This is a genomic window from Variovorax defluvii (assembly GCF_039541515.1).
In the GTDB taxonomy this organism is placed as follows: domain Bacteria; phylum Pseudomonadota; class Gammaproteobacteria; order Burkholderiales; family Burkholderiaceae_C; genus Variovorax; species Variovorax defluvii.
Window position 1 is genome coordinate 1 of record NZ_BAABGJ010000004.1, and the last position, 113,090, is coordinate 113,090.

Genomic DNA, 113,090 nt, shown 5'->3' on the forward strand with positions numbered 1-113,090 from the left:
CGGCAAACTTTTTCGAAGAAATCTTTTCAAACCCCTTCGCACTCACAGCCTCAAACCCGTTCACGCCATTCAAGCCGCCAGCACCTCTCAGGAAAACCCCTCAGCGCCAGCCCCTCGAACAACACAGCTCGTCTGCAGCGGAGCCTTCAATTATGACACGGTTTTTGACGTCCTGCCACCTTCGAGCACCGCTTTTTTTAACTGCCTAGGCGCTTCTTGCGAAGCGCTGGACGAGCTGAAGTTTCAGCGGAGCCAGCGAGTATAGGCTATTTTTGAATGGGCTCGGCGCGCGCTCGAATCCGGTCCGCTGACCGGCCCTGCGCGCCCCAAACGGCGGCACGCAGGAAAGGGGGCTCGGATAATTCACGCTCCATGGCCCTCATCACTCTTCTTGACGCACAACTGGCCTTCGGCCACGTGCCGCTGCTCCACCACGCGGACTTCTCCCTGCTTGAATCCGAGCGCGTCGGCCTCATCGGCCGAAACGGCACCGGCAAGTCTTCAATGCTCAAGATCCTGAGTGGCTTGGAGAAGCCCGACGATGGCACCTTGCACTTCCAGACGGGATTACGGGTAGCTTACGTCGCCCAGGAGCCTGCCCTCGACATGGATGCGGACGTGTTCACCGCGGCGAGTGCCGGGCTGTCTGACGCGATTGCACTTCGCGATCAATACCTGTCCGGCGCGCCCGGTCGGGATCTCGACGCATTGCAGTCGCAGATCGAAGCACTGGGCGCCTGGAACTGGGAGCAGCGTGTCGAAGAGACACTGCAGCGCTTGCATCTGGACGGCACGGCGCGGGTCGGCACGCTGTCGGGCGGAACCCGCAAGCGCGTCGCCTTGGCGCAAGCGCTCGTGGCCTCGCCCAACGCGCTGCTGCTCGATGAGCCAACGAACCACCTCGACCTGGATTCGATCGAATGGTTGGAACAGTTGCTGATCGACTTCAAGGGCAGCGTCGTCGTGATCACGCACGACCGCAGCTTCCTCAACCGCGTCGCGACCCGAATCGTGGAATTGGACCGCGGCAAGCTGAACTCTTATCCCGGCAACTTCGAACAGTACTTGTTCCAAAAGGAAGACCAACTGGCCCAGGAAGCCATCATCAACGCCAAGGCGGACAAGCTGCTGGCACAGGAGGAAATCTGGATCCGCAAGGGCGTCGAGGCGCGCAGGACCCGCAGCCAGAGCCGCATCAATCGTCTGGAAGCGCTTCGCGGTCGCCGCACGGCACGGCGCGAGGCGCTTGGTAGCGTCAGCATGGACATCGCTTCGGGCCAAGCCAGCGGAAAGATCGTCGCGGAGTTGGCGGGAGCGACGAAGTCTTTTGGCGACAAGATGGTGATCCGCAATTTCAGTGGCACCATCCTGCGCGGCGACAAGGTCGGCCTGCTGGGCCCTAACGGCGCCGGCAAGACCACACTCCTGAAACTGATCCTGGGCGACCTCGAGCCCGACAGCGGCAAGATCCGCCGCGGGACCAACCTGCAGGTCGCCTACTTCGACCAGATGCGCGACGCCTTGCAGCTCGACGCCACGCTGGAAGACTTCATCAGCCCCGGCAGCGAGTGGATCGAGATCGGCAACCAGCGCAAGCACGTCAAGAGCTACCTGGCCGATTTCCTGTTCCCGCCCGCACGCGCCCTGTCGCCCGTGCGCTCGCTCAGCGGCGGAGAGCGCAACCGCCTTCTCCTGGCGCGCCTGTTCGCACGACCTGCCAACGTCCTGGTGCTGGACGAGCCGACCAACGATCTGGACATTGACACGCTTGAACTGCTCGAGGAGCTCCTGCAGAACTACGACGGCACGGTCTTTCTCGTGAGCCACGACCGGACTTTCCTCGACAACGTGGTCAACAGCATCATCGCCTTCGAAGGCGATGGCCTCTGGCGCGAATACGAAGGCAGTGTCGAGGACTGGCAGATCCAGTCCAGGCGCGCCCGCGAGATCGCCGCGCAGCGGGGCGCACCTGCCCCTAGGCCCACAACCCCGGCGCCGCCAGCCGGCGCAGCGGCGCCCCGCACGAACATATCGAGGAAACTCAGCTACAAGGAGCAGCGAGAGTTCGACGCCTTGCCCGCCCTCATCGCCGAACTCGAAGAAGAGCAGAAGCGCATCACGCAGGAACTGGAGCGAGATCGCGGTGAGATCTACGGCAAGAACGCCGCACGGGCCGCCGAACTCGCCCAACGCCACGCACAGATCGACGAGGAACTGCTGGCCGCCATGGAGCGCTGGGAAGCGCTAGACACAGTGCATCGCGGACAGAAGGGATAGGCATCGGCGCCTTCGTCCGACGCGCGTCCCGCGGTCGCTGCGCTATACAGGAGCCCTCCTGACTTCCGGCGCGCTGCATGAACTCCTCCCCGGCCGACCATTCGATCTCGAAAGTCCTGCGGCGCAGCGGCACCGCCCTGTGCACAGCTTTCCTTCTTCTGTCCGCCTGCGCAGAGTTGCCGAAGAACGTGGAGCGCCCCGTCTCCACCGCGCTCGCCTCGCCGGCCGGCACGCAGCTCTCCGCGCTGGTTCAGCAGCGCCGGCAGGCCGCATCTGCCCGATCCGAATCCGGCTTCCTTCTGCTCGACGACGCGCCGGCGGCCTACGGCAGCCGTCTTGCACTGGCCGAGGGGGCGCAGAAGACGCTGGACCTGCAGTACTACGCCATCCATGCCGACGCCAGCACCGAGCGCCTGCTGGCGGCGGTGCGCGACGCCGCCCGCCGCGGCGTGCGAGTGCGGATCCTTCTGGATGACTTCCACAGCACCGGCCGAAACGCGCTCGTCATGCGCATGGCCTTCGTGCCGAACGTGGAGATGCGGATGTTCAACCCCCTGCCCGGGTCGCGCCGCTTCAGCTTCACGCGCCTGCTCAATGTCGTCGAGGATGCCGGGCGCATCCAGCAGCGCATGCACAACAAGCTGTTCATCGCTGACAACGTGCTGGGCGTGACGGGTGGACGCAACCTCGGCGATGCCTATTTCGACAATGCCGCCGCAGCGAACTTCGTCGACATGGACGTGCTGGCTGCAGGCCCGATCGTGCAAGACCTGTCGCGCAGTTTCGACACCTACTGGAACGACAAGCGCGCATACCCGGTCCAGTCGCTGGTGGATCGCGAAGAGCTCGATGCACTGCGGGACAAAGCGCAAGGCGAAGACGCCAAGGGGGACGGCGAAAGCGGCGCGCCGCGCCTGCCCGACGGCGAGCCGCGCCCGCGCGGCTTGGGCGCACCCGCACCCGAGCGGCAGGAAAGGCCCTGGGACCAGAAGCCCATGGACCTGCGCACTGCGAACTTCGTCTGGGCGCCGGCGGCCGTGCTGGTCGACAAGCCGGCGAAGATTCCCGCCGACGCGCCGCGCGGCACGCCGGAGGGGGGCAAGTCCCCAGGCCTCGTCGTGACGCAGCAGGGCAGGCGCCCCTCGCCCGCGGCGCCGAAAAACTCCCTCGAGTCGGCCGCCGACAAGGCCGCCAACGGCGACACCGTGGTGGAAGGACTGCTGAACCTGATCGGCCAAGCGCAGCGCGAGCTGCTGATCATCTCGCCGTATTTCGTCCCCGGCCCCGACATGAAACGGGCCTTCGCCGAGGCGATCGCACGCGGCGTGAAGGTGCGTGTGCTGACCAACTCCCTGGCCTCCAACGACGCCCCGGTCGCCCACGCCGGCTATGCCCGCCATCGCGAGGCATTGCTGGCCATGGGCGTCGGCTTGTACGAACTGCGCAGCGAGCAGGCGGGCCTGGGCAGCGCCTTCGGCTCGACCGGCGGAAGCACAGGCGAATCGCGCTCGATGCTGCACTCCAAGGTACTGGTGATGGACGGCCGCCTCCTCGTGATCGGGTCGATGAACCTCGATCTGCGCTCGCAGTTGCAGAACACGGAACTCGCGCTGTTGATTCGCAGCGATGCGCTGAGCCGGACGGCTGCCAACCAGATCGAGGCCACGATGCGCACCGCCGCCTGGCGCGTTGAGCGCGACGGCAACGACCTGGTCTGGCGCGCACCGGAGAACAGCGGCCTGAAAGACAGCTCGGCAGAGCCGGATGCCAGCGCGGGCCTGCGCCTGCTGCTGAGACTGTTCGGCCCCTTGGCGCCCGATCGCTTGCTGTGAGTCCCCGGCTGGTCGAAGGACATGCGGGACGAGAGCTCACCTTTGGCTCACAGCTGCACCCGGACGCGGGAAAACACCTTCCAGAAAGTCGCATCCTGTGCAGTTGCGAAGTTGATCCGCATGAGTGTGCTGGGCGGCCGCCGCGCATGGAACAGTGAGCCGGGCGCAAGCAGATAGCCCTCGTCCAGCATGCGCTGGGTCAGCACGTCGGTGTCGACCCCGGTGTCGACCCACCCGAACAGGCCCGCCGGCTCGGAGGCCAGCGTGCACCCTGCGGCGAGCGCCAGCTTCACCGTACGGCCGCGCGCGCCCTCCAGGCGCAGGCGCAGGCGCTCGGCATGACGGCGCAGTTGTCCTTGGTCGATCACCCAAGCCAGCGCCCGCTCGAAAAGCGATGGCGTGGTGAGCGTCGCCAGCAGCCGCGTCTCGAGGAGCCGGCTCACCAGGTCCGGCGAGGCGGCGAGAAAGCCGATGCGCCAGTTGGGCGCGAGGACCTTGGCGAAGCCGCTCACGTAGATGGTGCGCTGCAGGCCATCCATCGCGCACAGCCGCGTCGCGTGCTCGGGCGCCAAGTGGCTGTAGGTGTCGTCCTCGACGATGTGGAAGTCGTACCGGTTGGCCAACTGCAGCACGCGATGGGCGCTGCCCGGCGTCAAGCTGTAGCCGGTAGGGTTGTGCAGCACGCTCACGCTGATGAAGAGCTTGGGTTTGTGGCCGTCACCCGCCTGGCAATAGCGCTCCATCACGTCGAGGTCGGGACCGTCGGCCTTGCGCGGCACCGGCAGGATGCGCATGCCCAGCGCCTCCAGGCGCGCGAACTCGAGCGCCCAGCCGGGCTCCTCGACCATCACCGGATCGCCCGGCCGCAGCAGCGTGCGGCTCACGATGTCCAGCGCCTGAGTGGCGCCCACCGTCGTCACGATCTGCTCGGGGCCTGCCGGCACGTTGATGGCGGCGAGCTTGGTCGCCAGGCTGCGGCGCAGGCCGCCGTCCCCGGCCGGCTCGCCGTACTGCAGCGAGAAGTCCTGCAGCGCCCGCGAACTGGTCACGCGGCGAACGGCCGCGGTGACGTGGGGCGCTTCGAGCCATTCCGCCGGGAACACGCCCATGCCCGGCTGCGGCTTGTCGCTGGGCCGGTGAAACATGCCGCGGATCAGCGCGCTCGCATCCGCCGCCACCGGCTGAGCCACGGGCGGCTGCACCTGCGGCCCCACTGGCGCCAGTGCCGGGCCGGCCTGGGCCGCGATGGCGTCCCGCACGAAGAAGCCGCGCTGGCGCCTCGCCTCGACCAAGCCCTGCGCCAGCAGCTGATCGTAGGCCGCGACAACCGTGTGCGGGCTCACACCGTGCTGCCGCGCGCACTCGCGCACCGAGGGCAAACGCGCCCCCGGCGCCAGCAAACGGGTGCGAATGCGCTCGGCGAAGCGGCCGGCCAATTGCTCGGTTAGCGACTGGGTGGAAGTTCGTGTCAGCATCCGCGTGTCTGTTCTGTGTCGATCGCTGAACCGATACAGGCGCAATCCATGTTCGCAAAACTGTATTGGTACTGTAATGGTCATCAGTCTAGAGTCATGTGCCATGAACTGGCAAGAATTCACCGCGCTGCTGGTGCTGGCCACGGCGATGAGTTTCTCGCCCGGCCCCAACACCACCTTGTCGACCGCACTCGCTGCCAACGGCGGATTGCCCCGCGCGATGCGCTTCGTGATCGCGGTGCCGGTGGGCTGGACCCTGCTGCTGGGCCTGAGCGCGGCCGGTGTGGGCGCGCTGGTGGTGGCGGTGCCTTCTCTGCGCTGGGGCATCAAGGCGGCGGGCATCGCCTACCTGCTGTGGTTGGCGTGGAAGCTTAGCCGGAGCGCGTCGCTGGGCCAGCCGAACGGCGAGCAACTGCAGGTCGGCTTCCGGCAAGGCGTGATGCTGCAGTTCCTCAACATCAAGGCCTGGCTGCTGGCCCTGACACTGGTGGCGACCTGGATCGCGGGCCAGCCCGATGCGTTGCAGCGCTTTGCCATCGTGGCGCCCGTGATGCTGGTCTATGCCTTCACCAGCAACTTCGCATATGCGCTCGCCGGCTCGCTGCTGCGCAAGTGGCTGGCTCACGGCCGGCGTCTTCTCTGGTTCAACCGCGCAATGGCTGCCGTGCTCGTGCTGACGGCGTGCTGGATGGCCAGCGTATGAGGATCAAGGACGAGACCCTCGGCATGTGGCTGGGCGTCCTGGGCGTGGCCTTCTTCGGGGTCACGCTGCCGATGACGCGCCTGGCCACCGGCACGCAAGACGCACCGCAGCTCTCGCCGTGGTTCCTGACCCTCGGCCGCGCGGCGCTGGCGGGTGGTCTGTCGGCAATCTTCCTGCTCGCCACGCGTTCGCCGCTGCCCCAGCGCCATCAATGGAAACCGCTCGGCATGGCCATGCTGGGCAACGCGATCGGCTTTCCCCTGCTGCTGGCCTTTGCCCTGCGCATCGTCAGCGCCAGCCACGCGGCGGTGATCACTGCCCTGCTGCCGCTGGTGACCGCGGCCTGCGCCGCGTGGGTCCTGCACCAACGGGCGCGGCTGGGGTTCTGGCTGTGCGCCCTGGCGGGCAGCGCGCTGGTGATCGCGTTCTCGGTGCTGCGCGCCGGCGATCAGCACTTCGGCTTCGCCTGGGGCGATCTGCTGTTGGTGGGCGCGGTGTTCGCTGCCTCACTGGGCTACATCTACGGCGCGCAGGTGACGCCGGCGCTGGGCGCGGAGCGCACGATCTGCTGGGTGTGCGTGATGGCGCTGCCGATCACGCTGCCCGGCGCCTTCCTGATGTGGCCGCAGGAGCCGGTCGCCGGCACGTCCTGGCTGGGCTTCGTCTACGTCGGCGTGTTCTCGATGTGGGTCGGCTTCTTCGCCTGGTACCGCGGCCTGGCCCTCGGCGGTGCGCTGCGGGTGAGCCAGACCCAGCTGCTGCAGCCCTTCTTCTCGATTCTCGCCGCGGTGCCGCTGCTCGGCGAGCCGCTCGATCTCGTCACGCTCGGCTTCGCGGCAGCGGTGGTGGCCACCGTGGTCGCCGGCAAGAAGCTCTCGCAGACGCGCTCCACCGCCAGCCCACAACGACTTGCCCATACAAAGGAAACGACATGAACTGGAAACTCGCCGCACGTGCCGAGAAGATGAACCCCTCGGTGATCCGCGAAATCCTCAAGGTCACCGAGCGCCCCGGCATCATCAGCCTGGCCGGCGGGCTGCCCTCGCCAAAGACCTTCCCGGTCAGCGCCTTCGCCGACGCCTGCGCCGAGGTGCTGCACAAGGACGGGCAGGCGGCCCTGCAGTACGCCGCCAGCGAAGGCTACGGTCCCCTGCGCGAAGCGGTGGCGCAGATGTTGCCCTGGCCCGTTGATCCGGCCCAGGTGCTGATCACCACCGGCTCGCAGCAGGGCCTGGACCTGATCGCCAAGGTGCTGCTGGACCCGGGCAGCCCCGTGCTGGTGGAAACGCCCACCTACCTCGGCGCGCTGCAGGCCTTCTCGCCGATGGAGCCCGAGGTGGTGAGCGTGGCGAGCGACGACGAAGGCGTGGTGGTGGACGACCTGCGCGCCAAGGCGAAGGACGCCCGGTTCATCTACCTTCTGCCCAACTTCCAGAACCCGACCGGCCGCACCATGACCGAGGCGCGCCGCGCGGCGGTCTCGGCCGCCGCGGCCCAGGCGGGCCTTCCGATCATCGAGGACAACCCCTACGGCGACCTCTGGTTCGAAGAGGCCCCCGCGCTGCCGCTGACCGCGCGCAACCCGGAGGGCTGCATCTACCTGGGCTCCTTCTCCAAGGTCCTCGCCCCCGGCTTGCGACTGGGTTTCCTGGTGGCGCCGAAGACGATCTATCCCAAGCTGCTGCAGGCCAAGCAGGCGGCCGACCTGCACAGCCCCAGCTTCAACCAGCGCATGGTGGCGGAGGTGATGAAAGACGGCTTCCTTGCGCGCCACGTGCCGACGATCCGCGCACTGTACAAGCGCCAGCGCGATGCCATGCTCGCCGCACTGGAGCGCGAGATGCAGGGCCTGGGTGTCACCTTCAACAAACCGGCCGGCGGCATGTTCCTCTGGCTGCGGCTGCCCGAGGGCATGGACGCGGTGGCGCTGCTGCCGAGGGCGGTGGAGCGCGGCGTGGCCTTCGTGCCGGGCGCGCCCTTCTATGCCGGGACGGCGGATTCGCGCACGATGCGCCTGTCCTTCGTGACCGCCAGCGTCGAAGAAATCGATACCGCCATCCGAGCACTGGCCGATGCCGTGCGCGAGCAACTGGCGCACAACGCCGTCACCCAGGTGCAGCGCCAGCTCGCCGGCAGTGCGGCCTGAGCTTCAAGGAGCCACGACATGCTCAACATCTGGGGGCGCATCAGCTCCATCAACGTCCGCAAAGTCGTGTGGTGCGCGCAGGAACTCGGTCTGACCTTCCAGCGCACCGAGGCAGGCGGCCGGTTCGGCATCGTGCAGACGCCGGAGTATTTGGCGATGAATCCGAATGCACTGGTGCCGGCCATCGACGACGGCGAAGGCGAGTCCCGCGTCACGCTCTGGGAGTCGAACGTGATCGTGCGCTACCTGTGCGCAAAGCACGCGTCAGGCACGCTCTATCCGGAAACGCTGGCCGCCCGCTTCGATGCCGAGCGCTGGATGGACTGGCAGCAGACCACGCTGAATCCGGCCAGCGGCGGCGCATTCCGGCAGTGGATCCGCACGCCTGCGGAGCAGCGCGACGCGTCGGTGATCGCCCGGTCGGTACACGCGACCGAGCCGCTGTTCGCGCTGCTGGATGCGCACCTCGCGAATCGTCCCTACATGTGCGGCGAGCACTTCACCATGGCCGACATCCCGGTCGGCTGCGAAGCCCACCGTTGGTTCGGCCTGCCGCAAACCGAGTACCGGCGGCCGAGCTGGCCCCACGTCGAGCGCTGGTTCGCGGACCTGCGCAGCCGCGCCGGCGCGCGCGGCGTGCTCGACCTCGCACTGGAGTGAATCCCATGAAAACCCGCCCCTTCAAGCAGGTCGACGTCTTCACCGCCAGGCCCTACGCCGGCAACCCGCTCGCCGTGGTGCTCGACGGCAGCGGGCTGGACGATGCAGCCATGCAAGCCTTCGCCAAGTGGACCAACCTGTCGGAGACGACCTTCCTGCTGCCACCCACCGACCCGTCGGCCGACTACCGCGTGCGCATCTTCACGCCCGGCGGCGAGTTGCCTTTCGCCGGCCATCCCACGCTGGGCAGTTGCCATGCCTGGCTGGAGGCCGGTGGCCGGCCCGGATCGCCAGGGCGAATCGTGCAGCAATGCGCGACGGGACTGGTGCCGATCCGCGTCGACGGCGAGCGCCTGGCCTTCGCCGCGCCGCCCTCCCGGCGCAGCGCGCCCAGTCCTTCGATGCTGGCCAAGGTGGCGGCGGCGCTCGGCCTGAAGGCGCCGCAGATCGTGGCCGCGCAGTTGCTGGACAACGGCCCGGTGTGGCTGGGCCTGCTGCTGAGCGATGCCGACGCCGTACTGACACTCAAGCCTGATCACCGCATGCTCAGGGAACTCGGGCAGAAGGTGGGCGTGGCCGGCCTGGCTGCGCGCGACGAACCGGCCACCGCGCTGATCGCACGTTCGAACCGCGAGGCGCGCGCTTTCGCACGCACGCCGGCCGAAGACATCGCTCTCGAAGTGCGCGCCTTCGCCGCGCCGATCGGCGTCGACGAGGACCCGGTCACGGGCAGCTTCAACGCCAGTCTCGCGCAGTGGCTGATCCCCGAGGGTCACCTGCCCGCACGCTACCTCGCGGCGCAGGGCCAGTGCCTGGGCCGCGAAGGCCGCGTGCACGTGCAGCGCGACGACGAGGGCCAGGTCTGGATCGGCGGCGATTCGGTCACCTGTATCGACGGCAAGGTTTCACTCTAGACACCGCAACACACCGAGGCCGCGATGCGCTTTTCCCGCGACGAAATCGAGGCCGCGCGCCGCACCGTCTACGCGGCGATGCCGCCGACCCCGCAGTACGCCTGGCCGCTGATGCGGCTGCGCCTGGGCTGCACGGTCTGGACCAAGCATGAAAACCACACGCCGGCCGGCGCCTTCAAGGTGCGCGGCGGGCTCACCTATTTCGAGACACTGGCGCGCGAACAGCCCGGTGTGCGCCATGTCATCAGCGCCACCCGCGGCAACCACGGCCAGTCGGTTGGCTTCGCCGCACGCCGCCACGGACTCGCCGCAACCGTCGTCGTACCCCGCGGCAACTCAGTGGAGAAGAATGCAGCGATGCGCGGGCTGGGCGTGAGGCTGATCGAGCATGGCGAGGAATTCCAGACCGCCAGCGAGCATGCGACCCGCCTGGCCGAAGCCGAAGGCCTGCACCGCGTGCCCTCCTTTCACCGTGAGCTGGTGCGCGGCGTCGCCAGTGCCTACGTCGAGTTCTTCGAGGCGCTGGACCGGGCGCCCGGCGGCGCGCCGGAGGTGCTATTCGTGCCCATCGGGCTGGGCTCAGGCTTCGCCGCCGCCGCGGCGGCCCGGGCGCATTGCGGCGTCAGGACCCGGCTCGTGGGCGTCGTCTCGGCACATGCCACCGCCTACCTGGACTCGTTCCGCGCCGGCCATGCGCTCGAATCGCCGGTCAGCACGCGTCTGGCCGATGGCATGGCCTGCCGCACCCCTGTGCCAGAAGCCTTGGAAGTGCTGCGACAGGAGGCCGAGGACGTGGTCGCGGTGAGCGACGACGAGGTCGCCGAAGCCATGCGCATGCTCTTTACCGACACCCACAATGTGGCCGAAGGTGCGGGCGCCGCAGCGCTGGCGGCCCTGCTGCAGCAGCGCGGCCGCTGGGCGGGCAAGACCGTCGGCCTTGCGCTGACCGGTGGCAATGTGGATGCTGCCGTGTTCGCGGAAGTGCTTTCGGCAACCCGGTAGGCAAGGAAAGCGCGATCAGCGACTGCGCGATGGGCGAGCCGCTAGAAAGAGCCCGGCGGTGCCTTGGCCTGCTTGAAACGGCGAAATGGTGCGATGGTGCGCGAGATCGATGCGCGGGCCATGCCGACCGCCCCGCCAACCGGTGCCTTGAGCCAATCCGCCGCGGGCGACTCGCCCGGGAAGGCTGGTGACATGCCGGCCCTGCGCAGGAGCCGGTTGAACTGGTGAACGCGGGCCATTCTTCGCGTCACCGAGGTGTAGAAGGTCACGCCGATGGAGATCGACACGCCGTCGCCGGGCTTCACCCAGCCCGTATCGGAACTCGTCATGTGCGGCGAGGTGCTCGGAAAGTAGATCGCATCCCCTGCCTGGGTCTCGAACTGGTGGCTGCGCGCCCGGTACTCCTCCTTGAAGCGGACTTTCCGCAGCGAGTGGCCGACGATGAAGTCTTCGACCGCATCGGCCTGCACCACGGTCCGATCCCGATGGTCCCAGACGTTCATGGTCTTGCGCCCGTGCAACTGGAGCCAGAAATTGTTCTCGCGATCGATGTGGAAGGGGGTCACCGACGGGGGCGCCGAAAGGAAGGCGAACCCGTTGATGTTGAAGATGCCCGGTTGCTCGCGCTCGACGTAAGGCCGCATCGTGTCGACGATGCTGGCGAGCAATTGCGCGTAGCGAGGGATGACCTCGATGTTGTAGAGCGCCACCCACGAGCCCGACTCCTCGATGCGCTCGAACACCTCGTCGATGCTCCTGCCGTCCGGATGCCGGCTATCGTGTGAAAAGGCGGACGCCTGCGTGATGCCGGGCCGGGTGAACCGGCACTGGTTGAATGGCACCAGCTCCTTGGCCAGCTGGGCAAGCTCCGCCACCTGGAACAGCGGGTGCTCATGGAAGTTGTGGTGCAAGGCCGTGATCCTGTGCGGGGAAAAGCTCGCGGGATCGTCTGCCCACACGCGATAAATCCGGTCCTTTTCGACGGCCGTGCTGCCGTTTGCGCTCTCCATGCTGCCTCCTCACTGCCTGGAAGACAGAATGTAGTAGATAGTATTACCTTTGCTTGTAAGTCGATAGGCAATGAATTGCCAGATTCGTCCCTGCGGTGCAGGCGATCAAGCGGCGACGACGATCGGGAATCGCGCCCGCAATCCGTCGGCTACAGGGTCGAAGGACACCGTCAATGCCCCGCGCGCCGGCTCCGACAAGCTGCGCCAGAGGAAATCGCGCGCATTGCCGGGATCGCCCGCCACGTACAACTGCGTCGTCAGCAGTTCGCGCCCATCCATCTTCACCTTGACGTGGATGTGGGCCGTTCGCCCGCCGTAGGGCACCGGGCGGATGGTGCGGAATTGAAAGCCGCCCTGGGCGTCTACCACGGCCCGGCCGAAGCCCTGGAAGGCCGCGTCGGCCCGGTCGCCGTCGCCCGGATGGTGATAGTGGCCGTCGTGATCGCACTGCCAGATCTCGACCTGGGCGCCGCGCAGCGGCTGGCCGTCGAGATTGCTCACGCTGCCTTCGAGCCACGCTGGTTGGCCGCGACGGTATCTCAGCGTGCCGTTGCGCAGCAAGTCGCCGTCGCTGTCGGCCGGCAACTTGACTGGATAGAAGGGGCCCTCGGTTTGGGCCGGCGTGGCGATGCGCAACGGTTGCGGCTGCGCGCGAACCCCCAGCCAGAGCACGGGTACCGCGATGAAGGCCGCAGCGACCGTGCGACGCGGAAGGCGTGAGGAAGGATGCGCAGCCATGGGCGGTGGGAGCCGCCGGCCGCGCGCGAGTTCCAGCCCGGCGCGCCTGGTGGCGTCGGGGTTTACCAGCGCACCCGCACGCCGACGGCGCCTTGCACCGAGGACTTCACCCGCGTGTCGCCGCCGGTCGCGAAGACCTTGCCCAGCTCACCGTAGACGCTCACGGCCCGGGTCACCGACAGCGTCGCACCGGCCGCGGCCTCCACCGAAGTGAAGCCGCCGGCGCTGGCGATCGGCGTGACGAAGCCGCCGTTGATGAAGCGCACCGTGTCGCCGGCATCGTTGCCGTGAACCACGCCGACGCGGGCGTAGGGTTGCAGGCGGCCGGCGGCGGTGGCGAAATCGCCCTTCACCCGCACGCCCAGGCCCGCGGTCCAGCCCTTGGCGTCGTCCTGCTGCACCAGCGCGCCGGAGATCAGCATGTCGTCGACCTTGGCGCGGCGGTAGCTCAGTTGCGCCTGGGGCTCGATGGTCCAGTTGCTCCCCAGCGAGAAAGCCTGGCCCACCTCGACCGAGGCGGTAAGGCTGTTGCCCTTGCCCGAGGCCGCCAGCGCACCCAGCGGCCGGATGGTGTAGCGCTGCGAACCGTACTGCAATGCGGCATCCACATAGAAGCCGGTGGCGTTGGCATAGGTGGCGTAGGCGCCAAGGTAGCGGCTGCGCAGGTCCGTGCTGCCGACCGGGCGGTAGAGCCCGCTGGCGAAGCCGCTCATGTCGGCATCGCCGTCGAGATGGCCCACGTAGACGCCGGCGCGCCAGTCGCCCAGCGGCGAAACGTAGACGTCGGTGCCGGCCTGCAGGCCGCTGACATGGCCCTGCGTCGACGGATTGACGATGCCCGACTGCCGGATGTCCAGGTCGCTGTAGATCGCACGGGCCCAGGCGTGGCGCTCGTTCGATAGGGCGCCGGCAGCCGGCGTCAGGCTGGCGACGGGCCGGCCGCTGGCGTCGTCGTCCCCCGTGCGCGAGCGCATGTTGCCGAGCATCGCCATGTCGGCGCGCCGCAACTGGGAAGGCAGGGCGGCCAGGATCGGGACCTCGACGCGATAGGCGGTGACGCCGATCGGCGCAGGCGCAGGCGCAGGCGCAGGCGCAGGCGCAGGCGCGGGGGGTGCGGGCGGAGCCGGAGGCGCAGGTGGCGCCGGGGGCGCAGGCGGCGCAGGCGGCGCAGGCGGTGCAGGCGGTGCAGGCGGTGCAGGCGGTGCAGGAGGGGGCGGCGGCGGGGGCGGCGGAGGGGGCGGGATCACCTGCGAACGCAGATACCAGTTCTCCCCGGCACCACCGGCATCCGCGGCATACAGCCGGTACTCGAAAGCGCCCGCATCCACGTGACCGGCGCCCCCGAGCGCAAAGGCGCTCTTCGTGGTCTGGGCCGTGGTCGTCGCGCCGTTCAGCGCCGTGATCACCTCGATGCCATTGCCCGTGGTCTGGCCGCCGAGGCCGCCGAGATTGGTGATCTGCAGCGTGGTGTTGCCGCTGGCGCTGGCCGCCAGGCCGTCGAACACGAGCCGATCCGAGGGCCCACTCGCGTCGAGCACTGTGCCCAAGCGCACGGTGCCGTTGTTGCCGACGTAGGGACCGGTCACGGTAAGGGTGGTGCCAGCCGCGCCGCCCACCAGGGAGACAGTGCCGCTGTTGCTGAGCGAAGACATGCTTTGGCTGAAGCCTGCCAGGTCGAGCGTGGCACCCGCCGCGACGCTGTGCGCCGAGGCGGCGCTCAGCGTGTTGGCAGCACCCGCACGCAATGTGCCGCCGGCGACGGTGGTGCTTCCCGTGTAAGTATTGCTACCCGAGAGCAAGAGCGTGCCGGGGCCACTCTTGATCAGTGAGCCGGCACCGGGAGGCGGGCCGCTCGAGTAGGTCCCGTTCGTCATCGCGCCACCGAAGCTGCCCGCGCCCACGGTCAATTGACTGCCATTGAGTCCGACAGTGCCATTGCCGTTCAACTGGCCGATGGTTTGCGTTCCGCCGACCAGCTCCAGGCCGGACAGCACCTGACCGGCCACGACGTTGCCAACGGAATTGACCGTGACATTCGCCGTCGGCGAGAAGCGGTTGCTGCCGTTCGCGAGCACGCTTCCGCTGCCGCTGACCACGAGGTCGGCAGGCACGTTGCCCGCGGCAGCCAGGACCAGATTGGCATTGCCCTGCACCGTCGTCGTGCCGCCGTAAGTGTTGGCCGCGTTGTAGGTATAGCCGCTCCAACTGCCGCCTGTGCCATCGAGCGTGATGCCGCCCACCCCGCCGATGCTGCCGCCAAACACGATGGACCCCAGGGGAGCGGCATGGGTCAGCGTGGCGGTCGAATTGAGCGTGACGGCTCCGGTCCAGGTGGACTGGCCCACCGGCGCCACCGCGAAGCTGCTGTTCACGACAACGGCATTGTCCAATTGCGCCTGTGTGCCGAACGTCCCGCCGTTGATCGTCACCGGGCCCGAGCCGAGCGCGCCTGCGACCGTCACCGTGAGTCCACCGGCGTTGAGCGTGGTCCCGCCGGTGTAGGTGTTGGCCGTGTTGATGGTCGTCGTGCCGGTGCCTGCCTGCACCAGCCCGCCGCCGCCGCTGATCGCATTGCCCAGCACGTAGTTGTCCGAGCGGTTCACGATCAGCGAAGCACCGCTGGCGACGGCGATGTTGCCCAGCACGCTGCCGGTCGTCCCGCCGTTGCCCAGCTGCAGCGCACCGCCATTGACGGTGGTGCCGTTGGTGTAGGTGTTGTCGCCCGTCAGCGTCAGGGTGCCGGCGCCGACCTTCACGACGGCGCCGTTACCGAGCAGCACGGGGTTGATGTAGAAGCCGCCGATCTTGTCGGCCGCGCCTCCTCCCGTGTTCGAGATCACGCCGCTGATCAGGTCGTTGTTGCCCAGCGCGCCCACCTGCAAGGTGGAGTTGCCGAGCACGACACCGCCCGAACCCGACAGCGACCCGATGGACGCCGCCGGCAGGGCGGTATCGCTGACGTAGACCTCGCCGGCGTTGATGACGGTGGCGGCGCTCAGGTCCGCCGTGTTCCCCATCTGCAGCGTACCGCTGTTGTTGTTGATGGTGGCCGTGCCGCCGGTACTGGACTCCTGGAAGATCAGCCGGCCGCCGTTGTTGTTGAGGGTCGCCTGCTGCGCGCTGGCGCCGCCGCCGCCGAACAGCACGTAGGAGCCGGCGCCGTTGGTCGTGATCGTCGCCGTGCCGGCGTTCGCCCCGTTCTGGAATTGCAGGCCGCTGTTGCTGCCGTTGAGGTTGGTGTTGACCCCGACGGGGACCGTGATCTGCAGGTTGCCCGCGCTTGCGGTGGCGTCCTGGAAGCGGAGCTCGGCGTTCTCGAGGAGGGTCACCGGCCCGCTGCCGAGGGAACCCGCCGTCGTCGTCCAGACGTTCAGGCGCCCGTCCACGCCGTTGCCCTGCAGCACGGTGCCGCCGGTGTAGTTGTTGGCCGCGTTGTCGATGGTCAGGCGCCTGGTCTCGTCGCCCAGCGCATTGGTGCCGGTGTTTCGCAGCGTGAGCGTGCCGCCCGTGATCTGACCTGTCAGCTGATTGCCGGCGGTGCCCGCCACGTCCACCGTGCCGCCGGCCCCGCCGAGGGTGATGGCCCGGCCGCTGGCGAAGTTGCTGGCGCCGATGCGCAAGGTGCCGCCGTCGATGACGATTCCACCCCCGCTGCCCAGGTTGGCATCGGCACCGACCTGCAAAGCACCGGCGTTGATCGTCGTACTTCCCTGGTAAGTATTGGCAGCACCCAGGACGATGATGCCCGCGCCGGTCTTGACGATGCCGTTGATGCCGCTGATCACGCCGCTCTGCGTGGCGGTGCCGGCATCGTTGCTGTTGAGGGTGACGTTCGAGGGCGTCGTGTCGATCGGCGCGATCAGGTTGTCGCCGTTGGTGTAGTTGACCTGCGCGATACCCGCCGGCGCCAGCACGCTCAGGCCTGCCGCCACCACCAGCGAGCCCAGCCCGCCCGAGCGCTTGCCGCGCGCTGCCGTGATCTCCGATACCGCCACCCAGGCGCCGGTTGCGTGGTTCCAGACGGTCCTGTATGTCCTGTTCATGTCGGTGCTGTCCCTCTCGTTGACGTTGTGGCGACATCGCAGCGCCGGGGCCATGCGGCAATGTCGCGAAAGCTTGCATTCTGGCACCGATGAAAACTTTTGGATTCACTCTATTACAAAAGATGTAGTTTTTTCCCTGAATGTTGGCGAGCTGATGCAAACCAGCCACAGGTCGCGGCGGAGACGGTGCCCTCGGTACCGTGCCGGCAGAATTCCGCCCCATGGGAACGCTCTATCTCGTACGGCACGGCCAGGCCAGCTTCGGCGCGGACGATTACGACCAGCTCAGCGAAATGGGGCAGCGGCAGTCGCGCCGGCTCGGGGAATACTGGCGCGAACGCGGGATGCAGTTCGACGCGGTGATCACCGGCACGCTCAAGCGCCACCGCCAGACCTGGGAGGGCATCGCCGAAGGACTGGGCCTGTCCGGGCAGGAGGTGCTGCCCTGGCCAGGGCTCAACGAGTACGACGCCGAAGCGGTGATCGCCGCCATCCATCCCGAGAAACTGCACAAACCCGAATCTCCCGAGGCCTATCGCCGCCATTTCCGGCTGCTGCGTGACGGTCTGGGCGCCTGGATGCAGGGCCGCGCCGCGCCCGCGGGCATGCCGAGCTATGTCGACTTCCTGGCCGGCGTGACCACCGCGCTCGACCACGTGCGCGGCAGGCACCACGGGGCCCGCGTCCTGGTCGTCTCCAGCGGCGGGCCGATCGCCACCGCAGTGGGCCATGTGCTGGGCATCAGCTCCGAAACCACCATCGAGCTCAACTTGCGCATCCGCAACACGGCCGTCACCGAGTTCGCCTTCACGCCCAAGCGGCACATGCTCCTGACCTACAACACGTTGCCGCACCTGGACGGCCCGGCCTACGAAGGCTGGGTCACCTATTCCTGAGGCGCCGCAGGCGCCGGGCTTCCGCTGCTGCCCTCGGCCAGCCAGCGCAGATAAGCGGGCGAGCCGGCCGTGATCGGCAAGTGCACGATCTCGGGCGTCTCGTAGCTGTGCCGCTCGCGGATGAAGGCCTCCAAGGCCGCGAAGCGCGCGGACAGCGTCTTGATGAGCAGCAGCCATTCCGGTTCGCGGTGCAGCGTGCCCTGCCACATGTAGAAGCTGCGCACGCGCTCGACCTGGACGCAGGCCGCGAGCCGGGCCTCGACGATCGCGGCGGCCAGCAACTCCGCCTCGTCCTCCGTGCTGGCGGTGGTCATCACGATGCAGGGCGTTGTGGGTTCCATGGTTTCCTGGGAGGGCTTGGGGAGGATTTCTAGGCTTGCCAGACACCGTAGCCGGCTTCACGCAGCGCGATGCCGAGTTCGACCTCCATCTCACGCGCCGCCTCGTACGGCATCGGGTTGTAGGCCGCATAGAGCGCCGGCAGCAAGCGCAGTCCATAGTTCCGCACGAAGCTGTTGGCCTGCATGCCGGCCTTGTGCTTGTCGAAGCGTACGTCGGGATCCAAGCCCGTCATGCCTACGTAGACGAAGGGTTTGCCGAGCTGATAGTCAGGATTGGCACGTCGGAAGCGGGCGATGTTCCAGACCCGGTCGTCGAGTTCGACCACGTAGACGTGGTGGTGTGCCCTGGCGCGACGGCCCATTGCCGCCTCCTCTTCCGCAAACGACTTCCGCGCACTACTTGCGCCTGATGAGGCCCCAGATGAAGAGCAGCACGATCGCCCCCACCACCGAGGCGATGAAGCCCGCGCCCTGCCCCGCCGTGTACCAGCCCATGGCCTGGCCCGCGTAGGTCGCGATCAGGGAACCGGCGATGCCGATCAGCGTGGTGACGATGAAGCCTGCCGAATCGTCACCCGGCTTGATGGCGCGCGCCACCAGGCCCGCGACGAAGCCGATCAGAATGGTCCAGACGATGCTCATGCGCTTTCTCCTCGAAGTTGGAGCAGGGAATGGGCCTGCGCGCGGGCAGGGTCCGATTCATGATAGCGGAGCGTCTCGCCGCTCTCGTGTCCTACACCTCCCCGCCGGACTGCGCGCTATACCTGCGACATGCTCGAAAAGCTTCCTGAAGCCATCGGTCAGGCGCTGCACGGCGTGCGTGCGGGCCTTGACGCGACGGTCTTCAACACTCTGGGCCTGCGCGAGGGCATGGCGACGATCACGCTGGGCAGCCTGGCCTTCGCCGACCATGCGCCGCTGCCGCAGCGCTACACGGCGGATGGCGAGGGGCTGTCGCCGCCGTTGCAGTGGACCGGCGTGCCGGCCGGCGCCGCCTCCCTGGTGCTGATCGTCGAGGATGCCGATTCGCCCACGCCGCATCCGCTGGTGCATGCGATCGCGGTAGGCCTGCCGGCCGAGGACGGCAGCCTGCCCGAGGGTGCCTTTCCCAGCCCGGACCACGAAGGCACCGGCCTTCATGCCGGACGCAATTCCTATCTGCAGGCAGCCTGGCTGCCGCCCGATCCGCCCCCTGGACACGGAGAGCATCGCTACGCCTTCCAGCTGTTCGCGCTCGACAGCGCGCCGGCGTTCTCGGACACGCCGGGCCGCGACGAGGTGATGGAGCAGTTGCGCGCGCATGCGCTGGCCAGCGGCCTGCTCATCGGGACCTGCACGCGGCCCGACGGTTCGATCAAGGTCGAAGACACCGCACCCGGCGGGCCGGCAGTCGCCGGCTGAGCCGGCCGCATGGGTTCAGGGCAGCGGTTGCGTGTAAGCGGTCGACAGCGGCAGTCGGGAGAACTCGGCCAACAGCGCAGCCAGCTGGCGCGCGGCCTCGTCGACCATGGCCTGGCCTTTCGCGGCGCTGGCCGCCGCCGCATTGCCGGCCGCCCCCGCGGGGTTGTAGTCCTCCATCGCCCAGCCCAGCCTGGCACTGCGGCCGTTGCCCAGGATCGGGTAGTCGGCCGCCCGCTGGCGCGAACTCGAGCCGAAGTCGCGCGCGGCCCCCATTGCCACCTGCGCCGGTGCAAGGGCCAGCATCATCGAAGTCTCAATCTCGCCCGCGTGCACGCCGAAGCGGTGCTCCTCGGCGCTGAACTGTGCGCCGGCGTCGCCCAGGGGCAGGTTGAACCAGCTCGCGCTGTAGACGATGAGGCCGTGCGCCACGCGCAACTCGCGCGCCGCGATCTCCATTGCGCCGGTGTGGCCGCCATGGGCATTGAAGAGCAGCAGCTTGCGCACGCCCGCCTGGGCCACGCCGGCACCGATCTCGCGCCACAGGCGGATCAGGGTCTCGGACGACAGCGTGAGCGTGCCGGGAAAGCGGGCGTGTTCGGGGCTCAGGCCGATCGCCTGCGTGGGCAGGAAGAGCACCGGCAGTTCGGCCGGCAGCAGGGGCAGGGTCGCGCCGACGATGCCGTCGACCAGCGCCGTATCGACGCCCAGCGGCAGGTGCGGACCGTGCTGCTCGGTCGCGCCCAGCGGCAGCACCGCGACCGTCGCGGCGGGATCGAGCGAGGAGAAGTCGGGCGCCCGGAGCTGGGACCAGAAGCGGCTGCGGGCGGGAGGCGGGGCGGTCATCCGGCGATCTTAGTGGCCGCACCGGGTGAGGACAGGTTCTGCCCAGCGATTTGCGGACGGCTCACCCGCGTCGTCGCCATCGAGCCGCCCTGCTACTTCGCGCGCGCCACGCGCCAGACGGTGTTGCCCACATCGTCGGCCACCAGCAGGGCGCCGCTCTTGTCCAGCGCCACGCCGACGGGGCGGCCCTGAGCCTTCTCGTCGGCATTGAGGAAGCCGGTCAGAAAGTCCACCGGCGGCCCGCTGGGCCGCCCGCCGATGAAGGGGACGAAGACCACCTTGTAGCCGGACAGCGGCTTTCGGTTCCATGAGCCATGCTCGCCGATGAAGGCCCCGTTCGCGAATTCCGCCGGCATGCCGCGCGGATGCGAAAAGGTCAGGCCCAGCGCGGCCACGTGCGAACCCAGTGCATAGTCGGGCGCCACCGCCTTGGCCACCATCTCGGGGCGCTGCGGCTGCACCCTCGCGTCCACGTGCCCGCCGTAATAGCTCCAGGGCCAACCGTAGAAAGCCCCGTCCTTGACCGAGCTGAGGTAGTCGGGCACCAGGTCGCTGCCGATCTCGTCGCGCTCGTTGACGACGGTCCACAGCACGTTGGTGTCGGGCTCCCACGCCATGCCGTTGGGATTGCGCAGGCCCCCGGCGAACAGGCGCTTCTGGCCGCTCTTTGCATCGACCTCCCAGATCGCCGCGCGGCCTTCTTCCGCCGCCAGGCCGTTCTCGCCGACGTTGCTGTTGGAGCCCACCGTGACGTAGAGCTTCGTGCCCTCGCGGTTGGCGATCACGTTCTTGGTCCAGTGGTGGTTGAGCCCCGCCGGCAGGTCCGTCACCTTGACCGGCGCCGCGTCGATACGCGTCTGGCCCTCCGTGTAGGGCACTTTGACCAGCGCGTCGGCATTGGCCACGAAAAGTTCGTTGCCCACCAGTGTCACGCCGAAGGGTGACATCAGGTTCTGCATGAACACCTGCCGGACCTCGGCCTTGCCGTCGCCGTCCGCATCGCGCAGCAGGGTGATGCGGTTGGCGCTGGGCACGGCGGCGCCGGCGCGCTTCTGGACCATTCCCATGACCTTGCTCCGGATGCGGGAGACCAAGCCGCTTTGGGCATCCTCCGGTTTGGGCGGCCGATTGCTCTCGACCACCAGCACGTCGCCATTGGGCAGCGTGTAGACCCAGCGCGGATGATCCAGCCCGCGGGCCAGCGCCGTCACGGCGAACCCGGGCGGAGCCGTCGGACCGGCGGTATCGCCCCAGCCCACGGCCGGGGCGATGTTCACGGTCGGCATCAGCGTCTTGTTCGGTGCGGGCAGTTGCGGGGTGGGGCCCACGCCCGCCTCGTGCGGCAGCTTCGCCGTCTCGCCGCAACCCGCCAGGAACCATGTGGCGACCGGCAGGGCCATGACGGTCAGGCAATCGGCCAGGCGGTGAGGGAATCGTTTCATGCCAAGGGTCCTCGGGGACAGGGAAATGTGGGAAACAGCGCTGACCCGATGCTCCGGCCGCGGGCGCCGTCCGTTGTCGGCTGTGGGCGAATTCCTGCGTGGGCGCACCCCGCCACGGGCACGAAGCTACCATTCGGGCGATGACCGATGACCTGTTCCGCTCTGACGCCTACCTGCGCGAATGCGAAGCCCGCATCCTGCGGATAGACGATGCCGGCGTCGTGCTGGACCGGACGGTGTTCTACCCATTGGGCGGCGGACAGGCCGGCGACATCGGCCAGCTGGTCCTGGCCGATGGCAGCGAGCTCGCCATCGCGGACACCCGCAAGGCGAAGGACGCGGAAGGCCGGCCGACGGCCGAGATCGTCCACTTGCCGGCGCCCGGCCAGGCCGACCTGCTGGCCGCGCTGAAGCCGGGCGACACGGTGACGGCCCGCATCGACTGGGCCCGCCGCCACAAGCTGATGCGCTTCCACACCGCCACCCACCTGCTGTGCCACCTGGTGCCCCAGCCGGTGGACGGCTGCTCCATCACGCCCGAGTACGCACGCCTGGACTTCCACATGACCGAGCCCCTGGACAAGGAAACCCTCAGTGCCGGCCTGTCCCGCCTGGTGGCCGCGGCCCATCCGCTGGCCGTCGGCGTCATCAGCGATGCCGAACTCGATGCCAACCCGGCCCTCGTCAAGAGCATGAGCGTGCAGCCGCCGCGAGGCACCGGCACCGTGCGCACCATCCGCATCGGGGAGCCCGAAGCCATCGATTTCCAGCCCTGCGGAGGCACCCACGTCGCGAACACGCGCGAAATCGGCGCCGTGGTCGTGACCAAGATCGAGAAGAAGAGCGCCAACACCCGCCGGGTCGTGCTCGGCTGGGCGGCCTGATGGGCCGGCAACCGGAGACACCGGAACTTCACCCCCCGCGCACGCTCCGACCGACCGGCATGGCTTTTCTTCGCTCCCTTCGTCTCGCGGCCTTCCTGGCCTGCATCCTTGCCGTCTGCCAGCCGGCGACCGCTCAGTTGGCGTCCCGCACCGGGCCGGTGGTCACCACCCCGCACGTGCGCGCCGAACTGGTCGCCCAGGCCCCGCAGGGCGTCGCGCCCGGGGCGCCGGTCTGGGTCGGCCTGCAGATCACGCACCAGCCCGAGTGGCACACCTATTGGAAGAACGCCGGCGATTCCGGCCTGCCCACCGAGCTGAGCTGGTCGCTGCCGCCGGGTCTTTCGGCCGGCGAGATCGCCTGGCCGGTGCCCAGGAAGATACCGATCGGCACCCTGGCCAACTACGGCTACGAAGGAACGGTGCTGCTGCCCGTGCCGGTCACGGTGGCGCCAGACTTCAAGCCGACCCCCGCGCTGGCCGGCGGCGCGGACACGGTGGACATCCGGCTCAAGGCCTCCTGGCTGGTCTGCCGCAAGGAATGCATTCCGGAGGACGGGGAGTTCCTGCTCAAGCTGCCGGTGCAAGGGTCGACAGCGCTGCACCAGACCGCCTTCGATGCGACGCAGGCCGCCCAGCCCGTCGCTCTGGCCCAGGCGGGATCGGTCGCCGTCGAAGGCCAGGCGCTCAAGATCCGGCTGGAGGGGCTGCCGGCGTCCGCGCAGGGCAAGACCTTGGAATTCTTCCCCGAGGTGGGTGAAGTGGTGCACACGGCCGCGGTCCTGGGCAAGGACTGGACGCAGGCCTGGGACGGCGATGCCTGGACCGCCACCGTCCCGCTGGCTGACCAGCGCAGCGCCAGCCCCGCCGTATTGCCCCTGGTGGTCGCACTGGCCGAAGCCGACCGGCAACCCGGCCAGCCGATTGCCTGGCGCGCCGAGGCACCGGTCAGCGGCGTCTGGCCGGCCGTCGCGCCCCGCGTCCAGGTCTCGCCGGGGCTGCAGGCCGCGTTGGAAGCCAATGCCGCGCCGGCGCCGCTTCAGCCGGCCGGCAGCTTCGCCATGGCCTTGCTGGGCGCCCTGCTCGGTGGGCTTCTGCTCAACCTGATGCCTTGCGTGTTCCCGGTGCTGGCCATCAAGGTGCTGGGCTTCACCCGGCGGACCGAGGACAACCGCGGGCACCGCATGGCGGCGCTGGCGTACACCGCGGGCGTGCTGCTGTCCTTCCTGGCGCTCGGCGGCGCCATGCTGGGGCTGAGGGCCGCCGGCGCCGAGCTGGGCTGGGGCTTCCAGCTGCAGTCGCCAGCCGTCGTGGCGGCGCTTGCCGGCCTGTTCACCGTGATCGGCCTGAATCTGGCCGGCCTGTTCGAGTTCCGAATGCTCGCGCCGTCTTCGGTGTGCAGCGCCCACGTCCGGCATCCGCTGGCCAACGACTTTCTGTCCGGCGTGCTGGCGGTGGTGATCGCGTCGCCTTGCTCCGCGCCGTTCATGGGTGCCTCGATGGGCTTCGCGATCGGGCTGCCGGCCGCGCAGGCGCTGCTGACCTTCGCGATGCTCGGCCTCGGCCTGGCCCTGCCCTACCTGGCGGCCGGCTTCGTCCCGGCGGTGGCGCGCCTGCTGCCGCGCCCCGGGCCGTGGATGAATGTCCTGCGTCGGCTGCTGGCCTTCCCGATGTTCGCCACCGTGGCCTGGCTCGTCTGGGTGCTGGGCCAGCAAAGCGGCATCGACGGGGCCGGTGCATTGCTCGGCCTGCTGGTGTGTCTGGCCGCCATCGTCTGGGCTCTGACCTTGCGCGGCCGCACGCGCCTGGTGCTGGCCAGCCTGCTGGTCGCGGTGACCGCGGTGCTGGCGGCTGCGATCGGCGGGAACGTGGTGCGCGGCGCGCCACCGGCGGTCGCCGCCGCTTCCGGAGACCGCTGGCAGCCCTGGTCGCCCGAGCGGGTGAGTGCGCTGGCAGCCGAGGGCCGGCCGGTGTTCGTCGACTTCACCGCGGCCTGGTGTGTCACCTGCCAGTACAACAAGCGCAGCACCCTGGCCGATGCGGATGTGCTGGCGGAGTTCGACGCCCGGAAGGTGGCGATGCTGCGCGCCGACTGGACCCGCCGCGATCCCGAAATCACCGCCGCACTGACCGCGCTGGGACGCAGCGGCGTGCCGGCCTATGTGCTGATGGCGCCAGGCCGAAAACCCCAGGTGCTGACCGAAATCCTGAGCAAGGACGAACTGCGCGCAGCCTTGGCCACGCTTTGACCCTCCCCCTTCACGGGTTGTCACAAGCGGTCGAGGAAACCGTTCTAAGCTCTCGCGACAGTTGAATATTTGCAACCGGAGTTCAAGCTGACCATGACTTCATCGTCAACCCTCGACTCACGTTCCGTCCGTGCCGCCCGCCGCGCCCGCGCTGCGCTCAGCCGCGCTTCCCGGCGCGCGGTGATGGCTGCGGCCGTGGCCCTCGGGGCCACCTTCCTGGTCGGCGCCAATGCCCAGGCCGCGCCGGCCGTGGGTCAGAAAGCGCCCGATTTCGTCGCGGTGGACACCAGCGGCAAGCAGCACCGCCTGTCCGATTTCGCCGGCAAGTTCGTGGTCCTCGAATGGACCAATCCCGGCTGCCCCTTCGTGCGCAAGCACTACGGCAGCGGCAACATGCCCGCCACCCAGAAGGCCGCGACCGCCAAGGGCGTGGTCTGGCTGTCGGTCAATTCCACCGAGCGCGCCGCCAGTGACTACCTGAAGCCGGCCGCCCTCGAGGCCTGGATGAAAGAGCACTCGGGCGCCCCCACGGCGGTGCTGATGGACGAGGACGGGGTGATCGGGCAGGCCTACGCGGCGCGCACCACGCCGCATCTCTACATCATCGATCCCAAGGGGACGCTGGTGTACGCGGGCGGAATCGACAGCATCGCCTCCAGCCGGGTCGACGACATCAAGACCGCCACCAACTATGTGAACCAGGCCTTGGGCGAGGCCTTCGGCGGCAAGCCGATCAGCGCAGCCAGCACACGGCCCTACGGCTGCTCCATCAAATACAAGTCAGCCTGACCCGCTCTGCGCGAAGGCCCCCTGCGACAATCGCGGGATGCCTTTCGCCCCCCTCCAGAACGACACCTTCCTGCGCGCCTGCTGGCGCCAGGCCACCGACCATACGCCCGTCTGGCTGATGCGCCAGGCCGGGCGCTACCTGCCCGAGTACGTGGCCACGCGCGCCAAAGCGGGCAGCTTCATGGGGCTGGCAACGAATGTCGACTACGCCACCGAAGTCACGCTGCAACCGCTGACACGCTATCCCCTCGATGCGGCGATCCTGTTCTCGGACATCCTCACGGTGCCCGACGCGATGGGCCTGGGCCTGTCGTTCGAGGCCGGCGAAGGCCCGCGCTTCGCGCGACCGGTGCGCGACGAGGCTGCCATCGGCGCCCTGCAGGTGCCCGACCTGGAGCGGCTGCGCTACGTGTTCGACGCGGTCGCCTCCATCCGCCGCGCCTTGGATGGCCGGGTGCCGCTGATCGGCTTCTCCGGCAGCCCCTGGACCCTGGCCTGTTACATGGTCGAGGGCGCCGGCTCCAGCGACTACCGCCTGGTCAAGACCTTGCTCTACAGCCGTCCCGACCTCATGCACCGCCTGCTCGCGGTGAATGCCGATGCGGTGGCGGCCTACCTCAACGCCCAGATCGATGCCGGTGCGCAGGCCGTGATGATCTTCGACAGCTGGGGTGGCGTGCTGGCCGACGGCGTGTTCCAGGACTTCAGTCTGGCCTACACCGCCCGCGTGCTGGCGCAAATGAAGCGCCAGGGCGCAGACGGGCAGCGGGTACCGCGCATCGTGTTCACCAAGGGCGGAGGCCTCTGGCTCGAAGACATGCGCGCACTCGATTGCGAGGTGCTGGGTTTGGACTGGACCGTCAACCTGGGCCGCGCCCGCGCGCTGGTGGCCGAAGGCGCGAGCGCGAAAGCGCTGCAGGGGAACATCGACCCTCACGTGCTGTTCGCGCCGCCGGCGCAGATCGAGGCCGAGGTCGCGAAGGTACTGCAGGCCTTCGGCCCCCCTCACACCGACCACGCCACGGCCGGTCCGACCCACATCTTCAACCTCGGCCACGGCATCAGTCAGTTCACACCGCCCGACCACGTCGCGGCGCTGGTGGCCGCCGTCCATGCCCAGTCACGCGCCATGCGCGGCGATTGAGCCCGTTATGCCTTGTAAGCAGTTGAGATAGGCTCTCGCGCGTTTGTCAAGGTTGCCAATGGTGAGGACCGACTGACTTATGCACAAAACGACTGTTGCAGCGCGCCAATAAATCCGGGTGCGACGGGGCGTGGCCTCTGGGTCATCAGCAACGCTAAGTTGTTGATTTGATTGGGTTTTGAACTTTGCTCTTTTTGCGGGCAGTTCAGCGGAAGCCTTGATTCCTCAAGGCTTGCCAGCCACTAGCGCTTCTATATCAACAAAGTTATCCACAGGAAATCTGGACTGCTCTCAAAGCACAGATGAATCAACGACTTAGGCTGCTTTGCTCCAACTTGCTTTAACCTCCGCCCCGAAGGAATCCGTGCGTTGAACTGGCGTGTCGACGCCGCGGTGCAGACTCCCGCGCACAGCGCATTGGGGGATGTCCTGAGTTATTCCAGCACCCGCCCGCTGGTGCCCGGTACCCTGGTACGCGTGCCGCTGGGCCGACGGGAGGTGCTGGGCGTGGCGTGGTCGGTTCACCCTGCCGATCCGGCGTACGAAGACGCCGCAGGGCCGATGGCGCTCAAGCCGGTCGCCGGTGCGCTGGACGCCCTGACGCCGCTGGGCGAGCCCTGGCGCGACCTGGTGGCCTTTGCCGCCCGCTACTACCAGCGATCGCTCGGCGAGATCGCCCTGGCCGCTCTGCCACCCCCGTTGCGCGAACTGAGCGCGGAGCAACTCGCGCGGCGCCTCAGGCGGCAGGCGCCGGCGGGCGCGGCCGTGCAGGAAGCCCCGCGCCCGGGACCGCCACCCAGCGCGGAGCAGGCCCAGGCACTGGCCCGCTTCGAAGCCGAGCCGGGCCCGTTCCTGCTGTTCGGCAGCACTGGCAGCGGCAAGACCGAGGTGTATCTGCAGGCGGTGGCCACGCTGCTCGAACGCGAGCCCGGCGCACAAGCCCTGGTGATGGTCCCCGAGATCAACCTCACCCCCCAGCTCGAGGCGCGCTTCAAGGACCGCTTCGGCGCGGCCGCCGTGGTCTCCTTGCACAGCGGCATGACGAACCCCCAGCGCCTGGCAAGCTGGCTGGCCGCGCACGGCGGCGCCGCGCGCATCGTGCTGGGGACGCGCATGGCCGTTTTCGCCTCCCTGCCCTCGTTGCGGCTGATCGTGGTCGACGAGGAGCACGACCCCAGCTACAAACAGCAGGAAGGCGCACGCTACTCGGCGCGCGATCTGGCCGTCTGGCGCGGACGGCGCGAGGGCGCCAAGGTGATACTGGGTTCGGCCACGCCCTCGCTGGAGAGCTGGCACCGGAGCCGTCCGGCCGAGGGCGAGGACGCCGGCGGCCGCTACCGGCGCCTGGAGATGCCCACCCGCATCGGCACGGCGGCCCTGCCCGCGGTGCGGCTGGTCGACATGGGCCGGCAACCGCCGCGCACCGTGCTGTCGGCTCCGTTGCTGGAGGCGATCGGCCAGCGGGTGGCGCGCGGCGAGCAGAGCATGATCTTCCTCAACCGGCGCGGCTACGCGCCAGTGCTGGCCTGCAGCGACTGCGGCTGGAAAAGCGAATGCCCCCACTGCAGCGCTTACCGCGTCTTCCACAAGATCGACCGCACGCTGCGCTGCCACCACTGCGGCTTCACCGAGCGCGTACCGCGCGCCTGCCCCGCCTGCGGCAACCCCGACATCGCGCCGGTGGGGCGCGGCACCGAGCGACTGGAGGAGCACCTGGGCGAATTGTTCGCCGGCGTGCAACGCTCCGACGGCAGCGCGGTGCGCATCGCTCGCATCGACGCCGACAGCACGCGCCGGCAAGGCGCGCTGCAATCGCAGCTGGCGGCCGTGCACGCGGGCGACGTGGACGTGCTGGTCGGCACGCAGATGATCGCCAAGGGGCATGACTTCCGGCGGATCACGCTGGTGGCGGCGGCCAATGCGGACGGCGCGCTCTTTTCGAGCGACTTCCGTGCACCCGAGAGGCTGTTCAGCCTGCTGATGCAGTCGGCCGGCCGGGCTGGACGGGACGCCGCCTACCTCTCGGCGCAGGGCAGCACCGCGGAAATGTGGATCCAGACGCACCATCCGCAGCACCCGCTTTTCGATGCCTTGCGCCGGCATGACTACCCGGCTTTCGCTCAACGCGAGCTGCAGGAGCGAGCGGCCGCCGGAATGCCGCCCTTCGCCTTCCAGGCCCTGCTGCGGGCGGACGCACGCACGCAGGAGGCGGCGCAGGCGTTTCTCAATGCAGCCAGCGCGGCCGCGGAGGGATTGGCAGGCGCCGGCCTGGTGACGCGGTACCCGGCCGTGCCCCACGCGATCCAGCGTGTGGCCAACGTGGAAAGAGCGCAGTTGCTGCTCGAGAGCAGTTCCAGGGCCGCGCTACAGCGGCTGCTGGCGGCCTTGCAGCCGATCTTGCACGGCCTGCGGCGCGCGCCCGAAGGGAAAGGGGTGATCCGTTGGCTGGTCGACGTCGACCCTCAGAGCATCTAGGCGGCTCCGCCTTCGCAGCGTTCAGCAAAGCGCTGATTTCGTTGATGCGGCGCGTTCCTCAATGCAGTCCGATCGGCTGCTTGCCCATCTCGATGTACTGCAAGGCCGTCCGGCGTCGGCGATGACTCGAAGGCCAAAAGAAGAAGATCAGGCTGCCCGCACCCGCGGCGAGCGCGGCACCGGTGCTCAGGGCACCCGCGAGCCATAGCGAGGCCACGGTGGCAAGGCACACCACGCACAGCACCCAGCGCAACCAAATCAGCATGACGATTTCTCCCGGTTTTCGCGTCACTTTAACAGCACTCTGCAAACAGAAGCATTAATCAAAAGAGATAGTTCGCCCTGTGGGCCGATATTCACACGGGAATGCGGGGACGTTCGGGGGTCCGGAAACGCGCCTACGCACGATGCCGGCTCACACCGACATCCCGCCACCGCGCGAAGTTGGTGTGTGCCTACGTTTCGCCGACCCAGCCCACGGCAAAGGGAAAGCTGAAGAAGGCAGCCGCGGTCGTCCAGAGAATGATGCGCGCGATGCGGCCGTTGTCGGCACCGAAGCGCTCCGCCAGCAGGGCGACGTTGCTCGCGCTTGGCAGCGCCGCCACCAGCACGATGGCGACCAGCGCCGACGGTGCCAGCGGCACGCCCAGCGCCATTGCCGCGCGGCCGGCGCCGTACACCAGAAGCGGATGGGCCACCAACTTGATCGCCGCGACCGACAGCAGGTCGGCAGGCCGGGGCTGCGCAGGCGCAGGCGCCGGCGCCCCGCTGCCCATGGCCTGCGCCACCCGCGCGCTGGCGCGGTGCTCGCGCGCCAGCAGGGCCGAGCGGGCGAGCACCGCGCCGATGGTGAACAGCGCCACGGGCGACGCGGCATCGCCCAACATCGCGACCGTGCGCTCCACCGGCGCCCAGAGCTGGAAGCGCAGGGCCGAGGCCGCTCCGCCCAGCACGATGGCCCAGGGCATCGGGTTCTGCACGATACCCCGCAGCGCCTGGCGGGCCGCCCGCGAAGGCCCGTGCGCATCGGCGCCGTCCAGGCGCGACAGGGCGATGCACAGGGAAGAGGTCAGCACCAGGTCGAAGGCGATGGTGATGATCATCGGCGAGGCGGCCTGTGCCCCCAGGATGGCGATCAGCAGCGGCAGGCCCATGAAGCCGGTATTGGGAAAGGCCGCCACCAGCGCACCGAAGGCCGCGTCGTTCCAGCCGATGCCCTGCCGTCGCGCCAGGCCCACCGTGAGGCCGACCACCGCCAGGGCGCACAGGCCCCAGACCAGCGCCACGCCGGCATCCAGCAGTTGCTCGATGGGTGCGCCCGCGCCGAAGCGGAACAGCATGCAGGGCAGTGCGAAATAGAGCACGAAGGCGTTCAGCGCCGGGATGGCCGCCAGCGGCAGTGCGCCGGTGCGCGCGGCCGCGTAGCCGGCCGCGATCAGCGCGAAGAAAGGGAGAGTGACCAGAAGAATCTGCAGCACGCGGGCGATTGTCGTCGCCACACATGGCGACACAGCTTTCACACCGGCTTGCATCGGGCCACCCCCGTATCATTGCCCGCTTTGCGCCCGTCGCGTGCCCTCCCGCCTCCCCTCATGTCCGGTCTCAATCTCGCGCAGCAAGAAGCCGTCAACTACCTCCATGGACCCTGCCTCGTGCTGGCGGGCGCCGGCTCGGGCAAGACGCGCGTCATCACGCACAAGATCGCGCGCCTGATCCAGTCCGGCCTGGCACCGCAGCGCATCGCGGCCATTACCTTCACCAACAAGGCGGCCGCGGAGATGCGCGAGCGCGCCAAGGGGCTGATCGGACGCGACGCGAACAAGGTGGTGGTGTGCACCTTCCACGCCCTGGGCGTGCGCATGATGCGCGAGGACGGCGCCGTCCTGGGCCTGAAGCCGGCGTTCAGCATTCTCGACAGCGACGACGTCACCAAGATCCTGAAGGACGCCGGCGGCACCACCGATGCCGCGACCGCGCGCATCTGGCAATGGACCATCAGCAAGTGGAAGAACATGGGCCTCAATGCCGCGCAGGCCGAGGCGCAGGCGGCCGACGACAACGAGCGCATCACCGCGCGCATCATGGCGCGCTACGAAGAGCGGCTCACGGCCTACCAGAGCGTGGACTTCGACGACCTCATCGGCATGCCGCTGAAGCTGCTGCGCGAGCACGAGGCGGTGCGCGCCAAGTGGCAGGCCGCGCTCGGCCACGTGCTGGTCGACGAATACCAGGACACCAATGCCACCCAGTACGAGGTGCTGAAGGCGCTGGTCGGACAGCGCGGCCGCTTCACCGCGGTGGGCGACGACGACCAGTCGATCTATGGCTGGCGCGGCGCCACTCTCGACAACCTGCGCAAGCTACCGGTGGACTTTCCCACGCTGAAGGTCATCAAGCTGGAGCAGAACTACCGCAGTACCAGCGCCATCCTGCGCGCTGCCAACAACGTGATCGGGCCGAACCCCAAGCTCTTCCCCAAGACCCTGTTCAGCGAGCTGGGCGAGGGCGAGCCGGTGCGCGTGGTCGATGCCGACAACGAGCAGCACGAGGCCGAGCGCGCGGTGGCGCGGATCCAGAGCCTGCGCAGCAGCGAGTCCGTGACGCAGGGACCGCAGTTCAAGGAGTTCCGCGACTTCGCGATCCTCTACCGCGCCAACCACCAGGCGCGCGTGTTCGAGCAGGCGCTGCGCAAGGCGCAGATCCCCTACAAGGTCTCGGGCGGCCAGAGCTTCTTCGACCGCGCAGAGATCAAGGACCTGTGCGGCTGGTTTCGCCTCTGGGTCAACAACGACGACGACCCGGCCTTCCTGCGCGCCGTGACGACGCCCAAGCGCGGCATCGGCCACACCACGCTGGCCAGCCTGGGCACCTTCGCCAGCCAGTACAAGCTGAGCCTGTTCGAGGCCCTGTTCTCGCCCTCGCTGCCCAGCGTGATGGCCAGGCGCGGCATGGAAGGCCTGCACGAGTTCGGGCGCTACATCAACGACCTCGAGTACCGCGCGCGCCGCACCCTCGGCGCAGAGGACGCGCGCGCTTTCCTGAACGACTGGCTCAAGGAGATCGAGTACCAGAAGCACCTCTACGACGGCGAGGACAGCGAGCAGGCCGCGGCCAGCCGCTGGACCAACGTGATGGAGTTCTGCGACTGGATGGCGCAGCGCTGCGGCGGGCAGGCCAGCGACCCCTCCGGCGCCACCATCGACAGCGAGACCAAGAGCCTGCTGGAAGTCGCGCAGACCATCTCCCTGCTGTCCACCATCAGCGAGCGCGAGCAGGACCAGAACGTGGTCACACTCTCGACCCTGCATGCCTCGAAAGGCCTGGAATGGCCGCACGTGATGCTGATCGGCGTCAACGAGGGCCTGCTGCCCTTCAAGCTCGAGGACGACGGCGGCCGACAGCAGAAGGTGAGCGACGACACCCTGCAGCGCCTGCAGGAGGAGCGTCGCCTGATGTACGTGGGCATCACGCGCGCCCAGCGCAGCCTGGCCGTGAGCTGGACCAAGCGGCGCAAGCAGGGCCGCGAGATGGTGCCGGCGCAGCCCAGCCGCTTCATCGCCGAGATGGCACTCGACCAGAAGACGGCCCGGGAAGACCCGCGCGAGAAGCTCAAGGCGCTGCGCGCCGAGTTCGCGCGCAAGGCGCAGCAGAGTGCGGCCGCCGCGGCGGCGGCGCAGGCCGCCCCATGAAGCGGTTCGTTCTGTTGGCCGCCTGCATCGCCGTCTTCGGTGCATCGGCGCAGCCTGCCTGTCCTGCGAACGGCCGCGATCTCCCAGTCGAGGCGCTCTACGGCGCATGGGAAGCGCGCATCGAGGGACAGCCGGGGATCGCCCAGGTGCGGCTCGAAAAGCACCCCGACTACGCCGGCGTGCGCGGCACCATCACCCGCGGCGGCGGTACGACGGCCGCCTCGGTGGCGCTACTCGCCGGCGACATCGACGACGACGGCCTGCTCAACATCGACGAATCCCTGGACGGCCGCGCCATCAGCGGCAACTGGCTGGGCGAATTGCAGCCCGGCGCCTGCGGCAGGGAATTCAAGGGAACGTGGCGCAACGCGTCCGACGACAGCACGCACCCCTTCGTGCTGAACAAGACTGGCAGTTGGCAATGAACACACGCATCACCGCACTCGCAACGATTCTCGGCAGCCTCGGCCCGGCGCTGGCCCAGGCGCAGGCCCAGCCCGCGCAGACCCCGCCGAGCCCGCTCGCCGAAGCGCAGCTGACCTGGCAGCAATGCCAGCGCCTGGCCACCGACAAGGAGGCACGGCTGGCCTGCTACGACCGCTGGGCCCAGCAGCAGACGCTGCCGGCGGCCATCGTGCCGGCCGCGCCGCCGGTGCTCGCCAGCACCCAGCCGCCGGCGCCCGTGGATGCGGCCGTGCCCGCCACGCGCGTGGTCTCGGTCGGCGGGGAAGGCTGCCGCGACCGCCAGTACTCGGCGCTCTCGCGCTTCTGGGAGCTGGAGGATGGCAGCAATTGCGGCACCTTCACCTTCCGCGGCTACCGTCCGCTCAACGTGTCCTTCTCGACCTCCAGCCACAAGCCCGACACGCCCACCTCGCCCGCGGCCGGCCACACGGGCACCTACATCCCCTACCAGGCGAACGAGATGCGCATCGGTCTGTCAGTGCGCACCAAGCTCGCGCAGAGCATGCTCACGCAGAACGACCCGGTGAAGAAGGATTCGCTGTGGTTCGGCTACACGCAGCAGTCGACCTGGCAGCTCTTCAACGGCGACATCTCGCGGCCCTTCCGCACCACCGACCACGAGCCGGAGCTGATGTACGTCTATCCCACCGACGTGCGCCTGCCCGGCGGCTGGCGCTGGCGCTATGCAGGCCTGGGCCTGGTGCATCAGTCGAACGGGCAGAGCCTGCCCTACTCGCGCAGCTGGAATCGGATCTACCTGATGGGCGGCATGGAGCTGGACGATCGCTTCACCCTCACCGGCCGCGTCTGGCAGCGCCTGCACGAGAGCACGGCAGACGACGACAACCCCGATATTTCCAACTACATCGGACGCGCGGAAATCTCGGGCCGCTGGAATCTCAGCAGCGAGAACACACTGGGTCTGACGCTGCGCCACAACCTGCGCGACAGCGGCAAGGGATCGATCCGACTTGAATGGCTCAAGACCATCGGCGACTCGGCCAAGAGCGACCTGCGCTTCCACGCGCAACTGTTCCACGGCTACGGCGACACCCTGGTCGACTACAACCGCAAGCGTACGGTGCTGAGCATCGGGCTGAGTCTGGTGGACTTCTGAGGCCGAGGTGTCGAAAGGCCTGTTGGGGGCGTGCGGTCGCATCCGACCTGCGCCTCCGGTGACGCCTATTTGCGCGTCGGCTCCCGCCTGGAGAGGTGGTCGCGAACGGCGGTCACGTGGTCGCCGACCTGGAAGATGGCGTCCCGCAGCACGTCTTCCGGGCACCGCAGCTGCTCGCACCAGTAGCGCAGCTCCACGGGGTCGTCGGCCAGGATGCGGCCCGGGTCCAGCGGCTTGAAATGGCTGAGATCGTCGGTCATGCAGACTCCCCTGTGGGCACGATCAGTCTTTATAGGCGTCTGCGCACCGATCTGCAAGAATGCGCCAACACTCCGGCACCCGCTGCGGCCGGGAACGTCTGTTCATGCGGCGGGCCGGAAAGGCGCCCGAGCAAGTGCGAGCGCCGTTCCCCATGCGATGGCCTCTACCGATCCTTCTTCCACGTCCACCTCGGCATCCCAGCCCGTCCGGGCCGGCACGCGCTCGAGCCTGGCGCTGCGGCGCGTCTCGTTGCTGGAAGGGCTTTCCGACAACCGGCTTGACCAGCTCGCCCAGCAGTGCGTCTGGCACAGCGTGGAGGCCGGCAAGCCCTTGATGCTGCGCGCCGAGTCGCACGGCGAGGTCTTTCTCCTGGTCTCGGGACGGGCGCGGGTGACCACCTACTCGGCCAACGGCCGCCAGGTGACCTTCCGCGACTGCGACGCCGGGGAGCATTTCGGTGACATCGCGGCAATCGACGGCGGACCGCGTTCAGCCGATGTGATCACGCTCGAGCCCAGTGTGGTCGCGAGCCTGGACCGCGCCGCCTTTCTCGCACTGCTGCGCGAGGAGCCGCGGGTGGCGGAACGGGTGATGCAGCGGCTCGCCGCCCTGGTACGCCAGCTCAGCGAACGCGTCATTGACCTGAGCACGTTGGGCGTGCAGAACCGGCTGCATGCCGAGTTGCTGCGGCTGGCGCGCAGCGCGGGCCTGGCAGGAAACCAGGCCCGGCTCGACCCGGCACCACGCCATGCCGAACTCGCCAGCCAGATCAGCACCAACCGCGAGCAGGTCACGCGCGAACTCAATTCGCTGGTGCGCAGCGGCGTCTTGCGCAAGGACGGGCGTGCGCTGGTGGTGGCCGATGCGGGGCGGCTGGAGCGCATGGTGGCGCAGGTGCGCGGAGACGCGAGTTAACGAAGCGCCACGCCTGCACGCCTGCCGGTTGCCGACGGCCGTTGCGTCGTTCGCGCCAGGCAAAACGCCACGCCCGGGTCGGCCCAGGCGTGGCGTTGATCGAGAAGACAGCTGCGGCGCCAGCCGCAGCAGCGTGCTCAAGCCGTCGTCAATTTCGCCAGCGCCGCATTGAACGTGGCGCTCGGACGCATCACCGCGTCGGTCTTGACGACGTCCGGCAGGTAGTAGCCGCCGATGTCGGCCGGCTGGCCCTGCACCGCGGCCAGTTCGCCGACGATCTTCTGCTCGTCGGCAGCCAGGGCCTGGGCGAGCGGCTTGAAGCGGGCCGCCAGTTCCTTGTCCTCGGTCTGCTCGGCCAGGGCCTGGGCCCAGTAGAGCGCCAGGTAGAAGTGGCTGCCGCGGTTGTCGAGCTGGCCGGTCTTGGGCGAGGGGCCCTTGTTGTTGTCCAGCAGCTTGCCGGTCGCGGCGTCGAGCGCCTTGGCCAGCAGCTTGGCCTGGGCGTTCCCGGTCTTGATGCCCAGCTCCTCCAGGCTCACGGCCAGCGCGAGGAACTCGCCCAGGGAATCCCAGCGCAGGTGGTTTTCTTCCACGAGCTGCTGCACGTGCTTGGGGGCCGAACCGCCGGCCCCCGTTTCATACATGCCGCCGCCGGCCATCAGGGGCACGATGGACAGCATCTTGGCCGAGGTGCCCAGCTCCATGATGGGGAACAGGTCGGTCAGGTAGTCGCGCAGGATGTTGCCGGTGGCGCTGATGGTGTCCAGCCCGCGGATCACGCGTTCCAGCGTGTAGCGCATGGCGCGCACCTGGCTCATGATCTGGATGTCCAGCCCGGTCGTGTCGTGCTCGTGCAGATACATCTTGACCTTGGTGATGAGCTGCGCTTCGTGCGGGCGGTAGGCGTCGAGCCAGAACACCACCGGCATGCCCGAGTTGCGGGCACGCGTGACGGCGAGCTTGACCCAGTCGCGGATGGCTGCGTCCTTGGTCTGGCACATGCGCCAGATGTCGCCCTGCTCGACGTCTTGCGTCATCAGCACCTCACCGGTGTTCAGGTCGGTGATGTTGGCCACGCCGTCTTCCGGGATCTCGAAGGTCTTGTCGTGCGAGCCGTACTCTTCGGCCTGCTGGGCCATCAGGCCCACGTTGGGCACGGTGCCCATGGTCTTGGGGTCGAAGGCGCCGTGCCACTTGCAGAAGTTGATCATCTCCTGGTAGATGCGGGCGAAGGTCGACTCGGGCATCACGGCCTTGACGTCCTTCAGGCGGCCGTCGGCGCCGTACATCTTGCCGCCGTTGCGGATCATCGCGGGCATCGAGGCATCGACGATGACATCGTTGGGCGAGTGGAAGTTGGTGATGCCCTTGGCCGAGTCGACCATGGCCAGCTCGGGACGGTGCTCGTGGCAGGCGTGCAGGTCGCGCTTGATCTCGTCCTGCGTGCTCTGGGGCAGCGTGCCGATCTTGTTGTAGAGATCGACCATGCCGTTGTTGACGTTCACGCCCAGCTCCTCGAAAAGCTTGCCATGCTTCTCGAAGGCTTCGCGATAGAAGATCTTGACGCAGTGGCCGAAGACGATGGGGTGCGAGACCTTCATCATCGTAGCCTTCACGTGCAGGGAGAACATCACGCCGGTCTTGCGCGCGTCCTCGATCTGGCGCTCGTAGAACTCCAGCAGCGCCTTCTTGCTCATGAACATCGAGTCGATTACCTCGCGGTCCAGCAGCGAGACCTTGGGCTTGAGCACGATGGTCTTGCCGCTCTTGGTGATGAGTTCCATCTTCACGTCGCACGCGCGGTCCAGCGTCATCGACTTCTCGCCGTGGTAGAAGTCACCGTGGTGCATATGCGAGACATGCGATCGCGAGGCCTGGCTCCACTCGGCCATGCTGTGCGGGTTCTTGCGGGCGAATTCCTTCACCGCCTTGGGCGCGCGTCGGTCGGAGTTGCCTTCGCGCAGCACCGGGTTCACCGCACTGCCGATGCACTTGTTGTAGCGCGCGCGAATCTCCTTCTCTTCGTCCGTCTTCGGGCTCTCGGGGAAGTCGGGAATCTTGTAGCCCTTGTCCTGCAGTTCCTTGATGGCGGCCTTGAGTTGGGCCACCGAGGCGCTGATGTTGGGCAGCTTGATGATGTTGGCCTCGGGCCGCAGCGTCAGCTTGCCCAAGTCCGCCAGGTTGTCCGGCACACGTTGCGCTTCGGTCAGCGACTCGGGAAACTGCCCCAGGATGCGGGCGGCAACCGAAATGTCGCTGGTGGCGACATCGATGCCCGCCGGCGCTGCGAAAGCTTGCACGATGGGCAGCAGCGAGGCGGTCGCCAGACGCGGCGCCTCGTCGGTGAGGGTGTAGATGATTCGGGGGTTTTGGGTGGTCATGGCGGCTTTCAGGTGCTCTGATCGACAACGCGGATCACGAACGGACAGCGTGGCGAACGGGCACAGACTTTAACGAGTCGAGGCGCAGTGCGCACGGCATTGTCGAGCATTTGGCGATGAGGCCCACCGGTACCCACCGCCGAAGGCGGCTGCTGATTCAGGCCACTCGACCGCATTCGTGGAAACGCCCCAGAACCCGTTGGGGCGCTGAGGCGTATCGATATTTGGTGGTGGAGTCCTAAGTGGAATCCAACCGGCATCTACATCGAGGTAGGAATGTAGCGGAAATGGGCGGGATCGCAACCGTCCCCGCCAAGCCGCACCGTTGTTCCTTCGTTGTTCAGATTGTGCTTGACCGTCAGTGTCAGCATGCCTATGATCCGCTCCGGAACAACAACTGAACAACGAGGTGCGACATGGAAAAGCGTTTTGTGGCGACCCTGAGCAGGTCGCAGGGTCGCAGTGCATGGGCGGTGATCTTCCGCCATCCGGTTCGGGTCGACCCGAACACTGGCAAGCCGGGCTTGAGAGTCCGCCAGGGGCTCGGAACGTCCGACGAGGCCGAGGCCAATGATCTGAAGGATCAACTCAACCAGCTACTGGCAGAGGAGAGCTTCTGGAGCTTGCCGGCCAGGGCGGAGGCTGAAAAGCGGTTCCATCGCCGGGTCGTCGAGATCTTCTATCACGGCATGGAACCTGAGCAGAGCGACTTCGGCGCGATCCGCGAGTCGAGCATTCCGCTGCCGACATCAAAGGATTCCGACTATCGGCGGGCGCTGCTCCTCGGGACGACTGGCGCCGGCAAGACGACGCTGCTTCGGCAGTTGATCGGCACGGACCCGGAGACCGAGCGCTTTCCGTCGACATCGACGGCGAAGACCACGGTGCATGAGACCGAGGTCGTGCTTGCGCCAGGCCCGTACAAGGCGGTGGTCACCTTCTTCCCCATCGACGAGGTTCGCGAGCACCTGAATGAGTGCATCTCGGAGGCCGTGCTGTCCGCCTACCGGGGCGACGGCGACGGTGAAGTGCTGCGCAAGCTGCTGATGCATGTGAACCAACGGTTCCGCTTCAACTACGTGCTTGGTAACGGGCCTCAGGTGGCCGGCACCGACGACGATGAGGATGACGAGGACGTCGCCGCGGAGCCGACCGAGGAGACGGCTGCTGACGGTGTGATCGATCTCGACGCCACGAATGCGCTGCTGACGAAGACGCTGACGGCGTTACGCGCCATCGCCGCCCGCCACGGCGACCGACTCAAAACCGAGCTGGGCGCCACCGACGAAAAGGACCAGCGTGTCGTCGACGAGTTGTTCGAGGAGGAGCTTGATCGCCGGCTGCGTGAAGACGACGATTTCCATCGCATCAGTGACGAGCTGATCGACGAGATCGAGCTTCGTTTCTCGCTGCTCACCGATGGTACGGTGCGTCGCAACAAGCAAGGCTGGCCGCAATCGTGGTCGTGGGAGACCGACGACCGTGCCACCTTCATCAAGACGGTCACGCGCTTCTCCAGTAACCACTCCCCACGCTTCGGGCGCCTGTTGACGCCGCTGGTGAACGGAGTCCGCGTGGCCGGTGCGTTCCTGCCGGCGTGGAACGGCGGCCAGCAGCCCAAGCTCGTGCTCCTCGACGGTGAAGGCCTGGGCCACACGCCCAAGTCGGTGGCAGCCATCTCGACATCACTGACGCGGCGCATCGAGTCGACGGATGCCATCGTGCTCGTCGACAACGCTGTTCAGCCGATGCAGGCAGCGCCGGTTGCGGCCATGAAGGAGATGATCACGTCGGGCAGCGCCAGCAAGCTGCTGCTCGTGTTCACGCACTTCGACGAGGTCAAGGGCGACAACCTGCCCAACGCAGCGGCAAAGGAGCAGCACGTCCTGGCTTCCGCCGAAAACGTCCTCGCCTCCATTGGCGAGGAACTGGGCCCATTCGCGGAGCGAGCGCTTCGCGGCCGCCTGAAAGACGCCTGCTTCTTCGTCGGGGGGATCGACGAGGACCTGGATGCCACGAAGAAGACCCAAAGGCGGACCATCGCTCAGTTGCAGGCGCTGTTGGCTGCCATCGATGTCATCGTGGAGAAGCCGGCGCCCGTCCTGGCGCAGCCGGTGTACGACCGCATGAATCTCGTCCTGGCCGTGAAGAACGCGGCCGAGAGCTTCCACGATGCGTGGTGGCCGCGCCTGGGGCTCGACTACAAGCCTGGGGTCAGCAAGGAGCACTGGAAGCGCATCTGGGCGTTGAGCCGACGACTCAGCACGCCCGGCCTCGGCGACGAGTACGACAACCTCAAACCGGTCGCTGATCTCCGCAAGCAGCTTCAGGATCGGCTGTATGTGCTGCTGCAGAACCCGCTCCGGTGGGACCCCGCCGAGCCGACCGACGATGCGCACAAGCAGCAGGTCTTTGACGGCCTGGCAAACGCGCTGTCCGCCAAGACGCTGGACCTCGCTACTCGCCGCGTTCGGGCCGAGCGGATGCCGGAGTGGCAGTCGGCGTTCAACCAGTCTGGGCGTGGTTCCAGCTACGCGCGCGCCTCGATCATCGGCGAGCGCATCTACGAGCGCGCAGCGCCGATCCCTGACGTCACCCCCTCGCCGGATCGCAATTCCTTCCTGCACGAAGTGGCGGCTGTGGTCGAGAGCGTCTGCGAAGAGGTCGGCGCCAAGCTCGCGTAGTGGACGGTCACAGACATTCGAGGAGGGGCTCGCCCCGGAGCGAGGCTAGGCTTGCGCTTGCCAGCGGTCTCGCTCGGCGGCCACCGGAGCCATCAGCGCGCGGAGCTTGGTGACGGCATCCGATGCGACATGCGGCAGGGAGGTAAAGACGACCTTCCTGCCGCCATCCAAGCTCCAGGGGCTCAACTGCTCGGCCTGCGGGATCGACGGCCGGGCGGGGTCCAGCGGGTACGCCAGTACGCCCCAGGACATCCTGCCGACTGCAGGAATGAACCGGCCGAGGTAGGCAGCCATCTGGTACAGGTCCTCGCGCTGCGGACCATTCGGCGCGCTTGCGGACGGATGCAGCGACTTGTACTTCGCGTCCACCAACCCTTGAACCTGCCCTCCAGCATGGAGGATTGCGTCCGGGATCAGCGTGCCTAAACCCTGGCCCGTGACGTCGCTATGGAGCATCTTCTTGGTGGCAGCCTTCTCGCGGGTGCCGTGGGTCACAGTCAGTGGTGCTGCCGCCTTCCGCAGCACGCTGAGTACGTACATCTCCCACAGCTCGGCCACGTCAAGCAGAACACCCTTGGTCTCGCCACTGGCATCAATGTCGGCTGCAAGACCTCTGCGGTTCGCAATCTGCCGCGAGAGTTCCGCAATGGGCGCAAAGCCGGCCGTGATCGGCGTGTAGCGAATCCGGTCGAGTTCGGCCTTGGTCGGCACGCGCGGGCGCGCACCAGTGACGGCCATCAGGTTCGGGATCAGTTCCTTCGCGCGTGCGGGCATCCACTGCTCGTCTGGTACGCCAAGCCAGCGACGCAGCACCTCATAGGCGGCCACGATGGCGTCGGACGCAGCGTGGTCCAGCGATCGCTCGGAGCGTATGGAAACGACTTGGCCGCCGCCTGCCGCGATCATACGAAGCGACGCTGGGACATCGAGCCGTCCTCGAATCGTCGGCCCCTTCGTGGAGACATCCCGGCGCAGTGCTGGAAGCCCGTGCCGCGCTGCCTCGACAAACCCGTGAGCCCATACGGATGCCAGCAACTGGGCGATAAAGGATTCGTCCTCCCGCAGCTTTCCTGGTGCGTCGGTCAACACTACTGACGTTGCCTCGAAGAGCCAGTTCCGCAGAGTTGCCAGGCCGAAACGCGGCTCGATGGTCAGACTGTGCCCCTCAAAGGACAGCGATCCAACGTATCGACCGGCCCACCACGTGCCATCCCAGGCGCAGTAGACGACCGGCTCGTCCTCGTCACGCTCGCCGGAAATTGGGACCACGAGATCCGTCGCGCGTACGTTGGTCGCGAGTCGACGAAGCCAGGCAGCCTCTGCAGCAGTCGGCTGCGGCGCGAGCGGCGAACAGTCGCGCGCGACGAGTCTCACTCGGCCACCGTGGGCTTGAGGAGAACCTTCGATAGCCGGTCAAGCTCCGAGTTGCGGGCGGTCGCATCCAGCCCGGCGAGGTACTGCTCCAGCAACGGGCGAAGGGATAGGTTCCACACCTGCACCACCGGCTCAAGGGCTTCGCCCTTCTTGTTCCAGAGGTAGTTCTGCTTGCGCGTCGGCCGCGGGCCCAGGAAGTTGCGCAAGAACACGACCACGTCGAGCAGATAGGTGTGCCCGATTTCGTACTGGGCTCCAAGCAGCGGGCTGTCGTGGATCTCCCTGTTCAACGCCGCTGCTGCTGCGGCCAGCTTGCGGAAGTCTGGTTCGATGCGATCCCAGTCCAGGCCCGATTTCAGATCCCTCCACCGAGCCTCAGCGGCACCGACCAAAGCCTCGGCGTCAAACGGGCACAGCAGCCACAGGAAGCGGCGGCGGAGCGCGAAGTCGATCTGCTCGATGGACTGGTCAATCAGATTCATCGTGCCGATCACGAAGAGATCGTTCGGGATGCGCAGCTTCATCGCAGCCCCATCACCGTCGCGGGCTGGAAGTTCAATGGTCTCGTTGCGGTCTTCAAGCAACGAGAAGCATTCGCCAAGCATCCGGCTCAGGTCGGTACGGTTCATCTCGTCGAGGATCAGGACGTGCGGCAGCCGCTCCGCGCGAGGCTTCTTCTCGATGTCCTCGATGAGCCGGGGCAAGTAGCCCGCCCGGTACTCGGTGCCCCCGCTGTTGGAGATGTGAAGCGCCCGGATGAAGTCCTCGTAGCTGTACGCCGGGTGCAGCTGCAATCGGTGGACGTTGTCCTGGATGGCCGCATCAATGACGGACCGAGACTGGAAGTACCGAGCCGGCCCCATCTGGCTCAAGGCGGCGGATCGAATGACGCGCTCCGCCAGCTTCTTGGCGCGGAATGTCTTGCCGGTGCCCGGAGGCCCGAAAAGAACGATTTGCTTCTTGTGCTGGATGACCTCCAGCGGCGCTCCCTCAGATGCGCCCTCGCTGTCGTCGTACCACGCCTCACGGAGCGGCGACCAGTAGAAGTCAAGTTGCTGATTCGGCAACAGCTTCTCAAGCTCGCCCCTGATGGCCAGGATCGCGCGGTCTTCGTCTTCCTGCTCAGTGCTGACCAACCCTGAGAACGCCTTGATGATTCGCCTCTTGTGGCTGCTGCTCGCGATTCGCTCGAAGTGGTCCGGGAACAGCAAGTACAGCAGCATGTGCCGCAACTGCTTGGACTCGGCATCCTCGATGCCGTCGACGAATTCCTGAAAAAGCCAAGGGTCCGCCGCGACCTCTGCCTGCCGGTCAGGAGGCAACTTCTTCCATGCGATGACGAGATCGATCAGGAACGCAATCTCGAATGGTCGACGGGTGTTGTAGCCCTGACCGCCGCTGCCGATGCCGTTCGAGAAAGCACCGGACACCAGGTGGGCCTCGGGCAGGCTGTCGCTGGCCCAGCCGAGAACTTCGTTTACGACCTGCCGCTTGCGCGCGCCACCCACGTTGGACGGGAACAGGAAGTAGACGCACAGGATCTCCGCAGCCAGGCGGATCACCTCCGGCCCAGCTTTGCCGATCTGGTCCTTGAACTTGACGATGAAGGACCGGTCGCCCTCATCGGGGGTGGCGACGAATGCTTTGTGGATTTGGTCCAGGATGTCCGGGCGCCAGACGGACGAACCTTCGAACAGCAGGGAGCCGTCACGCAGGAGGCAGTTGGCGCGGAACGCCTCCGCAACTGGGTAGATCCTGCTGGTGTTGTGTTCTGTGTGACGGGCCATCGGTTGCGTGTTCCTCTCTGCGGCTCTTTCGGGTCGGACTGTCCGCCGGTCCCCGCAGATTGTCGGCGTTGATCCTGGATCTACCCATTACCGAGTCGACACAGTACCTTGCCTACTCGGATCAGAACGACGGGCTCTGGCGGCTGCCAGGTTCGAGCCGGCGAGAGGGGGCAGGCGATTGACCGAGGCATCTCCTACCTAGAGAATGGAAGTTTTGTCAAGAACTAGAACTAAACCACATGGCCACTCCACTGCCGACACAGGACATCCTCGGGGTCTTCAAGGCCCTCAAGGACGACATCCAATCGACGCTACTCACTCCGAGAGGGCTCTCGATCAAGAGCTGCGGCACGAAGGCGCTCGCTCTTGCAGAGCCAACCAGCGTTGCGACCGGTTTCTGGGCCAACCCGCAGTCTGTCTCAAGCAAGCCGCCACGTTGGATCACTCAGGTTGAGGGACAGGCGGCGGGTGGCGTTGCGGCAAGGTTTGCCCTTGATGCGACCGGAGCGCCTATTCCGATGGGCCGGACGGTCGGTTATGTGAACAACCGTGACGGCTCATGCGCGGTTTGCGCGTTTCGCGTGTTGCCGGCAGTCAAGCCGGCGGGGCCCGGTAGTCCGTGGGAGTATCCCCAGGGCTGGGAGTACCTCCTGGTCGTCGCATTCGCTCAGCCGCTCCCTGCTGGCACATCTGGCGATCCGCTCAGTGACTTCAACCCAGCAGCAGGCACGATTGACTTTGGTGGCGGCGCGGCAAAGCGAAGCTACAACGTCGCGTTCCGCGCAGTGGTGAAGGTTCCAGGTGCAATACCAGGTGCGGCCGGAACGACCTATGACGATGCTGGTCAGGCAATCGCGGCTCTCGCGGGCGCCACACTGTATGACGGAACGCAGGATGCGGAGCGGGACCGACTTGTCACCGACCTTTCTGTCGTGTTCACGGCTGCGCCTGTCGCAGGACCTTTCACGCTCGCCGAGGACACGTCGTTGGTCGGTATCGACCCCTCCGTCTATCGACAAATCGAAGCAGCGGTCAACTCTGGCAAGCGGCACATCATCCTCTATGGCCCCCCGGGCACTGGTAAGACCACCCTGGCCGAGTACTTGGCCCGCGAGATCTCGGAACGAGATGACGGCGATGGCTCTTACCTGATGCTCACGGCCTCTTCCGCGTGGAGCGTGCAAGATCTTGTTGGCGGGTACCAGCCGCTTGGTGGGGGCGCGATCGGCTTCATCCCGGGTGCGATGCTCCGGAACTTCGACAAACCAACCATCATTGACGAACTCAACCGTTGCCCGATCGACAAGGTACTGGGACCGCTCTTCTCGATCCTCTCAGGGCAAGCTTCTGTCTTGCCATGTCGGGCAGATGCGGCCGATCCATCGAGCCCATTTCACGTCGTCTTGCCGGAGCCCCGCGCCGGTATGGCTGCACACGAGCACGCCCCTGAAGCGGCATGGCGACTTATCTGCACGCTCAACACTTACGACAAGACCCAGCTTGGACAGATCTCGTACGCTCTTAGTCGTCGCTTCGCATGGATCAAGGTTGGCGCCCCGTCCGATCCTGACAAATTCACAGAGGAGATGGCTGGCCGTCTCGGGATCACCGTTCCGAATCCAGTCCCTGCCAATCCCGTCGGTGCAATGTGGCGTGCAGTGAACGCCGCACGAGAAATCGGCGGTGCGCCGATCGTCGATTTTCTCAAGACGCTTCGTGCTCTTGATCACGGGATCGATCCGTTCGCGCAGCCGGTTGGTGTCGCTGCAGACGCCTTTCTGTCGGCGTTCAGTATGTGCGTCCTGCCCCTGATGGATGGATTGAGTCCAAGGGAGGCGACCGATCTCGCGACCAACGTGGCCGCGGCTTGGGCGCTGGACGCCAACAGGGCGGCTCGGCTCACCTTGGACTGCAGGGAGTTCTCCGCTTGACGCATGCGGAGACGCTGCTCGAGGCGATGTGCCTCCGAGGTTTCCTTCGGTACCTGGGGGCAGGTCCGCGGTCGCCGTATGGTGGCCCAGTAACGTCGCTAACTTCAGCCGACGTAGACGCTCTCCGGATGTGGTGGGCACTCTCGGGACCGGTTGGCGCTCTGGCCTCCAGATGCGCCATGAGGCCACGAGAAATTGCGCCGTCCTTTGATGATTTCAGACGAGAAACGTCTGGGGAGATTCCTGGTCCACCGGATGCTGCCGCTTCGGCGTTGCTCCAGGCGGTGACCTGTGATCCTGGCGCGTTCGTCGTCACCGAGTCGATGGGGACGTGGGTCTCTGGGCCGAATCGAGTGCTGGCAAAGACGCTCGACAGCGCGAGAAGCGCTCTCCGGGCTGCAGCGCTTCATGCAAGAGGTGGCCTGTTCGATGGACCCGCAAGAGAGCGCCTAGCCATCATTGACGACGCACTACGAACTGCGCCTCTCAGGGAAATCCTCGCCTCACCCGCGGGGCGAGCAAGAGTTACCGCGCACGAACGAAGGCAGGCTGCCAAGGCTCGCGCTCCCCTCTATCGCATCGCCTGGGATTGCGCCTCGGCCGCGTCCGCCATCGAGGACCTGGAGCCGGAGGCCATCACCGCCCTGCTTAGGTCCGAAGTCCTACCGAGACTTGAGGCGTGGCGCCAGTTCGAGTTGGCATGCCTGCTCGAGGTCGCCAATGTACTGACCACCGCCACCGGTGCAACCTGCGCTTTGGATGCCTCGTTCACAGCAAGCAGGCCGGCTGCTCGGATCGGTGACCTAGAAGTCTGGTGGCAGCGGGCGATACGGTCTCGCCCAGACGCGAATCTCGACGAAGGTGAACGTAAGGCAGCCAGTCTGGCAGCCTCACTGGGCGTCACCGCCGGGACCGCCCGCGCCGATCTGACTATCGAGCGGGCCGGGCGTGTACTCGCGATAGTCGAGTGCAAGTGGTTCGGTGACGAGTCCTCAGTGCCGGGCGCCATCCTTGACGCCTGCGCGCAGATCGTTGGCTACGCCCGTGACGCCTCTTGGAAACAAGGGGAGGACCCGGACGCCATCCTTTCCAGAAGCTTCATTGCTCTCGCTCGGCGCGGAGCAGCCCCGTTCCGAGCAGCGCACGGACCGATTGGCTGTGTCGGGCTCGATGATCTTGGTGGAGCAGCGCTGCAGCCATGGGCTAACTCGATCTTGGCGGCCTAAGCCGCTCGAGCCGCTCCGCCGTCGGCCACAAGTGGCACGACTCGCTCGTCAACAGGAGCAGCACAGGGCGTGTGGATCATGTATGAGGACGGTTTGCCAGCGGACAGTAGGTCCGCTGCACCGACAAACCGCGCCATTGCCCCTTCGAGGTATGACGCGTTCATCTCAACGCAGGCCCAATGGCGGCCGAGCGATTCGGCAACAGCACCAGTTACGCAGGACCCACCAAAGGGATCGAAAACGAAGTCGCCAGGGTCGGTGGTCATACGGATGAAGTACTCTGGCAAAGCCGCAGGAAAACGCGCCGGGTGGATGTCCAAACCCCGCTCTCTGCAGTAGTCCTGGTACGTACCGTTTGATTCAGTGTTGGCAATCGCCAGCAAATTAGGGGGAACAGAGCCTCCGTTGTCCTTGCCGAACTTCTCTGAGATTACATGGCCAGAGGGTCGTGTCTTTGCCTGATAGCCGTTCTTGAGCAAAGATTTCATTGAATCGCTGTACGGGGCGAGAACGCGACGATTGCTCGCTTTCGGGAAGGGCTTCTTGGAAAGCCACCACACGCAATTGACGGCATCCTTGGGCCTAACACGCCGAACATTCACCCACTCCGCGGGTGTTGGAAGCTTCGCCGGATTCCACCAGTAGTGTTCGAGTGCGAGGTGAAAGCCATACTCCTCGCAGAGCATGATCAGCAGTTCGAAGTGATAAAGGGAACGGGTTGGTGACCCAGGCTTCCAAGCACCCCCAATGTCAATTACTAGGCTGCCATCATCCTTAAGGATCTTCCGGAAGCCCTCCGCAAACGGTCGAAACCAGTCGCAGTAAGCGTGTGCATCCTCGTTGCCATAGGACTTCTTGCGGACCAGCCCGAACGGTGGCGACGTCATGATGAGATTGACGCTTCCGGCTTCCCGGGCATCCATCCAGTCGAGAGAGTCGCCGTTCCACATGGCTCCGTGCTCGGTGCGGTGGTACTCGGTCAGCGGCCTGGTAACCCGTGGGACGCGAACCTTCGGAGTAGCGGCCTCAATATCGGCCCTCGCGAGTGCGCGTAGATAGTCGCTAAGAGACCTGTGCCCGAGGGCCTTGACCCGGTGTTCGAGTGCGGCCTTCTCGGCGGCGCTCATGCGAATCGAAGTCGTGGTCTCTCGCGGCTCTGAGACGGTGGGACGAGCCATTTCTGTTCCTCTTGATCGTGATCGGTTATCGTAACGCGAAAACCAGCCATGTTTTCGTATTACACACCGCCATTGTGACTCTGGACTCGGGCCTCGTGCAAGCCCTGAGGGACGGCGGACCACGGAGATTCATCTCACCTCTGGCATCGCTCTCGCGCGGCCATCGCTCTCAATGTGTGACGATTGGATCTTCAACAAGAAGCCGACCACTACACGTCTTGAAGGGAAGCATGGAGTACACCCCCGCGGCAGTTGCCGCTGCCGCGATGCAACAGGTGGCGCCAGCAGACCTCCATAGGCTGACAGGGCCGGCTCTTGTCCGTCGATTGCGTCTGATCGCCTTCCATCTGGACGATGGCTGGCTCGACCTAACAGTCGACGGCCTGGACATGCCGCTCACCATCCGGCAGGACCATAGGATGGTCTTCGGTGGCGAAGGAATCTCCGCCGTGGACTACCTGAGACGGGTTCTAGAGCGAGGAGACCTGATTGACTGCATCGCAGCGCCGACGGAGGCCGGTCGAGTCCCGCTCAGCTTGTTCTGGATACACATCATCTACGTTGGACAGCCCCGGGACGCCGGCGACTTCTCCAAGAAAGAAGATGGGTTGTTCGCAATGCGGGCCAAAGCCGGTGAGAAGGCAGAGCGGATCGTGGCGAAGAAGCTCCACTACAGTTTCGGGCACTCATTTCCGCCAGAGCTACTCGACACTCCTGGCCACTTTGAAATCCGGTACGACAGCACAAAGAAGCGTCGGAAGCCTGATAGGCGATGCCTGGTTTGCGGCCTCACCTTCGAAATCAAGAAGCGCAACCGGGATCATCGATTCCGGGTATCACACAGCGACGGCAGACCCTTCGCTGCCGAGAACAAGCCAGACGGATGGCACGCATTTGTATTCCCCGATATGAAGCCAAGGTTTATGTCCAACAGAGTAATCATCGATGCGATTACCCGTGGGCAATTTGATCCAGGATCTGACGAATATGACTCGTGGGCGGACGTTCGACCGGATGCTGTCGCCGTGTCCGACCCTCCTCACTGCTGATCGCTGGCCAGTAAAGCACGCTGTTCCAATGCGCGCGCACTCACATGCCAGCGTTGACAGTCGAGTAAGTGGCAATGAGGTTCACTTCTGCTTTGCGCCTAGCAACAAGCCCGGGCAACACGATTCCAGCACCGTAGACCCATCGTCGCAGTTCTGTGATCGCGCCTAACCAGTCGCGCTGGTTGATCCTCCGCCGTAACGTCGACGTCTGCAGCCGCCCGGCGCCGAGATTGAAGGTGAAGTCCACGATGGCCGCGAGCCGCCCCTCGGGCTCGGTGGCCAGCACGGGGCAGTAGCGCAGCGTCGCGTTCAGCGCCGTCATGAGATCGTTGGCCAGGTAGCCCTCGGCTTCCGCCTCCGTGATCGGCGGGTGCTTCGGATCGCAGAGGTGCCCGTAGCCGATGGTCCAGTAGCCTGCTGGGCAGACGTAGGGATGCGCGCGGCCGGGATCGGCCCGCGGCACCCGATGGAACCCCTCGAAGCGCTTGGCGAGATCGATGGCCGCCTGCGGCACTGCGATCACGGCCGCACCCGGTCGAACACGCGCCCCAGGAACCAGAAGTTCAGCACCCCGGCCCACAGCGCTTGATCGGCCTCGGTCCACGCGTGCAGGATCGCAGCGCCCCAATCGGCGCCGCCCGACATCGCCCCGACGAACGCCGCCGTCTTCGCCGCGCAGTACAGCGCCATGAACCAGTAGGTGATCACCGGACGGACGCTGATGGACAGCGCATCGGCCCAGCGCACTCGGGACCGCTGGCCCTGCGCGGCGACCGCCTCGCGCAGCGTCTCGATGGCGCCGACGTTCCAAGCGGCATCAGCGCCAGCACCGATCTCCGACATGCGCTGGGCGCCGCGCAGCTTCTCGAACTCCAGCGCCTTGTCCTGCATCGCGAGCTCGTGGCCGCGCTCGCCCTTGCGGTCCAGCCACTTCAGCACCTCTGGTGCCAGACGGAAGGCTCCGCCGAGGAGGCCGCCGAGCAAGGTCTCGATCATTGGGTGCCTCCCATCAGCTTGAGCTTGATGGCGGCACCCACCAGGAGCGCCGCCAAGATGCCGGTCGTGATGACCTTGATGACGGTCTGCCAGGCGGTGCGCCGGGCGTCGCGCCAGGCTTCGAGCAGGTCACGCAGCTCGTGGATGTCGCGCGCAGCGTGGCTGCTCTCCAGCCCCAGGTGCGACAGCGCGCGCTCTGCACCGCGCTCGGCGGCGCGGTCGAGCAGATCGTCGAAGTCCTCCTTACGCATCAGGAGCATGTTCTCGACCAGGGTCGGTTGTTCAGGTTCAGTCATGGAAGCCTCCAGAAAGACGAAGCCCGCCCAGCGCGTATGCAACTGGGCGGGCATCAGGGGATTAGTTCAGCGGTGGGTCAGATCTCGATGAGTTCGAGCGGCAGGCTGGGAGCGACGGCCTCGACAGCGCCATCGCGCACAAACACCTTCTGGCCGAGACCGGCGGCGCCACGCGCCTTGACGACGCCGCCACCGGGCAGTTGAACGGTGACGACGCCGGCGCCGCCCTCCGTCACGGTCCCCGCTTGCAACGGTGGGTTGGGCAGCAGCTGGCGGAACTGCTCGTAGACGTTATGCATAGGCCTGCACCCCCAACGTCTGCCAGACCTCGGGGAACCCGGCCTGGACCTGCGTGGCGCGCACCAGGCCGAGCCGGGTCACGCTGCCGTCCTGGTACTCGACGAAGGCCCCCGGCTCGATGATTCCGGTCTCCGCCAGGACGGGCAGGCGCAGGCTCACTTCGATCTGCCGGCCGGTGTCGCCGAGCACCGCGATGCCGCGCTGGCGCGCTGCGGGCGCCTCAGTGATCAGCGCGTCCACGACCATGGGCGCCAGCACGTCGCCAGCCGTACCTGCTCGCGTCACCTGGCCGAGCACGCCGACCTCCTGGCCCGACACGAACACGCGGTTGTAGGCAGGCTTCTCCAGCCAGCGAACGGACTCGCGGGCCACCGCGTCGACGGGCAGCACGAAGTCCGGGGTGACGGAGCCCCACTCCCACGGCGCCACCGGGTAGCGATGTCGGACCCGCAGGCTTTGCGCCGTCGGATGGGGCATCAGGTAGCCACCCGCGGCGCCCGCAATGGCGGCCAGGGCCTCGATCCACGTCCCCTGGTGGGCAAACGCGCCGGCCGGGACGGTCCAGTCGGTAAGGCCCCAATCGACGGACCACCCGAGCGGCACACCGTTGACGGTCAGCACGTCGTCCATCAGTTGCCGAGCGGTGCGGCCCTCCGCGTTCGAGAAGGTCATCACCGGCGCATAGGGTGCGGCCAGGACCGCGTTCCGGCCCCGGCCCGAGATGCGGATGCTGGCGTCGCCGAAGATGCGCTCGCGGCTGATGTTCTCGGCCATCACCCGGAAGGTCGTGCCGTTCACGCTGGCCAGCAGCTCCACCGGACCGGACACCGCACCAGGGTCGACCAAGGACTCGGCACTGACTGGCAGCGACGCCTCGAAACCCCAGGTCCAGGACGCCGCATCCAATGACAGCGACAGGTTGAACACCGGCACCTCCGCGCCATCCGGCACGCGGTGCAGGGTCACGTTGTTGATCACGAAGTACAGCCTCCGAATCGGAACGACCACCGGCGCCCCCGTCGGGGGCGGGTTGTCGTGGTTCTCACAGATGAACAGCAGATGGCCATCGGTCGCGGCCAGTGCGGCGAACAGCAGTGCCGTGCTCGGCGTGTAGCAAGGCGTCGTCGGAGGTGGCACCGGGATCACCAGCAAGCTGATCCCTGGCGGTGGCGGCACCGCTTCCTGATATCGACCACGCCAGCCCCGCAGTTCGGCCCGTGCGCTCTGGAAGTCCGCGCCCTGGCCGCGCGTGACCTTCCGTCCGCCTTGCCAGAAACTCAGCCGGTGCGCGCGCTTGCTGCGGTCGCCGTCCTGGTGGCGGAAGTGCGTGGCATCGCGGACTGCACCGGCGTTCTGGTACACGCCCTCGCGGACCATCTCCAGGTGCGTGGCGACCTGATGCCGCAGCCAAGTCGCGTCCCGCAAGGGTGTCGCGTCCTGGTGGCGTGCCCGACGCTGCTCGCGCGAAGCCGACAACACCGGTGGCAGCCGGTGCGCAATGCCCTGCGGCCGCGCGGTCGTCGCCCGCCAAGGGGCGTCCCAGCCCGAGGGCTTGGCATTCGCGTCCTGTTGGCGCTGCTTCGGCCCATCCTCGGTGTGCCCGGCCACGTGCCAGGGATGCTCGGTCTGGCCGACGGTCGGGCGCTGCGTGCGCGAGTCGTACCGCACCTCACCGGCGAACACCACGCCGGGCAGGATGGCGCCCTGGGCGTCGCCGACATCCAGCGGCACGCTCGGGCGCAGCAGCACCGAGCTCACGGTGGGCGCCGGCAATTGCACCAGCAGTTCCACCCGCGCAGGCGGAATGAACTTGATGGCGGCGAACGGCAAAGGCAGGACGGCCTGGACCCTCAGGTCATTGCGAGGCGGGACGTAGTCCGCGCCGAACAACAGGTCCGCGTCGGTGGGCGCCGGCCGGTCGAACCGCAGGTGGATCTGCAGCGACCCGGGATCTGGCATGTCGTCAGCCCACGATTTCAGCCCAGGATGGCCGACACCATACGTGCGTCGCCGCCCAGGTACAGAGTGGTGCTGGCCAGCTTCACATCGCCGTTGCCGTCGGTGCCGCTGCAGTCCAGGTCGAGCGCCGTGACGTCATCGCCATTGACCAGCCGGGCCCAGGTCGCGATGCCGCTGGCGGTGATCAGGCCATCCTCCTGCTGCGTCAGCGTCAGCAGCCCGTTCGAGATCGCGCCTGCAGGCTTGGTGAGCCGAATCTCGACCAGCATCGCGCTGGCGGGTGTCGTGGCCGGCGTCGCCGGGCGCGTGCCGCCGTAGATCCGCAGGCGTGCCGGGTTGCTGCCTGCATCCAGGAAGTCCAGCGTGCCGGCGAGCCGAGCCTCGTTGTGTTCGACGGTGATGGCGACGGTCATGGCATCAACTGCGGCTGCAGGTTGTCCGCGATGACGGCGCGGTACAGGTGCTTGTGGTCGTAGCTGACGACCGTGTAGCGCTGGGTCGGATCGATGACCTCGAAGCGATAGTCCCCGTTGGCATCGCTCCAGGTCTCAGCCACCAGCAAGCGCGTGTTCTCGCTGATGAGCTGGACGCGCCGCTCCAGCGGCTGATCGGGGATGCCCTTCTCCTTGACCGTGCCCGCGATCACGCCGACGCCGCTGAAGTGGATGTTCTTGCGCCCGGACGGGATTGCTCGGAAGTGGCGGTCGTAAACGCCCGGTTCGCTCCACCGCTCGGATGCCGGGCTGTTCAGGCGCATCAGCTCGGCATCGACGTTGACGCCGATGTTGGCCGCAGGGCTGGGCAGGACCGAAGTGGAGCCGCCCGTCAGCGGCAGCAAGTCGTCCGCCGCGTTGACCCCGACTGCAGCAGGAAACGCAGGCAGGCCCGATGGCGTGTCGCCCGCGATGGCATGGATGCGCGCGGTCGCGCCGTAGAGAAACACGCCCGGCACCAGCTTGCCCCGGTACGTCGCGTCGGCCACCTGGAACAGCACCACGCCGCCAGCCGAGAACTGGATCAGGCGCATCCAAGGCAGGCCATTCGCATCCGGTGCGCCGGTGATCACCTCGCAGCGCAGCACCCGGCGCTGCCCGACGTTGAAGGTCGGCGCCACGCTGGCGCTGCTGGCCATGGGCTTGGCGCCGTCGTTGACGCTGCCGGTCACCGCCGCACCGTCGCCGAATCCACTGCTCCACCGGGACACGCTCCAGGCGCTGTCCAGATGCGCGAAGCGGTAGCCCTCCGCGGCGTTGCCGGTGGTCATCCACAGGCCGACGTGCTTGCGCGCACTCGGATCGGTCAGCAGTTCGACGTCGGCCTCAAACCAGAAGTCGCCGTTCGCCGCTTCGTTGAAGCGCAGGATCGACTGCGTGGTCGACGCCGAGATATCGATGGACTGCTGCGCGGCGTTGTGGCTGGCGGACATCCCGCCGAGGACGGTCGTGTAGCCCGCCGCCGGCGCAGTGGCGAAGGTGTCGTTGAGCGGGTAGCTCATCGATCACCTCCAGGGTCCGGTGATGTCGAAGGCGATCTGCGCGCCCTCGGTCTCGGAGCTGTACTGCGAGCGGACCAGCAGGAAACGCTTGCCGGCCTGCCCGACCACGTTATCGACGATGGTCTGATCGCTGTAGGGCCGGTCCTGCGGCATCCACAACATGCCAGGCATCAGCCCACGGATGTGGCCGTCCTCCTGGCGCACGTAGGTGGGCAGCAACCACAGGCCGTAGTCCGCGCCGTTCGGGAACGGCGTCGGCCCGCGGCCGCAGATCTGCTGCCCGTTGTTGGTGTTGAGCGAGGTGACGCCGAAGCGGACCGGATTGCCCAGCTGCGTGTGGTTGCGCAGCAGCACCTTGCCGGTGAAGTCGAGCGAGGACACCAGGCCATAGTTGTTGAACTGGCCCGGGTAGCTGGAATAGCTGCTGTTGCTGTTGCTCCAGTAGAGATCGTCGGCGCACAGCACGGTGGCGTAGTTGTCGCCCGCCTTGAAGCTCGTGATGTCACCGAAGCAGTAGGAGCTGCGCCCGTACCAGCCATAACCTGCCGCAGTGCTGCAGAACAGGAAGAACAGGCGGTCGTCGCCGACCAGCACCCAGTTGCGGTTGCCGCCGCCGTTGTCCCCGGAGTTGTCGTAGCCGGCCTGGCGCGCGTGGTACCACTTGTACCAACCCCACTGGTTGGCCGCGACCTGCTTCCAGTTCTGCGTTGGGTTGTTGGGGTCGTAGGGTGCCTGGGCACCGACGATGGTGTCGATGTCGGCCAGGTCCTCCACGATGCCGACATTCGCCCACTTGGCCCAGGAGGTGGTGTAGCCCGGCGTCTTGAGGCTGTTGTCGATCAGCAGCAGGTTCTGTGGCGACTGCGGGTTCTTGCTCCGGTAGGCCGCCTTGTTCGTGCCGGCGAACGGCTTCTCCCAGCCGAGCGGCGCTACCTTGGCGCTCAGGCTCGACGTGGTCGTGGCGGGCGAGGCTGGCGTGCCCGTCACCGCGAAGGTGAAGGTAGTCGTGGTCGTCGTCAGCACGCGGAACTGCCCGCTGTATTCGGGCTGCTCGGCGCCGGCGATCAGCACGACCTGATCTGGGCGGTAGGCGTGTCCGGACGAGATCGTGGCCGTGGCGATGCCGCCTGCCGAGGTCAGCGTGTCGATGGCCTTCAACGCGAAGCCGTTGACCAGGCAGGCATCGAGCATGCTCACCAGATCGCCCCAGTTGTTGGCGAGCTGAGGCGCGCCGGTCATGCCGCTGTTGAAGTACTTGACGGTGAGATCAGGCATGTCGTGAGTTCCAGTCTGCGAGTTCAGGGGGTATCAACGTCGCCGCGGATCAGCAACGTGAAGTTGTCGTCGGGCACGCTCTCCGGCCCCTGCTGGACGGTGCGCACCACCCACACCGGGAACTGCGCACCGATGGTGTTGAACCGCAGCACGTTGCCGGTGGCCCAGCCGTTGCCCCAGCCGAGCGCGGGGAGGTGGAAGTACGGGACACCGGTCGCCGGGTTGTTCGGCGCGCAGTCGGCGCTGGTGTTGCCGGTGGCGATGACGCCCACGTTCTCGCCGATCACATCGAACGAGGTGTTGTTGGTAAAGCGCACGATCCAGCGCTCGGTCAGCGCGCCGCGATTGGTGACCTGTATCGGGTACTGCGTGTTGTTGAAGGTCGCCGTGGCGGCACTGCCCACCAGCGCATCCGACCAGGCGCCGCTCCATGTGGCCTGGTCGAAAACCAGGCTGACGCGAGCGAAGAGATCACCAGCGATCAGGGCGCTCGACACAAAGCTTCCGGACGCCGGATCGCCCGGGCTCGCGACCGGGTACTCGTGCGTCAGCGCCCGCGTGAAGCTGATCTCGCCGCTGATCTGCACGTCACGCACCACGGCCATGTCCTCGACGCGGTGCTCGATGGTCACTGGCTGGCTGTAGCCCGTGACATCGTTGAAGGTGACGGTGCCGGCTTCGAGATCGGCGGTGTAGCCGGTGTGAATGACCGCACCGTCGTGGCCGACCACCCGCACACGGGACAGGCGAACCCGCGCGCAGTTGATGGTCTGACCGTTGCTGACCGACGTGGTGATGCGCCCGGTGTGCCCGACCACCGCGAAGCCACCGGGGCGGAAGATCGGCACGCGCCCGTCGCTCGGTAGACGCACTGGGTCGATGCCCAGCAGGTTCGCGTCCAGCGGCAGGTAGCTGTAGGCGACGGCGCTGTAGCGCACGCTGGACGCCGCCACCGGTTCGGGCTTGAAGATCTTGCCGTCAGAGCCCACCCCTTCGGCGGCAAACCAGGGCTGGCTCTCGTTGCCTGCGGCGGTGACCATGCGGCCGAAGCGCAGACGAACCAGCCCGCGCTCGTAGTCCACCGCGCCGGTGATGCCAGTCGCCTCGATCTTGCCGTCGATGCCCGCCGTCACGCTTTGCGTGCCACCCACCGCGCGGGCGAACTGGACAGACAGCGACCCCGGGCGCAATGGAGCCGCGCCAGTGCGGAACACGTACTCGCTGGAGATGTTCTCGCCGACCGTGGTCACGCAACTGGCGCGCGTGATCGCGTTGTCCGTGCCGGCCGTCCAGGAGGTCAGCGCCAAGTCGCCGGAGAGGTAGTTGATCGCGCCGCGCGTGACCCAGCCGCTGGGCGTGAATTCGCGCAGCGTTCCCTGGCCGTTGTCACCCCAGGGCTGCGCGCCTGCCACAGTGAGCAGGACCGTGCCAGTCACCACCTGGGCGTTCACACCGGGCACCAGCCTGAACGATGGCGAGAACGGGATGGTCTCGGTCAGACTGCTCGTGGAGCCCGGGCTGTTGTAGCGCAGCTTCACGAAGCCCGACTCGTCGTTCGGATACACGGACGGCGCGTCGATGTACGCCAGGCCGCTGTAGTTCAGGCGCCAACGGCCCGTGCCGTTGATGGCCACCGCCGTGTAGTTGGGTCTCGGAATCCGGACCGTCACATCGGGGTTGAACGCCACCTGCCCGGTGGCGTAGTTCACCGTGCCGATGCTGATGCCGTTCAGCACCACGGCGCCGCTGCCGTTGTCGCGAGCGATCTGGATGGGATCGCGCCAGATGGACACGGCCACGCCCATCTCCAGCAGTTGCTGGACGGTGTAGGTGCCGAGCACCGCCTCGTCGGTCAAGGTGTTCCACTCGACTTCGAGGGAACCGGGCTCGATGGCGCCGAGCGTGGCGGTGACCGGTACCTGGCCCGCGCCGTTGCGCGAGGGGTACGCGAAGCTGTCCTCCTGCTTCGGGCCCGCCACGTAGCTCACGGTGAGCACCGTTCCCACTGCAGGCAGCACGTTGGGCGCGAACTCCACACGGCTGCCCGCGATGTTCACCCTTCCCGTCGCGGCGCCCGAAAGATCCCCGGCCGCGTTGGCCGTTGCAGTCTTGGCGCCGTCGTACTCCCAGGACACCGACAGTGTTCCCGGCTGCACCGCCTTGTCGGCCGGTGGATTCAGGACCAGGGTCTGCGATGCCTTGAGGGTTGTCGACGGCTGCTGCGTCTCCTGCGTCGGGACGTTCCAGGTCAGGATGAGCGACGACCCCACGTCGGGCAGTGCGCCAAGGGTGACCACGAACGCGCCGGTGTTGCGGTTGACGGTGCCCGCGCCGTAGCTGGTGTCGAGGCCCTTGAGCGATCCGTTGCCGCCGTCGGATAGGACGTACCAGCGCCCCTGCGCCATGTAGCTGATCGACAGCGTCCCGGGCTGTGGCAGCGGCAGCACGGCACCGACGTAGGACTGGCTTCTCGACTCCGGGGTGATCGGAACCTCGGAGCTCTGCGGCGCCCGGAGAATTCGTGCTGCCGGGGTGTAGGTGACGGACTTGGAACTCGACATCGAGCCCGAGTTGAGGGACAGGATGCCGTTGGCGTAGTCGATGGTGCCGATGGTTCCGCTCGCCGTCTTGAGCAGACCCGCGTCGTCGAAGATCGTGATGCCAGCCGTCTGGATGGAGAGCGATCCCGGCAAGCAGCCGCCCGGCAGGTTGAACGCCACCGTAGGCGTCCAGGCGTGGTTCGCCGTGTAGCTCACCGCCACGGCGCCTGGCACCGGCAGACCGGCAGCCGCATACGGCGGCACGAACGAGATCGGCGTCTCGGTCTGCGCACTCGGCACCAGCTGGGTGTAGATCGAGGCGCCCTTGATGGTGAAGTCACCAACGGACGCCGCCTGGGTGAGTGGCACCACGCCGACATAGGTGCCGGCGTCGGCCACCACCGTGTCGCGCACCTTGGTGCTGCTGCCGATCCTGGTGAACGTGCGGCTCGCAGGCGAGCCGGTGAAGTCGTAGCGCAGCGCGTCGCTGATGCTGACCGTGACGACGCTGGCCTTGTAGTCCTGGTCGTTGTTGTAGGTGAACGTCCGCTCGACGACGGAGACCGACGTCGCTCGCACGTACTGCTCCTTCTGCGTGCCGAGCCCCTCGTTCTCAATCAGCACCAGCGTCTGCCCGACGTTGGGGATGGTGTCGGTCGTGCGCTGGAACAACTGGATCACGCGCTGGCCGGCGATGTGGTTCTCGAAAAGGTAGCCGGCCCACTCGGGCCCCTTGTTCAGATAGGCCTCGATGCGTACCTGCGCCTGCTCGCGCGTGTCGAATGTCTTGGCCGTGCTGAACAGGGTGACGCTGACGCGTGGGTCTTGCGGCGGCTCGGCGACGATCACGTTCGCGCCGAAGTAGGTGTCGGTGTCCCCCGTCTGCACCGAGACGAAGGACTTGCGCAGGTTCACCCGGCCGCCCGCACGATCCAGTTCGGAGATGTCGGGAAAGATAGCGTTGGAGACGCCGTCGGCGATAGTGATCCCGGTGGGCGCGCCGCCACCTTCCGGCACGTCCGCCATCACGGCGGACTTCAGCAGTTTCACGTCGCCGGATTGGATCGGCATGTCAGAGCTCCAGGAATCGCATGGTCAGTCGGTAGAAGTCGTCGTCGGATCGGGCGGGAAACCCAGTGACGGGCTCGGCCTCCACGGGCGTCTCGCCGTGCCGAAAGGCCACCGAGAACACACGGCTGTCGGCCAGCGTCAGTTCGAAGCGGCCGTTGCTCACACCCAGCGGGACGGCGGCCCACTCGTAGAGCGCGGCAACCGTGGCCCTGGTCACCCAGGCCATGTCGATGGCGCCCGCCAGCGTGATCGGCCGGCCGGCTTGGCGCACGGCGGACTGCACCAGCAGCGCGCCGGTCACCAGGTAGGACACCGAGGCCACGGCAGGCGTCCAGGCGTGCTCGTCGGTCCACAGCAAGTCGTCGGGCAATGGCAGAGCCACCCCGGTCGCGAGGTTCTTCAGTTGCATGAGGGGAGACTCAGACGGCCCTGGCGCGGGCCACTTCCAACAGTTGCAGCAGGCGCGACTCGTCGCGCGCATCGACGGTGGCGGTGACCTTGCGGTCGCCTGCAGCCAGCTCCACGCGGACGGTCCGAGACGGCGTGCCATCGGCGGGAAGCACGGGGCGGGCCGGTGCAGAGCCCGCGGGCCGAACGAGGCCGCCCGTGGCGAAGCCCTGGACACGCTGCGCGAGCGCCCTGGCCGGGACCGACAGGTTGTTGACCGCCTCGAAGAAGCCCGAGCCGTAGCGCGCCACCGCGTCCTTGTTCACCACGTACTCACCCGGTGTGAGCATGGCCGGCACGCTGTCGGACTTCGCCATGCCGCCGCGCCGGTAGAACTCGCCCTTGTTCTGCTCCATGTAGTCGATCAGGTCGCGCTCGACGTCCTTGCCGTAGACGAGAGGCTGCGCCATCGCCTGTCGCCAGTTCTGCTTGATGCGCTCCAGGGTCTGGCGCTCGTTCCCGGTGAGCGTCTTGCGGCCGATGAACCCATCGAGCGCGCGTCGGTCATCGCGCGCCATCGTGCCCCAGTACTCCATCGTCTTGCGACGCATGTCCAGGCTGACCGAGGCGCCGTAGTTCCACTGCAGCCAGCCGGTGTACTCGTTCATTGCCTGCAGGCCGAGCTCGATCATCTTCAGCGCTTCGACGGCATCGCGGTTCTTCTTCGGCGGGCTGGGTTGTTCGCCGCCAGCCGGTGAGCGACCGCCACCGAACACTCGCACCGGGCCGCCGACCGCGAAGCGCGCTACGCCGCTGGCCAGCCGCGCCAGGGCACCGCCGCCGTACTTCTGCACCGCCGCCTTGCGGATCACGAAGGACCCGGCCTCCAGCGTGCGCGGCACCGTGTCGTGGTGACCCGAACCGGGGACGGAGCCGCCGCTCATCCGCGGGAACGCCGCCGACACCGCGCCACCATCGGCGAAGTAGCGCACGCCGCGTCCGACCAGGCCACCGGTGGCATTCGTCTCCACCTTGCGCACGTAGATCGTGTGCGTGCTCGAGGTGTTCATACCGTTGAGACTCTGGATCTCAGCGCGGGCGGCATCGGCGTTCGAGTTGACCTGATGCCGTGACTCGGTCTGGATGCGATCCAGCGCCAGGATCTGCCGCTCGACATTGCCGATGGCCGCCTGCGCCTTCTCCGTGGCCACCTTCAGTTCGAACTGCGAGTTCTGGTCGGCGTAGACCTTGAGCTTGTCGAGTGCTTCCTTCGCCTTCGACACGTCGGCGTCGACCGGCAGCGTCTTGCCCTCCTTGAGCAGCTGCTCGTACTCCTTGAGCTTCTTCTCCGCCTCCTGCAGATCGGCCTGGATCGCCAGCAGGTACTGCTTCTCGGCGATGGCCTTGTCGAGGTCGGCAATGGCCTTGTCGAACCGCGAGGTGTCCGCGTCGAGCGTGACCTTGAGCCCTTCGGCGAGCTTCGCAGTGATCTGGTCGATCTGGTTCGACGTCTCGGTGAGCGTCCGCTGGATCTCATCGCGCGCCGAGAGCGCCGACTGCGCCGCGCGCTGGTGTGCCTTGGCTTCGGCGTCCAGGGTCTGGTTGAGGATCTCCTCGGACTCCCGGATGCGCTGAATCGCCTGGTTGACGCCGTCCTTACCTTGGGCGATCTGGGCGTCCGCCTCCTTCGTCCGCTGCGCCAGTTCGGCGCGCAGCTGGTCGGCCTGCCGCATCAGGGCCTCGGACTGCGCGTACTCCTGTTTGCGGTAGGCCTCGCGCGACTGCGCCTCGAACTGGGTGACCTGCGTAACAGCCTGCTCGGACTGCTTGCGCGCATCCTCGCCACGCTTGGCCTCGCTGGTCTGCGCACTGGCCACCTGCGAGGCGAGGTCCATCGCCTTCTGCGCGAGTTGCCGGGCCTGCTCGAACTCGCCATTGGCCAGCGCCGTGCGTGCCTTCTCCTGGTACTCGGCGACCTGGCGCTTGCGGTCCTCGGTCGCCTCGAACTCCGTCATGCCCTGACGGCGGATGTCGCGGATGCGCTCCTCCGTCGTCATCGAGAGCTGGCGCTTTTCCTCCTCGATGCGCTTGATCTCTGCCAGGTGCCGGTTGGCCTCGGCATTGAGAGCGTCGATGTGCTGCCGGTACTCGGCCAGCGCCTGCGTCATCGTCTGGCGCTTGGTCGCCAGGATCTCGTTCTCGACGCGCTGGACGTTGGCTCGACGCTCTTCCTCGGTCTGCCCCTGCCGGCGCGCGGCCTCGACGCGGGCGCGCGACTCGTCGTCGATCAGCTTGAGCGTGTCGGTTGTCGCCTGCCGGCGCAGCGTCGTCTGCTGGGTCAGCGCATCGGTGAGCAACTGCGTCGCCTTGGTGATCAGCGCCGCCTCGGACTGCTTAGTGGCCTCCAGCGCCGACTGCTCCTGCTGGTAGCGCGCCTTCACCGCTTCGATCTGTCGCAGCAGATTGGCCTCGACGATGGAGGTCAGGCCCTTGTACGCCTCGGCCATCTTGGCTGTGGCGTCGTTGACCGTCTGGTTGGCCTTGCCGACCGCTTGCTCGACCTCGCCGATCCGGGTCTTCAAGCGCTCCAGCGCGGCGTGCACCGCCTCGATGCCTCGACCAACCGCCTCCTGCGTACCCTGGCGCACGGCCTCGAGCCGCTTGGCGATCTCCTCGGCGGTCGTCGCGGCGGTGTTCATCGCCCCCTTGGCTGCTTCCGCTCCGCGGGAGGCATCGGCGTACATCTGCGCGAAGATCTGGTTCATCTCTGCGAGCCGCGCCTCGTGGCGCTTCGTCGCCTCGGCAATCGTGTCCGAGGTGAAGACGGCAGCGAAGACCTCCCAGCGGTAGCGCAGCTGCTCGATGCCCTTGACCAGCATCTCGACCATGAAGATGCCGGCCTTGCGGACGATCTCGAACTTCTCGGACAGCCAGGTGCCGATCTCCCAACCGACGAGAAAAGCACCCAGGACAGCGAACGCCGTCTTGAGCAGGCCGACGCTGGCCACCGCCGCCGACACCGACAGATTGGCTGTCGCCCACGCCGCCGACGTGGTGGTGGCCGCCGTGACCGCTGCCGCGCCGGCGGTCTGCCACGCGGTGATAAGAGCTGGGATCAGGCGGTAGATCAGCACCGCCAGCCCGACTTCGGCGATGCGCTTCAACCACTGCATCACCGTGTCGAGGTTTTCGGCCAAGAAGGTCAGCGCCTCGGCCAGCTTCTTGGTGAAGCCAGTTGACTCATCGACCTTGCTGACCCACTGGGCGAAGGCGTTGCGCAGGCGCTCGAAGCTCTGGCTGACCGTCTGCGGCAGCTGCGCGTACTCGGCGGCCAGCTTGTCCTTCTGGCTCATCAGTGCATTGACCACCACGTCGGCGGTCAGGCGTCCTTCCTCGGCGAGCTTGCGCAGCCGCCCGATGGGGACGTTCAGGCCATCGGCCAAGGCCTGCGCCAGGCGCGGACTGTTCTCGACGACGGAGTTGAACTCCTCGCCGCGCAGCACGCCCGAGGCCAACGCCTGGCCGAACTGCAGCAGCGACGACTGTGCTTCCGTGGCGGATGCTCCGGACAGCCGCAGAGCCTGCGAGATGCTCTCGGTAATCGACAGCGCGTCCTGCTGTTCGCCACCCAGCATCCGCACCGCCTGCTGCAGCTTGCCGTACAGCGTGGCCGTCTCCTGGATCGGCACACCGATGCGCTGCGCGATGGCGAAGAGTTCCTTCTGCGCAGTGACGTACTCGCGCTGCCCGGCCGTGGCCAGCTTCAGTCGCGCGGACATCATGTTCCACGCGTCGGCGATCTGGACGATCTCCTGGACCTTGCCGCTGGCCCAGTTGATGGTCAGGAATGCCAGCAGCTGGGTCTTGGCCCGGTTGACCTGCTCGCCGAAGGCCGACATGCCCGCGCGCACTTCGGCGATGCCCGAGGCGGCCTTGGCGCCGCTGGTCTTGGCCGTGCTGGAAAGCTCGCCGAGGCTGCGCTCGGCCGACGTGATGGCGCGTTTGAGCCCTTCGTCGGCACCCTCCAGCGCGACGAGGATGGAGATTCGCTTGGCCATGGGTCAGTCGACGGTGCTGATCTCGCGCTCGACGGCGGCCGACAGGCGCGGAATTCGGCCCGCGACCAAGCGCTCGACGTTCAGGCGCTTCTTGAGCACCACCTTGGGCACGAGCACGGCGATGGGAATGTCGGCGCCGCGCTTGAGGCGCTTGACGCCCTCGGCCTTGCGGTAGCGGCGCTTGAAGCCCGACAGCGGCCGGTCGTGCTCCTTGATGTTCTCGGCCATCAGGACGATGTTCCCCTTGGCGTTCTTGATGAAGTAGGCGTTGCCGCCACGCATGAGTTCGGCCACTTGCGCCTTGAAGCGCTTGCGTCCGACCCGTCCGTGCAAGGGGATCAGCATCCGCCCGGCGATCTGTCCACCGGTCTCGTGCATGGCCGACCACGGAATCCGCGAGCCGACGTAGAGCGCCGGCAGCCGTTTCGGGTCCTTGGCTAGCACCTTGGCGGTGAAGCCCTTGAGGAAGGACTTCCTGACCACCGACATCTGACCGGCCACATGGGCACGCACGTCGTCCTTGATCTCGGCGGCCTCGGTGCGCATGGCGCGCTCCACCGCCTTCTGCACCTTGGTCCGGAACTCGCCGCCCCAGCGGCGCAACTGTGCGTTGCCGGCGGCGCTATCGATGCGGATCGAGATGCGCATGGTCAGTCAGGCGGTCGAGGGTCTTGTCGAGCTGACGCGCGTCGCCGCGGGTGCCGATGGCGAGCAGTGACAGCAGCCGGGCGTCACGTGCAGCGTCCGACCGGGTCGTGGCCGCCATGAAGCCGTGCAACTGCGCCAGCGTGTATTCGAGGATGTCGGGCAAGCGGTGGCCGTGCTCGATCAGGTGCTGGATGGCGTCGAACCAACCTTCGCTGCTGGCACCTTCAGGCCCGCCGCGAGCACCCCGTCGAGTCTCGGCATCACCGTCCGGGTAAAAAAATCGGCGTTGACCTCGATCACCTTGGCCGCCAGCAGGATCGCCTCGTCGGCGGCCAGCTCGTCGACCCAGACCCGGGGCTTGCCGACAGCGATGGCGATGGCCGACAGCAGGTCATCGCCGCGCTCGCCGAACAGCGCCAGCCAGTCGATCTCGGTGGACGAGATCTGCTGCATCACCGGCGAGATGGCGCGCAGAAAGCCGGGCAACTGCCCGACCTTCAGCGGCTTGATCACCAGGGGCTCGCCGTCGATGACGAGTTCGATTCCTTGCGGAACGAGGGTGTCCAAATCATTCATGGCTCACCCACGCTTCAGAGCTGCACGATGCGGCCGAACTGGCCGAGCACCGCGTCGAAGGGCTTGGTGCTGTCGGCCAGCAGCGAGCCTTCTAGCTCGAACTTGTTGTACTCGTCGGAGATGAAGGAGATCTCCTTGAGCGGGTCGAAGGCCACGCGGTAGAGCTCGACCAGCACCTTGGCGTTGCCCTGCGCCGTGTTGATGCCTTCGAGCCGCAGGTAACGCTCGGGCAGCGCCTGCGTGAAGATGCCGATCTCGGTGGCCACGCCGTAGCCGTAGCTCGCCTTGAACGGCGCCGTGAAGCCGGTGGTATCCAGAAACTGGAGGGCACCGAAGTCCAGGTCGGCCGTGTAGTGGGTACCGGCAGTCAGAGTGGCCGGCGTGCCAGCGGAATCGACGACCACCAGCGAGGACACCTTGGGGTGGGCGAAGAAGTAGCGGTCGCCCACCGTCGGCGTGGCGCCGCCGATGGGTTCGTCCGTCACGGTGCCCGGCGTGCCGACCACGTGCGTGCCGTAAAGCGCGAGCGCCAGGTTCTCCTTGGTGAACTCCTCGATGGTGAGGTTCACGGTGGCCGACTTCTGCTTGACCATGCGATGGTCGAGCGAGCGCTGACCGGTCTGGCTCTCGTAGTGCTCCAGGACGTCGGTCTTGAGGGACAGCTTCAGCTCGGCGACGTTGCCGGGCGAGCGCACTTCGATGGGAAAGCCGGCGATGTCTCGCTTGCCGAGGAAGACGCGGCCTTGGAAACTTGCGTAGGTGCTCATGGCTTGGGTTCCTTGCGTTGGGACCGGGGAAGGTCGGGTTTGATGTCAGCGGGTTCGGGGTCTGCCTTCGGCGGCACGGCATCGGGTGCGGCGACGCCGTGGGCGATCAGCCAGTCGGCCGTAGTCGCTTCGACGTCGATCCGGTCGCCGGCCCGGAAGGCCTGGCCCGCGTGGGTGTGCGGGCGTTTCAAGACAAGTCGGGTCATGGGTTCATCCTGGTGAGGAGATGTCGCGCGCAAGCGTCCGGTAGGTGATCGCGTAGCGCGCCGGGATGGCGGCGGCCACGGCATCGGCGTCCTCCACCTCCCACTCGCACTCCTGCTCTCGGATGCCGAGGGCCAGGCCACCGAGGTTCAGGTCGGCCATCAGCGCCGCATGCGCGGCGGTGAGCAGCTGGTCGGCCTCGGTCTCGGGCGCGACGGGCGGAACGGCCCGGGCCAGGGCGACGATGCGAACGGTCAGCTCGCGCGTGACGCGGTCGTTGGCGCGCTCGGTGATCGCGTCCGACTCGGGGAACACCACCAGTGCCGGGCATTGCTCCCGGCCGATGGCCACCGTGGGTGAGCGGTGGACGGTGGCGCCCAGCCCCTCGGCCGTGGGACGGACAGCCGCCATCACCGCCAGCAGGATCTGCTCGCGGATCGAGGTCATCGCCACCGCCTACAGCCGAGTGAGATCAGCGCGACGCTCGGTCCCGTCGCCGATGGCGCGCACGTCACGCACCTGGTAGGTCTGGCCTGCGATCACAACGGTGTGTCCTGTCTCCAGGTCGGGCAGCAGCGACAGCGGGTAGGTGATCGTGTAGGCCGCCGAACGGACCAGTCCGTCGAGCAGGTTGTCGTCGATGCACAGGAAGCCGACCGATACCGTGCGGCCGGCCACCTCAGCACTCACCAGCAGACCCGCATTCGCCGCCGCCTCGTAGAGGCGTTCGACGATGCCCATCAGGTCATCACCAGCTTGACCAGCAGCGCCGGGCGGTGGCACAGCGGCAGCGGGTTGGCCTGCGTGTGCAGGTCGGTGCCGCGGTCGAACTTGCGCGGCTCCTGCTTGGCATACAGCGGCAGTGCCACCGTGTTGGCCGTCTCGTTGAAGTCGGCGGGCGCGTAGTAGGTGGCGAAGGTGTCCATCGTGCCCAGCGGCAGGATGTGCCCCTCATCGGCTTCGACGAAGCGCCGTACCGTGCTGCCCGGTGCGGCCGCCCGACCCCGGTGCTCCTCGAAGGTGATGCCGGCGAAGGTGAAGCCCGCGCGCATGTCGGTGCGCAGGGCCTGGCCGTCCTGCCAGCGGTCGTACGCCGCCTTGACCTCGTCGTGCCCGGTCAGCGCATCGAAGAAGTCCTCACCGACGAAGGCATGCAGGCCCGTCATCCGTTCACCCTGGAGCTTGTCGTCGACATAGCGGGCGATGTCCAGGCAGGTCTTCTTCACGTCGAAGCCGCTCGCCGGGTCGGAGATGTTGAACGTGAAGGTCTTGGGCGTAATCTCGAACTCGTTGTAGAGGTCGTAGATGACGCTGCCGTCGGCGTCCAGGATCTGGCCCTTGAGCGCACCGAAGCGCAGATGCTCCAGCGTGATCGCGTGCTTGTTGCGCATCGTCTGCAGGTGCTGCGCCATCACGCCCGCCACGGTCTGCAGTTCCGTCTCCGACCCGAAGGCGCGGATGCCCTGGACTTCCTCGGGCAGGATCACGTCGTCGTGCGGGATGTGGGGGATGGTGAAGGAGCGTACCTTGCGCTTGCCGCGCACGCCCACTGTGCCGGGCGAGCCGGGCGGCAGCGTCGGCAGCAGCGTGAGCACGCCGTTCTGCTCCTCGACGACGACCGAGCGGAAGCGCTGCGGCTTGTCGACGAACAGGCCCATCGCGCCGAGGCGGTCGTAGTTGTTGGGCAGGAAGTTGATGGCGGTGGTCAGCGCCGACATCGAGAAGGCGGGGTTTTCGAAGATGTTCTGCATGCTCAGACTCCCTGGCGAACGAGGACGCCCAGCGACTTGAGTTGGGCAATGGCGGCCTGCTGCTCGCCGGTGGTGATGCCGGTCGGCCACTGCAGGGCGTGGTCGGAGACGATGGCGTGGCGGGCCACGACCAGGCCGTCGGTACGCTCGGCGAGCGCAGCGTCGCAGGCCTGCATCAGCACGCCGGCGGCGACCTGCGTGCCATCGGTGGCCGACGGGTCGATCTGCTTGACCTTGCCCGTGGCGGTGACCACGCCGATGACTGCGCCGAGCGGCAGGTTCTGACCGGCGGCGACGGTGACGCGGTCGCGCGAGTACAGGTTCGGGGCCTCGTACTTGAGCAGGTCGCCCAAGTTCATGGATTCGGTGAACACGGTCGGCATGTCAGATCTCCTTCTTCAGGGCTGCGGACTTCGCGGCCAGTTGCTTGGCCGCATCGACCAGCGGGTTGCCCGCTGCGACCGTGGCCGCCGTGGCGGCGGCGTCGGGTCCGATGCGGGTGACGATCTCGGGCGACGCGTCGGCCTGGGCTGCCAGGATCTGGCTGCGCACCTTGGCTGGCGAGGCCTGGGCTTCCAGGAAGCCCGCGATGAGGTCGGTGCGACCGGCCAGCGTGCAGGTCTGGGCGATCTCGACGGCGTCGGCCACGCTCAGTGCGGAGGCGGGCGACGGTTGATGAACAGGGCCAGCACGATCAGCAGCAGGCCGATCAGCAGGAGCGGGGTCGGATCGATCATTCATGTAGGACTCCATCTGGAGGTTGCGGAAATGGCCCGAGTGGCTCGCCGCCAGATTCGGGAGTGGGGAAACGGAATCGAGGAGCTGGGACAGCGCGACATCGAACGTGCCGATGGCGTCGGCCAGGCCGATGGCAACGGCCGCCTGGCCGAAGAACAGACCGGCTTCGGTGTCGCGCACTGCGCCCGGCTCGATGCCGCGGTGCCGGGCCACCGTCTCGACGAACAGCCCGTAGACGCGGTTCACCTCCGCCTTGAGGAAGGCGTGGGCTTCGTCCGAGATCGGCTCGTGGGGGTTGAGATCGTTCTTGCGGTCGCCCGCGAACACGGCGGTGTAGCGAACGCCGTCTTGCGCGTCCTTCTCGGACTGGTCGACGTGCATCGCGATGACGCCAATCGAGCCGACACCCCCGGTGCGCGAGACGAACACCTTGGTCGCCGCTGAGGCCAGCGCGTAGGCAGCGGAGAAGGCCATGTCGTTGGCCACCGCCCAGACGGGCTTGACCTGTGCTGCCGCGCGAATGCGGTCGGCGAGATCGAACACGCCACCCGACTCGCCGCCCGGCGAGTCCACGTCCAGCAGGATTGCATCGACATCAGGGCTGGCCAGCGCCGCGTCGATCTGGCTTGCGATGGCCGCGTAGCTGGTCAGCCCCGACTCAGCCTCGAGGCCGATGGTTCGGCGCACCAGGGTTCCGTGAATGGGGACGACCGCCACCTTCGCGTTCGCGCGGCCGGGGCTGCGCTCCGGCGGCGTGTAGCCACTTGGCGCTGCCAGATCGGACAGGCCGACGCGGGGGCCGAGGACGGCCAGGATCACGTCGAGCTTCGGGCGATGGATCAGCAGCGGCGCGCCAAAGAGGCGCGCCGCCACATGGGGCAACAGAGTCATGAGGTCATCCTTCAGGGCGGCGTCGCCGTGGCGTTGTCGGCGGATCGGTTCGGCTCTGCACTGCCGCCGTCCTTGGAGGTGCGGCGAGGATCGGAATCGAAGATCAGGCCGAGGTCGTCGGCGCGGCGGTTGTCGGCAGCGATCTCGCGGTCGACGTCCTCGGCGTCGTAGCCGAAGGCCGAGATCGCTTCGGAGCGGCTCATCAGGCCCGCGCGGATGGCAAGCAACATGGCCTTGAACTCCTTTTCTGGGTCGACCCACTGCCAACCCTGCGGAATCCACTTGGCCTGCAGGTACTGCCGGCGGCGAGCGGCGCCACCCCGGGCGAACCCCGGCGCTTCGAGGGCCCCGGCCAGCACCGCCTGCTTCATCCACGCTGTCCACACCGGGCGGCACATCTGATGCACCAGCACGCCGTGTTGCACCATCTCGCAGCGTCGGCGGAACTCCAGCATCCCGGCGCGGATGGACGAGTAGTTGACGCCGGTGAGGTCACCGGTCAGCTGCTCGTAGGTGATGCCGATGGCCGAGGCCACGGCGCGGAACTGGGTGCGCAGGAACTCAGAGTAGGAGCCGCCGACGTCGGCCGGATCGGAGAACTTGATGTCCTCGCCGGGCTCCAGGATCTGCAGCGTGCCGGGCTCCAGACCGGCCAGCGAGATGCCCTCACCGTCGGCGGCGCCTTCGCCCATCAGGTTGTCCTCGGGACTCTGGCGGGTCACGAAGCCGGCGAACATCGCAGCGGTCTTCTTGCGAACCAGCTCGGCGTCGTCGTACTGGTCCAGTTCGTTGAGCTTGACCAGAGCCCGGGACAGCCACGGCTCGCCGCGGATCTGGCCGGGGCGCAGCACGCGGTAGAGGTGGATGATCTCGGACGCTGGGATGCGGACCGTGTCCAGCCCACCCTGGCCCGACATCGGGGCCAGCCGACCGTCCTCAGGGTGCGAGCGGTACAGGTGGTAGGCCACCCGGCGTCCCAGCGCATCGAACTCGATACCGGCGCGCACCACGTTGCCGGAGGGCAGTTCGGTGTTGAGGCTGATCGGCAGGTGCTCGGGCTCCAGCAGTTGGAGCTGCAGTGGCACCGCGAGTCCGTCCTCTGGCCGGCGGGGACGCAGACGGATCAAGCACTCTCCGCCTTCGAGCATCGCCCGACATGCCAGCGCCTGCAGGCCGTAGAAGTCGGTCTGGCCGGCAGCGTCCGCTTCCTCGGTCCAGTCGCGCCACAGAGCCTGGACATCCGTCTTGAAGCGTTCGTCCGTGGACAGGCTCTGCGGCTTGATGCCGGTGCCCACGGCGTTGGCGACGAAGGCTTCGATCCCAGCCTGCGCCCACGCATTGCGCCGCACCAGGTCGCGGCTCTTGATGCGCAGCTCGGTGCTGGTGGCCAGCATGGCGGCCACTGCGCCGGGGTTGCCCGGCATCCAGGCCAGCGAGCGCCTTCCTCGGCCAGCGGCCTCGTGGACCGGTTGCTGGCCGAGCAGGCCACGGAGCTTGGCGATCCAGGTCATCAGAAGCCCTTCGCCGTCGTGACCCGGATCTGGCGCTTGCGACCCGCACCGGCGCTGCGCGCAAGCTCGGATTCCACGGTGCGGATCGCCGCCTGCAGTTCCTCGACCGAGCGGTACTCGACCGTCTTATCGGCGAAGCTCACGCGGCGCTCGCCTGTGGCCAGCGCACGCTTGAGCGCGTCGAGTTGGGTGGTTGTGTAGGTCACGAAGATCCTCAGCGGGTCAGCCAGCGGCTCTTGATCACGCGCCGGCCGGTATTGCGGTTGCCAGAAACAGCGAGGCCACCGCTGTGGGTGGCCTCGTCTGCATCGAAGGGTTGAATCGGTGGCGGCTCATCCGGTGGCCGCTCCATCCCGAGTTGTCGTTCGAGTTCGCGCCAGTGCCGTTCCTCGAAACGGTCCAGCCCGGCCGCGCTCGCAGCGGCCCGGGCGTACACGTAGCAGTCCAGCGCCTCGTTGCGCTCGCGCATCTTTTGCCACTCGCGGATCGGGAAGCCGTTGCGGTCGCGGCGCGTGATGAGTTGCTCGGCGCAGAGCTGCTGGATGAACTCGGCGTCGATCTTCGGCAGGTGGACGAAGCCGGCCGGGTACGTCACCGTCACGCCGTCCTCATCGACGTCCGCGCTCTTGCGCAGGTTGTTGTAGAACTCCAGCTTGGCGATGCCGACCGCCACGCTGTAGACCTTGATGCCCCGGCGCAGCTTCTTGCCGGCCTGCGAGACATCGACCGCCGTCGGCGTGCCGATCAGTGCCGCGCCGCGGGGTACCCCCTTGACCGGCATCACGCGCGGGTCGTGGCACGCGCGCACGAAGGCGTAGGCCTCCTGCGTCGCAAAGCCGGTGTCCAGCGCGAATCGCGCCAGCGGCATGGTCGAGCCCGATGCGTGGGTCCAGTTCTCCGCGATCAACTCCGCCAGGCGCTTCCACACCGCGTCACGGGCGGTGTCGCCCATCAGCACCCGGTGCTCCACCAGCCACGAGGCCTTGCCGCGGCCGAAGGCCCAGATGGACGCCTCGATGCGGTCCTTCTGCACGTCGGCGCCGCCGACCAGCAGAAGCCCACCTTCCGGGACCCTGCCCAGCGGGAAGTCCTCTCGGCGCTCGACCAGCCGCTGCCAATCCGGGGCTTCGCCTTCCTCGACCCAGGTTTCGCCGAGCTCGGTGTTCTTGAAGGTCTTGATCGCCGCCGCCGAACCTGACTCCTTGCTCACGGCGCTTTCCCAGGCAGCGGCGATGTCCCGCCAGCTACGCCACCCGACCGGGCTGTACAGCGAGGACAGATGGAAGCCCGCCGTCTTGATACCGTTCTCCGGCACCAGCGCGCGCCACTCGCCGTGTTCGAGCATCCACGTCTTGTGGTGCTCGGCTATCGAGGCGTCGCAGGACTCGCAGATGTACGCCGCCGAGTCGGGCTGTCCGCGCTCCCAGCGCAGTTGCTCGAAGCGCAGCCACTGCCGGTGCGAGCAGTGCGGACACGGCACGAAGTACCTGCGCTGGTCGCTCGCGTCGTACTCGCGCTCGATGGCGCTCGCGCCCGAGATCGTCGGCGTCGAGACGATGAAGATCTTGCGGCGCGCGAAAGTGCGCGTGCGCGCCTCGGCCAGCGAGATCGCGTCGCCTTCGCCCTCGACGTCCAGGGGATAGCCGTCCACCTCGTCAAGGAACAGGTAGCGCACCGGCATCGAGCGCAAGCCCACCGCACTATTGGCGCCGGTCATCACCAGCACACCGCCCCGGAACTCCTTGGCCAGGATCGTGTTGCCCGAGTCGCGGCTGCGCGCAGGTGCGATCAGTTCGGCTAGCGCGGCTGACTCCTCGATCAACGGGTCGATGCGCTGCTTGGAGTTGCGCTTGGCCATCTCCACCGTCGGCCAGACCGCCATCATCGGCCCGGGCGCGTGGTGGATCACGTAGCCGATCCAGTTCGATCCCATCTCGGTCGCGCCCAGCTGCGCCGCCTTCATGAACACCACGCGCTCGACCGGCGAGGTCGGCGACAGGCAATCCATGATGGCCTTCAGGTACGGTGTGCGGCTGGTGCGCCAGCGTCCCGGCTCTGCCGATGCCTTGCTGGACAGCATCCGGTGGCGGTCCGACCACTCGGACACCGTGAGCAGCGGATCTGGCGTCAGCCCCTCGCGCCACGCGCGCTCGATCTCGGCCGCGCCCTCGTAGTCGACGTCCAGCATCAGTCCACCCGGGGCCGAAGTTCGCCCAGTTCCTGCAGGTGCTCGCGCACTGCAGCTTCCAGGGCGACGTGCATCGCGTGAGGCTCGATGCCGAGCTTGGCCGCCATCTGCGCGGAGATGCGCGCCGGCCAGTTCAGCCACGCATCGCGCTCTGAGCGCGCCAGCTTGAACACATGCGCGATGGCCTGCGGACGGTCGACCAGTTCGCCCTTGAGGCGGGCCAGGCGCACCTTGTTCGTCTGCGCCTTCACCACTTCGTTGACGGTTCGCGCCTGCAGCAGTGACGCGCCACCCGGGGGCAGGCCGCCAGGTGCATCGGCCGCTGACTCCGGCACAGCGGCCTTGACCGCCTTGGCGCGAGTCCCTGCCTTCGGAGCCTCCGAGTTGCGCGCCCACTCACGGTCGGCCTTGTCCGGGTCGATGGTGCCGTCCGCCTCGGGCGCGATGCGCCCTGTACGGATGGCCTTGTGAACGGCCGTGTCGGTCACGCCCCGGTGGCGGGCGTAAGCCCGAATCGAGATTCCCATTGCCCTCTTCGATCAATTCATCGTCGGTCCCTCGGAATCAGCTTGGCTTCCATCGAGAACAGCGTGTTCATACATCCATCGCCAACCCCATCGAAGGACACCGAAATGAGCAAGCTCGAAACCCTCCTCACCCAGATCGCCCAGCAACACCTCGGGATCGAGACGCTGCAGACCCGCAGGTCCGACAGCCTCGACTTCCACGACGTGGCGGTCTGGTGCGTACGAGACGCCCTCGAGGCCGCCTTCAAGGCCGGCATCGAAGAGGGCCGCAAGGTCGCGACGTCGGACAAGGCCAACAGCTGATCAACAACCCCAGAACACCAGCAGGAAGCGCTTGGCTTCACTGGCGAACAGCGCGTTCATCACGTCACCCCGAACCACCCCATCGAAAGGACGCACGATGAACACCACGACCCCCGACACCCTGGCCACCAAGCTCGCCGAGGCGGCGTTGACGGTGCTGGTACGCAGCTGCCGCCAGGAGGTCGCCGCCGCCAGCCGCGACGACCTCGAAGCAGCCTGCGCCGCCATGCGCGCCAAGAGCCGCACGGTGATGGAGCAACTGCTCGACGACGCCCGTGCCGCGCCGTGGGTAGCCGAAGCCGCCTTCCACGCCGCCGCACTCGATCTCGCGCAGGCCGGCATCGCCGAGTTGCGCAAGAGCTGACACGCAGTGCGAAGCCAAGCAGAAGGCGCTTGGCTTCACCGGCGAACAGCGCGTTCATCACGTCACCCGATCAACCCCTGCAAGGAGCAAGAGATGACCACCACCCAACTGACCCCTGCCCAGCACGCGATCCTGGCCTACGCCCTCGAACACAGCGACGGCAAGATCGTCTGGTTCCCCGACAACATCAAAGGCGGCGCCCGCAAGAAGGTGCTCGATGGCCTGCTCAACCGCGCCCTGATCACCACCGATGGCACCGACTGGTTCGTCGCAGCCGAGGGCTACGAAGCGATGGGGCGCGAGCTCCCCGCGCCCAAGCCCCCGGAAGCCGACCCCGAGATCGAGGCCGCTGTAGCAGCCGCCGAAGCAACGTGGGCGAGGGAGCGCGCGGACACCAAACCCCGCACCCGCGAGAACAGCAAGCAGGCCCAGGTGATCGCGATGCTGCGCCGCCCCGAGGGAAGCACCGTTCGCCAGATCTGCGAGGCCACCGGCTGGCAGGCGCACACCGTGCGCGGCACCTTCGCCGGGGCCTTCAAGAAGAAGCTCGGTCTGGCCATCGTCTCGGACAAGCCGCAGGGTGGTGAACGGGTCTATCGGATCGCCTGATCAGAAAGATCGAAGAAGAGGCCGAGCTGCGCTTGGCTTCTCCATCGAACAGCGCGTTACTACGAGCGTCGCAACGATCAACGCCAAGGAGCCCGAGATGAACAGCACCCGCCCGATCCCCGCCACCCAGAACGATGCCTGGGGCTTTTGGGGCACGATGGACGAGCAGGCCAACGCCGCCTGGCCCCTGGCGATGACCGCCATCTCGGACGCCACCGGCCAGCCACTCGAATCGGTCAGGACCTTCCTCGACAGCCGCCACGGCCGCCACTTCGCGGACGACGTTCAGAACGCGCTGTACCGCGGCCAAGCCCTGGCGGACGCGATCAACACCGCCACCCAGCAGTGGATGGGCTGGACCATCGGGCGCCAGACCAGCAAGGCCTACGGCATCCCGTGCGGCATGCCCTACCTGACAGGCTTCGTGATTCACACCGAGATCGTCGAGGACTCGCTGGCGGCCTGATCGAACGCCAGGCCATCCGACTCGCGGGTGGCCTGTTGGCCGGTCCAGTCCTGCCAGCGGCGCACGATCACGTCGACGTACTTGGGGTCGAGCTCGATCAGTCGCCCCTGCCGCCCTGACTTCTCGGCGGCGATCAAGGTCGTGCCCGAACCCCCGAACGGATCGAGCACCACGTTCCCGGGTCGGCTCGAATTGCGGATCGCACGCTCGACCAGCTCCACCGGCTTCATCGTCGGGTGCAGGTCGTTCTTCTGTGGCTTCTTGATGTTCCAGACGTCGCCCTGGTCGCGGTCGCCGCACCAGTGGCGCTGCGCACCATCCGGCCATCCGTACAGGATCGGTTCGTACTGACGCTGGTAGTCGGCGCGGCCCAGCGTGAAGGTGTTCTTGGCCCAGATGATGAAGGTCGACCACTTGCCACCGGCGGCGCGGAAGGCGGCCTGCAGCACGTCGAGTTCGCTGGAGGACATCGCCACGTAGATGCCGCCCCGGCAATGGGCGAGGGTCGGCGTCAACGCGGCCAGCAGGAAGTCGTAGAAGCCGTCACCAAGGTTGTCGTTCAGGATCGCGCGATCCTTGCCGCGCATCTTGTCCTTGGCGCTGTTGGCGTAGTTCACGTTGTACGGCGGGTCGGTAAAGACCATGTCCGCCTGCTCACCGGCCAGCAGTCGCTCGTAGCTCGCCGCCACCGTGGCGTCGCCGCACAGCAGGCGATGCCCGCCGAGCAGCCAGACATCGCCCGAGCGCGAGATCGGTGTCTCGGGCACCTCGGGCACGGCATCGTCATCGGTCTGGCCATCGGCGTCGGGCTCTTCACCCGCCATCAGTTCGGCCAACGCGTCGGCGTCGAAGCCGGTCAGTGCGACATCGAAGTCGTCGTCGGCCAGCGCCGCGAGTTCGACGCGCAGCATGACGTCGTCCCAGCCGGCGTTCTCGGCGATGCGGTTGTCCGCGATCACCAGGGCCCGACGCTGCGTCGGGCTGAGATGGTCGAGCACCACGACCGGCACCGCCTCCAGGCCGAGCTTCTGCGCAGCCGCGAGCCGACCGTGGCCAGCGACGATCACGCCGTCACTGCCGGCGAGGATCGGATTGGTGAAGCCGAACTCGGCGATGGACGCGGCGATCTGCGCGACCTGCGCATCCGAGTGCGTACGCGCGTTGCGGGCGTACGGCACCAGCTTGGCCGTCGGCCACTGCTCGATCTTGTCGGCAAGCCAGGACGCCGTCATGCCGCCACCTCGGTCACCGCCAGTCGTTCGGCCGCGACTTCGTCGAAGGACTGACCGGTCGCGAGCAATGTGACTGGCACGTCCGGATGGTTCTGCTGGAAGCGCCGAACTGCGACGTCCACGTACTCCGGCGCGATCTCGACGGTGCGGCAGATGCGACCGGTGCGCTGCGCGGCCAGCATCGTCGTGCCGCTGCCGCCGAAGGGCTCGAACAACAGGTCGCCCTCGTCCGAGTAGGCCTCGATGACGAACTGCGGCAGCGCCACCGGGAAGACGGCCGGGTGGTCGATGTCCTGGCCGATCTTGCCCTTGTGGCGCATCACGCGGATCACCGAGTCGGGAATCCGGGTGTCCTGCGTCGGTTGACCTGCATGGGTCCAACCGCCGACCTCACCCTCCTTGCTGCGCATCGCGGTCGACGAGCCGTCGGCGCGCAGATGCGACTCCTGGCCGGCGTGCTTGCAGGGCACGATCTTGTTCGGCTTGCGGCTCGCCCGGTTGAAGTGGAAGACGAACTCGAAGCTCGGGGCGAAGCGGCCCGCCCAGTCGCCGGGCATGCCCGGCCCCTGGTCCCACACGTACCAGGCAAAGCGCCGCCAGCCCTGCGTGCGCATCCAACCGAGCCAGCCATCCCAGTAGGGCACGAACTCGTTGTCGCGGTGGATCAGTCCGAGGTTGACCAGCACCTGCGCGTCGTCGGCCATCGGCAGCTGGGCGAACACGCCGCGCATCAGCGCATCCCAATCGGCGATGCCGCCGGTCGTGTAGTCGCGCTGGTTTCCGTAGGGCGGCGAGGTGAAGCACAGGCGCGCGCGCTCGCCCTGCATCAAGGCGGCGACCACGCTCGCGTCGGTGGCGTCGCCGCAGATCAGGCGGTGCGGGCCGAGCGCCCAGACATCGCCGATGCGGGACACCGGGACCGCCGGGGGATCAGGGACGTCGTCAGCCGCGTCGTCGCCGGCCTCTTCCTGCTCGCCGTCGCCGCCCGTCGTCTCATCGGCCAGCAGCGCATCGATCTCGGACTCGTCGAACCCGGTCAACGCCAGGTCGTAGCCCGCCTCGGACAGCTCAGCCAACTCCAGCGCCAGCAGTTCCTCGTCCCACCCGGCGTCGAGCGCCAGGCGGTTGTCGGAGATGACGTAGGCGCGCTTCTGCGCCTGCGTCAGGTGGCCCAGCTCGATCACCGGCACCTCGTCGAGGCCGAGCTTGCGGGCGGCGGCGAGCCGTCCATGCCCGGCGATGACGCCGCTGTCGCCATCGACCAGCACCGGGTTGGTCCAGCCGTACTCGACGATGCTGGCGGCGATCTTGGCCACCTGCGCGTCGGAGTGGGTCCGTGGATTGCGGGCGTAGGGAATCAGCGTCTCGACCTTGCGGTAGTCGACGTTGAGCATGTTCAGGATCAGGTCCTCGAATGAAAGCGGCCCGGACAGGCAAGGAGCCAACCTGTCGCGGGCCGAAGAAATAGAAACGCCTCCGCGAGGGAGGCGTCGGGCCAGTGATGCGATCACTGGCGGGGCCGGATGAGCCGGGGTGCAAACCTGCAAACCCTGCAAACCTGGGTTTGCAGTCGGACGCTAGGCGAATGCCGCGCTCGCGCCCCCCGCATGGCATCTTCGGAAGGAAGGACCCCTTTTGCCTGGGCCGCTGCCGTCCGAGGTCAGCTCTGTCCAGAAGATAGCCGAAATACTATGGCCAACCGCCCGGTTTTGTTGCGCAGGCCAAAGCCGCATCTCGCCGCTCACGCCCGCTCGTTGCACACCACGCCCTCGCAATTCCGTCAAAACACTACGGCCTCAACCCGAGGCAGTTCAGCCGGTCGGTGACGGTCTGCAGAGCCTTCTGCCAGCGCCGCCACGCCGTCGTGCGGTCGCAGGCGAATCGGATCGTGATGTCGCGCCAGCCGTAGCGCTTGGCGCGCATCCACACGAGGTGCCGCTGCTCGACCTCCAGCCACTGCACCCAGCGCATCGTCTCCAACATCCGGTCCACGGCCTCGGGACTCGGTGGGAAGGGGCGGTAGACCTTCTCGTCGGCTGCGAAGGCCTCCCACTCTTTGCGAACGAATGCAGGCCACGTGTTGAAGTAGCCCTGCACGCGCACAGGGGGCAGGCGTCGTCCGGTGGTCGCAGCCTCCTCGAAGCGCGCTGCCACATCCTCCATCGTCCAGGTGGCGTGACGGTCAGCCATGACGCAGGCCCCCCTTGCCGTAGAGGCGCTCGCCGATACGACGAACGAACTCCCGCTCAACGAAGTCCAGCCGCTCGTCGGACTCGTTGACCACGAGGACGTGCTGGTCACGCCAGCCACGTTGCTTCAAAGCCTCGATGTCGACCGGCTCAGGCTGCAGGCGACCCAAGGGGCAACGGTAGGTTGGTGTGGGGATCTTCATCTCACACCTCCTGCGTCTGAACAGCCCAGTGCAGCAGGGCCAGGGCGTCCGCCTCGTTGTCATCGGTCGGGGCATGGCCACGCTGGCGGACGGACAGGATCATGTCGTCCTTGCCGGCATTGCCTTTGCCGGTCGCGTGCTTCTTGATCGTGCCGACCGGAACACCTTGGTACGGGATGTTGTGGTGCTCGCACCAGGCGGTCAGGTGGCCCATGAAGCCGCCGTAGGCATGCGCGGCATCGACGCCCGCATGGCGGCGCACTTCCTCGAAGAACACCGCATTGATGTGGCCGCTCGCGGACAGCAGTTCAGCGAGCCAGCGCTTGAATCGAAGGAAGCGCATACCACCGCCCTCGAAGCGCTGCGGCTTGAAGTGCGCGGTGCCGCTGGTGATCGTGCCGTCCAGATGCAGCAGCGCCCATCCGGTGTGTGTGCCCAGGTCCAGGGCCAGGATCGTCGTGTTCATCATTCGCTCCGTTGTTGGGGCGAGTGACGGATGCGACAGGTTCAACGGTTGCCTCCCTATCGTGCGTGTACGCGCACGCGTGAGGGGTTAATCACCAGACCTGTCAGATCCGTCACTCGACCGCATGTCAGTCGTCTCGATAGGGGTAGCCGCCGCGATAGGTGTCGCTCGGCGGTCGCGGCCGCAGGCTGATGCCGGCCAGCGCGCGAGCGCCACCGGTCAGGCGGCATTTCTCGAACTTGCGGGTGGCCATCAGCTCGGAGAACCGCTTGACCGAGCCCACGTACTCGCCAGCGCGCTCGGCCCACTCTCGCCAGTCGGCGAACAGCTCGGACACGCCTTCGCGGTGGGTCTTGGCCAGCAGGCACCGTTCTTCGATCCACTGGCCGAGGGCGTCCTCCGCTTCGAAGTACTCCTCGGTGGCCGAGACCACGCAGGCGGGCGGCTTGAGGCCGTCGCGCTGCCAGGCCAGGCAGCCATCGACCGCCCAGGCCAGGATGCCGTCGCGTTCGGCCAGCAGCCGCTCGGTGAGTTGTCCATCGCGCCGCTCTGGCGGTACGGTGACCGTGAACGGGATCAGGTGCAGGCGCCGCTTCATCGCCTCGTCGACGTTGCGGATCGACGGCTTGTGGTTGCCCGCGATCACCAACTTGAACTGCGGCACGTACTCGAAGAAGTCTTGGCGCATGAAGCGCGCCGACACCTTGTCGCCGCCGGTGATGGCCTTGACCTTGGACTCGTTCCAGCGCCGCCCCTGCTCGGTCTCGATGGACGCGACGAAGCGCGCACCGCGCAGCCCAGCCAGATCGGTCGGGTGGCGGTCGCCGCGGGCCTCCATGAAGGTGTCCATCGGCGCGCTCGTGGCGTAGTCGCCGAGGATGGTGGCCAGCGTGTTCACGAACACCGACTTGCCGTTGGCGCCGGTGCCGTAGAGGAAGAACAGCGCGTGCGCGCTGGTCGCCCCGGTCAGGCAGTAGCCCACCATGCGCTGCAGATAGTTCTGCAGATCGGCGTCGCCGCCCGTGACGTCGGCAAGGAAGGACAGCCAGCGCGGGCACGCACCTGCGGGCGTGGCGGTCGCCAGCTTGGTCATCCGGTCGGCGCGGTCGTGCGGACGAAGTCGCCCCGTCCTGAGATCCACCACGCCACCTGGCGCGTTCAGCGCGAAGAGATCAGCATCCCATTCGTCCGAACTCGCCGCGTGCCGGCGATCTGAGCGGGCGAGCCGGTCGACGCCACCGACCGTGCTGCTGGCCAGCAACTTGGCCGCCAGCCGGTGCGAGTCGACCTTGACCGCCGCCTCGCGACAGATCGAGCGGATCAGGTGGTGAACCAGCAAGGTCTCGTCGGACTGCCAATGCGTGCCAGTCCACACCAGCCACTTGCCCCAGGCCGCGCAGTAGCGCCAGTCGTCGGCGTAGCGGACCGTGAAGGACAGTGCCAGTGCGTCGTCGGTCGCCCACACCGTGGCTTCCTGCGAGCACACGGTGCTGGACGGCTTGATGCACATGCGCGGGCCCGAGCCGAGGAAGGCGTCGACGTCGAAGCCCTCGGCCATCGCGTCGGCCGCGTCCCAGCCATCGGGCTTGTCGTCGGGCGGCAGCAGCACGTCGCATGAGGCGGCGCCGGCGGCCAACACCGCTTGGGCGGCCGCCATCGCGTAGTCCCAGCCCGGCTTGTCGCGGTCAGGCCAGATCAGCACGGCCTTGCCAGCCAGCGGCGACCAGTCGGTCTTGTCCACCGGCGCGTTGGCGCCATGCATGGCAGTGGTGGCCACGACACCGACGGCGATCAGCGCCTGCGCGCACTTCTCGCCTTCGGCCAAGACCGCATGAGGCGCAGTCGCGAGGCCGGGCTGGTTGTAGAGCGGACGGGGCTCAGGCGGCGCCATCTTGCGGCGCTTGGCATCCCAGGGCCGGAACTCCTTCTTGCGCCCGGGCGGGTCGTAGCGGTAGACGACGGCGATCAGGCTGCCGCCGGCATCGAAGTAGTCCCACTTCGCCGTGGCCGGCCCGAGATCGTCAACGGGCGCCGCCTTCTTGCTCGCGCGCGCTGGAACTGCAGGTACGTGCCCAACCAGGTCCGCTGCGTGCTGCAGTACCCGCGGGAAGTCGGTGTGCACGTTCGCGCCCAGCACCACGGCGATCAGGTCGAAGATGTCGCCTCCGTCCCCGGTCGCGCGATCGGTCCACAGCCCGGCCTTCTCGCCTTCGAGCACGACCTCGAGGCTGTCGCCGGGGCTGCCCAGCGCGTCGCCGATCAGGAACTTGCCCCGGCGCTTCTTGCCCGCAGGGAACATGGCAAACAGCACCGACTCCAGGCGCGCGAGGAGGTCGGCACGCACGGCATCGCGTTCGGCCGCTGGCGTGGTTGCCTGCGGAGGGTCGATGTCATTGAAGTCCAGCATCGGCTCCCTCTCCGGTGGCCTCGACGCTCACCGGCGTCTGCTGGGCGTTGATCCAGTCCGCGAGCTCGTTCAACTTGAAGCGCACGAGCTTGCCGACCAGGTAGTGGGGCAGGCCGAGCCGGCGCCGTACCTTGGGTTGGGTGAGCCAGTGCATGGGCAGGTTGAGGCACAGCGCCGCCTCGCGCGCATTGACCAGGCGCTCGCCAAGCACCTGGGCCAGTGGTGAATTGCTCATGGCGTGTTTCTCCAGCACCGGTCCTGCCACTGGCACATCCGGCATTCGAAGTGGGTGGAATCGTTGAAGCCCCGCGGCAGCAGTTCGCCGGCGTCGGTGGCCGAGATCACCTTGACGGCGCGGTCCGACATGCGCTGAGCCAGCGCCGCATCGAAGGGCACGAGCTCGGTGTAGATCTCCATCGTGTCGGCGTTGATCGCCGTGAAGATCGCCGGGTGCTCGTGCAGTTCGAGGTAGGCCTGGTAGACCGCAACCTGCGCCGCGTAGATCGGCTTGGCCACGGCGAGACGGTTCTTCTCCAGATCGCGCCAGGACTTCGAGCCCAGGCACTTGTTCTCCCACAGGGCCGGGTAGCCGCAGCCATGCCCAAGGTCGGGGCCGGCGACGACGACGCCATCGACGTGCCCCTGGAGCCGTCCGCCGAGAGCGGAGAAGCCGAACTGCTCGCCGTCGGCTTTGCGCGTGCGCAGGTCGAAGCCCGCGTCGCGCAGCCAGGCCACCATGCAGTCCTCCATGACGTGGCCGCGCTCGAAGATGCGATGCAGGCGGCCTTGCGTCTCACGGCCCGAGTCGACCGGCGCAAGTGCGAACTCGTACTGCAGTGCGCGCTCGCACGACGCACCCAGACGCGATCCACCCAGGTACGGACGCGGCGATTGCTGGGCCCGAGCCCGTTGCATGGCGGCGTCCAGCAGCGCCGTGACCTGGCCCGAGATGCTGGCCGTGGAGTTGAAGTCGATCATGACTTCCCTCCTTCCCGGTCGAGCCAGGGCAGGTCGTCCTCCATGTCGGCGAAGGGGCTCGCCATCGGGTCGGACGCGGGCGCCATGCCCCGCACCGGCGGGAACTTGGTCGTCTCGTGGTGCTCGACCATCGCTTCCGTGTAGCAGGTGACGATGGCGTCGATCACCTGCATCGCCTCGGCCTCGGCGTAGTCGCCCAGGGGCTTGGTGAACCCGATCTCGCCTGCCGCCTCGCCGAAGGCCTTGAGGCACTTCTTCATCGCGGCCAGCTCGGCATCAGACGGATCGATCATGGCGACCCCCTTGATGTCGGCGCGGCCTTCCCGGACGCGCAGCCAGTTGCCGTACAGCGCATGGAACGCTTCCTGGCAACGGCGCGAGCAGAACACCCAGTCGATGGGGTAGCGCCGGGGATCGCCGACACAGTGTCGGTTGTCGGTGTGGCCGAATCCCCGGGCCTGACGTTTGCAGACCCAGCATTTCACGCGCCCCCCTTACTGAGCCCAGGCCGGCTTGCCGGGGACAGCGGGACGTGCCGCCTGCGGAGCCGGCGCGGCCACACGCGGCTGCGGCGCGGCGGCCGCGGCGCTCGGGGCGGCACCGGCGGCCTGCAGGTAGTCGGTCTGGTCAGGCTCGACGGCCATCTTCACGACGTTGCGCAGGTCGCCGCGACCGTCCTTCTCAACATCGATGCGCGCGACGAACTCCAGGCCGTCGAGTTCATGGAAGCCCTGGATGCGGCGAGCAGCGGCAGCCTGCGGCGAGTTGTCCTGCGGACGGACGTTGCGTGCGCTATTCAGCGCCGCGCGGAGGAAGGTCCGCCCCATGTTTCCCCATGCCGGGCCCTTCGGGCTGTGCAGGCCGACGTTGGACCAGAGCTTGCGGCGTGCGAATTCGCCCTCCAGCACCACGAACTCGCAGGCCAGGTAGACCGAGCCGGTGTCGAAGCTCTGCGTGGCGTAACCGCCGGTCCAGCCCTGGGCCGCATCGTCGTGGCCACCGGGCTTGATCGTCATGCGCACCCTGGCAACCGTGCCCTTGGGGATCAGGTCGAAGTGCTGCTGCTGTTCGGCGTCGTTGAAATCGTTCCATGCGGACATGGCTTACTCCTTGGATGTCTGAGGTTGTGTGGCGGCGGCGCACTTCTGGATCAGCGCGCGCAAGTCGGGTGGCTCCAGCAGGTCGAGCTGGCCGGAGCGGTCCTTGGCCGGGTAGCCGTAGGGGTTCAGGGTGTGGGTGACGAAGGCGCGGTAAGGGCTGCCGTCCTCGGCCTTGATCTCGGCCAGCGTCACGACCTCGTCGACGATGCCGGGCAGCTCGGCGGCGGTCTTGGCGCCCTCGATCTGCGGCACGAACACCTTGCGGTTGAAGTCGTCGATGCGCTCGTCGAGGATGGCCACGAACACCACGTGTTTGCCGCGTGCGTGCTGCAGGTGCATCAGCGCGCCCAGCATCTCGGTGCCCAGCAGGCCATAGGCGCCACGCGTGTCGGGCTTGCCGGTGCGCTCGGAGATCGCCTGCGGCTGGGCCTTGGACCAGATCAGCGCCAGCCGCGCGAGCACGGTGATGCTGTCGACGAAGTAGCAGTCGTACTTGGCCAGCTGCGCCGGGTCACCGTAGCGCTCGCACACATGCCGGTAGTGCGCGTCCGAGAACGGCGCCTCGGGTGGCAATGCCGGGTTGGGGCCGGCCAGGAACACCACCAGATCCCGGAACTCAGGCCAGGTGGTCGGGCGCACGCAGTCACCGCGCCAGTCCTTGACCGCGAGGTCGCCGGCTTCCAGGTCCACGAACAGCGTCGAGGCCTCGGGCAGGGTCTTGAGCTGGGTCGTCTTGCCGATGCCGCTCTTGCCCAGCAGCACCAGCTTGACGCCCTTCTTCTCGCGCAGCCGCTGGTCGGCAGTGATGATCGGGAGTGCCATCACGCCACCTCCTTCAGCTGCTCGGCGACGGCGGGATTCCAGAGGATCTGGTAGCCGCTGTGGCCGTTGCGGGAGAACGGCATGGCCTCGGCCCACTGCTCACCGGCCTCGGACAGTTCCCACTCGTCGCGCTCGTTGCGGAACTGCAGGCCGTGATCAGCCAGGAGCCGATTGGTGGCCTTGGCCGACAGACCGAGCGACTTGCCGAGCTGCGTCGCATTGAGCGCACAGATCGGCGCGTTGGCCGCCGGCAGCGCCCGGCGCAATGTCTCGATGACCAGGCCGGTGTTCTCTTGGATGCAGGTGAGCGTCGCCGCCATCGCAATGCCGGCCTTGACGCCCGGCACCCTGGCGACGGCATCGCCGATCAGCAGGATCGACGAGACGCGGTCCTGGGTCGGCGCGGAAAGCACCGGCTGCACGCCAGCCACCGCGAAGGCGCCGGTCTTGCGGATCGCGGGCAGCACTTCGCCGGTCACCCAACGTTTGAAGCGCTTGGCCGCGTCCTTGGTGCTGCCCAGGATGAGAGCGTAGAGCCCGGACTCGTTGACGTGGTTGGCGCGCTGCGGACGGCCGAGCGCATCGGTGATCTCCAGTTTCTGGAGGTCATCGGCATCGACGTGGGACTTCAGCGCCTGGGACGGATTGCCCAGTTCCAGCGCCTCGCAGACGTCGCTGGCGTTGAACCAGGGCTGGCCGCTGTCATCGACCTGCACGCGCACGGCGTGGGTCTCGAACTGAAAGGGGATGATCGCGGACATGGTCACGCCTCCTGGGTAAAGGTCAGCCGGAACGACGGCTTGCCGGGCTTGACGGTGCGGGCGGCCTCGAACTGCGAGCGCAACGCGGTGGGCCAGTTGTTGAAGCGCGACTCGGGCACGCTGAACTCGACGTCAAGGTAGTCCTCGACCCGTTCGCCGGAGGCGGCGATGCGCTGGGCGATGGCGGCCAGCTGCGGCTGATCCCAGGACACGCGCTTGGGCTGGTCGGCGGTGACGCGCAACGGGCCGTCGCTGAAATGGACGGTGCCGAAGTCCTTGCCCGAATCGGCGCGGGCTGCGCGCTCCAGTTCGCCGAAGCGGCGAACCAGCGCGGTGTCCAGCTTGGCCCTGGCCTGCTTGGTCCAGTCCTGCAACTGCTCCAGGTTGTGCTGGACCTCGGCCAGTTGATCAGGAGGCAGCGCCTCCAGTTGCGCCACCGACATCTCGGTGAGTTGGGCGGGGTAGATGGTGAGATCGCTCATGGTTGCCCCCTTCAGCGCACGGCGCGCTCGGACGTCGAGTCGTGCAGGGCGTAGCGCTCGAAGTCGACGACGGCGTCGAGCGGATAGCTGACGCGCTTGGACAACTTCAGGTAGCGGGGCCCGCGACCTTCACTGCGCCAGCGCTGCAGGGTCTTGGGGCTGACGCCCCAGCGCTGCGCGAGCTCGATCTCCGTCAGTACGCGACGGTCACTGGGGGACAGGCTGTTGATCGCCTGGTGGGGCGACCGGGGAATGGTGCTTGCCGTTGTCGGCATGGAAGCCTCCTATGACGCTGTTGAGGAACAGGTGTCATTGCAGGCTTCGGGTGGCGAACTTAGGAGGGACGCAATGGCGAACCACGCCGGAACTTCTGGTTCGCCAATCGGTGCGATGCCGGAAACGACGACGGCGAGCGCAGGGCTCGCCGTCGTGTTGGGTGTCTGCCGATCTCAGGCGGTGGCGCCGTCGAATCCGAGCGCCTTGCGCTGCTCGGACCAGTCGCGCGGGAGCAGTTCGTGGCGGCCGCGCAGCACCTGCAAGTTCAGGTGCCGGGGCTGTCGACCATCGAGGATGGCCTCGATGATGTCGGGCGCCAGCATGGTGAGCCTGAGGACTTCCGCCACCCAGCCAGGCTCAAGCTTCAGCACCCGCGCGAGATCGGTGGCGGTCGGGTGGCGACCCTCGTCGAGCAGGCGCTTCCAGTAGAAGGCCTTGCCCAAGGTCTTGATCATCGGGACGTCGAGCCCGCCCGATGCCCGAGCGGCTTCCCCGGCCGTCGGAGGAATGAGCAGCTTGCGGTTCTGCCGACGCTTGATCGTCAGAGGGACGAGGGTCACGCGTTGCTGTCCGCTGACGTAGCTGCGTGTGTCTGTGCCGACCTCGATGCGTACGGTGAGAAGGCGCGGATTGCCGGCAGGGGCGTTGCTGTTTTCGGTCATGCCAGGGCCTCCTCCTGCATGTCGCCGGCCTCCTCGACGAGGGGGTGCTCGGCGATGTCCGGGCCGAGGCCAATCCATCCATCGTCTCGCCAGTGGATGTCGATGCCTTGCTCGTGCATCTGCACGCGCTCAATCAGCAGGCGGGTCAGCCGCTGCTGCTCGGCCGGGAACAACTGCTCCCACACGGCGCCGATGCGCTGCATCGCGACGACCACTTGCGCCTCGTCGAGCGCCGCGCCGGCCGGATGGCGTTGGCACGCCCGCCATGTGCCGATCAGCACGTCCGGCGCCGACAGTGCCTCGTGGATCTGGGCCAGCACCGCGTTCTCGATCTCGGCAGCCGGCAGGTGTCCGACATCGGGTGCGCCTGGCGACAGGGTGGCGCCGGCGTTGCGGCGCTTGTGAAGGTAGGGAACGTAGTAGCGGTACGTCCGCCCGTTCTTCTTCTTGACGAAGGTGTGCAGCATGCGCTGGCCATCGGGCGCGAAGAGCAGCCCGGCCAGGAGGGCTGGGTGCTTGGCGCGGTGCTCACGCGGCGCCTGCTTGCGGCGCTCGACGAAGGCGTGTGCGGCGTCCCACAGCGCCTGCGGCACGATGGCCTCGTGCTGGGCGGTGAACCACGTGCCCTTGTTGCGGATCTCGCCGAGGTAGATGCGGTTGCGCAGCATGGCGAAGATGTACTGCTGATCGATGGGCCGACCGGTCCGCTGTCGGCCGTCCTGCGTCACCCACGCCTTGGTGGTGTGTCCCTCCACGGCCATCTCTCGCACCAGACGCGCGGCCGACCCATGTTCGGCATAGCGCCTGAAGAGGTCGCGCACCAAGGCGGCCTCGCGTTCGTTGACGATCAGCTTGCGCTCGACGACGTCGTAGCCCAGCGGCGGCATGCCGCCCATCCACATGCCCTTGGCCTTGCTCGCCGCGATCTTGTCGCGGATGCGCTCGCCGGTGACCTCGCGCTCGAACTGCGCGAACGACAGCAGGATGTTGAGCGTGAGCCGCCCCATCGACGTCGTCGTATTGAACTGCTGCGTGACCGAGACGAAGGACACGCCGTTGCGGTCGAAGACTTCCACCAGCTTGGCGAAGTCGGGCAGGCTGCGCGTCAGGCGGTCGATCTTGTAGACGACGATGATGTCGACCCGCCCGGCCTCGATGTCAGCCAGCAGGCGCTTGAGTGCCGGGCGGTCCACGTTGCCGCCCGAGTAGCCACCGTCGTCGTAGCCATCGTTGACGGCGATCCACCCCTCGTGGCGCTGGCTGGCGATGTAGGCCAGCCCGGCATCACGCTGCGCCTCGAGGCTGTTGTATTCCTGGTCGAGCCCTTCGTCGGTGGACTTGCGCGTGTAAACGGCGCAGCGCTTCTTCGCTGTGATCGGGTTCACCGGCGTCCCCGGTTGTCGGTTCGCCCTCATGCTGGCACCTTCCTCTTGTCCCCGGACTTCAGGCCGAAGAACACGGGCCCGGACCAGTGCGTGCCGGTGATGTGGCGCGCAACCGCCGACAGGCTTTTGAATCGCTGACCCCGGTAGTCGAAATCGAAGGGACCGCGCACGAGCACGCGGTGCTCGATGTCGTCGTACATGCGCGTCAGCACGGTGCCCGGCAGCAGACGGTTGGCGTCGCGGCGAAGCTGCCGGGGCAGGATTCCCGTCTCGCCGATCTCCTCCAGCTTGCGGCGCACCGAGGACTTGAGCCCGCCGAGGGCGCGCTCCTGGATTTTGTAGGCCAACCGGCTCTCCAGCCAGGTGCGGTGGTGGTGGTTCGGGCGTTCGTCAAAGTGCTCGTCCCACAAGGCCCAGAGGCTGTCCATCGGCAGGTGCGGGAGCTGGGCGATGCGGGCGGTGATGGCGGCCGCGTCGGCGTGAGGTGTGTGTGCCGTCATGGGCGAACTCCGTTGTGGTGATCCGGGTTCGCATTCACGCGCTCCTGGCCGACGAAGCCAAGGCCAACCGCGTCGCTGTCGGCGGCGATTGAAGATTCGGATGGTGGCTGGTGCCGCCCGCGCAGCCGCAAGAGTGCGGCGGCAAGCAGATCAACGACTTCTTGGTGCGCGTGCCGGGGCCGGTCAGCAGCAGGAGAGAGGGAGACGGGTTCGAGTTCGTGCATGGCAAGCGTTCCTATGGAAAACGCTTGTCATGCTAGGAATCGAGTGGGCTCCGCGTAACGTGTTTCGGCGGGAATGCGGGTGCATGCGAGGGACGCTGCAAGTCGCCGAAGTGCTTATCCGCCCTCCCTCCCAACAGCGAATCCCTGTTCGCAGAACTCGAAGCCTGTGTTCATCCGAGCGATGTGTTCGGCTTGGAGTGCTTGTTGTTGTTGTTTGTACGATATATGATTGCACGATGCCGAACGCCGAAGAACTCCTCCAAGCCGCTCTAGCCGCCCCCGAGAAAGGGGAGAACGATCTCCAGGAGCTGCTTGGCTCCATCAGTGCCCTGCGGGCCAAGAACTACTCATGGCGGGAGATCTCGGCGTGGTTTGCCGAGCGGGGTATCGAGGTCGACCACGCCCGCTTGTACCGGGCCTTCACCAAGCACCTGGCAGCGGTAATCAACGTGCCGCCGGCGGAGAAGTACGCCGAAGCCCTACGCGGACTGAAGATGACGGCAGCCCAGAAGGCGATGTTGAAGTTCCACTTCCACGCGCCGAACCGGACGGTCACGTACACCGAGTTGGCCAAGGCGGCCGGCAAGAGCGACTACAGGGTTGCGAACACGGAGTACGGGAACCTAGGCGCGGCCATTGGCAAGAAGACGGGGTTCGAGTTCCCGATGGCGCCCAAGCGGAGCAAGCCGTTCTACAGCGGAGCTCTCGGCATCGATGCACCGCGCGGCCCGAGCAATGAGTACCGCCTGATGATGCATCACGAGCTCGCCAAGGCCATCGAAACGCTTGAGCTGTTCGACTGACTTCGGATAGCAACGCGTTCTGAAACCCAGAGGAGACATCGTCATGACGTTCAGCGTCGAAAAGGAAGTACAGGATTTCGGTCCTTACAAGCTGGTGATCCGGCAGCCCAAGGGCGCGAGGGCGTACTCCGTGCTGTGGCGAGGCGGCGAGAAGCTTGCTTATGCCGAATCCGAGTCACGAGAGGCGGCGTTCAACGAAATGCTGCGTCTCCTCGGCATTCGCCAACTGGAGCTCGCGCAGGCGCAAGGAAGCAAGCCGCTCACGGCCGAACAAGTGGCGACGACCTTCCGCTACCTGTGGGGTTTTCTCACGGGGTCGCAGCAGAGGATGCTTCAAGCCCTCCACCGGGCGCCCCAGCGGGAAATGTCGGTACCGGCTCTGGCCGAGGTCGTCGGATTCCGGGGCCACAGTGGTGTGAATCTGTGGCTCGGGCTCGCCGGTGCGATGTTCGCCAACGAGTGCCCTCGCGCAGAGGGCGAGATGCTGTACCGCGAAGACGGCACTCCGGTTATGACGTCGTGGTTCGCGCTGTGGGATGAGCCCAGAAGCGTGTGGGCTATGCGGCCCGAGGTCGCTGACGGCATGCGTCAGGCCGAGTGCGTCGCGTCGTGAGCTGATGGAACTCGACACGCCCCGCGCCAGTTGGGCTACGAATTCTTGGGTCGATACCAAGCGGCGCGCCGCCCATCGACATCCCGGTACCGAAGCTCGAACAGGCGAGACTCATGAACCACCTGCCGCCAACTGCTGCACCCGTACTTGCCGGGAAGTTGCTCGGGGTGCCGCTCGGTAATCCACCGCCCAGCCGATGCGACGGGCGTCCAGCCGTCGACGGCCAACTCTCCAGCAGCTTCACGCAGCACGCGGACGATTCCGGCAGCAGGCCAGTCCACGGTGCCATCGGGGGCGATGCCGTTGGCTACCAGGTCGTGGAACGCATCTGACTGGACGAACTCCGCCGTCAGCCGCCGGGCCTGATCCATGTGTTCGGCCCATCCCCTGAGTTGCTCGAAGTGTTCGTCGATGCGGCTGTAGGCGGCAAGCAGCGCATCGTTCGCGCCACGACATCCGTCCAGACTCCACAGGTCGTGCTGATCGATGAAGTGGTGCACCAGGTTGTTCCGCAGCAGCACCAGTTCCTTCAGATCGGCCTCGGTCCGCGCGTAGTCCTCAGCGGACATGCTCATGTGCGTCCGCATCCTGAACGACATGACGTCGTTGGGTGCCTTGTCGGTGACCTCGTCGGAAGTGTCGACTTCGTCGGTCACAACGTACGACCCGACGAAATAGCCAACGAGGGTGCCAAGCGTCTTCGTGGCGGTGTCAGCAACGCGCTCCGCACGGATTGACTGCAGAGCATGGGCCGGTCCAGCGATGTCGTGATGCGCCACGATGGCCTTGATCAGGTGCTCGTACTGCTGCAAACGCAGTAGGCAGCGGCCGAGAAGCCGCTGAACCTCGCGCTGAGAGGCCTGCAGTTCGCCGTCGACGGGTTGTGTCGTCATAGCCTCGATCCGCGGGGATTACCGAGTCGGCAACTGACCGTTCGACACGAACTGGTCATAGCTGTCGAAGCTCTCGCCGTCCTGCCAGGACTGATCCCAGGGTCGGGGCTCGGCGCCTTCGAGCACCAACAGCGTCAGCACGCGATCACGCGCGCCGTAGCTGTGCTTGAACTCGCGCAACTTCATGTACGGCGCCTCCTCGGCACACCACGTCGAGGCCGGAAGCTCGATACCGTCCCACGCCTGTGCGACGCTTTCGTCGGCCGCCAGGGTGCCAGGCAGCGGCTCCTGCGGGTCGGAGGTTCGCCGGATGCGGGCGCGCGTGCGCACCGCGCTCTTGCTGCGCCACTCGTACTTCAGGAAACCGTTGTCCCAGTGCAGCAGGATCGCGCGCTGGTCCGTGTACTTGATGAACCGGATGCACAGCGCCTCGAAGGACACCTCGAATGTCTTCGCCAGATCACTCAACACCTTGAGGTCGATGCGGCGGTTGGCGATGGCGTCGCGCAGCACGTCGCCGGGCATCAGGATGTTGCTGGCGAATTCGTCGGCTTCCCGTTCGATGACGGCGGCGGTGTCGAGGCCGAAGTGGACCGACTCCTTGTCGCAGCGAAAGGACCCTTGTCGTGCTCGGTGCAGGACGAAGTGCCCGAGCTCGTGCGCGATGGTGAACCGACGCCGCTCGGGCCCAGCCTCCGGGTTGACGAAGATCCCCCATTCGGCGGCGTCCTTCGGATTGCGCACCAGCATGCCCTCGCAGCTCTCGACCGGCGAAGGCATCGGCGGCTTGATGACGCGCACGTCCTTGCCGAGAGGGCTGCCGGGCAAGCCTTCACGAACCTGGTCCAAGTCGACACGCACCACGGCTTGGCCGTGCGCCGCCCGCAGCCACTTGAGGATCGTGGCGGCGGCGGTGAAGCCGTTGAGTGGTGCGCCGCTGCTCACGCCTTGCCGGCCTCGTCTTTGCGCGACCCGAACATCAGATCGAGCGCTTGCCGGTAGCGCTGCTTTTCCTCGTCCGTCATGCCGGCGTATTCGCGGAAGAACTGGACGTCCTCGGGGCTGGCCTGGGGCACCTTGTCCAGGGTGTCGCCCATCACGTCCTCCATCGTCACGCCCAGCACCTTGGCCAGCGCGTGAACCCGTTCGGCCGAGGGGCGTTGCCCCTCCTTCATCTCCAGTTCCCAGATGTACGCCTTGGTGCAGCCGACCGCGTCGGCCACCTGCTGCAAGGTCAGCTTCTTCGCCTCGCGCAAGCGCCGCAGGCGTAATCCAAACGCCGAAGCCATGGCGATGTCCCCGTCTCGAATGAACAGTCAGTGTGTGAAACCAAGACCGCCAGTATAGCCACGAGATACCAAAGCGCGCTAGGTGTGCCCCGTTGATTGACAAGCGGAAATGAGCGGGACAGAATCACGCTGTATCTCGCTGCTTTACTACAGCGGGAACATTGTTCAGTAACCCGCAGTCGCCGGCTCGCGCACCCGCCTCATTGGTCCGCAGACCTCCGACGCCCCTTCGGAAAGGACCGAGAAGATGAAGAAGACCTTTGTCGACGTGCTGCTTGAGCTGCCGGTGGACACCGCGCTGCGCAACTTCCTGACGGGCCACGGCCTGGTCATGCCCGACGACTTCCCCTGGGATGACACGCCGCCGACCTCACAAGCGCTCGTGGACGCCATCCGCGCCTGGCCTGACATTCCCGCCCGGGATCGTCTGATCGGCAACTTGATGGCCAGCATCCAGCTCGGTGACGGCGCCGGCAAGCAGGCCTTGTTCCAGGCCGCAGCTAGCGACGGTGCCGCCCTGATGGGCTTGGTCGCCTGCCAGAGCGATGTCCATCGCTCGTTCTGGCTGTACGCGAACCACCCGGACCTGTTCGAGCGCGCCTGCGAGTTCGACTACCTGGAGCGCAACGGGACGCAGGCGCAGCAGCACGAACTCGGCGTGAAGCGCCAGCCGCGCACCTCGGATGCCGACCTGGCAGGCCTGCGGCAGGCGATCTCGGCGTTCTACCAGCGCGAGTTGCAGTGCGGCGACGGCAGCGCGGCCTACGTGGTCGAGCGCAGCCCCGGCGTCTTCCTGCTGACGGTCCACGTCAAGGATCTGGCCATGCTGCGCCTGGAGTTCGAAGGCGCGACCCTCATGCGCCGCGTCGGCAACCCGAACATCCACATGGTGCTGGAGTACGCCGTCGCCACCGGCGTGGTGCGCACCCTGGTCCGGGGCGGCGCGAAGTACCACCAGATGCTGGTCGATGCGTTTGCCGAGCACCTGTTGGGCGTCAAGGTGGAGCCGCACCGGATCAAGCCGCCGACGCTGGACCTGTCGGTGCTGCGCCTGGGCTTCGACGTGCCCAAGGCCGTGGCGGACGGTTTCGCCGCCCTGCAGGTGAAGTCGATCTCGGTGCTGAGTCCGGATACCGCCCTGAAGCTGGACTGCACGGCAATGGCGTCCAGCGAGCAGCGGTGCGTCACCGAGCTGCTGCAGGATGCCTTCCCCGGCGAGGACCCGCTGGCCCGCGGCTGGCTGGTCACGGCGGCGCGCATCAACCTGTACTACCCGCCCGAACTCGGCAAGTCGCGCTCGAAGGTGATCACGGTGGAGGTGACAGGTCGCGGCCGCCTGAACCTGCACAAGTTCGACGCGGCGCTGCAGGCGAAGCTGGAGGGCTACCTCGTCGACCTGGGCATCCTGCAGGCGGGGCAGACGCTCAGCGCCCAGGAGGCGCCGCCAGAGGCCGGCACGGTGAACCAGCAGCCGGTGTACGAGGACTGACCGGTGGCGGCGCATGACGCCTGGTCCCTGGTGTGCCGTCTGTTCGCGGGTGGCACGCCGGTGCTGCACGCATCGCTGTCACCCCGCGAGATCGGCGCCTTGCCCGCCCTCGGGCGCGCCGTGCGGCCGGCGGCGCTGGACCAGCGATTCGTGCTCTGCCCGTATTGCCAGCAGCACCGAGCGCAGGTCTGGGGTGACGGTCGCGGCAGCCGCACCTGCCATTGCCCGGAGTGCGGTCCGGTGTCGGCCGCGGCCGACGACGTGGCCGCGCTGGTGCTGGACGAGGACTGGCTACGCCAGAAGCTGCGCCTCGCGCTGGAGATCGAGAGCCGCGATGGCGTCGACGATCTCGGCGGTGGCGTGTGGCGGCTGGGTGACTCACGACGCTCGCCGGTGCTGCTCGCACGTGACATCGTTCGTTTATGGCGGGAGCCGGCGCTGCTAGACCGGGTGCGCGTGGCCGGCGGCGACGTCCGGGTGATCACGCCGAAGCCCCGCGAGACGCGTGGTGCCCCCTTCGGGGCGGGCGTGGAATGGCTGGCGCTGGAGGATCGGTTTGCCTTCTACGGCGGCGGCATCTCGTTCATCGGCGCACCAGTTGAGCGGAGCCCGGTGCAGGCGGTCGACCCGACGATGCCGGTCCACGGGCCGTTCTCGGCGGACTTCAAGTTCGTGACGCTGCCCGACTGGCCAGGTGGTCCTGTCCGCTGCAGCGACGGGCAGGCGGCGGTCTTCAAGTCGCTCTGGTCGTTCAAGGGCGAGCCCATGACGGCGGAGCGCATCATGGATCGGGCGGGCCTCGACAGCGACAAGCTGATCGACCTGTTCAAGGTGAAGGCGCGCGACAAGGGCAAGCCAGAAGCCGAAGGCCCGCTGGCCGCCTATCGGACCCTCGTGGTCACACAGCGGCGCCAGGGGCTGTACTCGATGCCCTGCGCGGCGGCGGCAAGCCTCGTGTCTGCCTGATGCCTTGGTCATCCAAGCGCGATGGACAACCGATGGCAGTGACGCACGCGCAAGTCATGGCCACGCAAGGCCGCCTGCGTGTGCTCCCGCGAAGAAGTTGGCGCAGGTTTTGAGAGAACTGAGAGCAGAAGAGAGTCGAACCGGGCGACTTCAGGGCGCCGGGCGGCCACGGCGTGGCACATGCAGATCGGCGCCGAACCCCGCGTGGTGTCGCGGAACCCAGAAATGAAAACGCCCAACCGATAGAGGTTGGGCGTTGAATGGTGGTGGCCTGGGGCGGAATCGAACCACCGACACGCGGATTTTCAATCCGCTGCTCTACCAACTGAGCTACCGGGCCTTGGTGTGCAGCCTGCGATTATACAGTGCCTCGGCGCCCTCTCGACAGATCGACGCCAAGTTGCTTGAGCTTGCGATAGAGATGGGTGCGCTCGAGGCCGGTTTTCTCGGCCACGCGGGTCATCGATCCGTTCTCCATTGCGAGGTGGAATTCGAAGTAGGCCTTCTCGAATCCGTCGCGCGCATCGCGCAGGGGCCGGTCGAGGTCGAAGCTCTGCATCGCTTGAGGGCCGGCATCGGGCGCCGGCCCCTGAGGCATGGCGGGCACCAGGGCGTGTTCGCCAGAGGTGGTGACCACGCTGGTCAGGTTGTTGGTCGCCGCCGGCACCACGCTGGCGGCGGCACGCCGGGCGTTCTCGCGCGCCAGGCCTTGTTCCACGGCCTTGAGCAGCTTCTGCAGGGTGATGGGCTTCTCGAGAAAGGCAAAGGCACCGATGCGGGTGGCATCGACCGCGGTGTCGATGGTGGCGTGTCCGCTCATCATGATCACGGGCATGCTCAACAGGCCGGCGGTCGACCACTCCTTGAGCAGTGTCACGCCATCGGTGTCGGGCATCCAGATGTCGAGCAGGACCAGGTCGGGCCTTGCGCGCTGCCGTGCGGCACGGGCTTCTGCCGCGTTCTCCGCGAGTTCCACGTTGTGGCCTTCGTCGTTCAGAATTTCGAAGAGCAGGTCTCGTATGCCCAGCTCGTCGTCGACCACGAGGATGTTTGCCATTGAATGCTTGGTGTTATGCGCCGGAAAAGGGGTTCGTTTGCTGGTCCGCCGCCTGCATCCAAACAATCAGGCAACAGACGGCGTCGAATCTTTGGCGTGAGCGAGCGCTCCCTGTGGCCCGCCAGCCAACGCGAATGATAACGAGACTTGCGCGCCAGCCACAGCCCCGTCGACGAGGCGGTTGGACAGCTCGATCCGCGCGCCGTGCTCGTCGGCGATCTTCTTGACCACCGCAAGGCCGAGGCCGGTGCCCTTGGTCTTCGTCGTGACGTACGGTTCGAAGGCCCGCTTGAGGATGTTCTCGGCAAAGCCGGGCCCGTTGTCCTGGACGGTGAGGCGCACGCGCTGGCCGGAATCGGCCAGGCGCGTGCGGATGACGACCTCGCCGCGCCGCCCGCTGCCGTGCGCAGCGGCCTCGGCCGCATCCTGGGCGTTCTGCAACAGGTTGTGAACGACCTGCCGGATCTGCTGCGCATCGGCGCGCACCGGCGGGCAGCGCTCGTCGAGTTCGCAGTGCAGCGCGATGGGGGCGTTCTCGCCGCCATACAGCTGCAGCACGTCGGCGATCAGCGCGTTGAGGTCTACCGCCTTCAGGTCGGCCGCCGGCAGCCGCGCGTAATCTCGGAACTCGTTGACCAGCCGCTTCATCGCATCCACCTGGTCCACGATGGTCTTGACCGACTTGGTCAGCACGGCGGCTTCGGCCGGCGCGACCTTGCCGCTGAGCTTCATCTCGAGGCGCTCGGCCGATAGCTGGATCGGCGTGAGCGGGTTCTTGATCTCGTGCGCCAGCCGCCGCGCCACTTCGCCCCAGGCCTGGGCACGCTGGGCCGAGACGATCTCGGAGATGTCGTCGAACACCAGGAGCCGCGCCTCGCCCGGCAACTGCGCGCCGCGCGCCACGATGTTGACCGCGTCCTGCGACAACCCCTCGCCGGCCGCGTGCAGCTCGAAGGCGCGCTGCCAGTGGTCCAGGCCATGTTGCAGGTGCTCGACCTCGAAGTCGTCGAACTGCTGCTGCACCGCCTGTCCGAACTCGGCCAGGCCGGGCACGTCGACCAGGGGCCGGCCTTCGTAGGCGGCGAGCGGCGCGCGCAGCACGCGGGTGGCACCCGGATTGGTGGACAGGACGACGCCGCGGGCGTCCAGCACGATCACGCCCGAGGTGAGGTTGTCCAGGATGGTCTGGAGGTTGGCCCGCGCCGCGTCGAGCTCGCCCAGGGTTTTCTCGACGGCTGCCCGCGCCTCGGCAAGCTGCTGCGTCATCACGGCGAAGGAGCGCGTAAGGCCACCGAGTTCGTCCTTGCCTTGGACCACCGCGGTGGGCCGCAGGTCGCCGCCGGCCACCTGGCGCACGCCATCGGCCAGCACCAGAAGCGGCCGAGCGAGCTGGGTGCCGAACAGCACGGCCAGCAACACGGCGCCGAAGACGGCGAGGAAGAGCGTCAGCGTCAGCGTCCCGATGTACATCCGGCGCAGGCCCTCGCGCGCGAGCGCTCTCTCCTGGTATTCGCGGTTGGCCTCCTGCACTGCCAGCGCATTGGCGACCACCGCTGGCGGCAGGGGCTGCGTCACCTGGAGGAAGCGCGGTTCGGTGTTGAAGTCGAAGCCCGGGCGCTGCACCAGCGCGAGCGCCCGCACGCTGGCCGGCGGCGGCAGCGTGGCGCCGGGGCCCGGGCTTTCGTCCAGGCCCTCGATGTGCGAGATGACGCGATCGGTCCGCGCCTGGCGCAGCTGCTGCGACGTGGGCCGCTCGGGATCGAGGCGGAAGCGCGACGCGCCCGCGCCGGCGATCAACTGGCCGGCGCCGTTCCACAGGACCACGTCGGTCGCGCCCAGCTGATCGCGGATGCGCTCGAGCACCAGGCCCGCGCTGGCATCCGGCACATCGGCGAGCTGGCTGCTCGCGCCGCGCACCTTGCTGACCAGGTCGTCGGACAGGGAGTCCAGCGTGGCTCGGCCGAGGTTCAGGCCAGCATCGAGCGCGCCCTCCACCTTGACGTCGAACCAGCTCTCGATCGAACGCGCCACGAACTGATAGGACACCACGTACACCAGCATGCCCGGGACCACACCCACCAACGCGAAGATGGCGGCCAGCTTGATCAGCAGGCGGCTGCCGAACTTGCCCTGGCGCAGCCGCCGCAGCAGCCGGAAGGCGATCCAGCCGATCACCAGTACCAGCACCACCGCCACGACCACGTTGATGCCGAAGAGGCGTGCGTAATTGCGCTCGTAGAGGACCCGGTTGTTGGTGGACTGGGCAAGCAGGAACATCAGCACCAGGCCGACGGCGGTGACCAGGAAGGCGCTCACGCCGATCGCCCAGCGCCGCGCCCTCGCGCGGCTCGCGGCCTTGGCCGCGGCCTGACCGGTGAGAGGGTCCTTGCTCACTTCATCTTCTCCAGCGGCAGGCGTGCACTGCGCTCGACGGAGATGTTCCAGTCGGCCTGACCCACCACACCGATCTGGAAGGGCCGCGGCAGTTGCGAGGTGTCGAGGCGGAAGCGGAAGGTCACGGGATGAAGGCCCTCGTCGCCGATCTCGGAGATGTCGCCCAGCCGCAGTCGGGCCACGCGTCGCACGCCCTCGAGCGCTTCCGCAAGAGTATCGAAGTTCTGGTTCAGCGACACGCCGAAGCCGGAATTGGTGATGGGCATCGGCGAGACGTTGAGGCGCCAGCGCCGGGAGAGCGGCTGGTAGGCCAGGCGCATGTGGCGCGTCGCCTGTGCGATGCGCAGGTCGGTCCAGTACCAGCGCTCGCGGAACAGCTCGGCCTCGGCCACGAAATAGATGGCGATGCCCTTGTCCAGCACTTCCTCGACCAGGTTCGGCAGTTCGAACTGCACCTGCGCGTTGAGGTAGACGCCGTCGTCCGCCAGCTCCAGTCGCATCTGGCTGACCGATGCCCCCTTGGACTGCGCGGGCGCCACGGCGGGCCACCAGGCCAGGACCCACCCCAGCACGAGCAGGACCGCCAGCCGGCCGGCGCTGCGCGCTTCAATGGGGCGGCTGCTTTTCCAGGAGGGCGTAGAAAAAACCGTCGTGATCACCGAGGGCATTGTCCTGGACGCCATGGGCAATCCTTCCGCTTTGCGGCAGCAAATGCCCCGGCGAAGGGAGCAAAGCGGCATCGGTGTTGTGCGCAAGGAACGCATCGATCTGGTGCGCGCCCTCTTCGCGAAAGACCGAACAGGTGCAATAAAGCAGGCGCCCGCCCGGCCGGACCAGGGGCCAGAGGGCGGCCAGCAGCATGGCCTGCTGGAGCGCGAGTTGCTGGATGTCGCTCTCCCGCCGCAGCCAGCGGACGTCAGGATGCCGGCGCACGATGCCCGAAGCGGTACAGGGTGCATCGAGCAGGATGGCATCGAAGGGCCGGCCGTCCCACCAGGCCGGGGGCCGGACGGCGTCCCCGACGACAACCCGGGCGGAGAGGCCGAGCCGGGCCAGGGTCTGCTCGATGCGAAGGCTGCGCGCCGCGTCTACTTCGAGGGCGGTCAGCTCGATCGCGCCGGGGCCGGCCAGCTCCAGCAGATGGGCGGTCTTGCCGCCCGGCGCTGCGCAGGCATCGAGCACGCGCAGGGGCGCCCCACCCGACGCAGCGCCGAGCAGGCCCTCGAGCAGAAGTGGCGCCGCCAGCTGGGCTGCCGCATCTTGGACCGAGCAGGCGCCCTCGGCAAAGCCCGGCAGCGCCTGCACCGGTCGGGCGCGCAGCAACTGCAGCCCGCTCGCCGCGACCGGCACGGACGGCGTTCCCTCGGCCGCCAGCGCCGCCTGGTAGGCCGGGCGCTCGCCCCAGGCGGGATTCACCCGAAGCGTCATCGGTGCCTGCGTGTTGTCGGCGGCCAGGACGCGTTGCCAGTCCCGCGGGTGGTCGCGCTTGAGGCGTTCGATCCACCAGCGTGGGTGGTTCCATTGCGCGACCGGCTCGCGTTCGGTCGCAGCGACCAGTTCGTCGCGCTCGCGCAGGAAGCGCCGCAGGCAGGCGTTGACGAAACTCGCCTGGGCCCGGGTGCCGGGATTGCGCTTGGCCGCCTCGACCGCCTGGTCGACCAGGGTGAAGGGCTCGTAGGGCGCCCGTTGAGGGTCCCAGGCCAGCGCCAGGGCGGTGCACAGCAGGGCGTCGGCGGCCGGCGGCGGGGTGCGCTTGGCCAGGTGCCGTCGCAGGGCCTCGGCGCGGCCGAGCCAGCGCAGGACCTGGAAACCGAGCGACTGCACGCCGGGCCGCTGATCCGGCGCAACGGCTTCGAAGGCCGCGGTGCCGGACACGCCGCCACGGATGGCGGCCAATGCGACCGCCGTGAGCTGCAACTGCCGCCACAGGGGCGGGGCGAAGTGCCCGGGGTCGTCGTGGATGTCGGAAGGGTCTGCCAACTTGTCGTCAGTGTTTGAAGAAGAGCGATGTCAGCGCAGTGGCGCTGCCGGTCGCAACTGCATGATCCACGCCACCAGGAGCGCCGGGAACTGGCCGACCGCCCCGTTGTACTGATCCACCGCCAGGTTGAACTGGTTGCGCGCGATCTCGGCAGCAGCAGACGGCTCCGGCCAGGCCATGGGCGCAGCGCCGCCGGCGGCGAGTTCCTCCCGCCCACCGAGCGGCGCCGGCCGGGAGAGCGTGCCATCGGCATCGAAACTGACCACGTCATCGGGATAAAGACGCTGCCACGCCATCAGCATCACGTGGAGCGCGGTGCCCAGTGCCGCAATGCGGGACGGATCGAGCGGCTTGACGCGCGCGGCGGCCAGCAGCGTGACCAGTTGACTGGCGGATGCCTGCAGCGAGGCGTCCGGCTGCCCGTCGGCATGGCCGGCCGGCTGCGCCGCCGGGGCCTCGGCGAGCCGCGCCTGCACGAAGTCGAGCTGCCGCACCAGCGCCGCATCGAGGGCCGCCCAGGCCTGCAATGCGCCGGAGCGCAGCCGCACGATGCGGTTGTAGGCGCCGACGAACCAGAACAGCGCCACCGCGCCCGCGATCCACCAGGGCCACGAATCGGGAACGAAGTTCATCGCAGGGTGCAGAAAAAAGCCCCCGATCCGCGGGCGGAAAGGGGGCGTGTCGAACCGGTCATGCCGGCGATGCTAGCCGGTTATTCGGTCGCGGCGCCTTCGTTGGCATCGGCCGTGTTCGCATCCTCGGTGACGCTGGAAGCAGTGCTGCCGGCGAGCTCGGCGGCTTCCGCCTCGGCGATCGCGCGGCGCTCGGCCTCGTCCATCGCCTCCTTGGCCTTGCGTGCCTGGTGGTACGCCATGCCGGTGCCCGCGGGAATCAGGCGGCCGACGATGACGTTCTCCTTCAGGCCACGCAGCTCGTCGCGCTTGCCCATGATCGCGGCCTCGGTCAGCACGCGCGTCGTCTCCTGGAAGGACGCGGCGCTGATGAAGCTGTCGGTCGAGAGCGACGCCTTCGTGATACCCAGCAGCAGGTTGGTGTAGGTCGCGGGCAGCTTGTCCTCGGCGCGCAGGGCGTCGTTGGTGTTGAGGATCTCGCTTCGCTCGACCTGCTCGCCGGCGATGTAGTTCGTGTCGCCCGGGTTCTCGACCACGACGCGGCGCAGCATCTGGCGAACGATCACCTCGATGTGCTTGTCGTTGATCTTCACGCCCTGGAGGCGGTACACGTCCTGCACCTCGTCCACGATGTAGCGCGCCAGTTCCTCGGAACCCAGCAAGCGCAGGATGTCCTGCGGATCGGCCGGGCCGTCGACGATCGACTCGCCCTTGTTCACCACCTGGCCCTCGTGCACCAGAATGTTCTTCTCCTTGGGCACCAGCTCTTCCCAGACCTTGCCGTCCGGGTCGGTAATCTGCAGCCGCACCTTGCCCTTGGTTTCCTTGCCGAAGGAGACCGTGCCGGTCATCTCGGCCAGCATGCCCTTGTCCTTGGGCGAACGGGCTTCGAACAGTTCGGCCACGCGCGGCAGACCGCCGGTGATGTCGCGGGTCTTCTGGCCTTCGACCGGAATGCGCGCCAGCACCTCGCCGGGGCCCACGTCCTGCCCGTCGCGCACCTGCACCAGGGCGCCGACCGGGAAGCCGATCGTCACCGAGTGGTCGGTGCCGGGGATCTTGACCTCGTTGCCGGCGACGTCGATCAGCTTCACCTGCGGACGCACGACCTTGGCTGCGCCGCGGCGCTTCGGATCGATGACCACCAAGGTGGACAGACCGGTGACTTCGTCGACCTGCTTGGCGACCGTGAGGCCTTCCTCGACGTTCTCGAACTTGGTCTTGCCGGCGAACTCCGTGATGATCGGGCGCGTCAGCGGGTCCCAGTTGGCCAGCACGTGGCCGGCCTTGACCTGCTGGTCGGCCTTGACCGTCAGCGTCGCACCGTAAGGCACCTTGTGGCGCTCGCGCTCACGGCCATGCTCGTCGTGGATGACGATCTCGCCCGAACGCGCGATCACCACCAGCTCGTTCTTGCTGTTGGTCACGTAGCGCATCGTGGCGTTGAAGCCGATCAGGCCATTGGACTTGGCTTCGACGCTCGACGCCACCGCCGCGCGCGATGCCGCGCCGCCGATGTGGAAGGTCCGCATCGTCAGCTGCGTGCCCGGCTCGCCGATCGACTGCGCTGCGATCACGCCGACCGCCTCGCCGTTGTTGACCAGGCCGCCGCGGCCCAGGTCGCGGCCATAGCACTTCGCGCACAGGCCGAAGCGGGTCGCGCAGGTGAGCGCTGTGCGTACCTTGACCTCGTCCACGCCCTCGGCCTCCAAAGCCTCGATCGTGTCTTCGTCCAGCATGTCGCCGGCCTTGGCCAGCACGGCGCGCGTCTCGGGGTGCAGCACGTCCTCGGCCGCGGTGCGGCCCAGGATACGTTCGCGCAGCGACTCGATGACTTCACCGCCCTCGACGATGGCGCGCATGACCGTGCCGTCCGCCGTGCCGCAGTCCTGCTCGATCACGACCAGGTCCTGCGTCACGTCGACCAGGCGGCGCGTCAGGTAGCCGGAGTTCGCGGTCTTCAGCGCGGTGTCGGCCAGGCCCTTGCGGGCACCGTGGGTGGAGATGAAGTACTCCAGCACGTTCAGACCTTCGCGGAAGTTCGCGGTGATCGGCGTCTCGATGATCGAGCCGTCCGGCTTGGCCATCAGGCCCCGCATGCCGGCCACCTGGCGGATCTGTGCTGCAGAACCGCGGGCGCCCGAGTCGGCCATCATGTAGATGGAGTTGAAGGACTCCTGCTCCACTTCCTTGCCGTTGCGGTCGGTGACCTTTTCCTTCGACAGCTTGGCCATCATGACCTTCGACACCTCGTCCCCGGCCTTGCCCCAGATGTCGACCACCTTGTTGTAGCGCTCGCCGGCCGTGACCAGGCCGGAGACGTACTGCTGCTCGATCTCCTTCACTTCCTTGGCCGAGCGGTCGATGATCCCGTGCTTCTCGGACGGCACCAGCATGTCGTCGATGGCGATCGAGATGCCGGCCTTGGTCGCCAGACGGAAGCCGTTCTGCAGCAACTTGTCGGCGAAAACCACGGTCTCCTTCAGGCCGCACTTGCGGAAGGAGGCGTTGATCAGGCGAGAGATTTCCTTCTTCTTCAGCGCCTTGTTGATGTTCGCGAAGGGCAGGCCCTTGGGCAGGATCTCCGACAGCAGCGCGCGGCCGACCGTGGTGTCGACCAGCGAGGTGCTGGCGACGAATTCGCCCTTCTCCTTGTCCTTGGTGTATTCGGTGATGCGCACGCTCACCTTGGCGGTGAGCTCGACCACGCCGGCGTCGAGCGCGCGCTGCACTTCGCCGATGTCGGAGAAGACCAGGCCCTCGCCCTTGCCGTTGATGCGCTCGCGCGTCGTGTAGTACAGGCCCAGCACCACGTCCTGCGACGGCACGATGGAGGGCTCGCCGCTCGCCGGGAACAGCACGTTGTTGGAGGCCAGCATCAGCGTGCGGGCTTCCATCTGCGCTTCCACGGACAGCGGCACGTGCACGGCCATCTGGTCGCCGTCGAAGTCGGCGTTGAAGGCCGCGCAGACCAGCGGGTGCAACTGGATCGCCTTGCCTTCGATCAGGATGGGCTCGAAAGCCTGGATGCCGAGGCGGTGCAGTGTCGGTGCGCGGTTCAGCATCACCGGGTGCTCCTTGATCACCTCTTCCAGGATGTCCCACACCACCGGCGTGCCGGATTCGACTTCCTTCTTGGCGGCCTTGATGGTGGTCGCGATGCCCATGGCTTCCAGGCGCGAGAAGATGAAGGGCTTGAACAATTCGAGCGCCATCAGCTTCGGCAGGCCGCACTGGTGCAGCTTGAGCGTCGGGCCCACCACGATGACCGAACGGCCCGAGTAGTCGACGCGCTTGCCCAGCAGGTTCTGGCGGAAGCGGCCGCTCTTGCCCTTGATCATGTCGGCCAGCGACTTGAGGGCGCGCTTGTTCGCGCCCGTCATGGCCTTGCCGCGGCGGCCGTTGTCGAGCAGCGAGTCGACGGCTTCCTGCAGCATGCGCTTCTCGTTGCGCGCGATGATTTCCGGCGCCTTCAGCTCGAGCAGGCGGCGCAGGCGGCTGTTGCGGTTGATGACGCGGCGATACAGGTCGTTGAGGTCGGAGGTCGCGAAGCGGCCGCCGTCCAGCGGCACCAGCGGACGCAGGTCCGGCGGCAGCACGGGCAGCACGTCCAGCACCATCCACTCGGGCTTGATGCCCGACTTGCGGAAAGCTTCGAGCACCTTGAGGCGCTTGGAGTTCTTCTTGACCTTGACTTCGGAGCCCGTCAGGTCGCCACGCAGCTTCTCGATCTCGCTGTCGAGTTCGATGCCCATCAGCAGGTCCTTGATGCCCTCGGCGCCCATCTTGGCGACGAACTCGTCACCGTATTCCTTGCGCTTCGCATCGTAGTCGTCCTCGGACATGATGCCGAACTTCTTCAGCGGGGTCATGCCCGGATCTGTGATCACGTAGGCTTCGAAGTAGAGCACGCGCTCGATGTCGCGCAGCGTCATGTCGAGCACGAGGCCCAGGCGCGACGGCAGCGACTTCAGGAACCAGATGTGCGCGCAGGGCGCGGCCAGGTCGATGTGGCCCATGCGCTCGCGGCGCACCTTGGTCTGCGTGACTTCAACGCCGCACTTCTCGCAGATCACGCCGCGGTGCTTCAGACGCTTGTACTTGCCGCACAGGCACTCGTAATCCTTGATCGGGCCGAAGATCTTGGCGCAGAACAGGCCGTCCCGCTCGGGCTTGAAGGTCCGGTAGTTGATGGTCTCGGGCTTCTTCACCTCGCCGAATGACCACGAGCGGATCTTCTCGGGCGAAGCCATGCCGATGCGGATGGCATCGAAATGCTCGTCCGGCGTGAATTGCTTGAACAGGTCGAGTAGCGATTTCATGTGACTCTTTCCTTTAATCAGTTGGGGACGGAGCAAAAATTGCTGCGCAATTTCTTGGTCTGTCCCGCAAAGCCATCGGCCTACGAACGCTCGAGCTCGATGTCGAGCCCCAACGACCGGATTTCCTTCACCAGCACGTTGAACGATTCCGGCATGCCGGCTTCGATCGAGTGCTCGCCCTTGACGATGCTTTCGTAGACCTTGGTACGGCCTTGCACGTCGTCGGACTTCACGGTCAGCATTTCCTGCAGGACGTAGGAAGCGCCGTAGGCCTCGAGCGCCCACACTTCCATTTCCCCGAAACGCTGGCCGCCGAACTGCGCCTTGCCGCCCAGCGGCTGTTGCGTGACCAGGCTGTACGGACCGGTCGAGCGGGCGTGCATCTTGTCGTCCACCAGGTGGTGCAGCTTGAGCACGTGCATGTAGCCGACCGTGACCGGACGCTCGAACTGGTCGCCCGTACGACCGTCGTAGAGGTAGGCCTGGGTGCGCGACGCCGTCAGGCCCTTGGCCTTGGCGATCTCGTCCGGATAGGCCAGCTGCAGCATGCCGCGGATCTCCTCTTCGGAGGCGCCGTCGAACACCGGCGTGGCGAAGGGCACGCCCGAGGCCAGGTTGCCCGCCATTTCGAGCACCTCGGCGTCGCTGAGCTTCGCCAGGTCTTCCTTGCGGCCCGAGCCGTTGTAGAGCTGGTCCATGAACTGGCGCAGCTCTGCCACCTTGGCCTCCTGTTGCAGCAGGTCCCCGATGCGCTGGCCCACGCCCTTGCCGGCCCAGCCCAGGTGCACCTCGAGCACCTGCCCGACGTTCATCCGCGAGGGCACGCCCAGCGGGTTCAGGCAGATGTCGCACGGCGTGCCGTCCGCCATGTGGGGCATGTCCTCGACCGGAACGATCTTGGAGACCACACCCTTGTTGCCGTGGCGGCCAGCCATCTTGTCGCCGGGTTGCAGGCGGCGCTTGACGGCCAGGTAGACCTTGACCATCTTCAGCACGCCCGCGGGCAGCTCGTCGCCCTGCGTGAGCTTCTTGCGCTTTTCCTCGAAGGCGAGATCGAAGCTGTGGCGGGTCTGCTCCAGCGAGTTCTTGATCGACTCGAGTTGCGAGGCCACGTCTTCTTCCGCGGGGCGGATGTCGAACCAATGGAACTTCTCGATCGACGACAGGTAGGCCTTGTCGAGCTTGCTGCCCTTGGCGAGCTTGTTCGGGCCACCGTTGGCGACCTTGCCGGTCAGGAGCTTCTCGATCCGGTCGAAGGCGTCGGCCTCGACGATGCGCAGCTGGTCGTTCAGGTCGAGACGGAAGCGCTTGAGCTCGTCGTCGATGATCTGCTGGGCACGCTTGTCGCGCTGGATGCCTTCGCGGGTGAACACCTGGACGTCGATCACCGTGCCTTGCGAGCCCTGGTCGACGCGCAGCGAGGTGTCCTTCACGTCCGAAGCCTTCTCGCCGAAGATGGCGCGCAGCAGCTTCTCTTCCGGCGTCAGCGTGGTCTCGCCCTTCGGCGTGACCTTGCCCACCAGCGTGTCGCCGGGCTGCACTTCGGCACCGACGTAGATGATCCCGGATTCGTCCAGGCGGTTGAGCTGCTGCTCGGCCAGGTTCGGGATGTCGCGGGTGATTTCTTCCGCGCCCAGCTTGGTGTCGCGGGCCATCACCACCAGTTCCTCGATATGGATCGAGGTGTAGCGGTCTTCGGCGACCACGCGCTCGCTGATCAGGATCGAGTCTTCGAAGTTGTAGCCGTTCCAGGGCATGAACGCGACCAGCATGTTCTGGCCGAGCGCGAGCTCGCCCAGGTCGGTCGAGGCGCCGTCGGCGATCACGTCGCCCTTGGCGATCTTGTCGCCGCGCTTGACGATCGGACGCTGGTGGATGTTCGTGTTCTGGTTCGAACGCTGGTACTTGATCAGGTTGTAGATGTCGACGCCGACTTCGCCCGCTGCGGCTTCGGCATCGTTCACGCGCACCACGATGCGGGTGGCGTCGACATAGTCGACCACACCGCCACGGCTGGCCGTGACGACCGTGCCGGAGTCGACCGCGGAAACGCGCTCGATGCCCGTGCCGACGAAAGCCTTCTCGGGACGCAGCACCGGCACCGCCTGGCGCTGCATGTTGGCGCCCATCAGTGCGCGGTTCGCATCGTCGTGCTCCAGGAAAGGCACCAACGAGGCGGCCACCGAAACGATCTGCGCCGGGGACACGTCCATGTACTGCACGCGCTCGGCGGACACCAGGATCGACTCGCCAGTCTCGCGCGCCGACACCAGGTCGCCGGTGAGGCGGCCGTCCTTGTCGAGCGCGGCGTTGGCCTGCGCGATCACGTACTTGCCTTCCTCGATGGCCGACAGGTAGTCGATCTCGTTCGTGACCTTGCCGTCCACCACGCGACGGTACGGCGTCTCGATGAAGCCGTATTCGTTCAGGCGGGCGTACAGGGCCAGCGAGTTGATCAGGCCGATGTTCGGACCTTCAGGCGTTTCGATCGGGCACACACGGCCGTAGTGCGTGACGTGCACGTCGCGCACTTCGAAGCCGGCACGCTCGCGGGTCAGACCGCCCGGGCCCAGGGCCGAGACGCGGCGCTTGTGCGTGATCTCGGACAGCGGGTTCGTCTGGTCCATGAACTGAGACAGCTGCGACGCGCCGAAGAATTCCTTCAGCGCGGCCGAGATCGGCTTGCTGTTGATCAAGTCGTGCGGCATGAGCGGCTCTTGCTCGGCCTGGCCCAGGCGTTCCTTGACGGCCTTCTCGATGCGGGCGAGACCGGTGCGGTACTGGTTCTCGGCCAGTTCGCCAACGCAGCGCACGCGGCGGTTGCCGAGGTGGTCGATGTCGTCCACTTCGCCGCGGCCGTTGCGCAGGTCGACCAGGATCTTCACGACCGCCAGGATGTCTTCGTTGGTCAGGACCATCGGGCCGGTCGACTCGTCGCGTCCGACCTTGGCATTGAACTTCATCCGGCCCACGCGCGACAGGTCGTAGGTGTCCGGGTTGTAGAACAGACGCTGGAACAGGGCCTGCACGGCGTCTTCCGTCGGCGGCTCGCCGGGGCGCATCATGCGGTAGATGGCCACGCGCGCTGCGAACTCATCGGCGGTTTCGTCGATGCGCAGGGTCTGGGAGATGTACGCGCCTTGGTCGAGCTCGTTGGTGTAGATGCACTGGATTTCCTGCACGCCGGCGGCGCGCAGCTTCTTCAGCAGCGACTCGGTCAGTTCGTCATTGGCCTTTGCCAGGATCTCGCCGGAGTCGGCGTCCACGATGTTGCGGGCCAGCACGCGGCCGACCAGGAAGTCTTCCGGCACGCTGATGTGCGTGGTTTCCGACTGTTCCAGCTCTCGCGTGTGCCGCGCGGTGACGCGCTTGTCCTTCGCGACCACCACCTTGCCCGACTTGTCGGTGATGTCGAAGCGCGCGACCTCGCCGCGCAGGCGCTCGGCGACGAACTCCATCTGCGCGCCGCTGTCCATCAGGCGGAAGTTGTCGTTGACGAAGAAGTTGGCGAGGATCGATTCCGGGTTCAGGCCGATGGCCTTCAGCAGGATCGTCACCGGCATCTTGCGGCGACGGTCGACGCGGAAGTACAGCATGTCCTTCGGGTCGAACTCGAAGTCCAGCCAGGAGCCGCGGTAGGGGATCACGCGGGCCGAGAACAACAGCTTGCCCGAGCTGTGCGTCTTGCCCTTGTCATGCTCGAAGAACACGCCCGGCGAGCGGTGCAGCTGCGAGACGATCACGCGCTCCGTGCCGTTGATGATGAAGGAACCCTTGTCGGTCATGAGCGGCACTTCGCCCATGTAGACCTCCTGCTCCTTCACTTCCTTCACCACCTTGGACTGCGGCGTCGAGGACTCGCGGTCGTAGATGATCAGCTGAACCTTGGCACGCACCGCCGAGGCGAACGTCAGACCACGGGTCTGGCACTCGCGCACATCGAAGGCCGGCTTCGCCAGGTTGTACTCGAGGAACTTCATTTCCACGAAGCCGTTGTGCGACACGATCGGGAAGGCGGCGTCGAAAGCGGCTTGGAGGCCTTCCACGGTGCGTTTCTGAGGCGGGACGCCTGCCTGCAGGAACGCGGTGTAGGCGTCCTTCTGCATCTGCAGCAGGTAGGGAATTTCGACGACGCTGGCGCGGTTGCCGAAATTCTTTCGGATGCGCTTGCGTTCGGTATAACTGTACGTGGACGTTTGGGCCATGAGAGCTCCGGGCTTTGAGATCTTCAGCGACTTGTCAGCAGCGCTTTCGCGCCCCTGCTTGGCGGCTGGCCACTACCAGCCGTTGGCGGACGGCGATGCATTGCACATCGCCCGAACCAAGGGATCTTCTGCAGTCGGGGTCAGAAGACACTCAAAAACGGCCGGGAAGCAGCGGTTTTTGAGTGCGCTCTGAAAGCGGCAAAGGCTGGAGGGCCTTCCGGCACACTCCAGCCCTTCGGAAGAACCGAATTACTTCAATTCCGCCTTCGCGCCAGCGTCGACCAGCTTCTTCAGCATGGCCTCCGCGTCGGCCTTGGCCACGCCTTCCTTCACGGCCTTGGGAGCGGCTTCCACCAGGTCCTTGGCTTCCTTCAGGCCCAGGCCGGTGATTTCGCGCACAGCCTTGATCGCGGCGACCTTGTTCGCACCAGCGTCGGTCAGGACGACGTTGAACTCGGTCTTTTCCTCGACGGCCGCAGCAGCGGCACCGCCACCACCGGCGGCCGGGGCGGCCATGGCCGCGGCGCTCACGCCGAACTTCTCTTCGATGGCCTTCACCAGGTCGTTGAGCTCGAGCACCGTCATGCTGTCGAGGGCGGTCAGAAATGCGTCTTTATCGAATGCCATTTTGGTTTCCTAACAATTGGGTTGAATTTTTCAAAAGCAAGCTCAGGCTGCCGCCGGGGCTTCGGCCGCAGCCTCTGCCGGCGCTTCGCCGCCACCGCGCTTCTCGGCAAGCGCGGCCAGGACACGGGCCGTGCGCGAGATCGGGGACTGCATCAAGCCCAGCAACTGGGCCAACAGCACTTCCTTCGAGGGGATGCTGGCCAGCTGCTTCACGCCTTCGACGTCCAGGGCCTTGCCACCGAAGGCGCCGCCGCGAATGACCAGCTTGTCGTTGGTCTTCGCGAAATCGGCCACCACCTTCGCGGCGGCCACAGCGTCCTCGGAGAAGCCATAGATCAGCGGACCGGTCATCTGGTCACCGACAACTTCGAATGCGCTGCCGGCAACAGCACGGCGTGCCAAAGTGTTCTTGAGAACACTCAGGGTCACACCCTTGCTGCGTGCGTCGTTGCGCAGACGGGTCATGTCGGCGACCGTGATGCCACGGTATTCCGCCATCACGAGCGTTTGAGCTTTTGCGGCGAGGCTGGTCACGTCACTGATGACCGCTTCTTTCTCACTGCGATTCAGACTCAAGGTCTACTCCTTTTCAATGCACCCGTCGGTCGGCCCTCGGGATGCGCTTCATGCAGCGACCAACTGTTTCGGAAACGAATTCCTTGCAGCGGGATCGCCATCTGCGCTGGTGGCCTCGCGATGGAGGAGGCAATTAAGTGCAGGCCCTCCTGCACACCAGCGGTCTTGGATGGCCCGGCTCGGCGCTTGGGCGCCTTGCCGACCCACCACATCGCCCTGACGCCTTGAACGGCGGCGGGGCAATCTCATCGGAACCCTGCCGCGGCAAGGCCCCTCTTCAACTTCTTCAGCCCTGGGTCGAGATGGTCTGCATGTCCACGCGGACACCCACGCCCATCGTCGACGAGACGGCCACCTTGCGCAGGTACACACCCTTGCTCGAAGCCGGCTTGGCTTTGACCAGCGCCTCGATCAGCGCCGAAAGATTGCCTTGCAGCTTCTCGGTGTCGAAGGAACGGCGGCCGATGGTGCCGTGGATGATCCCTGCCTTGTCGACTCGAAACTGCACCTGGCCGGCCTTTGCGTTCTTCACCGCGGTGGCGACGTCGGGTGTCACGGTGCCGACCTTGGGATTGGGCATCAGGCCGCGCGGGCCGAGGATCTGACCCAACGCACCCACCACGCGCATCGCGTCCGGCGCGGCGATCACCACGTCGAAGGGCATGTCGCCGGCTTTCACCTGAGCGGCGAGGTCGTCCATGCCGACGATGTCGGCGCCGGCAGCCTTGGCCTCCTCGGCCTTGGCGCCTTGGGCGAACACGGCCACGCGCTTGGTCTTGCCGGTGCCGTTGGGCATCACGACCGCGCCACGAACGACCTGGTCCGACTTTTTCGCGTCGATGCCGAGTTGGACGGCCACGTCGATCGACTCATCGAACTTCGCGGTGGCGGCTTCCTTGATGATGCCGATGGCTTCGGCGAGCGGGTACAGCTTGGTGCTGTCGACCTTGCCGGCCAGCGCCTTCTGCTTCTTCGTGATCTTGGCCATTTACACGCCCTCCACATTCACGCCCATCGAGCGGGCCGAGCCGGCGATGGTGCGAACCGCGGCATCCAGGTCGGCGGCCGTCAGGTCCTTCATCTTGGTCTTTGCGATCTCTTCGAGCTGGGCGCGCGTGATCTTGCCGACCTTGTCGGTGTGCGGGCGAGCGGAACCCTTCTCGAGCTTGATGGCCTTCTTGATCAGCGTGATCGCCGGCGGCGTCTTGATGATGAAAGTGAAGCTCTTGTCGGCGAAAGCGGTGATTACCACCGGCAGCGGCAGCCCGGGCTCGACGCCCTGGGTCTGCGCGTTGAACGCCTTGCAGAACTCCATGATGTTCAGACCGCGCTGGCCCAGTGCGGGGCCGATGGGCGGCGACGGATTGGCTTTACCAGCTGGGACTTGCAGCTTGATGAAGCCGACGATTTTCTTCGCCATGCTTTTCTCCTTGCGGGTGATAACGCCTTGGCCTGCTCAGCCGCAGCTCCCCGGGGTTGACGACTCTCGAAACACGATCCGGCGCCGAGTCGGGAAGCGCCGGGCCCTCAAAAGATCCTCAGGTCTTCTCGACCTGGCCGAATTCCAGCTCTACGGGCGTCGCGCGGCCAAAGATCATGACCGAGACACGCACCTTGCTCTTCTCGTAGTTGACTTCCTCGACCGAACCATTGAAGTCGGTGAACGGGCCTTCCTTGACGCGCACGAATTCGCCCACGGTGAACTCGACCTTGTGGCGCGGCTTCTCGGTACCCTGCTGCATCTGGCTGACGATGTCCTCGACTTCCTTCTGCGAGATAGGGGCCGGGCGGTTCTTCGCGCCGCCGACAAAACCCGTCACCTTGTTGGTGTGCTTCACCAGGTGCCAGGTGTCGTCCTCCATGATCATCTCGACCAGGACATACCCCGGAAAGAAGCGGCGCTCGGTGGTGCGCTTCTGGCCATTGCGGACCTCGACCACCTCTTCCGTCGGCACAAGGATGCGACCGAACTTGCTTTGCATCCCCGCACGGTTGATGCGCTCGGTGATGTTGCGCTCCACCGCCTTTTCCATGCCCGAATAGGCATGAACCACGTACCAGCGGAAGTCCGGGTTGGCGGGCGGCGCCAGCACAGCGCCATCTTCAGGCTTCAACTCGACAGCGTCGTCAGTCATTATTTTCTCCAGCCCAGGATGAGATCGAAGAACACCCATTCGAGCGTCTTGTCGGTGAGCCAAAGGAAGATGGACATGACGACGACGAAGGCGAACACATAGGCCGTCATCTGGATCGCCTCCTTGCGCGTCGGCCACACCACCTTCTTGACCTCGCGCCAAGAATCGCGACCGAAGGCCCACAAC

The 113,090-nt window shown here is 67.0% G+C and carries 106 protein-coding genes and 1 tRNA gene (1 of these 107 running past the window's edge); 31 read left to right on the forward strand and 76 right to left on the reverse strand.

Annotation, left to right across the window (positions count from 1 at the left end; translation table 11 throughout):
* The 3 genes from ABEA07_RS02845 to ABEA07_RS02855 all read left to right on the forward strand — a co-directional run.
* Positions 1-265: hypothetical protein (locus ABEA07_RS02845; RefSeq protein WP_345535755.1), on the forward strand; the 265-nt coding region annotated here is incomplete at its 5' end.
* Positions 266-372: 107 nt separating this feature from the next.
* Complete coding sequence (locus ABEA07_RS02850) at positions 373-2,277, forward strand: ATP-binding cassette domain-containing protein (protein WP_345535877.1); 1,905 nt, start codon at positions 373-375, stop codon at positions 2,275-2,277.
* Positions 2,278-2,354: 77 nt separating this feature from the next.
* Positions 2,355-4,109 carry a phospholipase D family protein gene (locus ABEA07_RS02855; RefSeq protein WP_345535756.1) on the forward strand — a complete coding sequence of 585 codons (1,755 nt, stop codon included), beginning with the start codon at positions 2,355-2,357 and terminating at the stop codon, positions 4,107-4,109.
* 47 nt (positions 4,110-4,156) lie between these two features.
* Here the strand turns inward: ABEA07_RS02855 and ABEA07_RS02860 are convergent, their stop codons facing one another.
* A complete protein-coding gene (locus tag ABEA07_RS02860; protein ID WP_345535758.1) occupies positions 4,157-5,584 on the reverse strand; it encodes an aminotransferase-like domain-containing protein in 1,428 nt (475 codons plus the stop codon).
* Positions 5,585-5,687: 103 nt separating this feature from the next.
* Between ABEA07_RS02860 and ABEA07_RS02865 the strand changes: the two genes are divergently transcribed.
* Genes ABEA07_RS02865 through ABEA07_RS02890 form a run of 6 tightly spaced genes read left to right on the forward strand, consistent with a single transcriptional unit; the run spans position 5,688 to position 11,009 of the window.
* Positions 5,688-6,287, forward strand: coding sequence for a LysE family translocator (locus tag ABEA07_RS02865; RefSeq protein WP_345535759.1), 600 nt, complete (start codon positions 5,688-5,690; stop codon positions 6,285-6,287).
* Positions 6,284-7,222: a DMT family transporter gene (locus tag ABEA07_RS02870; protein ID WP_345535760.1), complete on the forward strand. Its 939-nt coding sequence runs from the start codon at positions 6,284-6,286 to the stop codon at positions 7,220-7,222. Before ABEA07_RS02865 ends, ABEA07_RS02870 begins: the two co-directional genes overlap by 4 nt.
* On the forward strand, positions 7,219-8,433 hold the full coding sequence (locus tag ABEA07_RS02875) for an aminotransferase-like domain-containing protein (RefSeq protein ID WP_345535761.1): 1,215 nt from the start codon (positions 7,219-7,221) through the stop codon (positions 8,431-8,433). The genes ABEA07_RS02870 and ABEA07_RS02875 overlap by 4 nt, the downstream gene beginning before the upstream one ends.
* An 18-nt stretch (positions 8,434-8,451) precedes the next feature.
* On the forward strand, positions 8,452-9,093 hold the full coding sequence (locus tag ABEA07_RS02880; protein WP_345535762.1) for a glutathione S-transferase family protein: 642 nt from the start codon (positions 8,452-8,454) through the stop codon (positions 9,091-9,093).
* A 5-nt stretch (positions 9,094-9,098) separates the two neighbouring features.
* On the forward strand, positions 9,099-10,007 hold the full coding sequence (locus tag ABEA07_RS02885; protein ID WP_345535763.1) for a PhzF family phenazine biosynthesis protein: 909 nt from the start codon (positions 9,099-9,101) through the stop codon (positions 10,005-10,007).
* A gap of 24 nt (positions 10,008-10,031) precedes the next feature.
* Positions 10,032-11,009, forward strand: a complete 978-nt coding sequence (locus tag ABEA07_RS02890) for a threonine dehydratase (protein WP_345535765.1) — start codon at positions 10,032-10,034, stop codon at positions 11,007-11,009.
* A 41-nt stretch (positions 11,010-11,050) separates the two neighbouring features.
* Here the strand turns inward: ABEA07_RS02890 and ABEA07_RS02895 are convergent, their stop codons facing one another.
* From ABEA07_RS02895 to ABEA07_RS02905, 3 genes are all read right to left on the reverse strand, one after another.
* Positions 11,051-12,019: a JmjC domain-containing protein gene (locus ABEA07_RS02895; RefSeq protein WP_345535766.1), complete on the reverse strand. Its 969-nt coding sequence runs from the start codon at positions 12,017-12,019 to the stop codon at positions 11,051-11,053.
* Positions 12,020-12,124: 105 nt separating this feature from the next.
* Positions 12,125-12,757 carry a dioxygenase family protein gene (locus tag ABEA07_RS02900; RefSeq protein WP_345535767.1) on the reverse strand — a complete coding sequence of 211 codons (633 nt, stop codon included), beginning with the start codon at positions 12,755-12,757 and terminating at the stop codon, positions 12,125-12,127.
* A gap of 62 nt (positions 12,758-12,819) precedes the next feature.
* A complete protein-coding gene (locus ABEA07_RS02905; protein WP_345535768.1) occupies positions 12,820-16,800 on the reverse strand; it encodes an autotransporter outer membrane beta-barrel domain-containing protein in 3,981 nt (1,326 codons plus the stop codon).
* Between the two features lie 221 nt (positions 16,801-17,021).
* On the opposite strand from ABEA07_RS02905, the gene ABEA07_RS02910 reads away from it, so the two are divergent.
* Entirely contained in the window at positions 17,022-17,696 is a 675-nt protein-coding gene (locus ABEA07_RS02910; RefSeq protein WP_345535770.1) for a histidine phosphatase family protein, read from the forward strand.
* Here ABEA07_RS02910 and cutA read toward each other — a convergent pair.
* The 3 genes from cutA to ABEA07_RS02925 are packed head-to-tail and all read right to left on the reverse strand — an operon-like array spanning position 17,687 to position 18,679.
* Complete coding sequence (gene cutA, locus ABEA07_RS02915; RefSeq protein WP_345535771.1) at positions 17,687-18,037, reverse strand: divalent-cation tolerance protein CutA; 351 nt, start codon at positions 18,035-18,037, stop codon at positions 17,687-17,689. The genes ABEA07_RS02910 and cutA overlap by 10 nt on opposite strands.
* A 29-nt stretch (positions 18,038-18,066) precedes the next feature.
* A complete protein-coding gene (locus ABEA07_RS02920) occupies positions 18,067-18,399 on the reverse strand; it encodes a hypothetical protein (protein WP_345535772.1) in 333 nt (110 codons plus the stop codon).
* A gap of 34 nt (positions 18,400-18,433) precedes the next feature.
* The gene (locus ABEA07_RS02925) at positions 18,434-18,679 is read right to left on the reverse strand and encodes a GlsB/YeaQ/YmgE family stress response membrane protein (protein WP_345535774.1); all 246 of its coding nucleotides are present in this window, start codon (positions 18,677-18,679) and stop codon (positions 18,434-18,436) included.
* A gap of 129 nt (positions 18,680-18,808) precedes the next feature.
* Here ABEA07_RS02925 and ABEA07_RS02930 point away from each other — a divergent pair, with 129 nt between their 5' ends.
* Positions 18,809-19,438, forward strand: coding sequence for a YbhB/YbcL family Raf kinase inhibitor-like protein (locus tag ABEA07_RS02930; protein ID WP_345535776.1), 630 nt, complete (start codon positions 18,809-18,811; stop codon positions 19,436-19,438).
* Positions 19,439-19,453: 15 nt separating this feature from the next.
* On the opposite strand, the gene ABEA07_RS02935 is transcribed toward ABEA07_RS02930, so the two are convergent.
* Together ABEA07_RS02935 and ABEA07_RS02940 are read right to left on the reverse strand one after the other, a co-directional pair.
* The gene (locus ABEA07_RS02935; protein ID WP_345535778.1) at positions 19,454-20,281 is read right to left on the reverse strand and encodes a creatininase family protein; all 828 of its coding nucleotides are present in this window, start codon (positions 20,279-20,281) and stop codon (positions 19,454-19,456) included.
* Positions 20,282-20,373: 92 nt separating this feature from the next.
* Complete coding sequence (locus ABEA07_RS02940) at positions 20,374-21,681, reverse strand: PQQ-dependent sugar dehydrogenase (RefSeq protein ID WP_345535878.1); 1,308 nt, start codon at positions 21,679-21,681, stop codon at positions 20,374-20,376.
* A gap of 182 nt (positions 21,682-21,863) precedes the next feature.
* Here ABEA07_RS02940 and ABEA07_RS02945 point away from each other — a divergent pair, with 182 nt between their 5' ends.
* The 5 genes from ABEA07_RS02945 (at position 21,864) to ABEA07_RS02965 (ending at position 29,261) form a co-directional block, all read left to right on the forward strand.
* Positions 21,864-22,607 (forward strand): alanyl-tRNA editing protein, encoded by a 744-nt coding sequence (locus ABEA07_RS02945; protein ID WP_345535780.1) that lies wholly within the window; start codon positions 21,864-21,866, stop codon positions 22,605-22,607.
* Between the two features lie 59 nt (positions 22,608-22,666).
* The gene (locus ABEA07_RS02950; RefSeq protein ID WP_345535781.1) at positions 22,667-24,853 is read left to right on the forward strand and encodes a protein-disulfide reductase DsbD family protein; all 2,187 of its coding nucleotides are present in this window, start codon (positions 22,667-22,669) and stop codon (positions 24,851-24,853) included.
* Between the two features lie 93 nt (positions 24,854-24,946).
* A complete protein-coding gene (locus tag ABEA07_RS02955) occupies positions 24,947-25,642 on the forward strand; it encodes a thioredoxin family protein (protein ID WP_345535782.1) in 696 nt (231 codons plus the stop codon).
* A 37-nt stretch (positions 25,643-25,679) separates the two neighbouring features.
* A complete protein-coding gene (hemE, locus tag ABEA07_RS02960; RefSeq protein ID WP_345535784.1) occupies positions 25,680-26,786 on the forward strand; it encodes a uroporphyrinogen decarboxylase in 1,107 nt (368 codons plus the stop codon).
* A gap of 369 nt (positions 26,787-27,155) precedes the next feature.
* Positions 27,156-29,261, forward strand: coding sequence for a primosomal protein N' (locus ABEA07_RS02965; RefSeq protein ID WP_345535786.1), 2,106 nt, complete (start codon positions 27,156-27,158; stop codon positions 29,259-29,261).
* Between the two features lie 58 nt (positions 29,262-29,319).
* Here the strand turns inward: ABEA07_RS02965 and ABEA07_RS02970 are convergent, their stop codons facing one another.
* Positions 29,320-29,526, reverse strand: a complete 207-nt coding sequence (locus ABEA07_RS02970; protein ID WP_345535787.1) for a hypothetical protein — start codon at positions 29,524-29,526, stop codon at positions 29,320-29,322.
* A gap of 190 nt (positions 29,527-29,716) precedes the next feature.
* Positions 29,717-30,739, reverse strand: coding sequence for an AEC family transporter (locus ABEA07_RS02975; RefSeq protein WP_345535788.1), 1,023 nt, complete (start codon positions 30,737-30,739; stop codon positions 29,717-29,719).
* Positions 30,740-30,853: 114 nt separating this feature from the next.
* Between ABEA07_RS02975 and ABEA07_RS02980 the strand changes: the two genes are divergently transcribed.
* The 3 genes from ABEA07_RS02980 to ABEA07_RS02990 are packed head-to-tail and all read left to right on the forward strand — an operon-like array spanning position 30,854 to position 34,532.
* Positions 30,854-32,950, forward strand: coding sequence for an ATP-dependent helicase (locus ABEA07_RS02980; protein ID WP_345535789.1), 2,097 nt, complete (start codon positions 30,854-30,856; stop codon positions 32,948-32,950).
* Positions 32,947-33,375, forward strand: a complete 429-nt coding sequence (locus ABEA07_RS02985) for a hypothetical protein (RefSeq protein ID WP_345535790.1) — start codon at positions 32,947-32,949, stop codon at positions 33,373-33,375. The genes ABEA07_RS02980 and ABEA07_RS02985 overlap by 4 nt, the downstream gene beginning before the upstream one ends.
* Positions 33,372-34,532, forward strand: coding sequence for a phospholipase A (locus ABEA07_RS02990; RefSeq protein ID WP_345535792.1), 1,161 nt, complete (start codon positions 33,372-33,374; stop codon positions 34,530-34,532). The genes ABEA07_RS02985 and ABEA07_RS02990 overlap by 4 nt, the downstream gene beginning before the upstream one ends.
* Positions 34,533-34,597: 65 nt before the next feature.
* On the opposite strand, the gene ABEA07_RS02995 is transcribed toward ABEA07_RS02990, so the two are convergent.
* Complete coding sequence (locus ABEA07_RS02995; protein WP_345535793.1) at positions 34,598-34,792, reverse strand: DUF3606 domain-containing protein; 195 nt, start codon at positions 34,790-34,792, stop codon at positions 34,598-34,600.
* A gap of 157 nt (positions 34,793-34,949) precedes the next feature.
* Here ABEA07_RS02995 and ABEA07_RS03000 point away from each other — a divergent pair, with 157 nt between their 5' ends.
* A complete protein-coding gene (locus ABEA07_RS03000; protein WP_345535794.1) occupies positions 34,950-35,708 on the forward strand; it encodes a Crp/Fnr family transcriptional regulator in 759 nt (252 codons plus the stop codon).
* A gap of 137 nt (positions 35,709-35,845) precedes the next feature.
* Here the strand turns inward: ABEA07_RS03000 and ABEA07_RS03005 are convergent, their stop codons facing one another.
* A complete protein-coding gene (locus ABEA07_RS03005) occupies positions 35,846-38,086 on the reverse strand; it encodes an NADP-dependent isocitrate dehydrogenase (protein ID WP_345535795.1) in 2,241 nt (746 codons plus the stop codon).
* Between the two features lie 416 nt (positions 38,087-38,502).
* Here ABEA07_RS03005 and ABEA07_RS03010 point away from each other — a divergent pair, with 416 nt between their 5' ends.
* Positions 38,503-40,770: a hypothetical protein gene (locus tag ABEA07_RS03010; RefSeq protein WP_345535796.1), complete on the forward strand. Its 2,268-nt coding sequence runs from the start codon at positions 38,503-38,505 to the stop codon at positions 40,768-40,770.
* Positions 40,771-40,815: 45 nt separating this feature from the next.
* Here ABEA07_RS03010 and ABEA07_RS03015 read toward each other — a convergent pair whose 3' ends face one another.
* Both ABEA07_RS03015 and ABEA07_RS03020 read right to left on the reverse strand, forming a co-directional pair.
* Positions 40,816-42,144, reverse strand: coding sequence for a 5-methylcytosine restriction system specificity protein McrC (locus ABEA07_RS03015; RefSeq protein WP_345535797.1), 1,329 nt, complete (start codon positions 42,142-42,144; stop codon positions 40,816-40,818).
* Positions 42,141-43,931 carry an AAA family ATPase gene (locus ABEA07_RS03020; RefSeq protein ID WP_345535798.1) on the reverse strand — a complete coding sequence of 597 codons (1,791 nt, stop codon included), beginning with the start codon at positions 43,929-43,931 and terminating at the stop codon, positions 42,141-42,143. The genes ABEA07_RS03015 and ABEA07_RS03020 overlap by 4 nt, the downstream gene beginning before the upstream one ends.
* Before the next feature lie 239 nt (positions 43,932-44,170).
* On the opposite strand from ABEA07_RS03020, the gene ABEA07_RS03025 reads away from it, so the two are divergent.
* Positions 44,171-45,862, forward strand: a complete 1,692-nt coding sequence (locus ABEA07_RS03025) for an AAA family ATPase (RefSeq protein WP_345535799.1) — start codon at positions 44,171-44,173, stop codon at positions 45,860-45,862.
* A 1,222-nt stretch (positions 45,863-47,084) separates the two neighbouring features.
* On the opposite strand, the gene ABEA07_RS03030 is transcribed toward ABEA07_RS03025, so the two are convergent.
* Positions 47,085-48,215 (reverse strand): DNA-methyltransferase, encoded by a 1,131-nt coding sequence (locus ABEA07_RS03030; protein ID WP_345535800.1) that lies wholly within the window; start codon positions 48,213-48,215, stop codon positions 47,085-47,087.
* A gap of 281 nt (positions 48,216-48,496) precedes the next feature.
* Between ABEA07_RS03030 and ABEA07_RS03035 the strand changes: the two genes are divergently transcribed.
* On the forward strand, positions 48,497-49,315 hold the full coding sequence (locus ABEA07_RS03035) for a hypothetical protein (RefSeq protein WP_345535801.1): 819 nt from the start codon (positions 48,497-48,499) through the stop codon (positions 49,313-49,315).
* 40 nt (positions 49,316-49,355) lie between these two features.
* Here ABEA07_RS03035 and ABEA07_RS03040 read toward each other — a convergent pair whose 3' ends face one another.
* The 25 genes from ABEA07_RS03040 to ABEA07_RS03160 form a co-directional block, all read right to left on the reverse strand.
* Entirely contained in the window at positions 49,356-49,838 is a 483-nt protein-coding gene (locus ABEA07_RS03040; RefSeq protein ID WP_345535802.1) for a lysozyme, read from the reverse strand.
* Positions 49,835-50,311 carry a hypothetical protein gene (locus ABEA07_RS03045; RefSeq protein WP_345535803.1) on the reverse strand — a complete coding sequence of 159 codons (477 nt, stop codon included), beginning with the start codon at positions 50,309-50,311 and terminating at the stop codon, positions 49,835-49,837. Before ABEA07_RS03045 ends, ABEA07_RS03040 begins: the two co-directional genes overlap by 4 nt.
* Positions 50,308-50,607, reverse strand: coding sequence for a DUF6127 family protein (locus tag ABEA07_RS03050; RefSeq protein WP_345535804.1), 300 nt, complete (start codon positions 50,605-50,607; stop codon positions 50,308-50,310). The genes ABEA07_RS03045 and ABEA07_RS03050 overlap by 4 nt, the downstream gene beginning before the upstream one ends.
* Before the next feature lie 77 nt (positions 50,608-50,684).
* Complete coding sequence (locus ABEA07_RS03055) at positions 50,685-50,906, reverse strand: hypothetical protein (RefSeq protein ID WP_345535805.1); 222 nt, start codon at positions 50,904-50,906, stop codon at positions 50,685-50,687.
* Positions 50,899-52,866, reverse strand: coding sequence for a hypothetical protein (locus tag ABEA07_RS03060; RefSeq protein WP_345535806.1), 1,968 nt, complete (start codon positions 52,864-52,866; stop codon positions 50,899-50,901). Before ABEA07_RS03060 ends, ABEA07_RS03055 begins: the two co-directional genes overlap by 8 nt.
* A gap of 17 nt (positions 52,867-52,883) precedes the next feature.
* Complete coding sequence (locus ABEA07_RS03065) at positions 52,884-53,279, reverse strand: hypothetical protein (protein ID WP_345535807.1); 396 nt, start codon at positions 53,277-53,279, stop codon at positions 52,884-52,886.
* Positions 53,276-54,361, reverse strand: coding sequence for a hypothetical protein (locus ABEA07_RS03070; protein ID WP_345535808.1), 1,086 nt, complete (start codon positions 54,359-54,361; stop codon positions 53,276-53,278). The genes ABEA07_RS03065 and ABEA07_RS03070 overlap by 4 nt, the downstream gene beginning before the upstream one ends.
* A gap of 3 nt (positions 54,362-54,364) precedes the next feature.
* Positions 54,365-55,636, reverse strand: coding sequence for a hypothetical protein (locus tag ABEA07_RS03075; protein WP_345535810.1), 1,272 nt, complete (start codon positions 55,634-55,636; stop codon positions 54,365-54,367).
* 23 nt (positions 55,637-55,659) lie between these two features.
* Positions 55,660-59,247, reverse strand: coding sequence for a hypothetical protein (locus ABEA07_RS03080; RefSeq protein ID WP_345535811.1), 3,588 nt, complete (start codon positions 59,245-59,247; stop codon positions 55,660-55,662).
* Position 59,248: 1 nt separating this feature from the next.
* On the reverse strand, positions 59,249-59,656 hold the full coding sequence (locus ABEA07_RS03085; protein WP_345535813.1) for a hypothetical protein: 408 nt from the start codon (positions 59,654-59,656) through the stop codon (positions 59,249-59,251).
* 10 nt (positions 59,657-59,666) lie between these two features.
* A complete protein-coding gene (locus ABEA07_RS03090) occupies positions 59,667-63,692 on the reverse strand; it encodes a tape measure protein (protein ID WP_345535814.1) in 4,026 nt (1,341 codons plus the stop codon).
* Between the two features lie 3 nt (positions 63,693-63,695).
* The gene (locus tag ABEA07_RS03095) at positions 63,696-64,340 is read right to left on the reverse strand and encodes a DUF6441 family protein (protein ID WP_345535815.1); all 645 of its coding nucleotides are present in this window, start codon (positions 64,338-64,340) and stop codon (positions 63,696-63,698) included.
* Positions 64,315-64,524 (reverse strand): hypothetical protein, encoded by a 210-nt coding sequence (locus ABEA07_RS03100; RefSeq protein WP_345535879.1) that lies wholly within the window; start codon positions 64,522-64,524, stop codon positions 64,315-64,317. Before ABEA07_RS03100 ends, ABEA07_RS03095 begins: the two co-directional genes overlap by 26 nt.
* On the reverse strand, positions 64,521-64,916 hold the full coding sequence (locus tag ABEA07_RS03105) for a hypothetical protein (protein ID WP_345535817.1): 396 nt from the start codon (positions 64,914-64,916) through the stop codon (positions 64,521-64,523). Before ABEA07_RS03105 ends, ABEA07_RS03100 begins: the two co-directional genes overlap by 4 nt.
* Positions 64,917-64,930: 14 nt before the next feature.
* Entirely contained in the window at positions 64,931-65,683 is a 753-nt protein-coding gene (locus ABEA07_RS03110; RefSeq protein ID WP_345535818.1) for a phage tail tube protein, read from the reverse strand.
* Complete coding sequence (locus tag ABEA07_RS03115) at positions 65,680-65,889, reverse strand: DUF7210 family protein (protein ID WP_345535819.1); 210 nt, start codon at positions 65,887-65,889, stop codon at positions 65,680-65,682. Before ABEA07_RS03115 ends, ABEA07_RS03110 begins: the two co-directional genes overlap by 4 nt.
* A gap of 4 nt (positions 65,890-65,893) precedes the next feature.
* A complete protein-coding gene (locus ABEA07_RS03120) occupies positions 65,894-66,340 on the reverse strand; it encodes a hypothetical protein (RefSeq protein ID WP_345535820.1) in 447 nt (148 codons plus the stop codon).
* 3 nt (positions 66,341-66,343) lie between these two features.
* Entirely contained in the window at positions 66,344-66,628 is a 285-nt protein-coding gene (locus tag ABEA07_RS03125) for a head-tail joining protein (RefSeq protein WP_345535821.1), read from the reverse strand.
* Positions 66,628-67,638 carry a major capsid protein gene (locus tag ABEA07_RS03130; RefSeq protein WP_345535823.1) on the reverse strand — a complete coding sequence of 337 codons (1,011 nt, stop codon included), beginning with the start codon at positions 67,636-67,638 and terminating at the stop codon, positions 66,628-66,630. Before ABEA07_RS03130 ends, ABEA07_RS03125 begins: the two co-directional genes overlap by 1 nt.
* Before the next feature lie 2 nt (positions 67,639-67,640).
* A complete protein-coding gene (locus ABEA07_RS03135; RefSeq protein ID WP_345535824.1) occupies positions 67,641-68,021 on the reverse strand; it encodes a head decoration protein in 381 nt (126 codons plus the stop codon).
* A 1-nt stretch (position 68,022) separates the two neighbouring features.
* Positions 68,023-69,267, reverse strand: coding sequence for a S49 family peptidase (locus tag ABEA07_RS03140; RefSeq protein WP_345535826.1), 1,245 nt, complete (start codon positions 69,265-69,267; stop codon positions 68,023-68,025).
* Positions 69,268-69,278: 11 nt separating this feature from the next.
* Positions 69,279-70,778, reverse strand: coding sequence for a phage portal protein (locus tag ABEA07_RS03145; RefSeq protein WP_345535827.1), 1,500 nt, complete (start codon positions 70,776-70,778; stop codon positions 69,279-69,281).
* Positions 70,778-70,984, reverse strand: a complete 207-nt coding sequence (locus ABEA07_RS03150; RefSeq protein ID WP_345535828.1) for a phage head-tail joining protein — start codon at positions 70,982-70,984, stop codon at positions 70,778-70,780. The genes ABEA07_RS03145 and ABEA07_RS03150 overlap by 1 nt, the downstream gene beginning before the upstream one ends.
* Positions 70,985-70,992: 8 nt before the next feature.
* A complete protein-coding gene (locus ABEA07_RS03155) occupies positions 70,993-72,966 on the reverse strand; it encodes a phage terminase large subunit family protein (RefSeq protein WP_345535829.1) in 1,974 nt (657 codons plus the stop codon).
* A complete protein-coding gene (locus ABEA07_RS03160; RefSeq protein ID WP_345535830.1) occupies positions 72,966-73,493 on the reverse strand; it encodes an elements of external origin in 528 nt (175 codons plus the stop codon). The genes ABEA07_RS03155 and ABEA07_RS03160 overlap by 1 nt, the downstream gene beginning before the upstream one ends.
* Before the next feature lie 105 nt (positions 73,494-73,598).
* On the opposite strand from ABEA07_RS03160, the gene ABEA07_RS03165 reads away from it, so the two are divergent.
* From ABEA07_RS03165 to ABEA07_RS03180, 4 genes are all read left to right on the forward strand, one after another.
* A complete protein-coding gene (locus tag ABEA07_RS03165; protein WP_345535831.1) occupies positions 73,599-73,796 on the forward strand; it encodes a DUF6900 domain-containing protein in 198 nt (65 codons plus the stop codon).
* 97 nt (positions 73,797-73,893) lie between these two features.
* Positions 73,894-74,160 (forward strand): hypothetical protein, encoded by a 267-nt coding sequence (locus tag ABEA07_RS03170; RefSeq protein WP_345535833.1) that lies wholly within the window; start codon positions 73,894-73,896, stop codon positions 74,158-74,160.
* A 93-nt stretch (positions 74,161-74,253) separates the two neighbouring features.
* Complete coding sequence (locus ABEA07_RS03175) at positions 74,254-74,769, forward strand: DUF3489 domain-containing protein (RefSeq protein ID WP_345535834.1); 516 nt, start codon at positions 74,254-74,256, stop codon at positions 74,767-74,769.
* Positions 74,770-74,866: 97 nt separating this feature from the next.
* The gene (locus ABEA07_RS03180; RefSeq protein ID WP_345535835.1) at positions 74,867-75,235 is read left to right on the forward strand and encodes a hypothetical protein; all 369 of its coding nucleotides are present in this window, start codon (positions 74,867-74,869) and stop codon (positions 75,233-75,235) included.
* On the opposite strand, the gene ABEA07_RS03185 is transcribed toward ABEA07_RS03180, so the two are convergent.
* From ABEA07_RS03185 to ABEA07_RS03270, 18 genes are all read right to left on the reverse strand, one after another.
* Positions 75,199-76,467, reverse strand: coding sequence for a site-specific DNA-methyltransferase (locus ABEA07_RS03185; RefSeq protein WP_345535836.1), 1,269 nt, complete (start codon positions 76,465-76,467; stop codon positions 75,199-75,201). The two genes, ABEA07_RS03180 and ABEA07_RS03185, sit on opposite strands and share 37 nt — an antisense overlap.
* Positions 76,464-77,867 (reverse strand): site-specific DNA-methyltransferase, encoded by a 1,404-nt coding sequence (locus tag ABEA07_RS03190; RefSeq protein WP_345535881.1) that lies wholly within the window; start codon positions 77,865-77,867, stop codon positions 76,464-76,466. The genes ABEA07_RS03185 and ABEA07_RS03190 overlap by 4 nt, the downstream gene beginning before the upstream one ends.
* A 388-nt stretch (positions 77,868-78,255) precedes the next feature.
* Positions 78,256-78,657, reverse strand: a complete 402-nt coding sequence (locus tag ABEA07_RS03195) for a DUF6362 family protein (RefSeq protein WP_345535837.1) — start codon at positions 78,655-78,657, stop codon at positions 78,256-78,258.
* Positions 78,650-78,859 (reverse strand): hypothetical protein, encoded by a 210-nt coding sequence (locus ABEA07_RS03200; protein ID WP_345535838.1) that lies wholly within the window; start codon positions 78,857-78,859, stop codon positions 78,650-78,652. The genes ABEA07_RS03195 and ABEA07_RS03200 overlap by 8 nt, the downstream gene beginning before the upstream one ends.
* A 1-nt stretch (position 78,860) precedes the next feature.
* Complete coding sequence (locus ABEA07_RS03205; RefSeq protein ID WP_345535882.1) at positions 78,861-79,325, reverse strand: crossover junction endodeoxyribonuclease RuvC; 465 nt, start codon at positions 79,323-79,325, stop codon at positions 78,861-78,863.
* A 127-nt stretch (positions 79,326-79,452) separates the two neighbouring features.
* Positions 79,453-81,732 carry a phage/plasmid primase, P4 family gene (locus ABEA07_RS03210; protein ID WP_345535840.1) on the reverse strand — a complete coding sequence of 760 codons (2,280 nt, stop codon included), beginning with the start codon at positions 81,730-81,732 and terminating at the stop codon, positions 79,453-79,455.
* Positions 81,716-81,967 carry a DNA-binding protein gene (locus ABEA07_RS03215; RefSeq protein WP_345535841.1) on the reverse strand — a complete coding sequence of 84 codons (252 nt, stop codon included), beginning with the start codon at positions 81,965-81,967 and terminating at the stop codon, positions 81,716-81,718. Before ABEA07_RS03215 ends, ABEA07_RS03210 begins: the two co-directional genes overlap by 17 nt.
* The gene (locus tag ABEA07_RS03220) at positions 81,964-82,710 is read right to left on the reverse strand and encodes a hypothetical protein (RefSeq protein ID WP_345535842.1); all 747 of its coding nucleotides are present in this window, start codon (positions 82,708-82,710) and stop codon (positions 81,964-81,966) included. Before ABEA07_RS03220 ends, ABEA07_RS03215 begins: the two co-directional genes overlap by 4 nt.
* Positions 82,707-83,195 carry a DUF6511 domain-containing protein gene (locus ABEA07_RS03225; protein ID WP_345535843.1) on the reverse strand — a complete coding sequence of 163 codons (489 nt, stop codon included), beginning with the start codon at positions 83,193-83,195 and terminating at the stop codon, positions 82,707-82,709. Before ABEA07_RS03225 ends, ABEA07_RS03220 begins: the two co-directional genes overlap by 4 nt.
* 9 nt (positions 83,196-83,204) lie before the next feature.
* On the reverse strand, positions 83,205-83,810 hold the full coding sequence (locus ABEA07_RS03230; protein ID WP_345535844.1) for a hypothetical protein: 606 nt from the start codon (positions 83,808-83,810) through the stop codon (positions 83,205-83,207).
* 3 nt (positions 83,811-83,813) lie between these two features.
* Positions 83,814-84,632, reverse strand: coding sequence for an ATP-binding protein (locus ABEA07_RS03235; RefSeq protein ID WP_345535846.1), 819 nt, complete (start codon positions 84,630-84,632; stop codon positions 83,814-83,816).
* Positions 84,632-85,393 carry a BRO-N domain-containing protein gene (locus tag ABEA07_RS03240; protein ID WP_345535847.1) on the reverse strand — a complete coding sequence of 254 codons (762 nt, stop codon included), beginning with the start codon at positions 85,391-85,393 and terminating at the stop codon, positions 84,632-84,634. The genes ABEA07_RS03235 and ABEA07_RS03240 overlap by 1 nt, the downstream gene beginning before the upstream one ends.
* Before the next feature lie 2 nt (positions 85,394-85,395).
* On the reverse strand, positions 85,396-85,875 hold the full coding sequence (locus ABEA07_RS03245) for a hypothetical protein (RefSeq protein ID WP_345535848.1): 480 nt from the start codon (positions 85,873-85,875) through the stop codon (positions 85,396-85,398).
* Positions 85,876-85,886: 11 nt separating this feature from the next.
* Positions 85,887-86,150: a helix-turn-helix transcriptional regulator gene (locus ABEA07_RS03250; RefSeq protein WP_345535849.1), complete on the reverse strand. Its 264-nt coding sequence runs from the start codon at positions 86,148-86,150 to the stop codon at positions 85,887-85,889.
* 174 nt (positions 86,151-86,324) lie between these two features.
* The gene (locus ABEA07_RS03255; RefSeq protein WP_345535850.1) at positions 86,325-86,813 is read right to left on the reverse strand and encodes a hypothetical protein; all 489 of its coding nucleotides are present in this window, start codon (positions 86,811-86,813) and stop codon (positions 86,325-86,327) included.
* On the reverse strand, positions 86,810-88,228 hold the full coding sequence (locus tag ABEA07_RS03260) for a recombinase family protein (protein WP_425584069.1): 1,419 nt from the start codon (positions 88,226-88,228) through the stop codon (positions 86,810-86,812). Before ABEA07_RS03260 ends, ABEA07_RS03255 begins: the two co-directional genes overlap by 4 nt.
* On the reverse strand, positions 88,225-88,698 hold the full coding sequence (locus ABEA07_RS03265) for a DUF2924 domain-containing protein (RefSeq protein ID WP_345535852.1): 474 nt from the start codon (positions 88,696-88,698) through the stop codon (positions 88,225-88,227). The genes ABEA07_RS03260 and ABEA07_RS03265 overlap by 4 nt, the downstream gene beginning before the upstream one ends.
* Positions 88,695-88,922: a hypothetical protein gene (locus ABEA07_RS03270; RefSeq protein WP_345535853.1), complete on the reverse strand. Its 228-nt coding sequence runs from the start codon at positions 88,920-88,922 to the stop codon at positions 88,695-88,697. The genes ABEA07_RS03265 and ABEA07_RS03270 overlap by 4 nt, the downstream gene beginning before the upstream one ends.
* A gap of 236 nt (positions 88,923-89,158) precedes the next feature.
* On the opposite strand from ABEA07_RS03270, the gene ABEA07_RS03275 reads away from it, so the two are divergent.
* A complete protein-coding gene (locus ABEA07_RS03275) occupies positions 89,159-89,725 on the forward strand; it encodes a hypothetical protein (protein WP_345535854.1) in 567 nt (188 codons plus the stop codon).
* A 43-nt stretch (positions 89,726-89,768) separates the two neighbouring features.
* The gene (locus ABEA07_RS03280) at positions 89,769-90,338 is read left to right on the forward strand and encodes a hypothetical protein (protein ID WP_345535855.1); all 570 of its coding nucleotides are present in this window, start codon (positions 89,769-89,771) and stop codon (positions 90,336-90,338) included.
* Between the two features lie 35 nt (positions 90,339-90,373).
* Here ABEA07_RS03280 and ABEA07_RS03285 read toward each other — a convergent pair whose 3' ends face one another.
* The 3 genes from ABEA07_RS03285 to ABEA07_RS03295 are packed head-to-tail and all read right to left on the reverse strand — an operon-like array spanning position 90,374 to position 92,520.
* On the reverse strand, positions 90,374-91,231 hold the full coding sequence (locus ABEA07_RS03285; protein ID WP_345535856.1) for an OST-HTH/LOTUS domain-containing protein: 858 nt from the start codon (positions 91,229-91,231) through the stop codon (positions 90,374-90,376).
* A gap of 18 nt (positions 91,232-91,249) precedes the next feature.
* On the reverse strand, positions 91,250-92,176 hold the full coding sequence (locus tag ABEA07_RS03290; RefSeq protein ID WP_345535858.1) for an ImmA/IrrE family metallo-endopeptidase: 927 nt from the start codon (positions 92,174-92,176) through the stop codon (positions 91,250-91,252).
* A complete protein-coding gene (locus ABEA07_RS03295) occupies positions 92,173-92,520 on the reverse strand; it encodes a helix-turn-helix domain-containing protein (protein ID WP_104302645.1) in 348 nt (115 codons plus the stop codon). Before ABEA07_RS03295 ends, ABEA07_RS03290 begins: the two co-directional genes overlap by 4 nt.
* 247 nt (positions 92,521-92,767) lie before the next feature.
* Between ABEA07_RS03295 and ABEA07_RS03300 the strand changes: the two genes are divergently transcribed.
* Together ABEA07_RS03300 and ABEA07_RS03305 are read left to right on the forward strand one after the other, a co-directional pair.
* Complete coding sequence (locus tag ABEA07_RS03300) at positions 92,768-94,009, forward strand: hypothetical protein (RefSeq protein WP_345535860.1); 1,242 nt, start codon at positions 92,768-92,770, stop codon at positions 94,007-94,009.
* Between the two features lie 3 nt (positions 94,010-94,012).
* Entirely contained in the window at positions 94,013-94,975 is a 963-nt protein-coding gene (locus ABEA07_RS03305) for a hypothetical protein (RefSeq protein ID WP_345535861.1), read from the forward strand.
* 264 nt (positions 94,976-95,239) lie between these two features.
* On the opposite strand, the gene ABEA07_RS03310 is transcribed toward ABEA07_RS03305, so the two are convergent.
* The 14 genes from ABEA07_RS03310 to secE all read right to left on the reverse strand — a co-directional run.
* Positions 95,240-95,315 (reverse strand) — tRNA-Phe (locus ABEA07_RS03310).
* Between the two features lie 18 nt (positions 95,316-95,333).
* Positions 95,334-96,032, reverse strand: a complete 699-nt coding sequence (locus tag ABEA07_RS03315) for a response regulator (protein ID WP_345535862.1) — start codon at positions 96,030-96,032, stop codon at positions 95,334-95,336.
* 66 nt (positions 96,033-96,098) lie between these two features.
* Positions 96,099-98,426 (reverse strand): sensor histidine kinase, encoded by a 2,328-nt coding sequence (locus ABEA07_RS03320; RefSeq protein WP_345535863.1) that lies wholly within the window; start codon positions 98,424-98,426, stop codon positions 96,099-96,101.
* On the reverse strand, positions 98,423-99,109 hold the full coding sequence (locus tag ABEA07_RS03325) for a DUF4390 domain-containing protein (RefSeq protein WP_345535864.1): 687 nt from the start codon (positions 99,107-99,109) through the stop codon (positions 98,423-98,425). Before ABEA07_RS03325 ends, ABEA07_RS03320 begins: the two co-directional genes overlap by 4 nt.
* Entirely contained in the window at positions 99,033-100,406 is a 1,374-nt protein-coding gene (gene rsmB / locus ABEA07_RS03330) for a 16S rRNA (cytosine(967)-C(5))-methyltransferase RsmB (protein WP_345535866.1), read from the reverse strand. Before rsmB ends, ABEA07_RS03325 begins: the two co-directional genes overlap by 77 nt.
* 30 nt (positions 100,407-100,436) lie before the next feature.
* On the reverse strand, positions 100,437-101,039 hold the full coding sequence (locus ABEA07_RS03335; protein WP_345535867.1) for a LemA family protein: 603 nt from the start codon (positions 101,037-101,039) through the stop codon (positions 100,437-100,439).
* Between the two features lie 80 nt (positions 101,040-101,119).
* Positions 101,120-105,361, reverse strand: a complete 4,242-nt coding sequence (gene rpoC, locus ABEA07_RS03340; RefSeq protein WP_345535868.1) for a DNA-directed RNA polymerase subunit beta' — start codon at positions 105,359-105,361, stop codon at positions 101,120-101,122.
* A gap of 80 nt (positions 105,362-105,441) precedes the next feature.
* Complete coding sequence (gene rpoB / locus ABEA07_RS03345) at positions 105,442-109,566, reverse strand: DNA-directed RNA polymerase subunit beta (protein WP_345535870.1); 4,125 nt, start codon at positions 109,564-109,566, stop codon at positions 105,442-105,444.
* Between the two features lie 249 nt (positions 109,567-109,815).
* Complete coding sequence (rplL, locus tag ABEA07_RS03350; RefSeq protein WP_345535871.1) at positions 109,816-110,193, reverse strand: 50S ribosomal protein L7/L12; 378 nt, start codon at positions 110,191-110,193, stop codon at positions 109,816-109,818.
* Positions 110,194-110,235: 42 nt separating this feature from the next.
* The gene (gene rplJ / locus ABEA07_RS03355; protein WP_345535872.1) at positions 110,236-110,769 is read right to left on the reverse strand and encodes a 50S ribosomal protein L10; all 534 of its coding nucleotides are present in this window, start codon (positions 110,767-110,769) and stop codon (positions 110,236-110,238) included.
* Between the two features lie 286 nt (positions 110,770-111,055).
* On the reverse strand, positions 111,056-111,757 hold the full coding sequence (rplA, locus tag ABEA07_RS03360; RefSeq protein WP_345535873.1) for a 50S ribosomal protein L1: 702 nt from the start codon (positions 111,755-111,757) through the stop codon (positions 111,056-111,058).
* The gene (rplK, locus tag ABEA07_RS03365; protein WP_028252759.1) at positions 111,758-112,189 is read right to left on the reverse strand and encodes a 50S ribosomal protein L11; all 432 of its coding nucleotides are present in this window, start codon (positions 112,187-112,189) and stop codon (positions 111,758-111,760) included.
* A 118-nt stretch (positions 112,190-112,307) separates the two neighbouring features.
* Positions 112,308-112,904, reverse strand: a complete 597-nt coding sequence (nusG, locus tag ABEA07_RS03370) for a transcription termination/antitermination protein NusG (protein WP_345535876.1) — start codon at positions 112,902-112,904, stop codon at positions 112,308-112,310.
* Positions 112,904-113,090 carry the 3' portion of a preprotein translocase subunit SecE gene (gene secE / locus ABEA07_RS03375; RefSeq protein ID WP_345535884.1) on the reverse strand. The gene runs 197 nt beyond the window's last position, so 187 of the gene's 384 nt are visible here — the last part of the coding sequence; the start codon falls outside the window, past its right edge; the stop codon is at positions 112,904-112,906. Before secE ends, nusG begins: the two co-directional genes overlap by 1 nt.

Coding starts and splice junctions, on each gene's coding strand:
- ABEA07_RS02850 (WP_345535877.1), top strand. CDS start 373: ATGGCCCTCATCACTCTTCTTGACGCACAACTGGCCTTCGGCCACGTG.
- ABEA07_RS02855 (WP_345535756.1), top strand. CDS start 2,355: ATGAACTCCTCCCCGGCCGACCATTCGATCTCGAAAGTCCTGCGGCGC.
- ABEA07_RS02860 (WP_345535758.1), bottom strand. CDS start 5,584: ATGCTGACACGAACTTCCACCCAGTCGCTAACCGAGCAATTGGCCGGC.
- ABEA07_RS02865 (WP_345535759.1), top strand. CDS start 5,688: ATGAACTGGCAAGAATTCACCGCGCTGCTGGTGCTGGCCACGGCGATG.
- ABEA07_RS02870 (WP_345535760.1), top strand. CDS start 6,284: ATGAGGATCAAGGACGAGACCCTCGGCATGTGGCTGGGCGTCCTGGGC.
- ABEA07_RS02875 (WP_345535761.1), top strand. CDS start 7,219: ATGAACTGGAAACTCGCCGCACGTGCCGAGAAGATGAACCCCTCGGTG.
- ABEA07_RS02880 (WP_345535762.1), top strand. CDS start 8,452: ATGCTCAACATCTGGGGGCGCATCAGCTCCATCAACGTCCGCAAAGTC.
- ABEA07_RS02885 (WP_345535763.1), top strand. CDS start 9,099: ATGAAAACCCGCCCCTTCAAGCAGGTCGACGTCTTCACCGCCAGGCCC.
- ABEA07_RS02890 (WP_345535765.1), top strand. CDS start 10,032: ATGCGCTTTTCCCGCGACGAAATCGAGGCCGCGCGCCGCACCGTCTAC.
- ABEA07_RS02895 (WP_345535766.1), bottom strand. CDS start 12,019: ATGGAGAGCGCAAACGGCAGCACGGCCGTCGAAAAGGACCGGATTTAT.
- ABEA07_RS02900 (WP_345535767.1), bottom strand. CDS start 12,757: ATGGCTGCGCATCCTTCCTCACGCCTTCCGCGTCGCACGGTCGCTGCG.
- ABEA07_RS02905 (WP_345535768.1), bottom strand. CDS start 16,800: ATGAACAGGACATACAGGACCGTCTGGAACCACGCAACCGGCGCCTGG.
- ABEA07_RS02910 (WP_345535770.1), top strand. CDS start 17,022: ATGGGAACGCTCTATCTCGTACGGCACGGCCAGGCCAGCTTCGGCGCG.
- cutA (WP_345535771.1), bottom strand. CDS start 18,037: ATGGAACCCACAACGCCCTGCATCGTGATGACCACCGCCAGCACGGAG.
- ABEA07_RS02920 (WP_345535772.1), bottom strand. CDS start 18,399: ATGGGCCGTCGCGCCAGGGCACACCACCACGTCTACGTGGTCGAACTC.
- ABEA07_RS02925 (WP_345535774.1), bottom strand. CDS start 18,679: ATGAGCATCGTCTGGACCATTCTGATCGGCTTCGTCGCGGGCCTGGTG.
- ABEA07_RS02930 (WP_345535776.1), top strand. CDS start 18,809: ATGCTCGAAAAGCTTCCTGAAGCCATCGGTCAGGCGCTGCACGGCGTG.
- ABEA07_RS02935 (WP_345535778.1), bottom strand. CDS start 20,281: ATGACCGCCCCGCCTCCCGCCCGCAGCCGCTTCTGGTCCCAGCTCCGG.
- ABEA07_RS02940 (WP_345535878.1), bottom strand. CDS start 21,681: ATGGCCCTGCCGGTCGCCACATGGTTCCTGGCGGGTTGCGGCGAGACG.
- ABEA07_RS02945 (WP_345535780.1), top strand. CDS start 21,864: ATGACCGATGACCTGTTCCGCTCTGACGCCTACCTGCGCGAATGCGAA.
- ABEA07_RS02950 (WP_345535781.1), top strand. CDS start 22,667: ATGGCTTTTCTTCGCTCCCTTCGTCTCGCGGCCTTCCTGGCCTGCATC.
- ABEA07_RS02955 (WP_345535782.1), top strand. CDS start 24,947: ATGACTTCATCGTCAACCCTCGACTCACGTTCCGTCCGTGCCGCCCGC.
- hemE (WP_345535784.1), top strand. CDS start 25,680: ATGCCTTTCGCCCCCCTCCAGAACGACACCTTCCTGCGCGCCTGCTGG.
- ABEA07_RS02970 (WP_345535787.1), bottom strand. CDS start 29,526: ATGCTGATTTGGTTGCGCTGGGTGCTGTGCGTGGTGTGCCTTGCCACC.
- ABEA07_RS02980 (WP_345535789.1), top strand. CDS start 30,854: ATGTCCGGTCTCAATCTCGCGCAGCAAGAAGCCGTCAACTACCTCCAT.
- ABEA07_RS02985 (WP_345535790.1), top strand. CDS start 32,947: ATGAAGCGGTTCGTTCTGTTGGCCGCCTGCATCGCCGTCTTCGGTGCA.
- ABEA07_RS02990 (WP_345535792.1), top strand. CDS start 33,372: ATGAACACACGCATCACCGCACTCGCAACGATTCTCGGCAGCCTCGGC.
- ABEA07_RS02995 (WP_345535793.1), bottom strand. CDS start 34,792: ATGACCGACGATCTCAGCCATTTCAAGCCGCTGGACCCGGGCCGCATC.
- ABEA07_RS03000 (WP_345535794.1), top strand. CDS start 34,950: ATGGCCTCTACCGATCCTTCTTCCACGTCCACCTCGGCATCCCAGCCC.
- ABEA07_RS03005 (WP_345535795.1), bottom strand. CDS start 38,086: ATGACCACCCAAAACCCCCGAATCATCTACACCCTCACCGACGAGGCG.
- ABEA07_RS03010 (WP_345535796.1), top strand. CDS start 38,503: ATGGAAAAGCGTTTTGTGGCGACCCTGAGCAGGTCGCAGGGTCGCAGT.
- ABEA07_RS03020 (WP_345535798.1), bottom strand. CDS start 43,931: ATGGCCCGTCACACAGAACACAACACCAGCAGGATCTACCCAGTTGCG.
- ABEA07_RS03025 (WP_345535799.1), top strand. CDS start 44,171: ATGGCCACTCCACTGCCGACACAGGACATCCTCGGGGTCTTCAAGGCC.
- ABEA07_RS03030 (WP_345535800.1), bottom strand. CDS start 48,215: ATGAGCGCCGCCGAGAAGGCCGCACTCGAACACCGGGTCAAGGCCCTC.
- ABEA07_RS03035 (WP_345535801.1), top strand. CDS start 48,497: ATGGAGTACACCCCCGCGGCAGTTGCCGCTGCCGCGATGCAACAGGTG.
- ABEA07_RS03045 (WP_345535803.1), bottom strand. CDS start 50,311: ATGATCGAGACCTTGCTCGGCGGCCTCCTCGGCGGAGCCTTCCGTCTG.
- ABEA07_RS03050 (WP_345535804.1), bottom strand. CDS start 50,607: ATGACTGAACCTGAACAACCGACCCTGGTCGAGAACATGCTCCTGATG.
- ABEA07_RS03055 (WP_345535805.1), bottom strand. CDS start 50,906: ATGCATAACGTCTACGAGCAGTTCCGCCAGCTGCTGCCCAACCCACCG.
- ABEA07_RS03060 (WP_345535806.1), bottom strand. CDS start 52,866: ATGCCAGATCCCGGGTCGCTGCAGATCCACCTGCGGTTCGACCGGCCG.
- ABEA07_RS03065 (WP_345535807.1), bottom strand. CDS start 53,279: ATGACCGTCGCCATCACCGTCGAACACAACGAGGCTCGGCTCGCCGGC.
- ABEA07_RS03070 (WP_345535808.1), bottom strand. CDS start 54,361: ATGAGCTACCCGCTCAACGACACCTTCGCCACTGCGCCGGCGGCGGGC.
- ABEA07_RS03075 (WP_345535810.1), bottom strand. CDS start 55,636: ATGCCTGATCTCACCGTCAAGTACTTCAACAGCGGCATGACCGGCGCG.
- ABEA07_RS03080 (WP_345535811.1), bottom strand. CDS start 59,247: ATGCCGATCCAATCCGGCGACGTGAAACTGCTGAAGTCCGCCGTGATG.
- ABEA07_RS03085 (WP_345535813.1), bottom strand. CDS start 59,656: ATGCAACTGAAGAACCTCGCGACCGGGGTGGCTCTGCCATTGCCCGAC.
- ABEA07_RS03090 (WP_345535814.1), bottom strand. CDS start 63,692: ATGGCCAAGCGAATCTCCATCCTCGTCGCGCTGGAGGGTGCCGACGAA.
- ABEA07_RS03095 (WP_345535815.1), bottom strand. CDS start 64,340: ATGCGCATCTCGATCCGCATCGATAGCGCCGCCGGCAACGCACAGTTG.
- ABEA07_RS03105 (WP_345535817.1), bottom strand. CDS start 64,916: ATGAATGATTTGGACACCCTCGTTCCGCAAGGAATCGAACTCGTCATC.
- ABEA07_RS03110 (WP_345535818.1), bottom strand. CDS start 65,683: ATGAGCACCTACGCAAGTTTCCAAGGCCGCGTCTTCCTCGGCAAGCGA.
- ABEA07_RS03115 (WP_345535819.1), bottom strand. CDS start 65,889: ATGACCCGACTTGTCTTGAAACGCCCGCACACCCACGCGGGCCAGGCC.
- ABEA07_RS03125 (WP_345535821.1), bottom strand. CDS start 66,628: ATGGGCATCGTCGAACGCCTCTACGAGGCGGCGGCGAATGCGGGTCTG.
- ABEA07_RS03130 (WP_345535823.1), bottom strand. CDS start 67,638: ATGCAGAACATCTTCGAAAACCCCGCCTTCTCGATGTCGGCGCTGACC.
- ABEA07_RS03135 (WP_345535824.1), bottom strand. CDS start 68,021: ATGCCGACCGTGTTCACCGAATCCATGAACTTGGGCGACCTGCTCAAG.
- ABEA07_RS03140 (WP_345535826.1), bottom strand. CDS start 69,267: ATGACTCTGTTGCCCCATGTGGCGGCGCGCCTCTTTGGCGCGCCGCTG.
- ABEA07_RS03145 (WP_345535827.1), bottom strand. CDS start 70,778: ATGACCTGGATCGCCAAGCTCCGTGGCCTGCTCGGCCAGCAACCGGTC.
- ABEA07_RS03155 (WP_345535829.1), bottom strand. CDS start 72,966: ATGCTGGACGTCGACTACGAGGGCGCGGCCGAGATCGAGCGCGCGTGG.
- ABEA07_RS03160 (WP_345535830.1), bottom strand. CDS start 73,493: ATGGGAATCTCGATTCGGGCTTACGCCCGCCACCGGGGCGTGACCGAC.
- ABEA07_RS03165 (WP_345535831.1), top strand. CDS start 73,599: ATGAGCAAGCTCGAAACCCTCCTCACCCAGATCGCCCAGCAACACCTC.
- ABEA07_RS03170 (WP_345535833.1), top strand. CDS start 73,894: ATGAACACCACGACCCCCGACACCCTGGCCACCAAGCTCGCCGAGGCG.
- ABEA07_RS03175 (WP_345535834.1), top strand. CDS start 74,254: ATGACCACCACCCAACTGACCCCTGCCCAGCACGCGATCCTGGCCTAC.
- ABEA07_RS03180 (WP_345535835.1), top strand. CDS start 74,867: ATGAACAGCACCCGCCCGATCCCCGCCACCCAGAACGATGCCTGGGGC.
- ABEA07_RS03185 (WP_345535836.1), bottom strand. CDS start 76,467: ATGACGGCGTCCTGGCTTGCCGACAAGATCGAGCAGTGGCCGACGGCC.
- ABEA07_RS03195 (WP_345535837.1), bottom strand. CDS start 78,657: ATGGCTGACCGTCACGCCACCTGGACGATGGAGGATGTGGCAGCGCGC.
- ABEA07_RS03200 (WP_345535838.1), bottom strand. CDS start 78,859: ATGAAGATCCCCACACCAACCTACCGTTGCCCCTTGGGTCGCCTGCAG.
- ABEA07_RS03205 (WP_345535882.1), bottom strand. CDS start 79,325: ATGAACACGACGATCCTGGCCCTGGACCTGGGCACACACACCGGATGG.
- ABEA07_RS03210 (WP_345535840.1), bottom strand. CDS start 81,732: ATGCTGGACTTCAATGACATCGACCCTCCGCAGGCAACCACGCCAGCG.
- ABEA07_RS03215 (WP_345535841.1), bottom strand. CDS start 81,967: ATGAGCAATTCACCACTGGCCCAGGTGCTTGGCGAGCGCCTGGTCAAT.
- ABEA07_RS03220 (WP_345535842.1), bottom strand. CDS start 82,710: ATGATCGACTTCAACTCCACGGCCAGCATCTCGGGCCAGGTCACGGCG.
- ABEA07_RS03230 (WP_345535844.1), bottom strand. CDS start 83,810: ATGTCCGCATGGAACGATTTCAACGACGCCGAACAGCAGCAGCACTTC.
- ABEA07_RS03235 (WP_345535846.1), bottom strand. CDS start 84,632: ATGGCACTCCCGATCATCACTGCCGACCAGCGGCTGCGCGAGAAGAAG.
- ABEA07_RS03240 (WP_345535847.1), bottom strand. CDS start 85,393: ATGTCCGCGATCATCCCCTTTCAGTTCGAGACCCACGCCGTGCGCGTG.
- ABEA07_RS03245 (WP_345535848.1), bottom strand. CDS start 85,875: ATGAGCGATCTCACCATCTACCCCGCCCAACTCACCGAGATGTCGGTG.
- ABEA07_RS03250 (WP_345535849.1), bottom strand. CDS start 86,150: ATGCCGACAACGGCAAGCACCATTCCCCGGTCGCCCCACCAGGCGATC.
- ABEA07_RS03255 (WP_345535850.1), bottom strand. CDS start 86,813: ATGACCGAAAACAGCAACGCCCCTGCCGGCAATCCGCGCCTTCTCACC.
- ABEA07_RS03260 (WP_425584069.1), bottom strand. CDS start 88,228: ATGAGGGCGAACCGACAACCGGGGACGCCGGTGAACCCGATCACAGCG.
- ABEA07_RS03265 (WP_345535852.1), bottom strand. CDS start 88,698: ATGACGGCACACACACCTCACGCCGACGCGGCCGCCATCACCGCCCGC.
- ABEA07_RS03270 (WP_345535853.1), bottom strand. CDS start 88,922: ATGCACGAACTCGAACCCGTCTCCCTCTCTCCTGCTGCTGACCGGCCC.
- ABEA07_RS03275 (WP_345535854.1), top strand. CDS start 89,159: ATGCCGAACGCCGAAGAACTCCTCCAAGCCGCTCTAGCCGCCCCCGAG.
- ABEA07_RS03280 (WP_345535855.1), top strand. CDS start 89,769: ATGACGTTCAGCGTCGAAAAGGAAGTACAGGATTTCGGTCCTTACAAG.
- ABEA07_RS03285 (WP_345535856.1), bottom strand. CDS start 91,231: ATGACGACACAACCCGTCGACGGCGAACTGCAGGCCTCTCAGCGCGAG.
- ABEA07_RS03295 (WP_104302645.1), bottom strand. CDS start 92,520: ATGGCTTCGGCGTTTGGATTACGCCTGCGGCGCTTGCGCGAGGCGAAG.
- ABEA07_RS03300 (WP_345535860.1), top strand. CDS start 92,768: ATGAAGAAGACCTTTGTCGACGTGCTGCTTGAGCTGCCGGTGGACACC.
- ABEA07_RS03315 (WP_345535862.1), bottom strand. CDS start 96,032: ATGGCAAACATCCTCGTGGTCGACGACGAGCTGGGCATACGAGACCTG.
- ABEA07_RS03325 (WP_345535864.1), bottom strand. CDS start 99,109: ATGGCGTCCAGGACAATGCCCTCGGTGATCACGACGGTTTTTTCTACG.
- ABEA07_RS03335 (WP_345535867.1), bottom strand. CDS start 101,039: ATGAACTTCGTTCCCGATTCGTGGCCCTGGTGGATCGCGGGCGCGGTG.
- rpoC (WP_345535868.1), bottom strand. CDS start 105,361: ATGAAATCGCTACTCGACCTGTTCAAGCAATTCACGCCGGACGAGCAT.
- rpoB (WP_345535870.1), bottom strand. CDS start 109,566: ATGGCCCAAACGTCCACGTACAGTTATACCGAACGCAAGCGCATCCGA.
- rplL (WP_345535871.1), bottom strand. CDS start 110,193: ATGGCATTCGATAAAGACGCATTTCTGACCGCCCTCGACAGCATGACG.
- rplA (WP_345535873.1), bottom strand. CDS start 111,757: ATGGCCAAGATCACGAAGAAGCAGAAGGCGCTGGCCGGCAAGGTCGAC.
- rplK (WP_028252759.1), bottom strand. CDS start 112,189: ATGGCGAAGAAAATCGTCGGCTTCATCAAGCTGCAAGTCCCAGCTGGT.
- nusG (WP_345535876.1), bottom strand. CDS start 112,904: ATGACTGACGACGCTGTCGAGTTGAAGCCTGAAGATGGCGCTGTGCTG.